This window comes from Streptomyces sp. NPDC005423 (genome assembly GCF_040606415.1).
Lineage (GTDB): Bacteria > Actinomycetota > Actinomycetes > Streptomycetales > Streptomycetaceae > Streptomyces.
In genome coordinates, this window is the sequence record NZ_JBEXET010000002.1 from 305,679 (window position 1) to 421,021 (window position 115,343).

The window sequence follows — 115,343 nt, forward strand, 5'->3', positions numbered from 1 at the left end:
CGTGGCTCGTGGCTCGTGGCTCGTGGCTCGTGGCTCGTGGCTCGTGGCTCGTGGCTCGTGGCTCGTGGCTCGTGGCTCGTGGCTCGTGGCTCGTGGCTCGTGGGCAGGGTCGCCTACGCCTGGCCCCGTGACCGAGCCGCCCGGGCGATCGCTACCACGGCCTTCTCCAACGCGTACTCGGGATCGTCGCCACCGCCCTTGACTCCCGCGTCGGCCTCGGCCACCGCCAGCAGCGCGGTCGCGACCCCGTCCGGCGTCCACCCCCGCATCTGCTGCCGCACCCGGTCGATCTTCCACGGCGGCATCCCCAACTCCCGCGCCAGATCCGCCGGCCGGCCGCCCCGCGCCGACGACAACTTGCCGATCGCCCGCACGCCCTGCGCCAACGCGCTGGTGATCAACACCGGCGCGACCCCTGTGGCCAACGACCACCTGAGCGCCTCCAACGCCTCCGCCGCCCGTCCCTCGACGGCCCGGTCCGCGACGGTGAAGCTCGACGCCTCCGCCCGGCCCGTGTAGTACCGGCCGACGACCGCCTCGTCGATGGTTCCCTCGATGTCGGCCACCAACTGGGCCGTCGCCGCCGCGAGTTCCCGCAGTTCGCTGCCGATCGAGTCCACCAGCGCCTGACACGCCTCGGGGGTCGCCGACCGGCCGAGCGCCCGGAACTCGCCCCGCACGAAGGCCAGTCGGTCGGCCGGCTTCGTCATCTTCGGACAGGCCACCTCCCGCGCCCCCGCCTTGCGCGCGGCATCGAGGAGCCCCTTGCCCTTCACTCCGCCCGCGTGCAGCAGCACCAGGGTGATCTCCTCGGCCGGTGCGCCGAGGTACCCCTTCACATCCTTGATCGTGTCCGCGGACAGATCCTGCGCATTGCGTACGACCACGACCTTGCGCTCCGCGAAGAGCGACGGACTGGTCAACTCGGCGAGCGTGCCGGGCTGCACCTGGTCCGCGGTGAGATCACGTACGTCCGTGTCGGCGTCGGCGGCCCGAGCGGCGGCCACCACCTCCTGCACGGCACGGTCGAGCAGCAGGTCCTCCTGGCCCACGGCAAGGGTCACCGGGGCGAGAGGGTCGTCATTCGCAGTCTTCCTGGCCATTGCGTAAAGCATCGCACGCGCCACTGACAACGCGGCGCGGGACGGCGAGGCGGGGCGGGACGGGCGGCGCGGGGCAGGGCGGCAGCAAGGCGGGAGCAAGGCGCGGGCGAAGAGGCCGTCGGTTCGTGCCGGGCAGGGGGCCTGATCACGTCGTAACTGGGACGTGTGCTCACTGGGAGCGGCCCGGGAGCGCTGGGCCCGCGGTTCGTGAGAGAGGGACGCTCCCGCCGTTACGGCTCCTCGCGCCAGCCGTCCCACTCCCTCGCGAACGCGTCCAGCTCACCGGGGTCGAGCCGCTCGTCCTCGTCCCGCAGAACCAGGAGCCACTGCGCGTCCTCCGCGTCGTCCTCGCCGGCCAGCGCGTCCCGCACCAACCGTGGCTCCTCGTGGACGGCGAACCGCTCTCCCAGCGCCTCCGCCGCCTCCCGCGCGGCATCGCGGTCGGGCAACACCAGTACATGTCTCACATCACTCACACGAGACATTTTCCTACCCGGCCCTACGTACCGTAGGCACCGCCCCCAACTCGATCCCGAACCGCTCCCGGTACACCGCCAACACCTCGGTGTCCGACGTCAGTTCCCTGACGTCCCGCACCCCCTCCGCGCTGGTCACGGTCAGCGTCCGGCCGCCCAGCGTGATCCTCCCGCCGTCCTCCGTGAGCCGCGAGCACACCAACGACTGCGTGAAGTGCGAAGCCGGCGACGTGCTGTGCCACCAGGCCCCGGCCACGAAGTCACCCAGCACCCGGGGCCGGGTCTCCAGGCGGTACTGCGGCCTGCCGTCCCGCACGACCTCCAGATCAACTGCCCCCACGCCCACCCCCGACCCGGCCGCGTCCGACCCCGCCTCCACGATCCTGAACTCACCGCCAGGATCCTGTTGCGCACCCCGCTCCCCGTAGGCCAACGGATGGTGACTGTGCGCCCCGAACCCCACATCCGCCAGCCACCCGCCCCCGTCCATCGTCTGCACCAACAGCGCGAGATGGTCGTACGGAATCCCCAGCCGCCCCGCCTCCCCGTGCACCCGCGCCGCCAGCAACGTGACCTCGAAACCCAGGGCGCTGAGCAACGCCCCGAACGCGCCGTTCAGTTCGTAGCAGAACCCGCCCCTGCCCCCGCCCACCACCTTGTCCAGCAGACGCCCCTCCTCCAGCACGATCTCCTCCCCGAGGTGCACCGACAAGTTCTCGAAGGGAACGGTCTGCAAATGGCGCCGATGCAGCTCACGCAGAACATCGACGGTGGGCTGCGCCGGGCGCCGGACTGCCAGACGTCGGAGATAGGCATCGACCTGTGCGGAGTTCATGGCCCCAGTGTCACGCGACGGGGCGCCGGCACTGGTCCTTCACCGCCTCCTTGGGGCCCTCCCTCCCCCTCCCCCCTCCCCCCTCCCTCCCCCACCCCACCCCACCCGCCTCGCCCCCGCCCCACCCCCGCCTCAACCGCGCGTCAACCCCGCGTCACGGTAAGGCCGCCGCCACCGCCCCAGCCTCCGCGTCCGCCCCCACCTCCGCCCGCACCCCCGCGACCGTCCTCTTCTCCGCCCCCCTTCCCCCGCGCCCGGGTATCTCCGTCACCGCCGCCCCCACTGCCGTTGCCTACGCCGGTGCCATCAGCCCCGCCGCTGTCGCCGCCGCTCCCCCCGACCGCCAGCGCCCCGTCCTGGTCGGTGCGTAACACCACCGCTCCCTCGGCTCGGAGTGCGGCGACCGTGCTGGGGGCCGGGTGCCCGTACAGGTTGTGGGCGCCGCAGCTGATCAGCGCCAGTCGCGGTGCTACCAGGCGCAGGAGGTCCGGGTCCTGGTAGGCCGAGCCGTGGTGGGCGACCTTGAGGACGTCCACGTCTGCCAGTTGCGCGGCCAAGGGTGATCTCAACAGGGCTTGCTGAGCCGGGGGTTCGAGGTCCCCGAGCAACAGGAGCCGTAGCCCGGCCGTCCGGACGAGCAGCGTGACGCTCGCGTCGTTCGGGCCGTCCGCATCCGGGGCCGGGGACGGTGGGGGCCACAGGACCTGCCAGGAGAGTGGGCCGGTGCGCCGTTGCTCTCCGGCCACCGCGCGAGTGAGCGGGATGTGCCGTTCGGCGGCCTCCTTCCTCACGAACTCGGCCTGGTCGGAGGGTTCTTCGAAGTCCGTCGTCTCGATCGCGCCCACCGAACGGCCGCGCAGCACGCCCGCCAGTCCCGCCACATGGTCGGCGTGGAAGTGGGTCAGTACGACGAGCGGGATTTTGGTGATGCCCAGTGTGCGCAGGCAGTGGTCGACCAGTTTGGGATCGGGCCCGGCGTCCACGACGACTCCGGCGCCGTCCCCCGCGGCGAGCACCGTGGCGTCGCCCTGTCCCACGTCGCACATCGCGTATCGCCAGTCGGGGGGCGGCCAGCCCGTGATCACCCGGGTCAGCGGCGGCGGTTCCACGACGACCAGCAGCAGAAGCAGTCCGCAGAGACCGCACAGCCATGGATGTCCGAGCAGTCGCCGGCCGACGAGCACCAGGGCGGTGACGGCGAGGCCGAGCAGCAGCGCCCCGGCCCAACTGCCCGGCCACTGCACTCCCCCGCCGGGCAACGCGGCCCCGGTCCGCGCCACCTCCGCGATCCACCCCGTCGGCCAACTCGCGCACCACGCAAGGGCTTTGGCCGCCGGCATCGCCACGGGTGCCGTCACCAGCGCGGTGAAGCCCAGCACCGTGGCCGGGGCGACCGCGATCTCCGCGAGCAGGTTGCAGGGCACCGCCACCAGGCTGACCCGCGCCGACAGCACGGCCACGACCGGCGCGCACAGCGCCTGCGCGGCGGCGGCAGCCGCCAGGGCTTCGGCCAGTCTCGGGGGAACCCGGTGGCGCCGCAGTGCCTCGCTCCATCTCGGCGCGAGCGTGAGGAGGGCGACGGTGGCCAGCACGGAGAGCAGGAAGCCGTAACTGCGGGCCAGCCAGGGGTCGTAGAGAACCAGTAGCAGGACGGCTGTCGCCAGGGCCGGGATCAGGGATCTGCGGCGGCCGGTCGCCAGGGCCAGCAGTGCTACGGCTCCGCAGGCCGCCGCTCTCAGCACGCTCGGGTCGGGCCGGCACACGATGACGAATCCGAGGGTGAGCACTCCGCCGAGCAGTGCGGTCGTGCGCAGGGAGATGCCGAGACGCGGCGCGAGTCCGCGGCGTTCGATGTGCTGGGCCAGTCCGGGCGGGCCGATGAGCAGGGCGAGCAGGATGGTGAGGTTGCTTCCGGAGACGGCGAGGGTGTGCGCGAGGTCGGTGTCCTTGAACGCCTCGTCCAGTTCGGGGGTGATCCGCGAGGTGTCCCCGACCACCAGCCCCGGCAGCAGGGCCCGCGCATCGCCCGGCAAGCCGTCGGTGGCCTCGCGCAGCCCCGCGCGCAGCCGACCCGCGAACCGCTGGGCGCCGGTCGGCTCGCCCATCACGTCCGGCACCGCCTGGTTGCGCACCCGTAGCACGGCCACGACATGGTCGCCGCCGGTCAGTGGGGGCGCCAGCCGTGCGGTCACCCGCAGTCGGGTGGACGGCAGGAGCGCGAGCCACGGCGACCGCGCCGGGCCGGTGCCGGGCGCCGGTGGGCCGCCCCTTCCCCTTCCGGATGTGCTCATGTCGACGATCACCAGCACCGGCGTCCGTGTGGCCACGGCCGTGCCGTCGCTCCGCTCGATCCGTCGCACCTCGGCGTCGATCAGTACGGCGACCGGAGCCGCGTGGTCCCCGCTGATCCGGGGCCGGGTGAGCCGGGGATCGGAGCCGACCTCGACCTCGGCGGTCACGGTCGCGTACTGCCGGGCCAGCTCAGGTACCGGTCCCCGTCGCAGGTCCGCGCCGTGCAGCCCGGCGGAGACGGCCGCCGCGCCGATGGCGAGAAACAGGGCGGCGATCGCGGCGCGCGGGAGGAGTGAGGGAGAGGCTCCGCCGCCTCTCCTCCTCAGCAGGAGCAGCAGGCCGAGGGCGACGGAGGCGAGCGCGAGCGCGGTCACCAGGGCCGGTGGGGCGTCCAGCATGAGTGCCGTCGTCGCCCAGGCGGCTAGTGCGGGCGGTACGAGGCGTAGGTCTGTCGGTCCTTCCTGCCGGGGGTGGGCGGCGCCCAGTCGGTTCCCGGAGTCCGCGTGGACGGTTCGGCGGCGGGGCGGGGCTGGAGTGGGTTCGGGCGCGGTGGGCTCCGTCCGAGGAACGGCGTGGTCGTGTGTCATGGCTGTACGAGGTCGCGTAGGTCGGCGAAGCGACGGTCGCCGATGCCGTTGACCTGGCGCAGTTCGTCCACCGAGCGGAAGCCGCCGTGCTGGGTGCGGTAGGCGATGATGCGCTGGGCCAGTACCGGGCCGACGCCGGGCAGGGTGTTGAGCTGGTCGGCCGTGCCCGTGTTGAGGGAGACCGGGGTGGAGGGCTGCGCCGCTCCCGTTCCGGCTCCGGGTCCTGTCGCCCCGGCACCGCCCCCTGGGCCGAGCCCTGCCGCAGGGGCGGGCGCGCCGACGACGATCTGTTCACCGTCCACCAGGAAGCGGGCGCGGTTGAGTCCGTCGGTGTTCGTGCCCGGACGTACGCCGCCGGCCGCCCGGAGCGCGTCGGTGACCCGCGAACCGGCCGGGAGACGGTGGATCCCCGCCTCCCGGACCTTGCCGGTGACGTCCACGACGATCTCGGTCCCGGCGCCACCTGTCACCGGCCGTGCGGCATCCGCCGCCGCTCCGTTCCCTCCCCTCCCCCCGGTGACGCCGCTCGCGGCTCGCGGGCCGGTCCCGTGGATCCGGTCTCCTCCGTATCCGGTTGCCGCCCGCACCACTTCCGGGGCACGTACGGAGTGGGGCCGGCCGGCCCAGAAGTGCTGGACGGCGAAGACCGCCGCGACGACGAGCAGTACGGCCAGCGCGATCACGCTCCTGCGCTCTATGGCACACCGGGTCTGCACCCACACCGGCAGCCGCTCGCGCAGCGCCGGCCCAGCCCGCTCCCGCCAACTACCCAGCCCCGCAGGCTGGTTGGGCGGCCGGTCGACCTCGCCCCCGTCATCTGCACCAGAACCGGCAGCGGAACCCGCACCGGTACCGCCACCGCCACCGCCACCGCCACCGCCACCGCGATACGACGTGACGGACCCCGCCCCGGGCACTGACCCGGACGCGGACTCGGGCACGGACCTGGACGCGGACGCGGCTCGCGGTGGAGTGGGGTGCGGTGCGGCCATGGGGGTGGGCCGGGCTGCCGTCGTAGTCGTCGGCAGCTCCGCGAACAGCACCTCCGCTCGCCGCCGAAGTTCGTCCGCCGCCCTTTCGCGACGCCGGGTCGGTCCTCGGCTTCGGCTCAAGTTCGGGTTGCGGCTCGGGCTGGGGTTGTGGCCCTGCTTGTGGCTCGGGTTGTGGCCCTGGTTGTTGTCCTGGTTCTGGTCGCGGTTCTGGCTCTGTCCCCGGCTGTGCGTGAGCGCGTGTCGGTGGTGGACGCGGCCGTCCGAGGTGGGGGCCCGGCCCGGGCCGCTGGTCGCGAGGGTGGTGCGTGAGCGTGATCGAAGTGCCATGTGACGAGGATGGGGGCGTTCGCCACTTCGCGATGATCTTGGTCAAATCCCGGGGAGGACCGGCCGGTTGTGGATAACTCCGTCACTCACACGTGTCCAGAGACGGACATGGGGGTGTCGCGGCGCTGTGACGGCGCCGGTCCGGCTCACCGTGGGGAGACCACGGCCCCCAGCAGTCCGGGTCCCGTGTGGGCTCCGATCACCGCGCCGATCTCGCTGACATGGAGATCGGCGAGTCCGGGCACGCGGGCGCGCAGCCGGTCCGCGAGGGCCGATGCCCGTTCGGGGGCGGAGAGGTGGTGGACGGCGATGTCGACCTGTGCGCTGCCGGCCCGGTCGGCCGCGATCTCCTCCAGGCGGGCGATCGCCTTCGACGCGGTGCGGACCTTCTCCAGGAGTTCGATGCGGCCGCCCTCCAGTTGGAGCAGCGGTTTCACGGCGAGTGCCGAGCCGAACAGGGCCTGGGCGGCGCCGATGCGGCCGCCCCGGCGGAGGTAGTCGAGGGTGTCGACGTAGAAGTAGGCGGAGGTGCCCGCGGCCCGCTTCTCGGCGGCCGTCACGGCTTCGTCCACCGTGCCGCCGGCCTCCGCGGTCTCGGCCGCGGCGAGGGCGCAGAACCCCAAGGCCATGGCGACCATTCCGGTGTCCAGCACCCGCACGGGCACCGGTGCTTCCCGGGCGGCGAGGACGGCGGCGTCGTAGGTGCCGGAGAGTTCGGCGGAGAGGTGGAGGGAGACGATGCCGGTGGCCCCGGAGTCGGCGACTCTGCGGTAGGTGTCCGCGAAGAGCTGGGGGCTGGGGCGCGAGGTGGTGACGGGGCGGCGTTTCTGGAGGGCCTGGGCGAGGGAGCGGGTCGAGATCTCGGTGCCCTCTTCGTACGCCTGGTCGCCGAGGACCACGGTCAGGGGCACCGCGGTGATGCCGTGGCGATCCATCGTCCGGGACGGCAGGTAGGCCGTTGAATCGGTGACGATCGCGACATGGCGGGACATGAGCTGGAGGTTACCTGCCGTAGCGGCCGGATGGCAGTCCGGCCCCTCTCACCTGGACGGGGACCGGCCGGATCAAGTCGTGCTCTCGGGACGGGGTTTCTTCTGCCACGGGTAGGAGGGGCGTCGTCCGGGCGGGGTGATGGCGGACGGGGCCGGCTCCTCGGCGGGGCGCGGGCGCGGGGTCTCGGGCCGGCTCTGCTGAGCCGTCGTGGCGTCGACGGGCGGGGCGTCGGGCCATGGGGGCGGTGCGGGGTCGGCCTTGGTCCAGTGCCGGAGGGCGCCGGCCTCCAGGTCTATCTGGGCGCTCAGCGAATCGAAGTCGTCGTCGGCGAAGCGGCGGGCGCGGTCGCGGGCCGCCCAGCGCAGGGAGTCAGCCGACTGTGTGATGCGCTCGGTGCGCTCGCGCAGGGCGGGCAGCCGCTCGGCGAGTGTTCTGCGGTCGGGCTCGGACTCCAGGCGCTTGAGTTCGGCGTCGAGTTCGTGGCCGTGCGCGCTGAGTCGCTCGAAGAGGCCCAGGGACTCCTTGAGCGATCCGTCCTCGGCCACGCCCGCGTGCAGTGCCTCCTGGGTGGCGCGCATCGAGGTGCGCAGGGCGAGCCGCAGTTGGGCGAGTTGTCCCTGGGGGCCGAGCTGAGCGAAGGACTTGGCGCGCAAGGTGTGGTCCTCGACGGTGCGGCGGGCCTGGGCGACGGTGCGGTCGACGCCGCGCTTGGCCGCGCCGATCGCCTTCACCGCGGCGTAGCCACCGAGGACGACGAACAGCAGGAAGAGAAGGGCGAAGACTGCGATCACGGCTTCCAACGCTCCTCCACCGGCCTGAGGCGGCGCACGCCGCGCCGCTCTTCAACGGTAAACGCTACGGGCAGGAGCGGAGTTCCGGCGAAACCCCGAACCTGCCCGTAGGGGAGTACCCCGAGAGGCCGGTCCCAGTCCGTCGAGCGGTCAGGCGGGGACGATGTTCACCAGCTTCGGTGCCCTGACGATCACCTTGCGGATGCTTGCGCCCTCCAAGGCGGCGACGACCTTCTCGTCGGCGAGCGCGACCTTCTCCAGTTCGGCGTCGGAGATGGCCGGTGAGACCTCCAGGCGTGCCTTGACCTTGCCCTTGACCTGGACGACGCAGGTCACGGTCTCGTCGACGACGTAGGCGGGGTCCGCGACCGGGAAGTCCTGGTGGACGACGGTGTCGGTGCGGCCCAGCTTCCGCCAGAGTTCCTCGGCGATGTGCGGGGCCAGGGGTGCGATCAGCAGTACCAGCGGTTCGGCGACGGAGCGCGGTACGGGGGCGCCCGTCTTGGTCAGCTGGTTGTTCAGCTCGGTGATCTTGGCGATCGCGGTGTTGAAGCGCAGCCCTTGCAGGTCCTGACGTACGCCGTCGATCGCCTTGTGCAGGGCGCGCAGGGTCTCGTCGTCGGGCTCGGTGTCGACGACGGTGACCTCGCCGGTCGTCTCGTCGACGACGTTGCGCCACAGCCGCTGCAGCAGCCGGTACTGGCCGACCACGGCGCGGGTGTCCCAGGGCCTGGAGACGTCCAGGGGGCCCATGGCCATCTCGTACAGGCGCAGGGTGTCGGCCCCGTACTCGGCGCAGATCTCGTCCGGGGTGACGGCGTTCTTCAGGGACTTGCCCATCTTGCCGAGCAGCCGGGAGACCTTCTCGCCCTGGTGGTAGTAGGCGCCGTCGCGCTCCTCCACCTCGGCGGCCGGCACCGCGATGCCGCGGCTGTCGCGGTAGACGTAGGCCTGGATCATGCCCTGGTTGTAGAGCTTGTGGAACGGTTCGGACGAGGAGATGTGGCCCAGGTCGAAGAGCACCTTGGACCAGAAGCGGGCGTACAGCAGGTGCAGTACGGCGTGTTCGGCGCCGCCGACGTACAGGTCGACGCCGCCGTGCGGCTGGTCCTCGCGGGGGCCCATCCAGTACTGCTCGATGGCGGGGTCGACCAGCTTCTGGTCGTTGTGCGGGTCCAGGTAGCGCAGTTCGTACCAGCAGGAGCCGGCCCAGTTGGGCATGGTGTTGGTCTCGCGGCGGTACGGGCGCGGGCCGCGGCCGTCGCCCAGGTCCAGGGTGACGTCGACCCAGTCCGCGTTGCGGGACAGGGGTGTTTCCGGGGAGGTGTCGGCGTCGTCGGGGTCGAAGGTGCGGGGCGAGTAGTCCTCGACCTCGGGCAGTTCCAGCGGCAGCATCGACTCGGGCAGCGGGTGGGCGATGCCGTCCTCGTCGTAGACGATCGGGAAGGGTTCGCCCCAGTAGCGCTGGCGGCTGAACAGCCAGTCGCGCAGGCGGAAGTTGACGGTGCCCTCGCCGATGCCCTCGCGGGTCAGCCAGGCGGTGATGCGCGCCTTGGCCTCGGGGACGGGCAGGCCGTTCAGGGAGACGTTGTCGTTGGCGGAGTTGATGATCTTCGCGTCGTAGGACGTGAAGGCGTTCTCCCAGGTCGACGTGGAGGTGCCGCGGCCGTCGGTCGGTTCGACGATGCAGTGGACGGGCAGCTCGAAGGCGCGCGCGAAGTCGAAGTCGCGCTGGTCGCCGGCGGGGACGGCCATGATTGCGCCGGTGCCGTAGCCCATCAGTACGTAGTCGGCGATGAAGACGGGGACGCGTTCGCCGTTGACCGGGTTGGTGGCGTGGACGCCGGTGAAGACGCCGGTCTTCTCCTTGGCGTCGGCCTGCCGCTCGACGTCGGACTTGGCGCCGGCCTGTGCGCGGTACGCGGTGACGGCCTGCGTCGGGGTGGCGTGGCCGCCGGTCCACACGTCGTGGGTGCCCTCGGGCCAGGCGGCCGGGATGAACTTGTCGACCAGGGGGTGCTCGGGGGCCAGCACCATGTAGGTCGCGCCGAACAGGGTGTCCGGGCGGGTGGTGAAGACGGTGATGCGTTCGCCGTCCACGGGGAAGTCGACGCGGGCGCCCTCGGAGCGGCCGATCCAGTTGCGCTGCTGGAGCTTGATGGCCTCGGGCCAGTCCAGGGCGTCCAGGTCGGCCAGCAGGCGGTCGGCGTAGGCGGTGATGCGCATGTTCCACTGGCGCAGCTTCGCCTTGAAGACGGGGAAGTTGCCGCGCTCGGAGCGGCCGTCGGCGGTGACTTCCTCGTTGGCCAGGACGGTGCCCAGCCCGGGGCACCAGTTGACGGGTGCTTCGGAGGCGTACGCCAGGCGGAACTCGCCCAGGACGTCGGCGCGTTCGACGGCGGTCAGCTCGCTCCACGCGCGCGTGTGGCCCGGTACGGGGCGCTCACCGCTCTCGAAGCGGGCGATCAGCTCGGAGATCGGGCGGGCCTGGTCGGCCTCGTCGTCGTACCAGGAGTTGAAGATCTGCAGGAAGATCCACTGGGTCCACTTGTGGTACTCGGGGTCGATCGTGGCGAACGACCGGCGCTTGTCGTGGCCCAGGCCCAGCCCCCGCAGCTGGACCTTCATGTTCTCGATGTTGGCCTCGGTGGAGGCGCGGGGGTGCGTGCCGGTCTGCACGGCGTACTGTTCGGCGGGCAGGCCGAAGGCGTCGAAGCCCAGGGTGTGCAGGACGTTGTGGCCGGTCATCCGCTGGAAGCGGGCGAACGCGTCGGTGGCGATGTAGCCCAGGGGGTGGCCGACGTGGAGGCCCGCACCGGAGGGGTACGGGAACATGTCCATGATGAACTTCTTGGGCTTGGCGGCCAGTGCGGGGTCGCCCGCCAGGTCACCGCTCGGGTTCGGCGCCTCGTAGGTGCCCTCGGCGTCCCAGAAGTCCTGCCAGCGTGCCTCGATGTCGGCGGCCATGGCTGCCGTGTAGCGGTGCGGCGCGACCACCTCGGCGGGGGCAGCGGGATTCGTCTCGCTCATGATCTTCAAAGCTCCATCGATCGTCTCTGCCGGCGGCTGCGACATTCGGAAAACGAAAAATCCCCTCGCACAGGAGGGGACGCCGCGCCGATTCCGATCTCGCCGGTGACCGGCGGCCGGGACTGATCAGCGCGGCTCGCTAAGCAGAAGGCGTACGGCACGCATGGCGTTAGGGTACCGCAGCCCTTGAGCGCAACGCGACGCGCTTCCGTATGCCTTCTAGATGCCTTCGAGCATCGCTCGGCGGGACCGCGCCACGGTCAGGGTTACTTCGCGTAACAGCCGCTAAGGGACAATCGCTACAACTACATAGTCGTTTGATAACAACGCAATAACTCAAACCTCGTACCCCCCGGTATGGAGCCACTTAGAGTTCGGCAGCGGGACCGCTTTCCCGGAACTGCTCGGAGTTGCCCCCATGAACCCTCGTCGTAGTACCCGTACCCTCGCCAAGCCCGGCCGCTCGGCCTACGGCGTGATGAGCGCCGTCGTCCTGCTCTTCATACCCGTGTTCGTGCTGGTCGGAGGGGACACGGTCCGCGCCTTCCTGAACTTCGGCGCGGGTGTGCTCTCCCTCGTCTCCCTGACCTGTTCGGTGATCTGGGGCCTCGTCGCCCAGGACCGGATCTTCCTCAACACCCGTCAGCGGATCGTCGGACAGGCCGTGCACCGGACGACCGCGGTCGCCTCGATCGCGTTCCTGCTGTTGCACATCACCACCAAGATCGCCCTCGATCACACCCAGTTGATCGCCGCCCTGATCCCGTTCTCGCTCGGCTTCTCGGGAAGCGCGGGCCTGATCGGCATGGGCTCGCTGGCCGGCCTGCTCATGATCTTCGTCGGCATCACCGGAGCGCTGCGAAGCAACTTCGCGTCCCCCGCCCCGGTCGCCGCCCGCTGGCGCGCCATGCACATGCTGGCGTACCCGGCCTGGGGCCTGGCCCTGATCCACGGCCTCTACTCCGGCCGCCAGGCCAAGCCGATCTTCTGGATCATGTACAGCCTCTGCCTGCTCGGTGTCATGGCCGCCCTGGCCCTGCGCTCGGCACCCCGTCCGGTCAAGCGCCGGATCGCCGACCGGATCATGTCGGTCCTGGGCGCCGAGGACCGGATCGGCCTCGACGACCTGGAGGCGAGCCGGACCCGCGCCACCGAGTCCGCGCTGCCCGGCTACGACAAACCCCAGCGCGGCGCACCGCCCTCGTTCACCGAAACGGGGGCCAACGCGCGCGTGGCGCCCGCGCCGTCCTACGAGAGCAGGACCCAGGAACCCGTCAACGACTACGCCGCCGCCTACCGCACCGCCACGCCCTCCGGCGGGCAGCAGTCCTTCGCCGGCCAGACCGCGCGCATGGACCTGCCGATGGACACGCAGGCCACGACGGCCGTCCCACGCGCCGACACCGGCGGCAGCGCCTCCGGCAGCTGGCCGATCCCCTCGCCACCGCCCGTCGGCGAGGCTCCCCCGTCGGCCTACGACCCCCTCCAGGACACCGGGTACAACATCCCGGCCTACAACGGCAACCCGGGCGCGGGCGGGTACGGCGAGGGTTACGTCTACAACACCGGTGAGTCGAACGGTGCCTCCGGGACGTACAACCCCAACGACACGTACAACAGCGGTCCCGCCACTGAAACAACGCCCGGTGCCTCGTACGACTTCGACGCACCGGGTACGGGCGAACCTTGGAACACGCCTTCCGGAGGCTTTAAGTGAACGAGGCCCTGCCCGACGTCCCCGAGGTCCGCGTCGTCGGCCTTCCTCAGCTCACGTCCGGCTTCGACCTTGTCGAACGGCTCGACCTGCCCATGCACCTCAAGGTGCACGGGCCCCTGGAACCACTCGGCGGGGAGCAGCTCGCGAAGCTCTCCGAGAGCATCAACCTGAAGGGCCGCGGCGGCGCGGGCTTCCCCTTCCACAAGAAGCTGCGCTCGGTCGCCGAACAGGCCATCAAGCGCGGCATCCGGCCCGTCGTCGTCGTCAACGGCAGTGAGGACGAGCCGGCCTGCCGCAAGGACACGGTGCTCATCAACCGTGCCCCGCACCTGATCCTCGACGGCGCCCTGCTGGTCGCCGAGGCGCTGGGCGCCCGCAACCTGGTGATCGGTGTGACCCGGGAGTCGACCCAGCGGTCGATGGAGGCCGCGCTCGCCGAGCGCGGCCTCAGCAACGGCCGCAGATCGGCCCTGCGCGCGCGGGTCCAGCGCAATCCCGTACGGATGGTCACCGGAGCGGCGGCCTCGCTGATCCGGTCCATCGACGGCGGCCCCGCGGTCCCGCCCGGCCGCAAGATCAGCGCCTCCCTGAGCGGCGTCGGCGGCGCACCCACCCTGCTGTCGAACGCCGAGACCTTCGCCCAGCTCGCCATCGCCGCCCGCATCGGCCCCGAGCGCTACGGCAACACCGGCCTCTACGACGAGCCCGGCACCGTCCTGCTCACGGTCTCCGGGGCGGTCGCCCGCCCCATGGTGATCGAGGTCCCCACCGGGGTACCGCTCCGCTACGTCCTGCAACTCGCCGGCGCCCCGCCGGTCCCGCAGGGCGTCCTGACGGGCGGCTACCACGGCAAGTGGATCGACTCCGCGACCGTCAACGAGGCGATCGTCTCCCGCAACTCCCTGGACGCGGTGGGCGGCACGCTCGGCGCCGGCGCGATCCTGCCGATCACTCAGGAGACCTGCCCGCTGGGCGAGTCACTACGGGTGGCGCAGTGGCTGGCCGAGGAGAGCGCGGGACAGTGCGGTCCCTGCTACCTGGGGCTGCCCGCCGCCGCACGCGGCATGGAGGACATCCTCAACGGCGGCGGCCCGGCCGCGCTGGAGGCCCTCAAGCAGGTCGCCAAGGCCGTGAAGCGGCGCGGCGCGTGCTCGCACCCGGACGGCTCCGCGATGTTCCTGGAGTCGACGATCAAGGCGTTCACCGACGACCTCGCCGCCCACGTCCTGGGGAACGGCTGCGGAAGGCCCGTGGAGGGCGTTCTGCCGCTCTTCGAGGACGGCAAGCTGCCGACGGGCATCCCGGGCGGCGCCGAGGCCGAGGAGACCGGCCCCAGCCGTCAGAAGATCTACGTCGACTGGACGCTGTGCCGGGGCCACGGCCTGTGCGCGGACATCCTCCCGGAGGTCTTCGAGCTCGGCGCGGACGGTTTCCCGACGGTCGCGCAGGCCCAGGTGCCGCGCTACGCGGAGGCCAAGGCCCTGCGGGCGGTGCGCCGTTGCCCCGCGCTGGCCCTGCGCCTGGAGGAGGACACCCGCTCGCAGGCACCGTCCCGCAACCTCCCGGTGCTCGCCCAGGGACGCGGCCGGCGGGCCCTCGGCCGCTGAGCCGGAGACACGACAAAGGCGGGCCATCCGATGGATGACCCGCCTTTGCTTTCTGTGGAGCTAAGGAGAATTGAACTCCTGACCTCCTGCATGCCATGCAGGCGCTCTACCAACTGAGCTATAGCCCCGTGCGGTGTTGCCCCGGGCTTCCCCGGCGGCGACGCCAACATTACACGGTCGACCCCGGGCTCCACCAAATCGATTTCGGTCCGTGCACATACGCCCCGTTTCGCCGGTTCTCGCCCGTTTTCTCCGGCTCGCGTCAGGCCGTCACGAACGAGTAGAAGCGTTTGAGTGTGCAGTGCTCCTCAAGGAGGCGGCCGTAGATCGGTTCACCCTCCAGCTCCCGATATGTCTCGATCGGGTCGCCTTTTATGATCAGTGCCCGCGCGCACTCCTCGCACCAGTACTGGTAGTCGGGATTGACCGGCTCCATGTCCCGCACGATCGGCGTTCCACTGCCGCACCAGTCGCACTTTCGCCTGTGTGCACCCATCGATCAGCTCCAGCTGTGGCCGCAGGCCGTGCACACGTAGGAGATTCCGCCGTTGTCCCCGAGTACTTGGGCGACGTGGGCGGAACCGCAGGAAGGGCAGCTCAGGCGGGTGATGGTGTCCCGTATCAACGCCGCATCGAGAAGGCGGTCGACCTCCTCGATGATGCTCGCAGGCATCGCTACTCCCTCCCGTCGGGCCGCGCCCCCTCCGGCCGTTTGATTCTGCCACGGCCGGGCCAATACGGTCAGCGACGCCTTAGTACCAGTCCGGACACGGCACCCACCACGGCCGTCCCTCCGCAGAGGTATACGCCCCGAGGCCCCCAAGTGACTCAAGCGGGTACGAGAACAGTCTGCCCAACCCCATGCCGCCGGGGGCGGTGATCACGCGGTCGGTGCGACCGGAACCAAAAGATCCCGCCCCTGACGGGACGGGATCTTCACGGTTTCGATCTCTGTGGAGCTAAGGAGAATTGAACTCCTGACCTCCTGCATGCCATGCAGGCGCTCTACCAACTGAGCTATAGCCCCGTGTGTTCTTCCCGCTCGGCGGGCGAACAAGAAGAACTTTAGCCTGCGACCTGCCCGAAAGTGAAATCCGGGATCGCGGGCCCGGAGGCCGCTCAGTCGTCGTCGCCGAGGACCGGTTCCGGGAGGGTGCCGGCGTTGTGTTCGAGCAGGCGCCAGCCGCGCGCGCCCTCGCCGAGGACCGACCAGCAGCAGTTGGAGAGGCCACCGAGGCTCTCCCAGTGGCGGGCCTCCAGGCCGAGCAGCCGGCCGATGGTGGTGCGGATGGTGCCGCCGTGGCTGACCACCACCAGGGTGCCGTCCTGGGGCAGCTTCTCGGCGTGCCGCAGCACTACGGGGGCGGCCCGGTCGGCGACCTCGCTCTCCAGCTCGCCGCCGCCCCGGCGCACCGGCTCACCGCGCTTCCACGCCGCGTACTCGTCGCCGTGGCGGGCGATGATCTCCTCGTGCGTCAGCCCCTGCCAGACGCCCGCGTAGGTCTCCCGCAGGCCCTCGTCGTGGGTGATGTCGAGGCCGGTGAGGGCGGCCAGCTCGGCGGCCGTGGCGGCGGCCCGCCTCAGGTCGGAGGCAACGATCGCGTCGGGCTCCAGGGAGGCCAGCAGCCGGGCCGCGCGCCGGGCCTGCCCGACGCCGGTCCCGGTCAGCTCGACGTCCGTGGTGCCCTGGAAGCGGCGCTCCACGTTCCAGGCGGTCTGGCCGTGCCGCCACAGGATGATCCGGCGGCCCCGGTCCGCCCGGCGGTCGGCGGGCGCGGTCACCGCACCTCCCCGAACTCGGCCGCGTCCTCCTCGGCCTTCAGCTTGGCGTGCTCGGCGCCCTTGCCGCGGGTGGCCTTGGCGTCGGCGGGCAGCTCCAGCTCGGGGCAGTCCTTCCAGAGCCGTTCGAGGGCGTAGAAGACCCGCTCCTCGCTGTGCTGGACGTGGACGACGATGTCCACGTAGTCGAGCAGGACCCAGCGGGCCTCGCGGTCGCCCTCGCGGCGGACCGGCTTGACGCCGAGTTCCTTCTGGAGCCGCTCCTCGATCTCGTCGACGATCGACTTGACCTGGCGGTCGTTGGGCGCGGAGGCCAGCAGGAAGGCGTCGGTGATCGACAGTACGTCGCTGACGTCGTAGGCGATGATGTCGTGCGCGAGCTTGTCGGAGGCTGCCTGGGCGGCGGCGTTGATGAGCTCGATGGAGCGGTCGGTGGCGGTCACTACAAGGCTTTCCGTCGGCGGTCGATTGACTTCAAGGGTCTCACGGACCGCCGGGCACACCTCCCCGTGACCGCGAGGGCACGCACCGGACGCCCGCCGCGGCCCCCGGGGCGGAGAGCCGCCCGGGGGACCGTCTCAGGACGACGAGGGCTTGTAGTCCTGGCCGAGGACCACCGAGACGTCCGCGTTCGCGGAGACCGTGCCCTTGACCACCGAACTGGCGGGCAGGTTCAGGGTCTTGGCGACCTCGGAGGCGTTCTCCTTGTCGGCGGCGGTTCCGTAGGTGACCTGGGAGGTGGCCCGGGTCGCGGAGGTCGTGCCCGCTTCCAGGAAGGTGAAGCCGCCGTTGAGGAGCACCACGCGGGCCTTCTCGGAGTCGTCCTTCACGCCGGTGGCGTTCTGCACCGAGACGCGTACGGCCGATCCCTTGGCGGGACTCTTGGCGGTGCCGCCGAGCACGTCCTTGACGACGCTGCCGCTGGCCTGCTCGGTCACGGTGCCGTCGTTCTGGACGGGCAGCAGGGCCGTCTTGTAGTCGCCGCTCTTGGCGAGGTCGGCGAGCTTGGCGAGGAAGGTGCCGAGATCCTTGTCGGTGAGCGGCGGGTCGAGGATCTGGGCCAGCGTCTCCACGGTGGTCGTCGCGCCCGCCGGATCGGACGACAGCTTGCGCAGCACGCCCTGCATGACCTGCCCGAACCGCTCCAGCTGGGCGTTCTCTGCCTCCCCAGGGGCGCGGTAGGTGGCGTAGGCGACGGCCGCCTGGCCGCTCAGGGTCTGGTCCTTGCCCTGGTGGACGAGGGGCGCGGTGCCCTTCTTGGCGCTGGTGGCGGGCACGTCGGCGTCGGTGTCGAGCTCGATGTTGCCGACCAGGTCGACCAGGTTCTGCAGATAGGGGGTGTCCAGGCGCCAGGTGCCCTCGATGTCGGTGCCGAGGACGGTGTCGATCTCGTCGAGCGTCCCGGAGGAGCCGTCGTCGGAGACGGACTTGGCGAGGGTGGTCGTGCTGCCGTCGTCGTCGGTCAGCGCGAGGGAGTTGGGGAGCAGGACGGTGCTGCCCTGCTTGGTGGTGGTGTTGTCGACGAGCAGCGCCGTGGAGGTGCCCCCCTTGGCGGTGTTGTGCAGATGGACGACGATCACGTCGCGGTTCTGCGCGCCGGCCGCCGCCGTCGTCGTCCCGGACTTCGCCCCGGGCGCCGAGACGCCGGGGAGCTTCCCCGCGTACCAGAGGTAGCCGACACCGCCCGCGGCGACCAGGGCCAGCACCACGACGAGGGCGACCAGACGGCTGCGGGCGCGGCGCTTGGCCTCCTCGCGGCGCTCGGTGCGGTTCTCGGTGAAGTTCAGCCAGTCGATGACGTCCTCGGAGTCGCCGACCGGCTCCTCGACGAACGCGAACTGCTCGGTGTGGTAGTCCCGTTCACCGGCCTCCGCGGGCTTCTCGTCCTCGGCCGGGCCCGCCTGCTGCGGGATGTAGGCGGTCTGCTCGGCGACGCGCGCCCGCCGCCCGCCGCCCGCACCCTGCCCGTAGGGGTCGTACGCCGTCCCCTCGCCGTTCCCGGTGCCGTACGGGTCGTAGCCGCCCTGCCCTTGCCCCTGCGCTTGGCCGCCCATGTCGTACGACGACTGCTGCGGCTGCTGCTGTTGCGGGCCGGTGTCGTAGCCGGGGTCGGGCACGGCCTGCTGGGGGCCGGTGGCGTAGGGGTCGTAGCCGTAGCCCTGTTCTTGCTGTTGTTGTTGCTGCTGCTGTTGTTGTTGCTGCTGCTGCTGCTGGGCGTACGGGTCGTAGGGCTGTTGCTGCTGGGAGTGCTGGGGTCGGGCGACCTGCTGGTACACAGGCCTGCCGTACTCGTCGTAGCCGACGATCTCGTACGGTTCGCCGTACTCCGCGTCGTATCGGTCGTTCACCGGTGCCCCTCTCGGCTCACTCGCCGCGGTACAGCTCGCGCTTGTCGATATAGCGCACGACTCCGTCGGGCACCAGGTACCAGACAGGGTCTCCCTTCGCGACTCTCGCACGGCAGTCTGTGGAGGAGATGGCGAGCGCGGGTACCTCGACCAACGAGACACCGCCCTCCGGGAGCCCCTGTGCGGTCAGCGTGTGGCCGGGCCGGGTGACCCCGACGAAGTGCGCGAGGGAGAACAGTTCCGCCGCGTCCCGCCAGGTCAGGATCTGGGCCAGGGCGTCGGCGCCGGTGATGAAGAAGAGGTCCGTGTCGGGGTTGAGCGCGCGCAGGTCGCGCAGCGTGTCGGTGGTGTACGTGGGGCCGCCGCGGTCGATGTCGATCCGGCTCACCGAGAACTGGGGGTTCTCGACGGTCGCGATCACCGTCATCAGGTAGCGGTCCTCGGCCAGGGCGACCTTGCGGTCGGTCTTCTGCCACGGCTGGCCGGTCGGGACGAACACCACCTCGTCCAGATGGAACTGCGCGGCGACCTCGCTGGCCGCCACGAGGTGCCCGTGGTGGATCGGGTCGAACGTTCCGCCCATGACGCCCAGGCGGCGCTTGCCGGGGTTCGACGGGCCGTTGTTCCGCGGGCCCTCGGCCGCACGGTGCACCGGGCCGGTAGGCATGTCCTGCTCTCCCATGCGTGCAGACCCTACCGGCCCGATATGAAGGCCCTGTCGGTCACGGTGGACCCGGACCTAGCGGTCCCGGTTGAAGCGGGTGGTGATCCACAGCAGGAGCAGCAGGACGAGGAAGGCACCGCCACCGGTGATGTAGGGGCTGAGGCTCTCGTGACTGCCACCGCCCTCACCCTCGGCGGCGAGGGTGGCCAGCTGCGCGGCGGTGCTCTGGATATTCATCTTCGGCAGAACCTATCCGGTGTGGGCGGCATGAAGAGGTCGGCCCATGGTAAGCGGGCGGTCCGGCGACGATCACGCCGACTCCGCCATCGGGAACTCCGCCGTCGGTTCAGTCGTCCTTCTGTCTGTACCCGCGCAGCAGGAACCACGCGGTCAGGATGCAGCCGAAGAACATCACGATCAGTACGACCCGGAGCAGGTCCCCGGACCCTTGCTGGGGGGCGGCGTTCGCGGCCTCTGCGAGCCAGGCGGCTCCGGAACTGTGCTCCATGACGTGGACTCCTTCGCTGTACTGCCCGTACACGGTATCTCCGCCTAGGCTGGGCTCTGCTTCGGGGGCACTCAGCGCACACAGACGCACATGGGGGACCACATGTCCGAAGACGGCCACGGCAACAGCGGGCGGGAGAACGGCGGTCACGAGCAGGTGCCGAGCAGGCAGCGCAGGCGCTTCCCGGGGATCTCCTCGCGTGCCTACGAGCATCCGGCCGACCGCTCCGCCCTGGTGGCACTGCGCAAGCTGAGCGGGTTCGACACGGTGTTCAAGGCGCTCAGCGGGCTGCTGCCCGAGCGCAGCCTGCGGCTGCTGTTCCTCTCCGACTCGGTGCGGGTGTCGGACCAGCAGTTCTCGCACCTCAACGACATGCTGCGGGACGCCTGTCACATCCTGGACCTGGAGAAGGTCCCGCCGATGTACGTGACGCAGGATCCGCAGCCCAACGCGATGTGCATCGGTCTGGACGAGCCGATCATCGTCCTGACCACCGGTCTGGTGGAGCTGCTGGACGAGGAGGAGATGCGGGCGGTCGTCGGCCACGAGGTGGGCCACGCGCTCTCCGGCCACTCCGTGTACCGCACCATCCTGCTCTTCCTGACGAGTCTCGCCCTGAAGGTCGCCTGGATCCCGCTGGGCAACCTCGCGATTCTGGCGATCGTGACGGCGCTGCGGGAGTGGTTCCGCAAGTCGGAGCTGTCGGCGGACCGGGCGGGGCTGCTGGTGGGCCAGGATCTGCGGGCCTCGATGCGCGGCCTGATGAAGATCGCGGGCGGCAACCACCTGCACGAGATGAACGTCGACGCCTTCCTCAAGCAGGCCGAGGAGTACGAGGCGGGGGGCGACCTGCGAGACTCGGTGCTGAAGATCCTCAACGTGCTGCCCCGCTCCCACCCGTTCACCACCGTGCGGGCGGCCGAGCTGAAGAAGTGGGCCGAGTCCCGCGACCACCAGCGGATCATGGACGGGCACTATCCGCGTCGCGAGGAGGACAAGGACACCTCGGTCACCGACTCCTTCCGGGAGTCGGCGGCGAGCTACGCGGGCAACGTGAAGGCGTCCAAGGACCCGCTGATGAAGCTGGTCAGCGACCTCGCCGGTGGCGCGGGCGACCTGGGCGGCCGGGTCCGGCGCGGCTTCGGCGGCTTCGCGAGCACCACGCCCCAGGACCAGCCGTCCTCCGACGACCAGCCGCCCACGGACGCACCGGGCCGGAACACGGACTGAGGGGACTGACGGGGGCCGAGGGGGACTGACGGGGACCGTCACGGCCGGCTTACGGGACCGGAGGCGGACGGACGGTTGGACGGGCGCACGGCAGACGGGTGGCGGGCGGAGACTTTCGGCCAACTTCCCGCCCGCTCACGGCAGTTGACCGTGCGGTCCGCGAAGTGAGCAGGCTCAGACCCTGGGCATGGCGCTCTTCGCCAGGGTTCCGCACAGCGCCGTCGCGCTCTCCGTGGCGTAGGGGTCGGTGACCGCCGGGGTGGTGGCTCCGGGGGTCTGGCCGGCCAGGAGGGGGCGGAGCCCGGTCGCGGAGTCGCCCGCGCACGGGAGGGGGCCGGCTTCGAGGTAGGAGACGACCAGTTGGGTCTGGTGCATGCGCAGGTCGTCGCGGTCGAAGCGGAACCGCAGGGCGCGGCGGACGGTGAGCAGGGACACCAGGGGCCTGGCGGCGGAGGAGCCGGTGGGACGGAGGGCGTAGACGAAGGTCGCGTCGGCGGTGACCTCAAGGGCCGAGGAGTCGGTCTCGACGGCTTGCAGGGTGCCCTGGACGCGGATGCCGCGGTCGGCGAGTTCGACACGGGACGGGTCGAAGCGGACCAGCCATCCCGTGGGCGCGTGCCGGCCGTCCGCCGCCGGATGCTCGAAACTCCGGTCGAACTGGTCGAGTTGGCCGGGGTCGACGAGGACGCGCACCGGCCGGGTCTGGCCGCCGGTGAGCACCGCCGGGTAGAGGGAGGACTCGACGAGGTAGTCCTTCGCCGTGCTCAGGGCCGCGACGACCTCGCTGTCGGAGAAGTGGTCGGTGCGTCGCGCGGCCGGCAGCGGGATCCCCTCGGCGCCGGCTTCGAACTGGGCGGCCGGACTGTGGGCGTAGAGGTTCTCCGCGTCGGCCGCCCCGGGCACCTTGCCCTGCGGGGAGAGCGGGATGACGGTCATCCGCAGGGGTTCGGCGGGGGGCTGGGCCGCGGGTGCGGTGTAGGGGTGGCGCACGCCCATGTAGATCGCGGTGCCGAAGGCGACGGCGATCAGCAGGACCAGGAGCAGGGCCTGCCGGGACAGGCTGCGGTGGAGGGCCGGGCGGCGGCGGACGGCGGGTGCGTGGTCGGCCATGCGCTCCCGCGCCGAGTACTCCTGGAGGCGGGCAGCGCGGACGAACGACTCGTCGAAGACGACGGATCGGTACTCGTCCTCTCCACCGCCCGGGGCACCCTCGGGTGTCCCCTCGGGTGGGATTCCTGGGCCGCCCATACTTTCAGAGTAGGTCTCAGGGGGCTCGGGTAAACGCGACGGTGCGCGACAAGTTCTGACAGGTTCCCACCAGGTCCGTCAGGGCCCGCTCAGGGGGTGCGCGGTACGGCCGAGACGGGTGGCCGGGAGTGGTCGGCGGAGGTGGAGGGCGCCGTGGAGATGCCCTGTCCGAGGCCGGTGGAGGCGGGCGGCGGGATTCGGTCCCGGCCGCTGGAGGAGGCGCCGCGGTAGACCGCGGTGAAGGCCAGTGCCACCATGCCGATGCCCATCATCAGGGCGAGCAGCCAGGCGACGGGCCGGTGCCAGCGGACCTGTTTGCCGTAGGTCCCGGGGGCGCCGTAGCGGCCTTCGAGGACGTCCGGGTCGTCGAGGTCGTCCAGCTCGTCGTACTCCGGGTCGTCGCCGAGACCGCGCTCGCGGCCGTGGCCGTTCTCGGGGCGCGCGTCGTCGCGGGCGCGTCTGCCGAGGGTGCGGCGGGCTTCGGCCTCGGAGGCCTCGGCTCTCGCCTGCGCGGCGGCCAGGAGGCGTTCGACGGCGGTGGGCTCGTGCACCACGGCCGCCTGTATGAACGCCTCGTCGAAGACCACGGAGGCGAACTCTTCGTCCGACCTTCCGCGGTCGTGGTCGTCGTCGGGCTCCCCGCCGTCGGGAAACGGCGTACCCCCCACGTCCTCCGGCACGGTTCCAGAATAGACCTGGGGGGTCATTTTGGGCAGACGGCGAGGAAATTCTTCCGCCAGGTGAGACGCCGTGGCCGGGACGAGGACGCATGCCGGGCGCATATGCCGGACGCCGGTCGCCGGTGCCCGGGCGGCGGCGGTCAGCGGCGGATGTGGCCGTCTCCGGTGACGATGTACTTGGTGCTGGTCAGCTCCGGCAGGCCCATCGGGCCGCGCGCGTGCAGCTTCTGGGTGGAGATGCCGATCTCGGCGCCGAAGCCGAACTGGCCGCCGTCGGTGAACCGGGTGGAGGCGTTCACCGCGACCGTCGCGGAGTCGACCAGCTGGGTGAAACGGCGGGCGGCCTGCTGGGAGGTGGTGACGATCGCCTCGGTGTGGCCGGAGCTCCACAGCCGGATGTGCTGGACGGCCTTGTCGAGCGAGTCGACGACGGCGGCGGCGATGTCGTACGAGAGGTACTCGGTGTCCCAGTCGTCGGGGGTGGCCTCGACGAGGGTGGCGCGGGAGTCCTTGGCGTGAGCGAGGACGCGCTCGTCGGCGTGGACGGTGACGCCGGCGTCCGCGAGGGCGTCCAGGGCGCGCGGCAGGAACTCGGGGGCGATGTCCTGGTGGACGAGGAGGGTCTCGGCCGAGTTGCAGACGCTGGGCCGCTGGGCCTTGGAGTTGATCAGGATGTCGATCGCCATGTCGAGGTCGGCGTGGGCGTCGACGTAGACGTGGCAGTTGCCGGTGCCGGTCTCGATGACGGGGACCGTGGACTCCTGGACGACCGTGCGGATGAGGGAGGCGCCGCCGCGCGGGATGAGCACGTCGACCAGGCCGCGGGCGCGCATCAGCTCGCGTACGCTCTCGCGGCCCTCGCCGGGCACCAACTGGACGGCGTCGGCGGGCAGTCCGGCGCCGCCGACGGCGTCGCGGAGGACGCGCACGAGGGCGGTGTTCGACTCGTAGGCGGAGGCCGAGCCGCGCAGCAGGACGGCGTTGCCCGACTTGAGGCAGAGGACGGCGGCGTCGACGGTGACGTTCGGGCGGGCCTCGTAGATGATGCCGACGACGCCGAGCGGTACCCGGACCTGGCGCAGGTCGATGCCGTTGGGGAGGGTCGAGCCGCGGACGACCTCGCCGACCGGGTCGGGCAGTGCCACGACGTCCCGTACGTCGGCGGCGATGGCGCGTACCCGCTCCGGGGTGAGGGTCAGCCGGTCGATGACCGTCTCGCTGGTGCCGGCCTCGCGTGCCTTGGCGATGTCCTTGGCGTTGGCCTCCACGATCTCGCTCGTGCGGACCTCCAGCGCGTCCGCGATGGCGAGCAGCGCGTCGTCCTTCTCGGCGCGCGGCAGCGGGGCGAGGTCGGCGGCGGCGGACTTGGCGCGGTAGGCGGCCCGGGTGACCGGGGACATGGAGTCGTACGGCGAGAGCGTGGTCATGGGGGAAGGGTAGTGCGCCCGGCGGAGGCGTCCAGCGGCTGTTCCACAGCGCGAGACGGGTCCGGAGGGGTCGGGCGGGGGGCCGGGGGGTCAGAAGGGGTGGACGCCCACCGGGGTCGCGGGCGGCGGTCCGTACCCCTCGGCGATGCGCTGGTGGTAGGTCTCCCGGTCGATGACCTCCAGGCCGACGATCTCCCAGGGCGGAAGTTGGGCGGTCTGGCGGTGCTCGCCCCACAGGCGCAGGGCGACGGCCGCCGCGTCGTGCAGGTCGCGGGCCTCCTCCCAGTAGCGGATCTCGGCGTGGTCGTTGGCGTAGCGGCTGGTCAGCAGGAAGGGGTGGTCGTGGGCGAGTTGTTCCAGGCCGCGGCGCACCTCGGTGAGGGGGGCCTCGCCGCCGGAGACGCTGAGGGTGATGTGCCAGAGGCGGGGGGTGTCCTTGGGCTCGTCGCCCTGGTAGCGGGCGCCGGCCGCGACGCTCGTCAGGGCGCGCTCCTCGCCGGCCGCGCGGGAGGGCGTACCACCGCGCGACGCCGTCGCCCCCGGGCGCACTCGTCTCACGACGGCCTCCTTTACCCAGTGGTCGGGCTCTGCCCGCGCGGAATGGTCCCTGGTACAAAGTTGAGCAGGCCGGGGAGGTCCGCGTGGCCCTTTTGCGGAACGTCCACCAGGCGGAGGCGGACGTTTCGGTCGTTTTACGGGTGCAGGATCACCAGGTCGTCCCTGTGTACGACTTCCCTCTCGTACGAGGGTCCCAGCTCCCGTGCCAGTTCCCTGGTGGAGCGGCCGAGCAGTTGGGGGATCTCCCTGGCGTCGAAGTTCACCACTCCGCGGGCGACGGCGCGGCCGGTGCCGTCGCGCAGTTCGACGGGGTCGCCGGCGCTGAACTCGCCCTCCACGGCGGCGATTCCGGCCGGCAGCAGTGAGGTGCGGCGCTCGACGACCGCGCGCACCGCGCCGTCGTCGAGGGTCAGCGACCCCTGTGGGGCGGAGGCGTGCTGGAGCCAGAGGAGCCGGTCGGCGGAGCGTCGGCCGGTGGGGTGGAAGTAGGTTCCGGTGTCGCCGCCGCCGAGCGCGTCGGCGGCGTGGACGGTGGAGGTGAGGACCACGGGGATGCCGGCGGCGGCGGCGATCCGGGCCGCCTCGACCTTGGTGGCCATGCCGCCGGTGCCGACGCCGGCCTTGCCCGCGCTGCCGATCTCGACCTGGGCGAGGTCGGCGGGTCCGTGTACCTCGGCGATCCGCGCGGTGCCCGGCCGGCCGGGGTCGCCGTCGTAGACGCCGTCGATGTCGGAGAGCAAAACCAGCAGGTCCGCGTGGACGAGGTGGGCGACGAGGGCGGCGAGCCGGTCGTTGTCGCCGAAGCGGATCTCGTCGGTGGCGACCGTGTCGTTCTCGTTGACGACGGGGAGGGCGCCCATGGCGAGGAGTTTGTCGAGGGTGCGGGAGGCGTTGCGGTGGTGCGCGCGGCGGCTCATGTCGTCGGAGGTGAGCAGCACTTGGCCGACGCGGATGCCGTAGCGGGCGAAGGAGGCGGTGTAGCGGGCGACGAGGAGTCCCTGGCCGACGCTGGCGGCGGCCTGCTGGCGGGCGAGGTCGCGGGGGCGGCGGCGGAGTCCGAGCGGGGCGAGTCCGGCGGCGATGGCGCCGGAGGAGACGAGGACGATCTCCTTCTCTCCGCCTCCGCTGCTCTTGGCGAGGACGTCGACGAGGGCGTCGACGCGGTCGGCGTCGAGGCCGCCGGCGGCGGTGGTCAGCGACGAGGAGCCGACCTTGACGACGATCCTGCGGGCCTCGCTGACGGCTTGCCTTGCCCCTGCCACGTGCTGTCTTCCCCTCGGGTAGGTCCGGCTGCCCGCACCGAAATCTACGCGAGGCGGCAGGCGTGCCGCACGTTGGTCCAGCTTCCGGACAGTGCGCCCCGCGATCGTTTGCTTACTCTTCGCGTACGGCAAAAAGGTTGTGTGGGTTCCCCATAGAAATTAAAGACCAAACAAACTTATTTTGAACTTCGTGCCACCTAAAGTTCGCCGCATGCAGCGCATACTCCTCCGCTCGGGGAAGAGCCCGTACGACGTCGTCCCGTTGGAGGAGGCCCTCCAACGGGACGTGTTCGCCACCAACTCGGGGAACCTGATCTTCAGTGACGCCACCCACAAGATCCTGGAGACGCCGGGTACGGAGGTCGTCTCCAACGGCATCCACGCCGAGATATCCATGGCGGGTCGGATCAACGAGGAGTACGACGCCTTCGTGGTGCCCCTCGCCAACGCCTTCCGCCCGTCCTTCGAGAGCGGGCTGAGACGGCTGACGCGGCTGATCTCCCGGCTGCGGATCCCCGTGGTGGTGGTGGGCGTGGGCGCTCAGACCGGGCTGGACTACAACCCGGCGCGGCTGAAGCCCATCGAGCCGGCCGTGCGGGAGTTCGTCTCGGCGGTGCTGGAGCGCAGCGCGTCGATCGGGGTGCGGGGCGAGTTCACCGAGAAGTACCTGAAGGACATGGGGTTCCGGGACGTCGAACTGATCGGCTGCCCGTCGCTGTTCATGTACGGCAAGGAACTCGACGTGCGCAAGCGGGTCCCGGAGCTGACGGCCGGCTCCCGGATCGCGGTCAACGGCTCGCACAGCGCGGTGCGCAACCAGGGTCTCGGCCGGGTCATCACGCGCACCCACGAGCGCTATCCGCACCTGCGTTACATCGGTCAGAACCTCAGCGACGCACGGCAGTTGCACTGGCGGGACCTCTCCCACCCCAACGGGCGCATCACCGCGATGCCCACCCACCCCGACCACCCGATGTACCGCGAGGACAAGGTCCGCGTCTACGTCGACCCCGTCACCTGGATCGACGACCTGCGGGCGTTCGACTTCTCCTTCGGCTCCCGGATCCACGGGAACATCGCGGCGCTGCTGGCGGGGACGCCGGCGACCGTGCTGTGCGGCGACTCGCGGACGCTGGAGCTGTGCCGCTACTTCGGCATCCCGCACCGCACGATCGACAAGGTGCCCGAGGACCTCGATCCGGCGCGGCTCTACGAGGAGGCCGACTTCACCTCCCTGGTGAGCGGGCACCACGAGCGCTTCGAGCGGTTCACCGGGTTCCTGGGGCGCAACGGGCTGGAGAACACCTTCGACCACGGCGACGGCGGCGCGGCCTTCGAGGAGCGGATGCGGGAGCTGGAGTTCCCGGCGGGCATCCGTCCCTGGAACGAGGCGGACCTCGCCTCGCTCACCACGCGGTTCGGCTGGCTACAGAGCCGTATCTCCGAACTGTCTTCGGACAACGCGGAGTTGAAGCGGGAGCTGGCCCGGGCGGCGCGGGCGAACAAGGCGGCGAAGGCCTCCGCGCAGCCCCCCGCCTCGGTCTACCGGCGGGCCCGCCGGGCGGTGGGGCGGCCGATCCGCAGGGCGTTGCAGTCGGGGCGGTAGGCGCCCCGGTACTCACGCGGCGGCGGCACCGCCCCTGGCCGTCGTCCGGGCGGTGAGGACCCGGCGGGCCTTGCGCACCGCACGGCGCACGAAGGACGTGGCGGGGTCCTCGCGGTAGCCGTGGACGGCGCGGGCCTCGCGGGGTTCGGCGAGGTAGAGGGAGTCGGGGAGGCCGGCCGCGCGGGAGCGGAAGTGCGGGTAGGCCAGGTAGACCCGGCGTCCGCGCCGCTCCAGCAGGGCACCGGCCTGCTTCTTGGACTTGACGAACTCGATGACGCCCGGGAGCAGTTCGGGCCGCTGGGCGGCGACGAGGTGAAGGCGCAGCCGCTCGTGGACCCGGAGGCGGCGGGCGACCTCGTCGGTCCAGAAGGCGTCCATGAGCGGCCGGGCCAGCTCGAACTTGTGCCGGCGGACCTCCTCGCTGTCCTTGAGGTACTTGGGCCCGAACTGCGGGAGCAGGGTGACGAGGAAGGGGCGGACCATCAGCTTGTCGCGCTCCACGCCGGCCGGGACCAGCTCGGCGATCAGGTTCATCAGGGCGCGGGCGGAGTCGAAGCGCAGGGTGTAACTGCCGCTCTTCGTCACGTGCTTGCCGTCGTCGCGGCCCACCAGGTAGTAGCAGACGTGGTCGGCTATCACGGAGACGCCGTCGGCCCGCAGATAGGCCTCCATGGTGAACAGGGCGTCCTCGCCGGTGAACAGCGACTCGTCGAACCGCATGCTGTGGCGTTCGAGGAGCGAGCGGCGGAACAGTTTCTGGGCGCTGAGCGTGAACTTGATGTTGGAGGAGAAGACGTCGGTGCGGTCGAGCGTCTCTCCCCACATCGACTTCGGCGGGGTGCGGTTGACGCCCTCGACCTTGCCGAGCACCACGTCGGTGCCGTTGCGGTCGGCCATGGCGACCATGCGTTCCAGGGCCTCGGGGCCGAGCCGGTCGTCGGCGTCGAGGAAGAAGACGTAGCGTCCGGAGGCCTTGCCCAGGCCTACGTTGCGGGGGCCGCTGGGGCCGCCGGAGTTCTCCTGGCGTATTACCGTGACCTGCGTGAGGGCGCGGGCCGCGAACTGCTCCAGGTACTCCCCCGTGCCGTCCGTGGAGCCGTCGTCGACGGCGATGACCTCGATGCGCGCCGGGTCGAGGGTCTGCGCCTCGACGGAAGCCAGGCACTCCACCAGGTACGGCATCGCCTCGTACGCCCCGATGACCACGGTCACATCAGGCTGCGTCACGGTCACACGTCTTCCCCTCGTTCATGGAACATTTCCCCCCTATTGCCTCAACGGCTACTCACTAGACGGGCCATCACGTCTCCCGGTTGCCTCGGCTCACCGCTTTCGAGACGCAGCTCACACAGGAACCGGACAGCGGCACGTGCGGAACCTGACAGAGGGAGATACGCAGAAGGGCCCGGTTTTCGAGGATCACTCCTCGGAAACCGGGCCCTTCTTGACCAAATCCTGGCCTGCGACGGTCAGTTCGCCAGTTCTGCCTCCGCCGCGCCGGACGCCGCCGCCCGGGCCTCCTGGCCCAGGTTGCGCGTCTGCGCCTTGAGGGCGAGGTTCTCCACTGCGGTGTTGAACTGCTCGATGGAGCTGGGCTCGTCGGGGCCGAGCAGGTAGCGCTTGAGCTCCTTGCGGTCCCCGGCCAGCGTGTCGGCGTCCGACGTACGCACCGCGGACAGCAACTCGCCCAGTTCCTCAGCCGAGTTGGAGAGGATCACCGCGGCGCGCACCGCGGTGTTCTGCCGCTTGAACTCCTCCACGCCCAGCTCCGCGGAGTCCGTGACCGCGTACGGCTTGCCGCTGGCGATGAAGTCGGAGACGACGCTGGAGATGTCGGAGACCATCGCGTCGGAGACGTTGAAGCAGTCGTACAGACGCGGTTCGGCACCGCTGATGACCCGGTGCTCGTAGGAGCCGAAGGAGCGCCAGTAGGCGTCGTTCCACTCGGCGCGCAGCCGGGCGAGTTCCGCGTGCTTCGCCACGTCGGTCACGCCGTCGCGGCTCGCCTCGGCCTCGTCACCCTTCTCGGTGCCGCCGGACAGTTCGGCGATGCGGACGTCGATCCTGGCGAGTTCGACGCCGGCCCGGGTCCGGGCGGCCGCGTCGTCGGCGAAGCGCGGGTCGTCGGCACGCTCGGCGGCGGCCTTCTCGACGAGCGCGACGATACGGCGGTGCGCGGCGCCGGCCAGGGCGCTGACGGTGCCGGTGAAGGGGTGCGGTTTGTAGAGGACCCGTACCGGCGGGTCGGCGGTCAGCAGCTTCCGCACGATGTTCTCGCCCGCGAGCAGGAGGGAGGTGTTGCCGGGGTTGTCGTCCCAGCCCTCCCAGGTGGGCGCGTAGAGAACGGTCGGCACACGGCCGTCGCGGACGCCCTGCGCGGGCTGGATCGGCGCCAGTTGGGGGCGGCCGACCTCCACGATGTCGTCGTCACGGACGCCGACGTCGGCTATCGCGTAGCGGTCGCGGCCGGCCCGGCCCGCGGTCCACACCTCGTCGTAGACCTTGCTGTACGGGTTGACGCTGGCCAGCTTGTCGCTGTCGCCGTGGCCGATGAAGACGTGCTTCATGGTGGGGACGCGCAGCAGGTGGATGTTCTTGCCGACGTTGGCCGCGTAGAGCGCGACCCGTACGTTCGACAGGTCCATGTTCATCAGGTGGACACCGCCGGGCACGCAGACGACGGGGACCGTGGTGGGCGCGAGGTTCTGCAGGATGACGCGCTCGCGGAGCAGGATCAGCGGGCGGGTGTCCAGCTGCTCCATCGTCTCCAGCCACATGTTGACCTGGTAGGCCGAGTCCCGGGAGCCGGAGAAGTACAGGACCGTCTCGGGCCGGTAGTCGCGCAGCCAGTCGTCGACGGCCGCGAGGACCTTCTCGGCGTTCGGCGGTATCTTGCGGCCCCGCACGTACGGCACCAGCGCCAGGACGTAGAGGGTGCCCAGGACGAGCGTGACGCCGATGCCGACGAAGCCCGCCACCGCGGAGTCCATGGCGGCGGAGACCAGCAGGCCTACGCCGGCCGCCAGGTCGAGGTGGAGCATCTTCTCGGCGGAGCGGTTCAGCAGGAACCGCGACGGGGCGTCCGGGATGCGGATGCGCGCCTTCAGGTCGACGTTGCGGGTGGCGACCGGCATCCGGCGGCGGTTGCGGATCAGCGTGACGACGGCGCCGTGCGGGGCCTGGAGTCCGTAGAACGCGATGAAGCAGGCGATCGCGCCGTAGAAGATCAGGTGGTCCGAGAGGTTGAGCCGGGCCAGCAGGAGGATCAGGAGGAGCTGGCGGATCAGGAAGCGGATCGACAGGCCGGCCCGGACCTTGCTGAGCCGGTTGACGAGGTAGCTGCCCTTGCGGTGCAGATAGTGGTCCGCGAGGTACGTCACGGCCGCCGCGGCCGCGAAGGCGGGAACGCTCGGGACGAGCGCGGCCAGCATGAGGGCGGGGAAGCCCAGCACCATGAGAGCCGCCGCGGCCAGCTCGGCCGCGCTGCCCACCCGGGCGACGCGAATAGCGGTGGAAATCACTGATAAACCTGCTCTTGGGGTTTTTGAGTAATTCGCCGAGCCAAGGACTCAGGCCCCCGTGAACGCTCCTGAACGGGCGACCACGGAGGCCTGAATTCCTGGTAAAACCTAATTACTTCCGATTATTACACGCCGTCCTGACGGTCGAGCACGGTGGCCAGCGCCGCCTCGAAGCCGGAGGCGGTGGCCGCGCCGGCCGTCGGGTCCTGCTGGCGGACGTCGATGACATGTCCGGTCAGCTCGGAGAGCAGCACGTCGAGCGAGGTGCGGGCCACGGCCTCGGAGGAGAGGAGCGAGCCCGCGGGCTCCTGGCCGAAGGCCTTGGTGCGCATCGGGGTGGCGGTGCGCTCGGGGTTGATGCAGTTGACCCGGACGCCGTCAGCGCCCCACTCGTCGGAGAGGGCCTGGGTGAGGTTCACCATCGCGGCCTTGGTCGAGGAGTAGAGGCTGTACTCCGCGCGGCCCCGGGTGTAGCTGCTGGAGGTGTAGAGGAGCAGCTGACCCTTGCTCTCGGCGAGGTACTTGTAGGAGGAGCGGGCGATCTGCACCGGCGCCAGGTAGTTGACCTTGAGGGCCTGCTCGATGGTCGCGTTGTCCGTCTCGGCCAGCTTGCCGATGCGCAGGACGCCGGCGGTGTTGACGACGTAGTCGATGCGCCCGGTCTCGGCGTACGCCTTGGAGAGCGCGTCGTCGACCTCCTCGGGGTTCTCGACGTGCGTGCCGGTGGTGGAGCGGCCGAGCGCGTAGACCGTGGCGCCGTAGCCCTCGGCCAGCTCGGCGATGTCCTTGCCGATGCCGTAGGAGCCGCCGAAGACGACGAAGGTCTTCCCGGTGAGCAGCTCGCGGTAGGCGGCCTCGTCGACCTGCTCGGGGGCGGCGGTGGAGGCGAGCTGGAAGAGCTTGTCGGCGATGAAGACGTCGACCGGCTGGGTGACCTTCATGTTGTACTCGTCGCCCGCGACGACGTGGATCGGCACGTCCGGCAGGTACTTGAGCACGACGGAGCAGTCGTCGGTGGCCTGGAAGTTCGGGTCCCCGGCCGCGACCTCGTAGGCGCGGCGGATCGTGGACAGCTTGAACGCCTGGGGCGTCTGGCCGCGGCGCAGCCGGGAGCGGTCCGGGATCTCGGTGATGAACTCGCCGTCGTCGCCGTGGGTGCGGGTGACGATGATGGTGTCCGCGGACGGGATGGCCACGTCGACGGCGTGGAAGCGCTCCAGCGCCACGACACAGTCGTCGATCACACGGCGCGAGAGCAGGGGGCGCACGGCGTCGTGGAAGAGGACGTTGCGGTCCTCGCCCTCGGCCAGACCCTCGCCGAGGGCCGCGATGGCGCGCTCGGTGGTCTCGTTCCGGGTGGAACCGCCCTCGATGACCTTGGTGACCTTGCGGAAGCCGGCCTTGGCGACGATCTTCTCGATGTCCGGGACATAGCCGGGGGCCATGAGGACGATGATGTCGTCGATCGAGTCGGTGTTCTCGAAGGTGGTCAGGGTGTGCTCGATGACTGCCTTGCCGGCGATCTTCAGCAGCTGCTTCGGGATCTGGAGACCCACGCGCTGACCGGTACCGCCGGCCAGGATCACTGCGGTGGTACGGGGCTTGGCTATGTGCGACACAGGTGACCTACCTCGGGACAACGGGGGACAGCAAATGGTCCCACTAGCGGTAACCGCAGTGCAAGGCGAGCGACCACTGCCGCATATGCGCCCGCAACCTGTCATTCACCTTGCACTGCCGGCCGCCGGGCGGGGTGTGCCTCAGCCGCGGCGCAGTCGCCGCAGGCAGCGGTGGCCGAGGACCTTGACCAGCTCGCGCGAGGGTGTCTGGTGCACGGTGCGCGCCTTCGCCGGGGCGCTGTGCCGCACGGGCGCCGAGGCCGCCGCCGCGAGGGCGCCGTACAGCGCCTGAGCAGCCACCTCGGGGGCGATCCGGGGCCGGTGCGGCATCTCGTCCACGGTTTCCGGTACCGCCGACAGAAGCGCGGGATCTCCTAGGACCCGTACGCCCATTCCGGCGATCCGGGCGGTGATCCCGGCGCCGATCCCGGCCGCCGCCTCGACGGCCCACCGGGGTGTGGAGATCTTCACGTCGTGCGGTGCCGGGCTGCACGTGTTCTTCATATGCATGACCGCGCCGTTGCGCACGAGCGCGGAATACAGCTCGTCGGGGAGTCCATTGCCGCGGAATTCCACATTAAGATTCCGCAGCATTTCGGTCTCGGCGAGGGTGAGCGAGCGGTTCGCCGCGTCCGGTACGGGCCTCAGCACTCCGTCGGGCAGTCCGAGCAGTGTCCCGAAGGTGCGCAGCAGGCCGTCCCGCGCACGGTCGTCGACCACGACGACGGTGACCCGGCCGGGCCCGACGGCCCGGACCCAGCGCTCGACCAGCCGGTCGTGCCGGTGGCGGTGCCAGAAACTGGGGTTGGGCTGCTCGTAGGGGGCCTTGCGCAGCATGTGCTCAAGCCAGTCCTCGTACCCCATGCGCAGCCCGTTCTGCACGTACTGCTGCCACTGCGAGGGCATGATCCGCACCAGGGGGCGCAGGGTCACCACCACCTGTACGCGGTCGCCGCCGAGCTGTCGGATGATGCGGGCGACGGTCTCGTCGTCGGGGGCGTCCGCGAAGAACTCGCTGCTGATCACCGAGGTGCGCCCGCCGGTGGCGGCCACCCGGGCCAGCAGCCGGGTCCAGTGCTCGTCGGTGGGCACGGTGTCGCCCATCATCGCGGGCCGGGCGCAGGCGGCGAGGGCCGCTTCCATCGGATGTCTGGTGGCCGCCGGGAAGTCGACGCCGTGCCTGGCCATCGCGTCCTTCGCGGCGAACAGCGCGCCCTGGACGGCGGTGGTCCCGGTCTTGTGCGGGCCGATGTGCAGCAGCCGGGTGCCGGCCGGCAGCGGGGTGTTCGTACAGTCAGTCTCCATGGTCAAAGGAAGGTAAGAGTTGTTCGTGAGTCTGCCGTGAGAGGAGTCTGGGACGCGGATGAGTCCCGGACTCCTCCCCCGTCGGACGCCCTACGGCGTTCCGCGCTACCCGGCTCAGACGACCCGGACGCCGGGGTCGTCCGACTCCACGCGCAGGGTGGCGTGGGTGCTCGCGGTCGCCTGCGGCGCGAGGACGGTGTCCACCACCCGGACCGTCGCGTCGATGCCGTCGCGGCGGATGTCGAAGAGGTGGTAGCCGCGGTGGGCGTCGATCACCTTCCAGTGCGGGTTGTCCGGCATCAGCGGGTCCCACTGGGCGTGGAAGGCGGCCTGGTCCTGGTCGCCGTTGCTGGAGACGGACGTGCCCACGAACTCGGCGCCGACGACCTTGGAGGACGGATCCGCGAAGTCCTCCTTGAGGTCGCTGATCATCGTGAGGTGACGGTCGCCGCTCAGCACCACCGGGTTGCGGACGGTCCCGAACTCCCGCAGCAGGGCGTTGCGTTCGGCCTGGTAGCCGTCCCACGCGTCGTAGTACCAGAGCTTGCCTTCACCGATCTGGAGGTCCGTCTCGGCCATCATGATCTGCGAGGCGACGACGTTCCAGCGGGCGGGCGAGCGGTGCAGCCCGTGCAGCAGCCACTTCTTCTGTTCGGCGCCCATCATCGTCGCCGACGGGTCCTCGGCGCCGGCCTGGGTGGTGGCCTGGTCGCTGCGGAACTGCCGGGTGTCGAGCACGTTGAGCCGCATCAGCCGGCCGAATTCCAGGCGCCGGTACATGTGGATGTGCGGCCCGCTCGGCACGGCGCCGGCCCGGACCGGCATGTGCTCGTAGTACGCCTGGAAGGCCGCCGTCAGCCGGGCCACGAACGCGTCGTGCGTCTGCTTGTCGGGATCCTGGGGCACCTGGCCCGCCCAGTCGTTGTCCACCTCGTGGTCGTCGAAGGTGACCACCCAGGGGGCGTTCGCGTGCATCGCCGCGAGGTCCGGGTCGCCGCGGTACTGCGCGTACCGGTTGCGGTACTGCGTCAGCGTGTACGGCTCCCCCGTGCCCTCGTGGCGGCGCGGCCCCGCCGAGGACGGCACCGACTCGTAGATGTAGTCGCCGACGAAGAGCACGAAGTCGGGGTCCTGCGCCAGCATGTCGGCGTACGGCGTGAAGTAGCCGTGCTGCCAGTTCTGGCAGGAGGCGAGAGCCACCCGCAGGGCGCCGCCGGAGGCGGTGGGGTGCGGCGCGGTGCGGGTGCGGCCCGTGGCGGAGAGCCGGCCGCCGGCCCGGAAGCGGTACCAGTAGTCGCGCCCGGGGCGCAGTCCCCGTACGTCCACGTGCACGCTGTGCCCGTACTCGGAGCGGGCGTGGGCGACGCCCCGGCGCGCGACCTTCTTGAAGCGCGCGTCCTCGGCGAGTTCCCACTCGACGGGCACCACGCTGTCGGGCATGCCGCCGCCGTTCAGCGGGTCGGGGGCGAGTCGCGTCCACAGGACGATGCCGTCGGGCAGCGGGTCGCCGGAGGCGACACCGAGGGCGAACACACCATCGGGCAACGGGATTTCGGCCGCCTGGGCGCTGGCCGGCAGCCACAGCTGGGCGGTGGCCGCGGCCCCGAGCACCGCGGCTCCGGCCGCGAGAAAACGTCGTCGATCGGGTGATACGGCTCCGGTCATCGTGAACTCCCTTGCGACGCTGGTCCCTTGGGTCACCTGGAAGCTCACAGCGCGCGAAGTCCCGCCCGCTGAACGGAGGGAATCGCGTACATGACAAATGAGCGAGCAACACATGACCTACCGCGGCGGGTCATGGGCGAACGGTGTCGGGCCCGGCGCGACAGTGCCTCAACGAGCGGCACCCCGGGCGCGGCTACGGGCCACACCCCACCGATTTCTGACGGAGCATCAGTCAGCTCCGGGCAACTGAAAAGCCTCTGGGCGCGGAGAGGGTCGGGATCCTCTCCGCGCCCAGTGGGAACGCGCGACTCGTAGCCTGTGAAGGCTAGAACGGCTCGAAGTCGTCGAACTCCTTCGTGGATTCGTCCCGTTCGGCCTGCTTGTCGCGGCGGCGCTGGGTGGCCGGGCGCGGCTCCTCGAACCGGTGGTCCTCACCGCGCCGGCCGAGCATCTCGGCGCCGGCCATGACCGTGGGCTCCCAGTCGAAGACGACCGCGTTGTCCTCGGGACCGATGGCGACGCCGTCACCGGAGCGGGCGCCGGCCTTCATCAACGCCTCCTCCACACCGAGGCGGTTGAGCCGGTCGGCGAGGTAGCCGACAGCCTCGTCGTTGCTGAAGTCGGTCTGGCGCACCCAGCGTTCGGGCTTCTCGCCACGCACCCGGAACAGCCCGTCCTCTTCCCGTACGACGGTGAAGCCGGTGTCGTCGACGGCCTTCGGGCGGATCACGATCCGGGTCGCCTCCTCCTTCGGCTTCGCGGCCCGCGCCCCGGCGACGAGCTCCGCGAGCGCGAAGGACAGCTCACGCAGCCCCGTGTGCGCGACCGCCGACACCGCGTAGACGTGGTAGCCGCGCGCCTCCAGGTCCGGGCGCACCATCTCGGCCAGGTCCTTGCCGTCCGGTACGTCGATCTTGTTCAGGACGACCAGCCGCGGCCGGTTGTCGAGCCCGCCGTACTGCGTCAGCTCCTCCTCGATGGTGTCGAGGTCGGAGAGCGGATCGCGCTCGGACTCCAGGGTCGCCGTGTCCAGGACGTGCACGAGCACGCTGCACCGCTCGACGTGCCGCAAAAATTCGAGGCCGAGGCCCTTGCCCTGGCTGGCGCCGGGGATCAGACCCGGTACGTCGGCGATGGTGTAGACCGTCTCGCCCGCGGTGACGACGCCCAGGTTCGGCACCAGGGTGGTGAAGGGGTAGTCGGCGATCTTCGGCTTGGCGGCGCTCAGCACCGAGATCAGCGAGGACTTGCCGGCGCTCGGGTAGCCCACCAACGCCACGTCCGCGACCGTCTTCAGCTCCAGGACGATGTCCTGGAGGCCGCCGGGCACACCGAGCAGCGCGAAGCCGGGCGCCTTGCGGCGGGCCGAGGAGAGCGCCGCGTTGCCGAGACCGCCCCGGCCGCCCTGCGCGGCGACGTACGACGTGCCGTGGCCGACCAGGTCGGCGAGCACGTTGCCCGCCCCGTCCAGCACGACCGTGCCGTCGGGCACCGGCAGGATGAGGTCCTGGCCGTCCTTGCCGGAGCGGTTGCCGCCCTCGCCGGGCTTGCCGTTGGTGGCCTTGCGGTGCGGGGAGTGGTGGTAGTCGAGCAGCGTGGTGACGGACTGGTCGACCGTCAGGATCACGTCGCCGCCACGGCCGCCGTTGCCGCCGTCCGGGCCGCCGAGCGGCTTGAACTTCTCACGGTGGACGGAGGCACAGCCGTGGCCCCCGCTACCCGCGGCGACATGCAGCTCGACGCGGTCCACGAAGGTGGTCATGGGATGTGCCTCCAGTTACGTACGGGACTGTCTTTACCTAACACGCGAAAGGCGGACCCGCTTCCCGTGAGGGAAGTGAGGTCCGCCTCGCGAAAGCTTCCGATCAGGCGACCGGAACGATGTTCACGACCTTGCGGCCACGGTGGGTACCGAACTCCACCGCGCCCGGCAGCAGCGCGAACAGCGTGTCGTCGCCGCCACGGCCGACGCCCGTACCGGGGTGGAAGTGGGTGCCGCGCTGGCGGACCAGGATCTCACCCGAGTTGACGACCTGACCACCGAAGCGCTTCACGCCGAGACGCTGGGCGTTCGAGTCGCGACCGTTCCGGGTGGACGATGCGCCCTTCTTGTGTGCCATCTCTCCTCAGTCCCTTACTTCGCAGCCGTGGGGATCGACGTGACCTTGATCGCCGTGTACTGCTGGCGGTGGCCCTGCCGACGGCGGTAGCCGGTCTTGTTCTTGTAGCGAAGGATGTCGATCTTGACGCCCTTGTGGTGGTCCACGATCTCGGCCTCGACCTTGATACCGGCCAGCACCCACGGGTCACTGGTCACGGTGTCGCCGTCGACAACGAGCAGGGTCGAGAGCTCGACCGTGTCGCCAACCTTGGCAGTGGGAATCTTGTCAACCTCAACGGTGTCGCCGACAGCAACCTTGTGCTGGCGACCACCGCTGCGCACGATGGCGTACACGCGGATCTCACTCTCTCGCTCGGGAACGACACCCCCGCAGTCCAGCCGCCCGGCAGAACGGACAGCCTCTCCCGGCGGACACGCCCGGGAGGAAGAGGTTTACGGGGATGTGGCGTGTCACCTGTGGACACGCCGACGGTCAAGGTTACGGGGCCGCGGCCGAACGGGTCAAACCGGGCCCCGCCCGGTGTGCGACCGGTCACAGTGACCGGTCGCACACCGGGGTTCAGTCCTCGTCGGTGGAGGCGGTGACGGAGGACGGAGCCGTCTGCTCCGCCGCCGCGGTCTTCTTCGACGTGGTCTTGGCGGCCTTCTTGGCCGTCGTCTTCTTCGCGGCCGTCTTCTTGGCGGCGGTCTTGGTGGCCGTCGTCTTCTTGACGGCCGCCTTCTTCGCCGTGGCCTTCTTCGCCGTCTTGCGGGCGGCCGTCTTCTTGGCCGGAGCCGCGTCCTCGCCCGGCGCCGCGTCCTCCGCGGTGGCCGGGGCCTCGGCGGTGGCCGGGGCCTCGGCGGTGGCCGGGGCCTCCGCGGAGGGCGCCTCGACCGCGGCCGGTGCCTCCTCCGCCACGGCCGACGGTACGACCGTGACGGCCGCCTCCTCGGACGCGGTGGACGCGGTGGCCTTGCGCACGGCACGGCGCCGGGGGCGGGCCGGAGCCGCGCTCTCGGCGGGCGCCTCGGCCGCCTCGGGCCGGTCGGCCGGGGCCGGCGTCTCGACGACGACCGGCGCGGCCTCGGTGACCGTCACCACGGCCTCCTCCGCCCCCGCGGGGGAACCGGCGGGCGCGGTCGCCTTACGGGTCGCCCGACGACGCGTACGCCCCCTGGGCGCGGCCTCGTCGACGACCGGGGCCTCAACGGCGACCGGAGCCTCGGCGACGGGCGCCTCGACGACCGGGTCCTCCACGGCGACCGGCTCGGCCTGCGCCACGGCAGCCGGCTCGGCCTCCGCGGGAACCTCGCGCTGACGCGGCTCCGCCTTCGGCGCGCCGGCCGGAGCCGACGCCCGCCGGCTCGACCGGCGCCGCGAACGCCCGCCCCGGGTGGCCGCGGCCTCCGCCTCGGCGGCGCTGCTGTACAGGTCCTCGTCGGGCACGAAGTCGGACTCCGCGAACGGGACCGGCATGGCGACCTCGGCGGCCACCTCGGCCTCGGTCTCGATCTCGAACTCGTCGGCCGACTCGTGCTCGTGCGACTCGTGGGTGTCGGTGGTGTCGTGCGGGTGCGCGTCACCGCCCCGTCCGCGCTTCTTGCGCTTACCGCCGCCGCCGGCCGACGTCGGCTGCTCCATGTGCACGATCACGCCACGGCCGTTGCAGTGGACGCAGGTCTCGGAGAAGGACTCCAGGAGGCCCTGCCCGACCCGCTTGCGGGTCATCTGGACCAGGCCGAGCGAGGTGACCTCGGCGACCTGGTGCTTCGTACGGTCGCGCCCGAGGCATTCGAGCAGGCGCCGCAGCACGAGGTCCCGGTTGGACTCCAGGACCATGTCGATGAAGTCGATGACGACGATGCCGCCCAGGTCGCGCAGCCGCAGCTGGCGCACGATCTCCTCGGCCGCCTCCAGGTTGTTCCTGGTCACGGTCTCTTCGAGGTTGCCGCCCTGACCGGTGAACTTGCCGGTGTTGACGTCGATCACGATCATCGCTTCGGTCTTGTCGATGACCAGCGAACCGCCGCTGGGCAGCCAGACCTTGCGGTCCAGCGCCTTCATCAGCTGCTCGTCGATGCGGTACGTCGCGAAGACGTCCACCTCGGAGGTCCAGCGGGAGAGCCGGTCGGTCAGGTCGGGCGCGACGTGCGAGACATAGCCGTGGATGGTCTCCCACGCCTCGTCACCGCTGACGATGACCTTGGTGAAGTCCTCGTTGAAGATGTCGCGGACGACCCGGACGGTCATGTCCGGCTCGCCGTAGAGCACCGTCGGGGCGTTGCCGCCCTTCGCCTTCCTCTGGATGTCCTCCCACTGCTCCTGCAGCCGCTCGACGTCACGGCGCAGCTCGTCCTCGCTCGCGCCCTCGGCCGCGGTGCGCACGATGACGCCCGCGTCCTCGGGGACGATCTTCTTGAGGATGGACTTCAGCCGGGCCCGCTCGGTGTCGGGCAGCTTGCGGCTGATGCCGGTCATCGACCCCTCGGGGACGTACACCAGGTAACGGCCGGGGAGAGAGACCTGGCTGGTCAGGCGGGCGCCCTTGTGTCCGATCGGGTCCTTGGTGACCTGGACGAGCACGGACTGCCCGGACTTCAGCGCGGACTCGATCCGGCGCGGGCCGTTGCCCATGCCGAGCGCCCCGAAGTTGACCTCACCGGCGTACAGGACGGCGTTGCGGCCCTTGCCGATGTCGATGAAGGCGGCCTCCATCGACGGCAGCACGTTCTGCACCTTGCCGAGGTAGACGTTGCCCACGTAGGAGGTCGACTGCTCCTTGTTGACGTAGTGCTCGACGAGCACGTTGTCCTCAAGGACGCCGATCTGGGTGCGCTCACCGCTCTGCCGGACGACCATCACGCGCTCGACGGCCTCACGGCGGGCGAGGAACTCCGCCTCGGTGATGATCGGGACACGCCTGCGGCCCTGCTCGCGGCCTTCCCGGCGGCGCTGCTTCTTGGCTTCGAGGCGCGTCGAGCCCTTGATGGACTGCACCTCGTCGCTCGGGTGCTCGTCCTTCTTGGCGCGCGGCTCGCGGACCTTGACGACGGTGCGCTCGGGGTCGTCGGTGGACGGGTCGGCCTCGCCGCCCGAGTCACCGGCGCGACGGCGCCGACGCCGGCGGCGACGGCTGCTGCTCGATCCCGAACCACCGTGCTCGTCGTCGGCGTCGTCGGTGTCATCGGCGTCGGCCTCGTCGGCCTGCTCGGCGGTGTCCGCCGGGTCCTGGTCGGCGTGCCGCTCGTCCTGCTCGTCGCCGTCCTCGTCGTCACCCGCGGCGTCGGCGTCGGCGGAGTCACCGCGGCGACGGCGACGGCCGCCACGCCGGCGGCGACGGCGCGAACCGGGCTCCTCGGTCTCGTCCTCGGCGTCCTCGACATCGTCGAGGTCCTCAGCGTCCTCGACGGTCTCGTCGCGCACTTCCTCGACGACGGGCTCGACAGGGACGACGGCCGGCTCGTCCACGGCGGGGCCGCCACGGCGACGGCGCCGACGGCGGCCACCGCTCTCCTCCTCGACGGCCTGCGCGGGAGCGGACTCCGCCTCCGGCTCCGCGGGCTCCGGGAGGATCTCGTCCTCCTCGGCCTCGGCGGCAGCGGCGGCAACGGCGCGCTCCACGGTCTGGAACATCGGCTCGGCGAAGACCGGCGCCTGGAACACGGCGACGGCGGGCCTGGCCGGCCGACGCGGAGCGTCCGAGTCCCGGCCGGTGGCCGGTGCGGGCGCGGAGAACCCGGCGGCGGGCTGGCGTACGGCCCGGCGGCGACGGCGCGAGCCGCCCTCGGTCTCCTCGGCGGCCTCGGCGGCCTCGGTCTGCGCGGCGGGCGCGGGAGTCTCGTCGTGCACAGGGGCCTCCTCGCCCAGGGGCGCCTCTACGGGCGCGGAGCCGCGGCGCGTGGCGCGACGGCGCGTCCGGCGGGGGGCGGCACCCTCGACGGACTCGTCGGTGTCGTCGGCGTGGGCGTCGTCCTCGGACACTTCGGCGGGGCCGGTCGCCTCGGGGGCGGGGGGCTCGACGCTCTCGGCGCCCTGCGGAGTCGCGACGGGCGCGGTCGCCCGCCGGGTGGCACGCCTACGGCCGCGACCGGCCGGAGCGGGCTCCTCGTCCTCCTCCTCGACCGGGGCGGGGACGGGCGCGTCAACGGCTTCGGCGGCGGGTGCCTCCTCCACCGCGGCGGCGGGCGTGGAGACCCGGCGCGTGGCGCGACGGCGGGCCCGGGGCGGCGCGGCCTCCTCGGCGGTGCCGTCGTCCCCGGCGCTCTCGTCGGCGGCCTCGGTCGCCGTGGCGGCGACTGCGGGGGTCACCACGGCCTCGGCCGCGGCCGTGTCCTGCACGGGGGCGGCGGCGGGCGTGGTGACCCGGCGGGTCGCACGACGGCGCGTACGGGCGGCGGGAGCGGACTCCTCGGCCACCACCGGTGTGTCAGCGGCGGCGGCCGTGTCGGCCACCGTCTCGTCGGCCGCGACAGCCTCGGCTGTCACGTTGTCCGCGCGGTCTGCCGTGCCATCCGCCGTACCGGGGGTCCCGGGGGCGGTCTCGGCGGCCGGCGGTCCCGCCGGCCGGGATGCCGCGCGGCGCCGACGGCGCGGCGGCAGCGTGTCGCTGGGTGTGGTCGGTTCGGAACCCTCGATGGGTTCGGTCGGTTCAAGCATGCGGGCGTTTCTCCCGTCAGGCTCCCGGGCGCCGCACCTGGTCCGGCATGATCGCCGGTGACGTCCGCGGCTCGCGCGTTGCGCGGTGCCGCCGTCCGGGGCGCGGGCGCCGCACGGGAGCTCTCTGTGTCCTGTCTCGCCGGTTCCGTACGCCCAGATGCGGACGGCCTGGCGAAAGTCTTGTGGTCGGTGCGCTGCCCGACCCAGGTGGCTCCCGAGTCCGAGGGCGACGCTACGACGTCCGTCCCTACGCGGAACCTTCCCTACACCGGCGCCTTCGCGGCGGCAGCTTCGGTGACCGTGGCATGCGCGGTCACTACTGCTTCGCGGTCGGGCGCGAGCGGGTCGGTCACCGTGCCGGTCTCTTCATCGAACAGCCCCTGCGCCAGCCTGGTCACCGCTGCGGCGACCGGCGGCGCCAGGTCGGCCACGGCGCGAAGACCGGACAGGACGTCGTCGGGTCGAACGGCAGGCGTCACGTGCCGAACAACCAGCCGCAGTATCGCACAGGGCTGGTCGGTCGGCCTATCGGCCTGGGGACGGAGCGCCTCGAGACCGGCTACGGCGGACCGGGCGTCGAAGGTGCGCAGGCCGTTCTTGGCCATGCGGGTGACCTCGACGGTCTCGGCCGCTTCGAACGCGGCCACGGCACGCTCGGCCTCCTCCAGCGCCACTCCGTCCAGCCTCAGCTCCCAGACGGAAGCCGTGAGCCGGTCGGCGAGTCCGGAGGTCCGGGCCTCGACCGCGTCGACGATGTCGAGCCCGGCGGGCATCGACTCGTCGAGCAGGCGGCGCAGGGTCTCGGGATCGCGCGCGGCGGTGAGCGCGATCTCCAGGTACTCCGCCTCACTGCCCGTGCCGGTGGGTGCGGCATTGGCGTACGACACCTTCGGATGCGGCGTGAACCCCGCCGAGTACGCCATCGGCACCTCGGCGCGGCGCAGCGCACGCTCGAAAGCGCGCTGGAAGTCACGGTGGCTGGTGAACCGGAGGCGGCCGCGCTTGGTGTAGCGCAGTCGGATGCGCTGCACCGCGGGTGCGGGCGGCGGGCCTTCGGGCTGTCGCTTGCCCAGTGTCGTCAGTCCTTCGTGAGAGCGGTCGTACTGCTCTCCAGAATACGTGTACCGGCGTCGTTCGGTTCCCGCGAGGGCACCGGCTGCCGCCGGACCGGTTCGCCGAGGAGCAGCCGGCGGACGTCCGCGCGGGCCTGCCGTACCGTCTCGCGGGCGATGCCGAGCGCCTGCCGGCCGAGGCGGCCCGCACCGCGCGCCGCCTCGGCGGCGGGCCGCAGGACCAGGTCCCGTACGGCGTGCCCGACCGGTCTGAGCACCGTCCGGTGGAACCAGCTCGCCGGGGCCACGAGGATCCACCGGAGAAGGGTGCCGAGGACCCGGCCGACGGCGAGCGAGAGGTACCCGGCGATCCGCCAGGCGTGTCCCAGGGCGCCCCCGACCTCCCGCCCCACCACGAGGAGGGCCCGGCCTGCCGGGGTGAGGACTCCGCGCCACAGGGCCGTCGCGGGGAGCACCAGCAAAACACGGGCCGTCCAGTACAGGACCGTGCCCAGGCCGGTGAGGAGCAGGCCCACGAGCCGCGCGACGCCCGCGGCGCACCGGGCGACCGCGTGTCCCAACGGGGTGAGCACGCGCGCGTACAGCCATCCCCCCGGCAGCACGAGCACGTACCGCGCCAGCAGGGCGAGGAACCGGTACCCGCCGCCCGCCAGCGCGCCGAGCGCGGAACCGACGCCCCGGAGGAGCCACGCCAGCGCGTGCCCGACAGGGGTGAGCACGCGCGCGTACGCCCACATCAGGGCGGTCCCGGCCGCGCGTCCGGCGGGGATCACGACGTACCGGCAGAACCCGCCGAGGGGGACGAGCAGAAGGACGTTGGCGAGCCACCCGAGGGCCTGGGCGAGGGGCACGACGAGGTACCGCCACAGCGCCGCCCACGGCCGGACGAACACCACGCGGCCCAGTGGCCGCAGCACCGCGCGGTACAGGAACCGGCCGCCGCCGGCGAGCGCGTCCCAGACGAGCCGCACCGGCACGACCAGCACGAGGACGACGATCCGCACGGGCACGCGGATCGCCACGGCGAGACATCCCTCGGGCGCCTGCGCGGGCGTACGCGCCAGGGACTGCGCGCCGGGGGCGACGGCCTTTTCGGTGTCCATACCCGTCAAGACGCGCGGGCGTCCGCTTCGGATGCCCCGATCCAGCACCGCGTGTTCTCGTCCCGCCCGTCCTCGAACGCCCCACCGTCGACCTCGATCACCTCACGGGAGCGGCACGGCCCGGAGTATCGCGGAGGCGTCCTCCCGCATGATCTCCAAGAAGAAGGCGCCACAACGAATATGACGGGTCGTCAGTTTCTGCTCAGCCGATCACCGATCACCGATCCAGGAGACGACGAGGTGAGCGCGCCCGAAAGCGGAGTGCGCCGCGCTCAGTCGGCCGGTCCGAGGAGCGCCTCGACGATCTCGCGCATAGGGGCGGCGAGTTGGTCGGCGGTCGCGTCGCGCAGCGGTCGGAGCCCGACGGAGGAGCGGACGACGGCGACGCCCACGCCGAGCGCGACGAGGAGTTGGGCCCGGAGCAGGAGGTGATCGTCGTCGCCCGCGTCGGCGGCTTCGAGGATCCGGCGGGCGTACTCGCCGAGGGCGTCCTGGCGCAGTTCGTCGGTGTGCCGGTCGCCGGAGGTGCGCAGCAGCATCAGTACCGGGTGTTCGCCGAACTCGGGCCAGGCGTCGGCCGACAGCTGACGGCCGAGCGCCTCGGCGAGGGCGGTGCGGCCCTGGGGGAACTCGTCGCCGCCGCCCGGGAACCGGGGTGTCGCCGCCAGCGCCGCCTTGAAAAGCCCCTCCTTCGAGCCGAAGTAGCGCTTGATCAGGGCGAGGTTGACCCCGGCGTCGGCGGCGACGTCCCGCAGCGTCGTGCGGTCGTAGCCGAGGCTGATGAAGCGGCCGTGCGCGGCGTCCAGGAGCGCCTGCCGGGTCGCCGCCGCGTCCCGGCGGCGGGGGCCGCGGGCTTCGTTCGTCTCCACCGGGGACCTCCCTGGACCGGCCGGGTAATCACTTGTTGACATGCGCGTTGACATGCCGATCGGGCCCCGTTACGTTACCAAGTAATCACTTGTTTACTTAGCTCGCCGAGCGAGCACCCCGTCTCGAAAGGGCACCGGTGGCCAAGCAGGCTCTCCTCGTCATGGACGTTCAGCGCGTGATCGTCGACCGCTATCCCGACCCCGCCTATCTGCCGCGCCTGCGCGGGGCGATCGACGCGGCCCGCGCGGACGGGATTCCGGTGATCTACGCGAGCGTCGGGTTCCGGCCCGGCCGCCCGGAGATCAGCCCCCGCAACAAGATGTTCGGCAGGCTCGCCGCCGCCCCGGAGCCGCCCGGCTCGGAGCGGGCGAGCGAGATCCACCCGCATGTCGCCCCCGAACCCGGCGAGGTCCAGGTCACCAAGCGGCGAGTCAGCGCGTTCGCCGGCAGCGACCTCGACATGGTCCTGCGGGCCAACGACATCGACCACCTGGTCCTCACCGGCATCGCCACCAGCGGCGTCGTCCTGTCCACCGTCCGCCAGGCGGCCGACCTCGACTTCGGTCTCACGGTGCTGTCCGACGGCTGCCTCGACAACGACCCTGAGGTGCACCGCGTCCTCACGGAGAAGGTGTTCCCGCACCAGGCGGACGTACGGACGGTCGCCGAGTGGGTCGCGGCCCACTGACGCCCCACCCGCCCCGCCACCGGCGCACGGCCGCTCGACCGCACGCCCCTTGCACACCAACACTCCCTTACCGGGCATACGAGGCGCTGATACTACGGACTCCTGAACAAGGGGGACGAAAGTGACGCGTACCGACACAGGCTCCGACGACGACACCGCGAGCCACGAACCGCGGGGCGAGCACGGCAGGAGCGCCAACCGGAACAGAATCCTGATCGCGTCCATCGGTGCGGCGGCGGTCGTCGCGGCCGCGGCCGTCGGAGCCCTGCTCGCCGACAACGGCGGCACGGGCGGCACGCCGGCGGCCACCACCCTGGAGGTCTCCACCCCTACCACCGCGACCACCGCCGCGGACGCCTGCGACCTGCAACGACTCGCCGACTCCTGGGACCGGCCGCCCTCGCAGCGCTACAACGAATCTCTCTTCGCGGGTCGCGAGGCGCCCACCGTCTACACCCAGGTGGCCGGCGCGGACAACGACCCCGAGATCAACGTCAGGGGCCAGGTCAGCCTGGACATCCCGGCGGGCCAGGTCCTCTACCTGATCACCAGGCCCGACCCCGACTCCAAGGACCAGTACGGCCACTCGGGCAACGGCCGCTTCTACCCGGGCACCCCCATCTCCCCCACCTCCAGCGGCTGCTGGGAGGACGACAACCACCGGGTCGGCTATCCCGGCGTCAAGGGCATCAGCGAGACGTACCTGCTCGTCCTCGTCGGCGCCGACCAGGCGGCGAAGTTCCCGGCCGACCGCAGGGCGAAGAACTGGGACGGCTACAACGCGGAGCAGTGGCGGGCCATCAGCAAGATCGACGTCATGAACTTCCACGTCTCGACGGCCTGACCGGGCACCGGCCTCCCGGCCCTCCCCTACTTCACCGTCAACGGCAGCAACTTCGCCCCGGTGGGCCCGATCTGGATGGCGGTGTCCATCGCCGGGCACACCCCGCAGTCGAAGCAAGGGGTCCAGCGGCAGTCCTCGACCTCTGTCTCGTCGAGGGCGTCCTGCCAGTCCTCCCAGAGCCAGTCCTTGTCGAGGCCGGAGTCGAGGTGGTCCCAGGGGAGGACCTCCTCGTAGGCGCGTTCGCGGGTGGTGTACCAGTCGACGTCGACACCGGCGGCCGGGAGGGTCTTGTCGGCGCAGCGCATCCAGCGGTCGTAGGAGAAGTACTCGCGCCAGCCGTCGAAGCGGCCGCCGTCCTCGTAGACGGCGCGGATGACCGCGCCGATCCGGCGGTCGCCGCGGGAGAGGAGGCCCTCGACGATGCCGGGCTTGCCGTCGTGGTAGCGGAAGCCGATCGAGCGGCCGTACTTCTTGTCGCCGCGGATCTTGTCGCGGAGCCTGCCGAGGCGGCTGTCGGTCTCCTCCGCGCTCAGCTGCGGGGCCCACTGGAACGGGGTGTGCGGCTTGGGCACGAAGCCGCCGATGGAGACCGTGCAGCGGATGTCGTTCTGGCCGGAGACCTTGCGGCCCTCGGCGATCACGTTCATCGCCATGTCGGCGATCTGGAGGACGTCCTCGTCGGTCTCCGTGGGCAGGCCGCACATGAAGTACAGCTTGACCTGGCGCCAGCCGTTGCCGTACGCGGTCGAGACCGTGCGGATCAGGTCCTCTTCGGAGACCATCTTGTTGATGACCTTGCGCATCCGTTCCGAGCCGCCCTCGGGTGCGAAGGTCAGGCCCGAGCGGCGGCCGTTGCGGGTCAGCTCGTTCGCCAGGTCCACGTTGAAGGCGTCGACGCGGGTGGAGGGGAGGGAGAGACCGACCTTGTCCGCCTCGTACCGGTCCGCCAGGCCCTTGGCGATGTCACCGATCTCGCTGTGGTCGGCGGAGGAGAGCGAGAGCAGGCCGACCTCCTCGAAACCGGTCGCCTTCAGGCCCTTCTCCACCATGTCGCCGATGCCCGTGATCGAGCGCTCGCGCACCGGGCGGGTGATCATGCCCGCCTGGCAGAAGCGGCAGCCGCGGGTGCAGCCCCGGAAGATCTCCACCGACATCCGCTCGTGGACCGTCTCCGCGAGCGGGACCAGCGGCTGCTTGGGGTAGGGCCACTCGTCCAGGTCCATGACCGTGTGCTTGGAGACCCGCCACGGGACGCCCGACCGGTTGGGGACCACCCGGGCGATACGGCCGTCGGCGAGGTACTCGACGTCGTAGAAGCCCGGGATGTAGACACCGCCGGTCTTCGCGAGGCGCAGCAGCACCTCCTCGCGTCCACCGGGGCGGCCCTCGGCCTTCCAGCCGCGGATGATGTCCGTCATGTCGAGCACGGCCTGCTCGCCGTCGCCGATGATCACCGCGTCGACGAACTCGGCGATCGGCTCCGGGTTGAAGGCCGCGTGGCCGCCCGCGAGGACGATCGGGTGGTCGAGGGTGCGGTCCTTCGCCTCCAGCGGGATGCCCGCGAGGTCGAGGGCGGCGAGCATGTTGGTGTAGCCCAGCTCCGTGGAGAAGGAGAGGCCGAACACGTCGAAGGCGCCCACCGGCCGGTGGCTGTCCACCGTGAACTGCGGGACGCGGTGCTCCCGCATCAGCGCCTCGAGGTCCGGCCACACGCTGTACGTGCGCTCGGCGAGGACACCGTCCCGCTCGTTCAGCACCTCGTAGAGGATCATGACGCCCTGGTTGGGCAGGCCCACCTCGTAGGCGTCCGGGTACATCAGCGCCCAGCGGACGTCGCACTCGTCCCAGTCCTTGACCGTGGAGTTGAGCTCGCCGCCGACGTACTGGATCGGCTTCTGCACATGCGGCAGCAGGGCTTCGAGCTGCGGGAAAACCGACTCGGCAGGCATCGCGGCGTAACCTTCGTGAGCTGAGCTGGACAGGGGTGACCATCCAGCGTAGCGCGCCCCGGACCGCCGCCCTTACGCCCGGCTCAGAGCGCGGGCCCGTGCGCGATCCGCTGCCACGCCCCGGGCAGCTCCGCCTCCACGGCCGCCGCGCGCCGCTCCTCACGGCCGTACAGCAGGCCGTAGGTGAAGGTGTTCTCCCCGGCCGCGTGGGCCTGGCGGGCGAGGTCGCGCAGCGCCTCGCGGGCCAGCACGCTGTCCTGGTGCTCGCCGAGGAGGCCCTGGAGGGACTTCATCGACGTGGCCAGTGCGGCGGCCGGGTCGCCGAGCGCGGGGACGGCCGCCTCCGCCGCGTACCGGGCGCGCTTGGCCTTCTTGCGGGCCTCGTGCAGCGCGGTGTCCCGTGCCTCCCCCGGCTCCTGGTCCAGGGCCCGCCCGACCAGCGCGGCCACCGTGGCGAACTCCTTCCGTACGGCCTTGGCGACCGCCTTCTCCGGTCCGCCGGCGGCGCCTGGCAGCAGCGGCGGTGCGGCGAGCAGGGTGTCGAGCGCGGTGAGCAGGGCGAGGTATCGCCTGCCGTCCAGTACGGCGATCAGGCGCCGCCGGGAGCCGCCGCGGCGGGCCTGGGTCCAGGTGCGCAGCCGGCCGCGGACGGGACCGGCGAGGAGGGTGCGGGGCAGTTCGGCCAGGGCCGCGGTCAGCCGGTCGGCGAGCACCTCCATGTCCCGGTCCACGCCCAACTCGCTTGCCAGCCATTTGAGTTCGGCGCCGATCGGGTCGGTGACCGTGCGGTCGAGGATCTTGCCGTAGGAGTGCAGGGCGCTGCGCAGCCGGCGGGTGGCGACGCGCATGCGGTGCACGGAGTCGGGGAGGTCGCGGCGGACGGCGGGGTCGAGTTCGACGAGGGCGTCGCGCTGGGCGCGGAGGTAGGCGAGGACGTGGTCGGCGGCCGTGACCGGGTCGGCGGCGGGGGGCTGTTCGCGGGCCGTGCGCCGCTTCTCGGGGGTGGTCTCGTCGAGTGCGCGGGCCAGTTTGGAGTGGGCGGCGGAGGGGCGTACGCCCGCCTTGCGCAGGCGTTTGTCGACCTTGTCGAGGAAGGCCGGGTCGCCGCCGTCGGCGAGTTCGACCTCGATCTCGGTCCACTGGGCGCGGCTGCCACCGCCGGTGAGCCGTTCGGCGTGGACGGCGTCGACGCTGACCTCGGCGAGCAACGTGCCGTCCGCGTCGAGGAGTTGGCGGATGTCGCGGGCGGAGCGGAGCCGGACCTGGGGCAGCAGTTCGGCGTCGCGCGCCCGGGAGCGGACCAGGCCGGCGAGGGCGCGGGGCACGGTGTCGGAGAGGGGTGCCCGGATCTCGTCCCGTACGCCGGGGGCGACCGGGAACTTGAGGTGCCACCCCGCGTCGCCGCCGCCGGTGCGGCGGCGCAGGGTGATCGAGGCGGCGTGGAGGCTCTGGGCGGCGGTGTCGTAGTAGACGGCGTCGAGTTCGACCACGCCCTTGTCGATGACGGCCGCGACCCCGCCGACGGCGGTCAGGTCGGGCAGGCCGCTCTCGTCGGACTCGTACTTCCGCTCGATCTCCCGCTTGGTGTCCGCCATGCCCCGAATGTAGTCACCGTCGTGCCCGGGCGGCAGGGGTCGTCGCCGCCCGCTACGCCGACATCGGCCGCTGCACCCGGATCGACTGGAGCAGCCCGATAGCCACCCACACCGCGAACATCGAGGACCCGCCGTAGGAGACGAACGGCAGGGGGAGGCCGGTGACGGGCATGATACCGAGGGTCATGCCGACGTTCTCGAACGCCTGGAAAGCGAACCAGGCGACGATGCCGGCGGCGACGATCGTGCCGTACAGCTCGGTGGTCTCACGCGCTATGCGGCAGGCGCGCCAGAGGATGACGCCCAGCAGGAAGAGGATCAACCCCGCGCCCAGGAAGCCGAGTTCCTCGCCCGCGACGGTGAAGACGAAGTCCGTCTGCTGTTCCGGCACGAACTGGCCGGTGGTCTGCGAGCCGTGGAAGAGTCCGGCGCCGGTCAGTCCGCCGGAACCGATCGCGATCCGGGCCTGGTTGGTGTTGTAGCCGACACCGGCGGGGTCGAGGCTGGGGTTGGCGAAGGCGGCGAAGCGGGCGATCTGGTACTCGTCCAGGATGTGCAGCTGCCACACCGCGATGGCGCCGAGGGCGCCCGCGCCGAGGAGGCCGAAGACCCAGCGGTTGGAGGCGCCGGAGGCGAGCAGCACGCCGAGCACGATGATGACCATGACCATGACCGACCCGAGGTCGGGCATGAGCATCACGATCAGCATCGGTACGGAGGCGAGGCCGAGGGCCTGGAGGACGGTGCGGTGGTCGGGGTAGGGCTTGTCGCCGGCGTCGACGCGGGCGGAGAGCAGCATCGCCATGCCGAGGATGATGGTGATCTTCACGAACTCGGAGGGCTGGAGCGAGAAGCCGCCGCCGAGCACGATCCACGAGTGGGCGCCGTTGACGGTGGAGCCCAGCGGGGTCAGCACCAGCAGGATGCCGAAGACCGAGGCGCCCCAGAGGATCGGTACGGCCGTGCGCAGGGTGCGGTGGCCGAGCCAGATCACGGCGGTCATCATGGCGAGCCCGATGCCGGTGTTCATCAGGTGGCGGATGAGGAAGTAGTACTGGTCGCCCTGGTTGATCTCGGTGCGGTTGCGGGTCGCCGAGTAGACCAGGACCGAGCCGATCAGGGAGAGGCCGATCGCCGACAGCAGTATCGGCCAGTCCAGGCGGCGGCCCACGGAGTCCCGGGCGAGGACCCGGGTCCAGCCGGCCCGCCGGGGGCCGTAGCCGGAGACGGAGAAGCTGTTGGCGCCGGTCATGTGAGCATCCTCCGGCTTCCCCGCCTGCGCGGGCGCCTTCGCGTGTTGCGGTTGGTGCCGTTGGTCGGGGAGGGCGAGGTGGCGGGGGGCTGGGTGCCGCTGTCGCCTGCGGCCGTGTCCTTCGGGGTCGCCTGGAGTTCCTTCGCCGGGTCGCCGGTGATCTTCGGCGCGGCGATCGTGCCGTCCGTCCGGACCTTCGGCAGGCCCTTCTGCGGGGTGGGCAGCAGCGCCTTCTTCTTGTCGACGGAGCCGTCGGCCTGGACGCCGTAGAGCGCGCTGTAGATGTTGCGCACGGCCTCACCGGAGGCGCCGGAACCCGTACCGGCCTGCGCGATCGTCATGACGACCGTGTAGTCCTTGCTGTACGTCGAGAACCATGACGTCGTCTGCTTGCCGTAGACCTCGGCGGTACCGGTCTTGGCGTGCAGTTCGATCTTGTCCTGGGGCCAGCCCTGGAACTTCCAGGCGGCGGTACCGCTGGTGACGACTCCGGCGAGGGCCTTGTCGATGCCCTTGTGCGTCGCCCGGCTGATCGGCAGCTTGGCCTTGACCTGGGGCTTGATCTCCTGGACGGTCTTGCCGTCGGGGCTGACGATCGCCTTGCCGATCGTCGGGACGTACTCGGTGCCGCCGTTGGCGAGCGCGCCGTAGATCATGGCCTCCTGGATCGGGGTGACGAGGGTGTCGCCCTGGCCGATGGAGTAGTTGATCGAGTCGCCCTCGCGCATCTTGTTGCCTTCGAGGCAGTTCTCGTAGGCGATCTTCTCGACGTACGTGCCGTCCTTCTTGCCGGACTTGCACCAGGCGGACTTGTTCGCCTTCCAGTACGCCTCTTTCCACTGGCGGTCCGGGACGCGGCCGGTGACCTCGTTGGGCAGGTCGACGCCGGTGGTCTTGCCGAGGCCGAACTGGTGGGCCGCCTTGTAGAAGTAGTCCTTGGGCTCACCCTTCTTCGGGTTGATCCCGCCGTCCTTCTTCCACTGGGCGTCGGCAAGACCGTAGAAGACGGTGTCGCAGGAGACCTCCAGGGCCCGGCCGAGCGAGATGGGGCCGAAGTTCTCGCCCTCGAAGTTCTTGAAGACCTGGCTGCCCACCGAGTACGAGCTGGTGCAGGGGTAGCCGCCGTCCCAGGTGTAGCCGGCCTCGACCGCGGCGGCGGTGGAGACCACCTTGAAGGTCGAACCGGGTGCGGACTGACCCTGTATGGCCCTGTTCAGCAGCGGGTAGTCGGAGTTCTTGCCGGTCAGCTGCTTGTAGTCCTTGGCGGAGATGCCGCCGACCCAGACGTTCGGGTCGTAGGTCGGGGCGGAGGCCATGGCGACGATGCGGCCGGTCTTGGCCTCCATCACGACGACGGCGCCGGAGTCGGCCTTGTAGTTCTCGCCGGTGATCTTGTCGAACTGGGTGCGGGCCGTCTTCATCGCCTCGTCGAGCTGGTACTCGGCGACGCGCTGCACCCGGGCGTCGATGCTGGTGACCAGGTTGGAACCCGGCTCGGCCGCGTCGGACTTTGCCTTGCCGATGACCCGGCCCATGTTGTCGACCTCGTAGCGGGTGACACCGGCCTTGCCGCGCAGCTGTTTGTCGTACTCGCGCTCCAGGCCGGAGCGGCCGACCTGGTCCGAGCGGAGGTACGGCGAGTCGCTCGACTCGGCCTGCTGGATCTCGTTGTCGGTGACCGGCGACAGGTAACCGAGCACCTGGGCGGAGTTGGAGTCGCCGGGTGCCGCGTACCGGCGGACGGCCTCGGGCTCCGCGGTGATGCCGGGGAAGTCCTCGGCACGCTCACGGATCTGCAGGGCCTGCTTGGCGGTGGCCTCGTCGGTGATCGGGATCGGCTGGTAGGGCGAGCCGTTCCAGCAGGGCTGGGGCGTCTTCGCGTCGCAGAGCCGGACCTTCTGCAGGACGTCCGCGGCCTTCAGGCCCAGGACGCCCGCGAGCTTGGTGAGGACCGCCCGGCCGTCGTCCTTCTGCTTCAGCAAGTCGGTACGGGAGGCGGAGACCACCAGCCGGGTCTCGTTGTCGGCGAGGGCGACTCCGCGCGCGTCCAGGATGGACCCGCGGACGGCCGGGTCGACGACCTGCTGGACGTGGTTGCCGGAGGCTTCCTTCTGGTAGGCGGCGCCCTCACGGATCTGGAGGTACCAGAGGCGCCCGCCGAGGGTGCCGAGGAGGGACAGGACGAGGATCTGGATCACGATGAGACGAATCTGGACCCGTGGGGTCCGTCCGGTCTCCGGGATGTTGGTCACTGGTACTGCCTCCCCCTCTCGATGTGTGTCCGAGTCATATCCGACGGACCTGTGAGGCCGGACGCCAACTCCGCGCTGCTCAAAGCCGCTTGACCCCCTTGATACGGCCCGCGCGGGCGACGCGCGCCCGGGCGGCCCTCACCCGCAGGCCGCCGCGCCGGCCGCCGACCCGCAGGCCGGTGCCCGAGGAGAGCCAGCCGGACGCGATGTCGTTGCCGGCCGCGGAGTTGGTCTCGGCGAGCGGGTCGTTGTCCGCGCGCCGGGCCAGCGCCATGATCCCGGGGACCACGAACGGCGCGAGCAGCAGGTCGTACAGGGCGGCCGTGAACAGCAGGTTGGCGAGGCCGACATGGCGGGCGGCGGTGTCGCCGACGAGGGCGCCGACACCGGCGTAGAGGAGGGTGGTGCCGACGGCCGCGGCGACCACGACGGCCATCGGGCCGGTGGCGGACTTCAGCCGTCCGTTCTCCGGTCGGGCGAGGCCCGCGAGGTAGCCGATGACGCAGAGCACGAGGGCGTAGCGGCCGGCCGCGTGGTCGGCGGGCGGGGCCAGGTCGGCGAGCAGGCCGGCGCCGAAGCCGATCAGGGCGCCGGCGACATGGCCGTAGACCATGGCGAGGCCGAGGACGGTGAGGAGGAGCAAGTCCGGGACGGCGCCCGGGAGATGGAGCCGGGCGAGGACGCTGACCTGGATCACGAGGGCGACGACGACCAGCGGGACGGAGAGCAGGATCCGGTTGACACGCATGGGGGATTCGCTCCTACTGCTGTTGCTGGCCGTCGACCGGCGCGTTCGCGGACGGGGTGACCGTGACGGTCACCGTCGGGGTCGGGGTCGGCTTGGGCTTCGCGGGCAGGACCGTGTCGCGCGGGTCCTTCTTCGGGGCCTCGACGACGACGCCGACGATGTCGAGTTTGGTGAAACCGACGTACGGCGTGACGTAGACGGTGCGGGTCAGGCCGCCGCCGGAGGGGTCGACCCGGGCGACCACGCCGACCGGGACGCCCGGCACGAAGGGCTTGTCGGCCTGCGAGCCGAAGGTGACCAGCCGGTCGCCCTTCTTCACCTCCGCCTTGCCGTTGAGGAGTTCGACGCGCAGCGGGCGGTCGCCCTGCCCAGAGGCGAAGCCGAGTTCGTCGCTGCCCTCCACGCGGGTGCCGACGGTGAAGTCGGGGTCGTTGGCGAGCAGCACGGTGGAGGCGTCGGGGCCGACGGTGGTCACCCGGCCGACGAGTCCGTCGCCGTTGAGGACGGTCATGTCGCGCTTGATGCCGTCGTTGGCGCCCGCGTCGATGGTGACGGTCCAGGAGAAGCCCTGGGCCGCTCCTATCCCGATGATCTGGGCGCCCTTGATCCCGTACTGGCCCTCGCCGGCCATCTTCAGCATCTTGTCCAGCTGGCCGAGGCGGCTGCGGTTGCGGTCGGCACTGCCGAGCGTCGCCTTGAGAGCCGCGTTCTCCTTCTCCAGACGGGCGAGCCGGTCGTGGCGCTCACCGGAGTCGCGGACCGCGGAGACGGCGTTGCCGACCGGGTCGACGGCGCTCGACACGCCGTTCTCGATCGGGCCGAACACCGTGGCCGCGGCCTGGCGGGCACCGTCGACCGGCGAGTCCTGCCCTCCCCGGATGTCCACCGTGATCAGCGCGAACGCTACGGCGATCAGCAGCACCAGGAGCAGCCGGCTCTCTCGTGTGTCCCTCACGTGCGACGGCCGTGCCTTCCTCATAGGAATGTGCAGTGTGCGGAGGCTTCAACAAATGCGTGGGCAGAGGCTCATGGCGGAGCATATGCCTCCATATCGACGATCCGCCGCACGAGAGGAGCTCGTCTCGTACGGCGGAATCGAAGCGTTACCTCATCTGCGCGGCTGGGCGTCCAGGACCTGCTGGAGCGCCTCGAACTCCTCGACGCACTTGCCGGAACCGAGCGCCACGCTGTCCAGCGGGTCCTCGGCGATATGGATCGGCATGCCGGTCTCGCGCCGCAGCCGCTCGTCGAGACCGCGCAGCAGCGCGCCGCCGCCGGTCAGCACGATCCCGCGGTCCATGACGTCGCCGGAGAGCTCGGGCGGGCACTTGTCGAGCGTGGTCTTCACCGCGTCGACGATCGCGTTGACCGGCTCCTCGATCGCCTTGCGTACTTCGGCGGCCGAGATGACGACGGTCTTCGGCAGCCCGGACACCAGGTCCCGGCCGCGGATCTCGGTGTGCTCGTCGTTGTCGAGGTCGTACGCCGAACCGATCGTGATCTTGATCTGTTCGGCCGTGCGCTCACCGAGGAGGAGCGAGTACTCCTTCTTGATGTGCTGGATGATCGCGTTGTCCAGTTCGTCGCCCGCGACGCGGATGGACTGGGCGGTGACGATGCCGCCGAGCGAGATGACCGCGACCTCCGTGGTGCCGCCGCCGATGTCCACCACCATGTTGCCCGTGGCCTCGTGGACCGGCAGGCCGGCACCGATGGCCGCGGCCATGGGCTCCTCGATGATGTGCACCTGACGGGCGCCGGCCTGGGACGACGCCTCGATGACGGCGCGGCGCTCGACGCCCGTGATGCCCGAGGGCACGCAGACGACGACCCGCGGACGGGCCAGGTAGCGCCGCTTGTGGATCTTCAGGATGAAGTACCTGAGCATGCGCTCGGTGATCTCGAAGTCGGCGATCACACCGTCCTTCAGCGGACGCACGGCAACGATGTTGCCGGGCGTGCGCCCGATCATCTTCTTCGCCTCCGCGCCGACCGCCAGGATGCCACCGGTGTTGGTGTTGATCGCGACGACGGACGGCTCGTTGAGTACGATCCCGCGACCCCTGACGTACACCAGCGTGTTGGCGGTCCCGAGGTCGACAGCCATGTCACGGCCGATGAACGACATTGAGTTCCCCATCAGGATTCGTCTGGCCTTCCCGGGAGCTTCTGAGAGCTTTTCAGGTCGGCGAGGTGGGTGCTGTGACGTGAAGGCTTCCATCGTAGACGCGCCTGCACGGACACTGCGCGAGGGTCTTCGCCATTGTCAGCATGTGAGGCACCGGCTCGCTTGTGGAGACGGTCCAACGGGGGCATTCGTTCCCCCGATCGGCACGCATATGCCGGGGGACGGCCGGAACGAATCGGCCGCCCCAGGTCACGTGCGCGGGTCGCTGACGGGTATTCAGACGCGCCCGGGGAAGAAGATCTTCACCTCGCGCTCCGCGGACTCCTCGGAGTCGGAGGCGTGGATCAGGTTCTCCCGGACGATCACCCCGAAGTCGCCGCGGATAGAACCCGGCGCGGCCGCGATCGGGTCGGTCGGACCGGCGAGCGCGCGCACGCCCTCGATCACCCGCTCCCCCTCGGCGATCAGCGCGACGACCGGACCGGACGCCATGAACTCCACGAGCGGCTCGTAGAACGGCTTGCCCTTGTGCTCGCCGTAGTGCTGCTCCAGGGTGTCCTGGTCCAGGGTGCGCAGTTCCAGCGCCGTGATCCGCCAATCGGCCTTGCGCTCGATACGGCTGATGATCTCGCCGGTCAGGCCACGACGTACGGCGTCGGGCTTGAGGAGGACGAGGGTGCGCTGGGTCACGGCGGGGCTCCTTCGGATCATGACTGTGCGAGGCGTCTCACGGCAGGCCCGAGGCTACAGGGCGTGTCATGGCGCCCGTCACACAGCGTCAGGTGTAGAGGAGGCGGCCTGCGCGGCGAACCTCGCCTTCGCCTCGTCGATCTTCCGGCCGTAGTGCACGGAGGCCCACCACAGGGCCGCGAAGATCGCCCCGAGGAAGAACATCGAGGGGACGACGAAGCCCGCGGCGATCAGCGCGATCTGCAGCGCCCAGCCGAGGACGATGCCGGCCGGCCGGGTCACCACCCCGCACAGCAGGAGGCTCAGGAACATCGCGATCCCGCAGACCGTCCACACCGTGGAGGTGGTCAGGCCGGGGTCCTTCATGGCGACCAGACCGGCGAAGCCGATCACGAAGAACTCGCCGATCAGGGTGGACGAACAGAGGGTACGCACGGGTGGTCAGCCCCTCCCCAGCAGCAGTCGGGCCTCGCCCACGGTGATGACGGAGCCGGTGACGAGCACACCGCCGCCCGCGAACTCGCCGTCCTCCTCGGCCAGCGTGATCGCGGCCTCCAGGGCGTCGGGCAGGTGCGGTTCGACCTGCACCCGCTCCTCGCCGAACACCTCGACGGCGAGCGCGGCCAGTTCGTCGGCGTCCATCGCGCGGTGGGTGGAGTTCTGCGTGACGACGACCTCGGTGAAGAGCGGCTCGAAGGCTTCGAGCAGCCCTCGCACGTCCTTGTCCGCGCTGGCCCCGACCACCCCGATGAGGCGGCTGAAGTCGAAGGCCTCCGCCACGGCCTCGGCGGTGGCGCGGGCGCCGGCCGGGTTGTGCGCCGCGTCCAGCACGACGGTCGGGGAGCGCCGTACGACCTCCATCCGGCCCGGGGCGGCGACCGACGCGAACGCGCTGCGGACCGTGTCGAGGGAGAGCGGCTCGGGGCGCTGGGCGCCGACGCCGAAGAACGCCTCCACGGCGGCGAGCGCGACGGCCGCGTTGTGCGCCTGGTAGGGGCCGTGCAGGGGGAGGAAGATCCCCTCGTACTCGCCGCCCAGGCCGCGCAGGGTGAGGAGTTGGCCGCCGACGGCGACGCTGCGGGAGAGGACGCCGAACTCCAGGCCCTCGCGGGCCACCGTCGCGTCGGTCTCCACGGCCTTCTTCAGCAGCACCTGGGCCGCGTCCACCGGCTGCTGGGCCAGGATCACGGTGGCACCCTGTTTGATGATGCCGGACTTCTCCCCGGCGATCTCACCGGGCGTACCGCCGAGCCGGTCGGTGTGGTCGAGGTCGATGGGCGTGATCACGGCGACGTCGGCGTCGATGACGTTGGTGGCGTCCCAGCTGCCGCCCATGCCGACCTCGACGACCGCCACGTCGACGGGGGCGTCGGCGAACGCCGCGTACGCCATCGCCGTCAGCACCTCGAAGAAGGAGAGCCGGAACTCCTGCTGGGCGTCGACCATCTCGACGTACGGCTGGATGTCCCGGTAGGTCTCGATGAACCGCTCGGCCGAGAGCGGGGCGCCGTCGAGACTGATCCGCTCGGTGATCGACTGGACGTGCGGGCTGGTGTAGCGGCCGGTGCGCAGTTCGAAGGCGCCGAGGAGTGCCTCGACCATGCGCGCGGTGGACGTCTTGCCGTTGGTGCCGGTGAGGTGGATCGAGGGGTACGACCGCTGCGGGTCCCCCAGCACGTCCATGAGCGCGGCGATCCGGGCGACCGACGGCTCCAGCTTGGTCTCGCCCCACCGCGTGGCCAGCTCCGCCTCGACCTCGCGCAGGGCCGCGTCCACCTCGGGGTCCTCCGGGCGGCCGGGTACGTCGGCCTCCGGCCCGGCGCCCTGGGCGCGGAGCGTGCGGCTACCGGCCTCGATGACCGCGAGGTCCGGGTCGCGGTCGGTCTCGGCCTCGATGATCTCGTCGAAGGGATCGCTGTCAGTCACAGGGGCCAGTCTACGTACCCCGCCCGCGGCCGGCGGGGGCCGGTCGGGCCCACGCGGCGGAGCCGCGCACCGGCACCTCCGCGCGCCCGGACAGGGAGGGCCCCGGAGCCGCCTGGCTCCGGGGCCCTGTCTGCCGTACCGCCGCCGTCTACGCCTCCGGGAGGCGGTCCAGCTGGGCGCTGATGCGCTCGATGTCCTCGCCGGCCTTGGCGAGGCGGCCGCGGATCTTCTCCACGACGTTGTCCGGGGCCTTCGCCAGGAACGCCTCGTTGCCGAGCTTGGCCTCGGCCTGCTGGCGTTCCTTCTGGGCCGCCGCCAGATCCTTGGCGAGCCGCTTGCGCTCGGCCGCCACGTCGATCGTGCCGGAGAGGTCGAGGGCGACCGTGGCACCGGCGACCGGGAGGGTCGCCGTGGCCGCGAAGGAGTCGCCCTCCGGCTGGAGGCGGAGGAGCTGGCGGATGGCGGCCTCGTGCGGGGCGAGGGCCGTGCCGTCCAGGGTGAGCCGGGCCGGGACGCGCTGGCCGGGCTGGAGGCCCTGGTCGGCACGGAAGCGGCGGACCTCGGTGATGACCTGCTGGAGCGTGCCGATCTCCCGCTCGGCCGCCGCGTCCCGGAAACCGCTGTCGGCCGGCCAGTCGGCGATGACGACCGACTCGCCGCCGGTGAGCGTGGTCCAGAGGGTCTCGGTGACGAACGGGACGATCGGGTGCAGCAGCTTCAGCGTGACGTCGAGGACCTCGCCCAGGACGCGCTGGGAGACCTCGGCAGCCTCGCCGCCCGCCTGGAACGTCGTCTTGGACAGCTCGACGTACCAGTCGAAGACCTCGTCCCAGGCGAAGTGGAAGAGCGCGTCGGAGACCTTCGCGAACTGGAAGTCCTCGTAGAGCGCGTCGACTTCGGCGACCGTGGCGTTCAGGCGGGACAGGATCCAGCGGTCGGTGGCCGACATCCTCGACGCGTCCGGCAGCGCGCCCTCGACCGTCGCGCCGTTCATCAGGGCGAAACGGGTCGCGTTCCAGAGCTTGTTGGCGAAGTTGCGGGAGCCCTGGACCCAGTCCTCGCCGATCGGGACGTCGACGCCCGGGTTGGCGCCGCGCGCGAGGGTGAAACGCAGGGCGTCGGAACCGTACTTGTCCATCCAGTCGAGCGGATTGACCGCGTTCCCGAAGGACTTGGACATCTTCTTGCCGAACTGGTCGCGGACCATGCCGTGCAGGGCGATGGTGCGGAACGGCGGGGTGCCGTCCATCGCGTAGAGGCCGAACATCATCATCCGGGCGACCCAGAAGAAGAGGATGTCGTAGCCGGTGACCAGCACGGAGTTCGGGTAGAACTTCGCGAGCGACTCGGTCTGTTCGGGCCAGCCGAGGGTGGAGAAGGGCCACAGGCCGGAGGAGAACCAGGTGTCGAGGACGTCGGTGTCCTGGTGCCAGCCCTCGCCGGCCGGCGGCTCGTCGTCGGGTCCGACGCAGACGACCTCGCCGTCCGGGCCGTACCAGACGGGGATGCGGTGGCCCCACCACAACTGCCGTGAGATGCACCAGTCGTGGAGGTTGTCGACCCAGTCGAAGTAGCGCTTCTCCATCTCCTGCGGGTGGATGGCGACCCGGCCGTCGCGGACCGCGTCGCCGGCCGCCTTCGCCAGCGGGGCGACCTTGACCCACCACTGCATGGACAGCCGCGGCTCGACAGTCGTCTTGCAGCGCGAGCAGTGGCCGACCGAGTGGACGTAGGGCCGCTTCTCGGCGACGATCCGGCCCTCGGCGCGCAGCGCGGCGACGATCGCGGAGCGGGCTTCGAGACGGTCCTGGCCCTGGAAGGGGCCGGGGACGGTGATGACGGCGTGCTCGTCCATGACCGTGATCGCCGGGAGGTCGTGGCGCCGGCCGATCTCGAAGTCGTTCGGGTCGTGGGCCGGGGTGACCTTGACGGCGCCGGTGCCGAACTCGGGGTCGACGTGCTCGTCGGCGACGACCGGGATGGAACGGTCGGTCAGCGGCAGCCTGATGAGCTTGCCGACGAGGTGCCGGTACCGCTCGTCGTCGGGGTGGACCGCGACGGCCGTGTCACCGAGCATGGTCTCGGCCCGCGTGGTGGCGACGACGATCGCGTCGTCCCCGTCGCCGTACTTCATGGAGACGAGTTCGCCGTCGTCGTCCTGGTACTCGACCTCGATGTCGGAGATCGCGGTGAGACAGCGCGGACACCAGTTGATGATGCGCTCGGCGCGGTAGATCAACTCGTCGTCGTAGAGCCGCTTGAAGATGGTCTGGACGGCCTGGGAGAGGCCCTCGTCCATGGTGAACCGCTCGCGGGACCAGGCGACGCCGTCACCGAGCCGCCGCATCTGCCCGGAGATCTGCCCGCCGGACTCGCCCTTCCACTGCCAGACCCGCTCGACGAAGGCCGAACGGCCCAGATCGTGACGGGACTTGCCCTCCTTGCCGAGCTCGCGCTCGACGACGTTCTGGGTGGCGATGCCGGCGTGGTCCATGCCGGGCTGCCACAGCGTCTCGTAGCCCTGCATGCGCTTGCGGCGGGTGAGGGCGTCGATGAGGGTGTGCTCGAAGGCGTGCCCGAGGTGCAGGCTGCCGGTGACGTTCGGCGGCGGAATGACGATCGTGTACGGCGGCTTCCCGCTCCCCGCGTCCGCCTCGAAGTAGCCCCGCTCCACCCAGCGCTCGTACAGCGGCCCCTCCACGTCGGCCGGCACGTACTGGGTCGGCAGTTCGGGGTCGGTCGCTGATGGCTGCTGCTGAGCGTTCTCGGTCACGGGGTCAGTTTAGAGGTGTCACCGGGCAGTACCGAAACGCGTTTGTTCTGTAACGGTGCCGTCCCCGATGCCGTGCCCTTCCGGTGCCTGCGCCAGGATGTCAGGAACACATAAGCATCTGGAGGGGAACCCAGTAATGAGCTACAACCAGCCGGGCCCGTACGGCGGGCAGCCGCAGCAGCCCGGGCCGTACGGTCAACCGGGCCCCTACGGTCAGCCGCCCCAGGCGCCGCAGGGCGCCCCCCAGCCCGGCTACGGCTACCCGCAGCAGGCCCCTCCCGCCCAGCCCGGCTACGGCTACCCCCAGCAGCCCCCGCAGGGCGTCCCGCCGCAGAACCCGCCCTACGGCCAGCCCCCGTACGGCGTCCCGCAGCCGCCCGCGCCGGGCGGCGGCAAGAAGAAGACGGGCCTGATCATCGGCGCGGTGGCGGTGGTGGCCGCGATCGCGGTCGGCGCGTACTTCGTGATCGGCGGCAGCAGCGGCGGCAGCGTCGGGGACGACGGCGCCCACAAGCTGACCACGCCGGCGACGGTCCTCGACGGCTCGTACAAGAAGAGCGACTCCGGCTCCGGCAAGATGAGCGACTCCGACCTCAAGGACGCCCAGTCGTGGGGCATCCGGAACCCGAAGGACGTCAGCGCCGGCTACACCGCGGGAACGGGTGTGACCGCCAAGCAGCTGCTGTTCTCCGGCGTGTACGGCACGATCGACGACCCGGCCAAGGTCGTCGACGCGATGTTCGGCCAGATGAAGAAGGACTCCGCGTCGGGCTCCGCTACCGACGGCAAACTCGTCGGCACCCCACAGGAGTTCAAGCCGGCCGGTTTCAGCGACGGCATCCTGAAGTGCCAGGCGATCGAGAGAACCACGAGCGGCACGACGACGAAGATGCCGCTCTGCATATGGGGCGACCACAGCACCGTCGCCTACGTGCTGTCCTACGACATGGCCGCCCTGGCGGCAGGCAAGAGCAGCTCCCTGTCCGACGCGGCGACACTGGCCGGCAAGGTCCGCGACGACGTACGCGTCAAGGTCTGACGGCTCAAGCGGCTCAGGCACAGCCAACTGCGAAGGGGCCCCGGTCGGTTGACCGGGGCCCCTTCGCAACACACAACGAATTCCGGGGAGTTACGCCGTCTTCTGCTCGCCCGGGCCCCGGCCGCGTGCGTCGCGCGGGATCAGGGTCGGGTTGACGTTGGAGAGGACGACGTCCGCCGTGATGACGACCCGGGCCACGTCCTTGCGGGACGGGACCTCGTACATGACGCCCTGGAGGACTTCCTCCATGATGGCGCGCAGACCCCGCGCGCCGGTCTGGCGCAGGATGGCCTGGTCGGCGATGGCTTCGAGGGCCTCGCGCTCGAAGTCCAGCTCCACACCGTCGAGTTCGAAGAGCCGCTGGTACTGCTTCACCAGCGCGTTGCGCGGCTCGATCAGGATCTGGAGCAGCGCCTCGCGGTCCAGGTTGTGGACCGAGGTGATGACGGGGAGCCGGCCGATGAACTCGGGGATCATGCCGAACTTGACCAGGTCCTCGGGCATGACGTCCTCGAACTGGTCCTTGGCCTGAAGCTCCCGCTTCGAGCGGATCGTCGCGCCGAAGCCGATGCCTTTGGCGCCCGCCCGGGACTCGATCAGCTTCTCCAGGCCAGAGAAGGCGCCGCCCACGATGAACAGCACGTTCGTCGTGTCGATCTGGATGAACTCCTGGTGCGGGTGCTTGCGTCCGCCCTGCGGCGGCACCGAGGCGGTGGTGCCCTCCAGGATCTTCAGCAGCGCCTGCTGGACGCCCTCGCCGCTCACGTCACGCGTGATCGACGGGTTCTCGCTCTTGCGGGCCACCTTGTCGATCTCGTCGATGTAGATGATGCCCGTCTCGGCCTTCTTGACGTCGTAGTCGGCCGCCTGGATGAGCTTCAGCAGGATGTTCTCGACGTCCTCGCCGACATAGCCCGCCTCGGTCAGCGCGGTGGCGTCGGCGATCGCGAACGGGACGTTCAGCATCCGGGCCAGGGTCTGGGCGAGGAGCGTCTTGCCCGAACCGGTGGGGCCCAGGAGCAGGATGTTGGACTTCGCCAGCTCGATGGCGTCGTCCCGGCTCTGGCCGCCGCCGTGCTCCCCGGCTTGAACGCGTTTGTAGTGGTTGTATACCGCGACTGAGAGCGCCTTCTTGGCGGACTCCTGTCCGACCACGTATCCCTCGAGGAACTCGTAGATCTCGCGGGGCTTGGGAAGTTCCTCCCAGCGCACCTCGCTCGTCTCCGCCAGTTCTTCCTCGATGATCTCGTTGCAGAGGTCGATGCACTCGTCGCAGATGTACACACCGGGCCCTGCGATGAGCTTCTTGACCTGCTTCTGGCTCTTGCCGCAGAACGAGCACTTGAGCAGATCGCCGCCGTCACCGATGCGTGCCACGGTGTGCTTCCCCTTCGCCTGGGAGACGCCTGCGTTCAGCGGCTCCTGGTGCTGCCTTATGTCCGACGGTACCTTGCCGGGGCCCTCGTCCGGGCCCCCCTTGGCACGGTTCACTTCCACGTGGACCGTACCGGGGGGCGGCGACGACACGGCTCCGGGTCAGCGGACCTCGGCGTTGTTCATCTTCCGGGTGGAGATGATCTGGTCGATCAGGCCGTACGCCAGCGCGTCCTCGGCCGTGAGGATCTTGTCGCGCTCGATGTCCTCGCGGATCTTGTCGATCGGCGTGGTGGAGTGCTTGGCCAGCATCTCCTCCAGCTGCGCGCGCATCCGGAGGATCTCGTTCGCCGCGATCTCCAGGTCGGAGACCTGGCCCCGGCCCGTCTCGCTGTAGGGCTGGTGGATCAGCACGCGCGCGTTCGGCAGGGCCATGCGCTTGCCGGGGGTGCCGGCGGCGAGCAGGACGGCGGCGGCGGAGGCGGCCTGGCCCATGCAGACCGTCTGCACGTCCGGCTTCACGAACTGCATGGTGTCGTAGATGGCCGTGAGGGCGGTGAAGGAGCCGCCCGGGCTGTTGATGTAGATCGAGATGTCCCGGTCGGGGTCCATCGACTCCAGGCACAGCAGCTGCGCCATGACGTCGTTGGCGGAGGCGTCGTCGATCTGCACACCGAGGAAGATCACGCGCTCCTCGAAGAGCTTCGCGTACGGGTCGTACTCGCGCACGCCCTGCGAGGTGCGCTCGACGAAGCGCGGGATCACGTAACGGGACTCGGCGGCGGGTGCCGTGTATTCGGCGCGCGGGCCGTCGAACAGGCCGCTGCCGGTGAAGTCGTTCACTGTCTCTCTCCTGGGGACTGTGGCGGTCGGCTGGGGGCTGTACGGGGGTGTCAGGCCCCGGTGCCGCCGCCGCCCGGCATGCCGGCGGCCGTGGGCATGATGTCGTCGATGAGGCCGTACTCCTTGGCCTCGACCGGGTCGAACCAGCGGTCGCGGTCCGAGTCACGGGTGACCTGCTCGACCGTCTGACCGGTGTGGAAGGCGGTCAGCTCCGCCATCCGCTTCTTGGTGTGCAGCAGCCGCTCGGCGTGGATCTTGATGTCCGACGCGGAACCGGCGAGGCCGGCCGAGGGCTGGTGGATCAGGATCTCGGCGTTCGGCAGCGCGAAGCGCTTGCCGGGGGTGCCCGCGCTGAGCAGGAACTGGCCCATCGAGGCCGCCATGCCCATGGCGATGGTCACCACGTCGTTCTTGATGTACTGCATGGTGTCGTAGATCGCCATGCCCGCCGTGATCGAACCACCCGGGCTGTTGATGTACAGGAAGATGTCCTTCTCCGGGTCGGAGGCAAGGAGCAGCAGCTGGGCAGTGATCTTGTTGGCGATGTCGTCGTCGACCGCCTGGCCGAGGAAGATGATCCGCTCGTTGAGCAGCCGGTTGTAGACCTGGTCGCCGAGGCCACCACCGAAGTTGGGCTCACCGGCGGCGGAGGGCATCAGATTCGTCACGTATCCACCTGCTCGTCTTACGACGGCGCCGGGCCGTCTACACGTGTACTGCCGGGGCGTGGGGCCTTCCGGCCAATTCCGGGGACTCCCCTGCCCTCGTACTCATGGACCCTAACGCGCGGGTCCCTTCGGGCAATCCCGCAAAGGGAACTGTTCGCTGTGAGCGCAGGTCACCCGGGCGCCGGGCGGTTCCCCGCGCCCTGGATAAGGCAAAGCCCCGGGGGGCAGTCCCCGGGGCTCTCCTGCCCTGCAAACGCTACGCCTCGGTCGGCTCCTCGGCAGCGGCGTCGGCCGTCTCGGCGGAGGCGTCGACCGTCTCGGCGGTCTCGTCTTCGTCGTCGAGGTCGACGACCTCGCCGTTGGTGTCCTTCACCGTGGCGGCCTCGACCACGACGGCCAGCGCCTTGCCGCGGGCGACCTCACCGACGAGGAGCGGAACCTGACCGCCCTCGACGACCGCCTGGGCGAACTGGTCGGGGGACATGCCGGAGGAGGCGGCGCGCCGCATGAGGTGCTCGGTGAGCTCCTCCTGGCTGACGTTCAGCTTCTCCTTGTTGACCAGCTCGTCGAGGACGAACTGGGTCTTGATGCCCTTGACCGCGGCCTCGCGGGTCTCGGTCTCGAACTCCTCCTCCGTCTTGCCCTGGATCTCCAGGTACTTCGGGAGGTCGAGACCCATCTGGCCGAGCTGGTGGTGCTCCAGGTTGTGCTTGCGGGTGTTGATCTCGTCCTCGAGCAGCTTCTCGGGGACGGGCACCTCGACGAGCTCCAGGAGCTTGTCCAGGACGCGCTCCTGGGCCTGGGTGGCCTGGTCGTACTGCTTCATGTTCTCAAGGCGCTTGCGGCTGTCCGCGCGCAGCTCCTCAAGGGTGTCGAACTCGGAGGCGAGCTGGGCGAACTCGTCGTCCAGGGCGGGCAGTTCGCGGGCGGCGACCTGGGTGACCTTGACGGTGACCTGGGCCTCCTGGCCGGCCGCGGAGCCGCCCTTCAGCTCGGAGGCGAAGGTGGTCTCGGCGCCGGCCTCCAGGCCCTTGACGGCCTCGTCGATGCCGTCGAGCAGCTCGCCGGAGCCGATGGTGTAGGAGACGCCCTCGGCGACGCCGTCCTCCAGGACCTCCCCGTCGACCTTGGCCTCCAGGTCGAGGGTCACGACGTCGCCGTCCTCGGCGGCGCGCTCGACCGGGGAGGTCGAGGCGAAGCGGTCACGGAGCTGCTCGACCGACTTGTCGATGTCCTCCTCGCTGACCTCGACCGGGTCGACCTCGACCTCGATGCCGGAGTAGTCCGGGATCTCGATGGAGGGCCGGATGTCGACCTCGGCGGTGAAGTTCAGCGTCTCGCCGTCCTTCAGCTCCGTGATGTCGACCTCGGGCTGGCCCAGGGGGTTGAGCTCCGCCTCGTTGACCGCGTCGGTGTAGAACTTCGGAAGCGCGTCGTTGACCGCCTCCTCCAGGACCGCACCGCGGCCGAACCGCTGGTCGATGACGCGCGCCGGGATCTTGCCCTTCCGGAAGCCCTTCACCGTGACCTGCTGGTTGATCTTCTTGTACGCCGCGTCGAGGCTGTCCTTGAGCTCCTCGAAGGGCACCTCGATGCTGAGCCGAACCCGGGTCGGGTTCAGGGTCTCCACGGCGCTCTTCACGGTTGGGTCTCCTTGGGGGCTGACTTCTTGGGGTGCGGACCCAGACAGGTCCGGCGCTTACGCCGCCCGGAGGACTTCAGACGTGAGACACACGGGCGCGCAGCTTGCATAGTAGCCGCAGTGACAGGACGCCCCAAAAGGCGATCTTGTGAGGTACCGCTGCACGGTCGCCGAGGACTCGTACGGTTGTCGGGGTGGCGGGATTTGAACCCACGGCCTTCCGCTCCCAAAGCGGACGCGCTACCAAGCTGCGCCACACCCCGTCAGGTGCGAACGTAGGGTACATGCCCGCGGCCGGTGGAACCGCCGCATTCGGCGAGCCCGCCGTGGCGCCGACGGGGACCGGCAACAGGTGTGCGGCGACACCCCACGACCCGCTACGATGCCTTCTGTGCCGCACTCGCGTGACCTGCGGCGCATTGTGTGCGGGCGTAGCTCAATGGTAGAGCCCTAGTCTTCCAAACTAGCTACGCGGGTTCGATTCCCGTCGCCCGCTCTCCACGCATCAGGGTCAGGTCGGAGGATCATTCCTCCGCCTGGCCCTGATCATTTCCAGGGGTCGCGTTCAATCCGCCGCGTCCCCCGTGTGCCCCTCGGGCTGTCGATCTCGGGCGCTGCGCCGACGCGCGTCCTGGTACACGCCAACCCCGGCGGGAATGGGTCGATCACCGTAGGGCGCGAGCGGGTCAAGGCGATACCTCCGGCGGCACCGCTCAGACTCCGGGATGGCGGGGGCCGCCGTTCGCGGGTGCCGGCCGAGTGGCGCGTGCGCGGGGTGCTTCCATCCCGTCCGCCGCCGACCCGGGCAGAGCAGGGCAGACGCGGCCCAGGGCGTGAACGGCGTTCGGAGAGTGGCGAGTTGGGACGGGTGGCGAAGGCTCGCGGCGAAGGGCTCGGTCAGTCCGATCCTGGCCCGAGACGAAGCGCTGTGGGCCCCACGCCGAACCGACAGCAGTACCGTCCGGTCACGGCAGCCACGCCGGATACGGCGAGAAGGCAGAACCGGCCGGATTCGAACCGGCGTCCTCGCGATTTTGGAGACCGCGCGCGACGACCTCTGCGCTACGGCTCCGCCCCGTCGCCATCCTACGGATGCACGCTACTACCGAGGTAGGACCCGGGCCCGTTGACGTCACCGTGGTACGAGATCGTCAAATGAGGCCAAATCGCGACCTACTACGATCCCGTCAGATTCGCTCACACTCGAACTCATGGGGGCGACACGGGATGCCGGCGAGTCGACGTGTCTTCGCTGCGGGCGGGCCGACCGATCCGTACACGAGCGGGGGCGGATCAACCTCATGGCGAGCTACTGCGAGAGATGCTGGAACACGCTCGCCAACGAGATGGCCGCGAGCGACGGAGCCACAGCCGCGCCCAGACCCGAACCCGATCCTGACGACACAGCATGGATCGAGCCGCCGGTATGTCCGGTGTGCGGCGTATTGGTTCGCGTGTATCCGACGAACTACGATCGCTGGGTCAGCCTCGCCATGGTGGAACTGCCTGCCAAAGACGTCCCGGAGGCTTTCAGATGGCGTTTGACGCGGCTCCCGAGCCGCTCCCCCATCCCCACCGACATCGTTGCCGTACGGGTCCGTGGAATCGATCCGCTACCGAGCGAACCCGTCGTACCGGCTCACAGGATGGTCTGTGTTCCCGAGCGCGGTGAGCCGTAGCGCTCTCAGCGGCCGGCGGGAGGTTCGACCCATCTCCGGGCGGGCCCGAGGTCGTTTCCGGGGGTGCCGTGGCGGGTGTGGGACGCGGCGGGCCGGTGTTCCGGTGGGACGTCGAGGCCGGGCTCGGTGGCGGATCCGTCGGCCGGCCAGTCGCCGGGGGTCGGGTGCTGCCGGTCGACGCCGGCACGTGGGTGGCCGCGCGGTCGTCCGCCCGTCGCGGCCGGCGCGGGTGACCAGCCGCGGAGCCGGGGCGCGGCCCTCCGGGTTCGGTCGCCGCGCGTGGTCGTACCGTGCCTCAGCCGCTCAGAAGTTGATCGAATTGATCGTCTCCGCCAGTGAGTTGAGGAACCGGTTGATGGACGGAGCCATCCCGGTGGAGGCGAGGAAGAAGCCGAAGAGTATGGCCACGATGGCCGGCCCCGCCTTGATGGAGCCACCCCTGATCAACACCACCAGGATGATCGCCAACAGCAGCACCACAGACAGTGAAATGGCCACAACTGATCACACCCTACGGTCGGTTCCGCTCTACCGGCCCGGGAACGCGACCCTGCGCACCCCCGCCAGGACCATCGTGCCACCAACCCGGCCCGGGTATGCCGCCGCTGACACATCGTCGGTCACACAGGTACGCGACGACCCCGCGCGCCGCCGCCCCCGCGACCCTCGGAGTGATGTCCCGCACACCAATTCGAGGGCGCCGTCGGGACACATTCCGCTCGGATCGTTTCCGTGTCCACACATCGCGTTCGCAGAGCATTTCGAATTGTGGGCACGGGCACCCCAATAGGAGTGCCGGGCGTGCCGTTATGCTCCAATTAAGCGGGACGAATGCTGACATCATGGGCACATATCGTATGCCTGGTCGACATCTCGCAGTCCTAAGAATCTTTTCATGCGGGAATGGCCCCCGACGGTTTCACGGATTCCCACAGGCGCCGCTAAGGTGCCTAAAATGTTCAAACAGCGTGACGCGTTCTTCGACAACGCGAAGTACCTGGCGATCGTTCTGGTCGCCATAGGCCACGCCTGGGAGCCGTTGAAGGGCGACAGTCGCATCCTGGAGGCCGCGTACACCGTCGTGTACGCCTTCCACATGCCGGCGTTCATCATCATTTCCGGCTACTTCTCACGCAGCTTCGACTTCAGACCCGACCGCCTCAAGCGGCTGATCACCGGTGTCGCGGTGCCGTACGTGATCTTCGAGACGGCGTATCCGCTGTTCAAACGCTGGGTCGACCACGCTCCGCACCAGGAGGTCAGCCTTCTCGACCCCTGGTACCTCACCTGGTTCCTGTGCGCGCTGTTCGTGTGGCGGCTGACCACGCCGATCTGGCAGGCCGTGCGCCATCCGCTGCCGCTGGCGATCGGCGTCGCCATGCTGGCGACCGTCAGCCCGGAGATCGGCGACGACCTCGACCTGCAACGGGTGCTGCAGTTCCTGCCGTACTTCGTGCTCGGCCTCTGCCTGCGGCCCGAGCACTTCCGCCGGGTGCGCCGGCGGGAGATGCGGATCCTCTCCGTGCCGGTGTTCGCGACCGCGCTGGCCGTCGCCTGGTGGGCGGTGCCCGGGCTGAATCCCGCGTGGCTCTACCACCGGGACGCCGCTCAGGAACTGAACGCGCCCTGGTGGTCCGGGCCGGTCATGGTGCTCGTCCTGTTCGGCTGCTCGCTGCTGCTGACCGCGTGCTTCTACGCGTGGGTGCCGGGCCGCCGGATGTGGTTCACGACGCTGGGCGCGGGCACCCTCTGCGGCTATCTGCTGCACGGGTTCGTGGTGAAGGCCGGTGTCTACAAGGGCTGGTTCGACCACGCCTGGCTGCACAGCGCGCTCGGCGAGATCCTCGTGACCGTCCTGGCGGCCGCGACCGTCACCCTGTTGTGCACCCCGCCCGTACGTCGGGTGTTCCGCTTCGCGCTGGAGCCGAAGATGGAGTGGGCGTTCCGAGGTCACCCCGGCCAAGGTTTCCGGGAGCGCGGGAACGACGGCCCGGACGCGAGCGGGAACGAGAGCCGGGACGAGGCCAAGGACGGCGTGAAAGTCTCCGCCTAGGAAGCCGAAACCGGAGGCCGAGGCGGAGCCGGAGTTGCAGCCGTCAGCGTCGCAGGCCGAGAAGCGCGCGCATCCGCGCGTACTTCTCGGTCAGCCGGACCCGCGTCGCCTCGTCGAGGACCGCGAGGCGCACCGGGTCCGCGTTGTGCGCCAGGTCCGCCTCCTTCACCAGCAGGGCGCCGGGGGTGGCGAGAACGCGCTCGGCGTACGCCTCGGCTGGCTCCCCGGCCCGCTTGGTGACCGCCAGGACGATGTCCTTCGTACGACGGCTCAACGCCGCTTCCCGCAGCCACCGTTGCGACAGCGCGTCGTCCTCGACGGCGTCGTGCAGCCAGGCCGCCGCGATCTGTTCCTCGTCGCCGCCCCGTGCGCGCACCCCGTCGGCCACCGCTTGGAGGTGCTCGGCGTAGGGGCGGCCGGCCTTGTCGGTCTGGCCCGCGTGGGCGGCGCGGGCGAGGGCCGCCACCTCGGCCAGGGAGAGCGGCGGGGCCGTCACCGGGTCAGCGCCTGTGCCTGTGCGGTCGGGCCCTCGCGGCAGACCAGCAGCAGGGCGCGGTCGTCGTTGACGTCCTTGGCGACCGCCTCGATCAGGTGCCAGGCCGCGCCGTGGAAACCGCCGGCGACATAGCGGTCGGCCTCGCCGGTGAGGCGGTCGATGCCTTCGACGATGTCCCGCTCGGAGGTCTCCACCAGTCCGTCTGTGAACAGCATCAACACGTCCCCGGGGCGCAGCGATCCCTTCACAGGGTCGAACTGGGCGCCGTCGTACACACCCAGCAGGGGTCCTTCCGCCGCCTTCTCCTCCCAGCGGCCGGTGCCCGCGCTGAGCTGGAGGCCCGGCGGGTGGCCGGCGGAGAAGAGTTCGTAGTCGCCGGAGTCGAGGTCCAGGACGAGGTGGATGGAGGTCGCGAAGCCCTCGTCCCAGTCCTGGCGGAGCAGATAGCCGTTGGCGGCGGGCAGGAACGCGTGCGGGGGCAGCGAGCCGAGCAGTCCGCCGAACGCGCCCGACAGCAGCAGGGCACGCGACCCGGCGTCCATGCCCTTGCCGGAGACGTCGGTCAGGACGACCTCCATCGTGCGGCCGCCGTTGGTGCGGGCCGCCACCACGAAGTCGCCGGAGAACGACTGGCCGCCCGCGGGCCGCAGCGCCATCTCCCGGTGCCAGCCCTGCGGCAGTTGGGGCAGTTTGCTCTGTACCCGGATCCGCTCGCGCAGGTCGAACAGCATGGTCCCGCCGCGCCGCCAGGGCACCCCGACCCGGCTGCGGAACTGGGCGATCAGCAGCCCGAAGAAGCCGCACGCGGCCACCACCAGCACCACACCCGGGGTCACTCGCGACGGTCCCTCGGTGTACGGGCCGAGCTTCACCGACTCCACGATCAGGGCCGTCGCCGCCGCCGCGTACAGACCGAGCAGGCTCGCCGGACGGAGCACCAGGCCGCCGGCGACGATCGGCAGCACCAGGGCGGCCGGTGAGCACCACACGGAGTCGGCGAGCGTCGTGGCCGCGATCAGCGGGATGGTGATCAGCAGTCCGGCGAGCGCGACCCAGTCCGAGCCGTCCCCGCGGAAGTAGTCCACGGCGCTTCTGCGCAGGCCGGTGCGGACCCGGTGAACCAGCTTTTTCAACCGGGCCGTGAAGGTGTCGGCCTCCGCGCGCCGCTCTCGTCCTGCTGCCATTAGTTCGGGACCCTATCCATCCGACCTGCCCCTTGGCACGGGAGGTCCCACTTGTCCCCCGTCCGAGGTCCGACTTCACAGTGAACTTCACGGACGGCGCCCGCGCGGGCGTCGCGCGGAAATTCCCTGGCTCGTCCCGCATTGCCCTGATAGGCATGGCCCATGGCGACAGACGCGAGGAACACGGGCGCCGACGTGCGGGTACTGCGGCGGGACGAATGGGACAACTGGTACGACAGGCTCCTCGACGCCTTCGGCGGGGTCCCCGAACCGGCGGAGGAACGGGCGCTGTTCAACTCGCTCACCGAAGTCGACCGTTCTCTCGGCGTCTGGGACGGGGACACCTGCGTGGGGACGGCGGGCGCGTTCAGCTTCCGCATCACCGTGCCCGGCGGCGCCTCGGTGCCGGCCGCGGGCGTCACCATGGTCAGTGTGGCCGCCACGCACCGGCGCCGGGGCATCCTGGCCTCCATGATGCGCCGCCAGTTGGACGATGTGCGGTCCTGGGGCGAACCGCTCGCCGTCCTGACCGCCTCGGAACCGGCGATCTACGGCCGGTTCGGGTACGGCATCGCGACGACGAGGCTCTCCGCGGAGATCGACACCGACCGGGTCCGGCTGTCGGTGCCCGCCGGTACGGATGACGTACGGCTGCGGCTCGCGGACCCCGTCTCCGTACGGGAGGCGTGCGAAGCGGTGTACGCGCGACGGGTGGCCGGGCGGCCGGGGATGCTGGCACGGCGGCCCGGGTGGGAGAACCTGCCGCTGCTCGACCCGGAGAGCGCGCGGCAGGGCACCTCCCCGCTGCGCTGCGTGCTCGCCGAGCGGGACGGTGAAGTCCTCGGCTACGCGCGCTACTTCACCAAGCCGCGGTGGACCCCGGAGGGTCCCGCGGGCACGGTCGAGCTGCGCGATCTGGAGGCGCTGGACCCGGCGTCCCACGCGGCGCTGTGGCGGTTCCTGTTCGGCATCGACCTGACGGGGACGGTCAGGCTGCACACTCGTCCCGTCGACGACGCCTGGCAGCACCTGGTCTCCGACATCCGCCGGTGCGCCGTACGGCACCGGGACTCGCTGCATGTGCGGCTGGTGGAGGTGGGGGCCGCGCTGGAGGCGCGGACCTATCAGGCGCCGGTGGACTTGGTGTTGGCGGTCGAGGACTCCTTCTGCCCCTGGAACGAGGGGAGTTGGCGGCTCACCGGGGACACCAAGGGCGCCTCCTGCGAGCGCACCGGGGACGCGGCCGATCTGGCGCTGACCGTAAGGGAGTTGGGGGCCGCGTACCTCGGCGGGGTGTCGCTGGCCTCGCTCGCGGCGGCCGGGCGGGTGCGGGAGCTGCGCCAAGGGGCGTTGGCGGAGGCGTCGTTGGCGTTCGGGTCGGTGGTCGCTCCCTGGCTGCCGCACGGCTTCTGAGGCCGTCGGGCGCGGAGCGTCCGGCTCACTGCGGCGGCTGGCAGCGGGGGCACCAGAAGAGGTTGCGGGCGGCGAGAGCGGCGGTGCGGATCTCACCGCCGCAGACGAGACAGCGCAGGCCGGACCTGCGGTAGACGTAGACCTCGCCGCCGTGGTCGTCGACGCGCGGCGGGCGGCCCATCGCCTCGGGGGTGTGCTCGGGGCGGACCGTGTCGATGCGGTTGTCGCGGACGCCCTCGCGCATCAGCCCGACCAGGTCGTGCCAGATCGCGTCCCACTCGGCCGGGGTGAGGTCCCGTCCCGCGCGGTAGGGATCGACGCCGTGCCGGAAGAGGACCTCGGCGCGGTAGACGTTGCCGACGCCCGCGACGACCTTCTGGTCCAGCAGCAGTGCGGCGATCGACGTACGGCTGCGGGAGATCCGCCGGTACGCGGCCGAGGGGTCGGAGTCCGGGCGCAGCGGGTCGGGGCCGAGGCGGTCGTGGACCGCCCGCTTCTCGTCGTCCGTGATGAGGGCGCAGGTCGCCGGGCCGCGCAGGTCGACGTAGGACAGGTCGGTCGCGAGGCGGAGGCGCACGGTGTCGGTGGGCGGGGGCGCCGGCGCGTCGCCGAGGGTCACCTTGCCGAACAGGCCGAGGTGGATGTGGACCCACTCATCGTCCCGGAAGCCGAGGAACAGATGCTTGCCGTGGGCCTCCGCGCGGCGCATCACGGTGCCGTCGAGGAGGGCGGCGGCGTCGGCGAACTTGCCCTGCGGGCTGGTCACTTGGACCGGCCGGCCGGAGAAACGGCTGCCGTAGTCCAGTGCGAGCCGGTGGATGGTGTGCCCCTCTGGCACCTGTCGTGTTCCTCTCCCGACCGAACGCCCGGCCGCCCACCGCGCGTTCGCGACGGGTGGGACGCGCGGGGCGCCGGGCCTCGGCCACTACGACTGCCTACGGCTGCTGCGACCGCGACCGCGTACGGCTGCTTACGGCTGCTGCGGGTGGTGCGCCGGGATCTCCGGCAGGTCGCCCGTCGTCTCGTACGCCGTCAGCATGTCGATGCGCCGGATGTGCCGGGGGTCCTCGGAGAACGGGGTGGCGACGAAGGTCTCGACGAACTTGGTCGCCTCCTCCCGCGTGTGCATCCGGGCGCCGACGGCGACGACGTTCGCGTTGTTGTGCTGGCGGCCGAGGGAGGCGGTCTCCTCGCTCCAGGCGAGGGCCGCGCGGACCCCCTTGACCTTGTTCGCCGCGATCTGCTCGCCGTTGCCCGAGCCGCCGATCACGATGCCGAGGGCGTCCGGGTCCGCCGCCGTGCGCTCCGCGGCGCGCAGGCAGAAGGGCGGGTAGTCGTCCTGGGCGTCGTAGATGTGGGGGCCGCAGTCGACGGGCTCGTGGCCCGCCGCGGTGAGCCACTCGACGAGGTGGTTCTTGAGTTCGAAGCCCGCATGGTCGGAGCCGAGATACACGCGCATGGTCCGAGTGTGACACGGACGTTTCCGGCAGGCAGCCTCGGGGCCCGACGCCGAGAAATGCCGGCAGCACCGTCAATCCTCGAAGAATCCCGAGGAACAATCCGGATTCCGAGGTGCGCGAAGTCCCCTTACCTCCGATTCGCCGGGCCGACCCGCACTCCCCTCGTCATCGTCCGTGCGGGGCACGGCTCACCCGGCCGGGCAGGTCTCCGTAGGCGACACCGCCCGCGTTCACAGGACCAGGAAGCTCGCCTCGACCCTGTCGTAGACCTTGAGCGCCCGGCTCGCCACGGCTTCCTGGTACCAGGTGCTGACCTGGTACGACTTCCCCGCCGCGTCGAAGCCGAGGAGCCGGGCGTGCCAGGCCACGCCCTTGAGCGTGAAGGTGTACTCCCAGACGACCGCCGGCCGGCCCTGGAACGTCGTCCGCTCCAGCCGGATCTTCCGGTAGTCCTCGCCCTGGCGGGCGTTCCGCTCCGAGGTCTCCCAGGTCTCCATGAGGTCGCCGTGGGCCAGCGAGGACTTCCCCACGAGTTCCTGGCCGCCGTCGGGGGACGTGTAGTGGACCTCGGAACCCGTCTTCAGGTCGCGCCGCCAGCCCACCGGGGTCGCCCAGGCGAACCCTCCCGCCTCCCGGTGGGTTCCCGCCGGGAGGCTGGGCGGCCGGGCGGTGCCCTCCACGGTGGACGAGGGGCCGCCGGTCGGGGTGGCGTCCGCCGCGCTGACGGAGGCCGCCCGCGAGGAGGGCCCCGCGTGCGGGCCGGCGGCCGGTCCGCCGCCCCCCGTCGCCAGGACGACCCCCGCCACCGCCCCGGCAACGGCCACCGCCCCGGCCGCGGCGATCAGCGCGCTACGGCGTCCAGGACGGCGCCGGGCCAACGGCGTTACGGGGTAGGGGAGTTCGGTCTGCGGGGGAGCGGGATCCGGGACGCGGGCCGGACGGGTGTCGGGCGGGGGCGGCTGTGCCGGTGCGGGTACCGGCGCGGCCTGGGGCTCGGTGACCGCCCCGGCGCGTACGAGGGAGACGCCGGGCGGGCGCGGAGCCGCTCCGCGGAGGTTGGCGGCGGAGGCCTCGGAGCCGGAGCCGGAACGGAGTTCGGAGGCGGCTCGGCCGGAGGTGCTCGCCGACTCCTGCGCGGTGGAGGGAAGTTGGGGTGGTACGGCGTCCTCGACGGGGCCGGGTCCGGCGTCGGAGTCGGGGTCGGGGTCGGGGTCGGGGTGGGGCGGGGTCGCGGGCCGGCGCGGGTCGCGGGCCGCGCGGACGAGCGACGGGTCCAGGTAAGCGGGGGTGGGCGACTCCTCGGGGGCCACCGATGAGGGGGTGCCCTCAGCCACCGTCGCCATGAGCCTGGGCGTGGGCGTGGGCGTGGAATCGGGCTCGGGCGTGGGTGTGGGCGCGGACTCGTGCGCGAGTGTGGGAGTGGACGTGAGCGTGGGAGGGGGCGGTGGATGCGCGATCGGCGTCAGCGCGCTCTCCAGGTCCTCGAGGCCGGGCCGGACCGAGGGTTCCTTCTCCAGCAGGGCGGCCAGGATGTCGGTCAACGGGCCTGCGGTCTCCGGGAGTTCGGGCTCCTCGTAGAGGACCGCGTGCAGGGTCGCCAGGGTGGTGTCCCGGGAGAAGGGGGAGCGTCCGCCGAGGGCCGCGCAGAGTGTCGCGCCGAGGGACCACAGGTCCGACGGGGGCCCCTGAGGGCGGCCCGACACCCGCTCAGGAGCCATGTAGTCGGGCGAGCCGACCAGCATGCCGACCATGGTGAGCGCCTTGGCGTCCTGGATCGCGGCGATGCCGAAATCGGTGAGGACGACCCGGTGGCCCCGGCTCTCGACGAGCACGTTGCCGGGTTTGATGTCCCGGTGCAGGACGCCTCCCGCGTGCACCTGGCGCAGCGCCGACACCAGGCCCAATCCGATCCGGGCCGCCTCCTCAGGGACGAGCGGGCCGTCCTCCGCCAGCGTGCGTTCCAGGGAGCGGCCGACCACCAACTCCATGACGATCCACAGGCGTTCGCCCTCGTCGACGACGTCGTAGACCCGCACCACGTTCGGGTGGTCGATGCGGGCCGTGGCCCGGGCCTCGCGCAGGGTGCGCTCACGGCGGGTGCGGGTGTCCTCCGCGTCGAGTCCGTCTATGCGCATTTCCTTGACCGCGACCTGCCGGTCGAGCATTTCGTCGGCGGCTCGCCACACCCGCCCCATTCCCCCCTGTCCGATACTTTCTGCCAACCGATAGCGCCCTGTCACGAGCAGCCCTGGAACACCACCGTCTCTCGTATTCCCCGGCAATGCGCCGCACCCCCTCAACAATCGCCCCAGCAGTCCCCGCCCGCACACCATCGGAAACTCGATGGTCACACTTCATGCCCTACCAGCATAGTGCGGAGAAATCTTGTGGTACCTCTTCAAGTACCGCGAATTCAGGCGCGGTCCCGGGGGGAGAACCGGGGAACACAAGGGGGCGAACATGAGTTCTCGTCGAGCTGTGGCCATCACGGGATCGCTGGTCACGGCGGCTTTGTCGGTGGCGGTGATCCTTCCGTCCAGTGCCACCGCGGACGATCAGGGACCGGGGAGCGGCAAGGGTGGAAAGGCGGTGGACGCCGCTCCGGCGGGAGTGAAGCTGACCACTTCACTGCCGGAGAAGATCTCTGTCGACAACGGTTCGAAGAAGACGGCGATCACCGCCACCGTGAAGAACGAAGGGACCAAGAAAAGCGGCGAGGTCAACCTGTTGGTGGTCGGTTTCGACGGCCTCAAAATCACGCGGGTGCCGGGCTGTTCGGAAATCGCCGCAAAAGATCTGCCGACCGGTTCCAACAGCGGTTACACATGCTCCGTCGGCTCTCTTGCGGCGGGCGGCTCGAAGTCGTACGCCGTCGCCGCGACGTACGACCTGGGCAGGGCCGGGAAGATGTGTCTGCCGGTGGTGTCCGCCGACGGCAAGAAGACGTTCTGGCAGCAGGGGCCGGTGCCGTTCGGTACGGCGAACCCGTCGCCGAACGCTCCGGCCACCCCGTTGCTGCTCGGCACCGACAACAAGCCGGTGGCGCCCGGCGGTGACACGCTGCCCAAGACGGGGGTCGGGGACGACGTCCTGCCGCTGGGCGCGGCCGGCACCGCCCTCCTCGCGGCGGGCGCGGCGGGCCTGTACTGGACGCGGCGCCGACCGGGTCGGCTCCAGGTCTGACGAGTTGGGGCGGCCGGCGCGGAGCGGTCGGTTCGCAGGCCGCCGACGCGGGGCCGGCCCGTTCGCGGCTCGTCGGTTCGCAGTCGGCCTGCGAACAGCGGAGGGCCGGGGCGCGATCACAGCGCCCCGGCCCTCCGTCGTGAGGGTGTTCCAGCCGGAATACCCGACGGCCCACTTCCCCAACTCCCCTGCTGTCAACCCTTGTTGGCGAACTTCCAGGCGGCGGGGGCCGCGCCCATCGCCAGGGCGGCCTTCAGGGCGTCGCCGAGCAGGAAGGGCGTGAGACCGGCCGCGATCGCCGCGCTCGCGGACAGGTGGAGGCTCAACGCCAGGTACGGCACACCGACCGCGTAGATGATCGCCTCGCCCAGCAGCATCGTGGCCGCCATGCGCGGCACGGAGCGGTCGGCGCCACGCCGGGCCAGCGCGCCCACGGCGGCGGAGGCGAGCAGCATGCCGGCGATGTAGCCGAAGGACGCGCCGGCGCCGGAGGTACCGCCGGCGAACCACGGCACACCGGCGAGACCGGCGAGCGCGTAGAGCGCGAGCGAGAGGAAGCCGCGGCCGGCGCCGAGCGAGGTGGCGACGAGCAGCGCGGCGAAGGTCTGTCCGGTCACCGGCACCGGGGAGCCCGGCACGGGCACGGAGAGCTGCGCGGCGAGGCCCGTGAGCACGGCGCCGCCGAGCACGAGGGCGAGGTCCCTGACGCGGGTGAGGGCACCGCCAGCGCGGAGCGTGGGGGAGGGCAGCAGGTCGGCGAGGACCTGACCCGGTCGGCCGGTGGCGACGGTACTCAAGGGAACTCCGCAGGTTGACGGGGTACGGGGGGACACCGTGACGCTATCCCAGGGCCCTTGAGCGGATCACCGTCAGCGCTCGACAAAGGCTTGATCGGGGAGTTGGTGGGCTCCGCACAAAGGATGCCGCTTACACGCGCTCCGGCGTGACTCCGGTCACGTGGCCGTCCGCGGCGAGGGGCCGCCGTCTCGCCCGTCGGTCGCCGTCTGGGCAGCGGTGAGCCGTTTTGCTAGCTTCGACCACATCGTCGCCCAAGCCCAGAACCTCGCGGCGCGTCGCTATGTCGACCTGCGACGCCAGGCCACGGACACCTGTCTCCGCCGCTGAGGCGGGCGGAGCGGCTCCGGCGCGCCTCGACATCCGAGACGGCGCACTGTCGGACCCGTTCCGGAGGAAGTTCCCCATGCCCCGTACCGCGGCACCCCTTCTTCCCTCCCCCGTTCCCCGCGCCGCCGACAGCGACCGGCGGCGCACCAACGCGAGTGTCATCCTGCGGTCGGTGCTGGAGCACGGGCCGGTGGCCCGCAGCACCATCGCGAGGCTGACCGGGCTCTCCCCCGCGTCGGTCACCGACTACTGCGCCCGCTTCACCGAAGCGGGTCTGATCCGTGAGTCCGCCGCGCCCCGGCGGTCGGGTGGCGTCGGCCGCCCCCATGTGCCCGTCGACCGGGTGCCTCGCGGGGGTCCCTGCCACCGTCGGACGGAACCGTTCCCCGGCGCCACCCCCGCCCCCGCCCCACCGAGGGCGTACCGCACCAGCTCGCCGGTTCGACGAGGGGTGGTCGGGGTCGTGTCGCGGCGCCCGGTGTGGGGGATTCCGGGTCCTCGGGGCCGCGTGGGCGCCTACGCTCGCAGGGTCGTGGGCGGTCGTCCGGTCGCCGGGGCTCGGTCGAGGAGGGGCGCATGGTGTTCAAGGTGTGCCTGAACTGCGGGGGCACGCTTCAGGAGTTCCGGGAGCTGACCGCCGGGGAGCGGGAACACGTGCGGCGGTACAAGCCGAAGCACACGCGCCTCGCCGCCTACTACCGCTGTGCCCGTGCGGGCTGTCTGCGGTTTCAACGGCTCGGCGACATGCGCGACGGTGACTCGTTCCCCGAGCCCGACGAGTCGTCGTAGAGCCGGGCGATGAACCCTTCCGGTCAGGGCACTAGAGGTTGCTGAAGTCCGGGCCCTTCGTGCGGGACCGCTTGAGCTCGTAGAAGCCGGGGACGGAGGCGACCGCGACGGTGCCGTCCCAGAGGCGGGCCGCTTCCTCGCCCTTGGGGGCGGGGGTGACGACCGGGCCGAAGAAGGCGATCTGCTCGCCGTCGGGCCCGGGGACCGCGATGACCGGGGTGCCGACGTCCTGGCCGACCTTGTCGATGCCCTCCTTGTGCGAGGCGCGCAGCTCGGCGTCGAACTCGAAGTCCTCCTGGTCGGCGTAGTCGATCAGGTCGGCGGGCAGGCCGACGTCCGCGAGCGCGCCGGCGATGGCCTCGACGGTCGGGCCCTCGCCCTGGTTGTGGATGCGGGTGCCGAGCGCGGTGTAGAGCGGGCCGAGGATGTCCGCGCCGTGCTTCTGCCAGGCCGCGGCGACCACGCGCACCGGCTTCCACGCCTTGGTGGCGAGCAGTTCGCGGTACTCGTCGGAGAGCTCGTCGAGCCGGGACTCGTTGAGCACCGCCAGGCTCATGAGGTGCCAGCGGACCTCTATGTCCCGGACCTTCTCCACTTCCAGCACCCACCGGGACGTCATCCACGCCCAGGGGCACAGCGGGTCGAACCAGAAGTCGACGGGGGTCCTGGCGGAGGTGGTGGTGGCGGAGGTCTCGGACATGGCTCTCCTCGGGATGCGGCCGTTTCCCCGTCGCAACACCGACCTCACCCAGGTCATTCCCGAGTGCCCGCCCTCAGGGGCCCATGGCAGGATCGGTGCTGTCCGCTTGCCGATCAGCCACCCGAGGGAGCGCTTCCGTGCCCGGTGAGAACCTGTCCCGCGACGAGGCCCGGGAGCGGGCCGCCCTGCTGTCCGTCGAGGGGTACGACGTCTCCCTCGACCTGCGCTCCGCCGTGGGCGACGCGACCGGCGAGGGGCCGCGGACCTTCCGGTCGGTGACCACGATCCGGTTCCGCTGCGCCGAGCCGGGCGCGGCGAGTTTCGCGGACCTGATCGCACCGGAGGTGACCTCGGTGTCGCTCAACGGCCGGGACCTCGATCCGGGCGAGGTCTTCGACGGGGTCCGGATCCGCCTGGAGGACCTCGCCGCCGAGAACGAGCTGACCGTCGACGCGCGGTGCGCGTACTCCCGCACCGGCGAGGGCATGCACCGCTTCGTCGACCCGGAGGACGGCGAGGTCTACCTCTACACGCAGTACGAGCCGGCCGACGCCCGCCGGGTCTTCGCCAACTTCGAGCAGCCCGACCTCAAGGCGCCCTACCGCTTCGAGGTCCGGGCGCCGGAGGGCTGGACGGTGTGGGGCAACGGAGCCGGTGAACTGGCCGACGGGGTATGGCGGTTCGCCGAGACGAAGCCCATCTCGACGTACATCACCGCGGTGCTGGCGGGCCCGTACCACTACGTCACCGACACCTACGCGCGCACCTTCGACGACGGTACGACGCTGGAGATCCCGCTGGGCGCGATGTGCCGCAAGGGTCTGGCGCCCTACTTCGACGCCGACGACGTCTTCCTCATCACCAAGCAGGGCCTGGACTTCTTCCACGACCACTTCGACTACCCGTACCCGTTCGGGAAGTACGACCAGGCGTTCGTGCCCGAGTACAACCTCGGCGCGATGGAGAACCCTGGGCTGGTCACCTTCCGCGAGGAGGCCGTCTTCCGGGGCAAGGTGACCCAGGCGTCGTACGAGAGCCGGGCCAACACCATCCTGCACGAGATGGCGCACATGTGGTTCGGCGACCTGGTCACCATGGAGTGGTGGGACGACCTGTGGCTCAAGGAGTCCTTCGCCGACTTCATGGGCGCGTTCGCGCTGGTCGGCGCCACCCGCTTCACCGACGGCTGGATCACCTTCGCCAACCGCCGCAAGGCGTGGGCGTACCGGGCCGACCAACTGCCGTCGACGCATCCGGTCACGGCCGACATCCGCGACCTCCAGGACGCCAAGCTCAACTTCGACGGCATCACGTACGCCAAGGGGGCGTCCGTACTCAAGCAGTTGGTGGCGTACGTCGGACAGGACGCGTTCCTGGAGGGCGCGCGGCGCTACTTCAAGCGGAACGCCTACGGCAACACCCGGCTGGGCGACCTGCTGTCGGTCCTGGAGGAGACGAGCGGGCGGGACATGGCGGCCTGGGCGCGGTCCTGGCTCCAGACGGCCGGAGTCAACTCCCTCACCCCGCAAGTGCTGTTGACGCCGGAGGGGCGGATCGCGGAGCTCACGGTGATCCAGGACGGGGTGGCCGTCGCCCCGGCCGGCCGGCCCGAACTGCGGCCGCACCGCGTGCGGGTGGGTCTGTACCGGCGTACGGCGGACGGCGCGCTGGAACGGTACGCGCGGGCCGAGGCGGACGTGGACGGTCCGCGCACGGTGGTGGCGGAGCTGGCCGGCGCGGACGCTCCCGAGCTGGTGCTGGTCAACGACGACGACCTGACGTACTGCAAGATCCGCTTCGACGAGACCTCGCTGGAGACGCTGCGGTCGCACCTCGGCGATCTCACCGATCCGCTCGCCCGCGCCCTGTGCTGGTCGGCGCTGTGGAACCTGACCCGCGACGCGCTGCTGCCCGCGCGGGACTTCGTCGGCCTGGTGCTGCGGTTCGCGGGCCGGGAGTCCGACATCGGCGTGCTCCAGATGCTGCACGCGTGGACGCGGTCGGCGCTGGAGGAGTACGCGGCGCCGCAGTGGCGGGAGACCGGCGGCCGGCTGGTCGCTGAGGGCGCGCTGACGGAGCTGCGCCGCGCCGAGCCGGGCAGCGAGCACCAGCTGTCGTGGGCCCGCTTCTTGGCTGCGGTCGCCGCGGACCCGGCCGAACTGCAGTTGTTGCAGGGCCTGTTGGAGGGTTCGGCGAAGATCGACGGGCTTGAGGTCGACCAGGAGCTGCGGTGGGCGTTCCTGGAGCCGCTGGCCGCGCACGGTGCGGCGGACGAGCGGGTGCTGGCGGCGGAGCTGGCCCGGGACGACACGGCGTCCGGCAGGCGGCACCAGGTGCGGTGTCTCGCGGCGCGGCCCTCGGCGGCGGTGAAGGCCCAGGCGTGGGCGCAGGTCGTCGAGTCCGACGCGCTCTCCAACGCGCTGGCCGAGGCGACGATCCACGGCTTCGCGCGGGCGTCGCAGCGGGAACTGCTCGCGCCGTACACGGAGCGGTACTTCGCGGTGATCGAGCGGGTGTGGACCGAGCGGTCGATCCAGATCGGGATGGACGTGGTGCGGGGGCTGTTCCCCGCGTACCAGGACTCCCCGGCGACGCTGGAGGCGACGGACACGTGGCTCTCCGCGCACGAGGAGGCGGCTCCGGCCCTGCGCCGGCTGGTGCTGGAGGCGCGGGACGACCTGGCGCGGGGGCTGCGGGCACAGGCGTGCGACGCGGGAGCGGCCGGCTGACCCGGGTCCGGTCTCTGGTCCGGTGCCGGTTTCTCCGGTCCGGCTCCGGCTCTGGTCGGTCCTCGCTCCGGCTCCTGGGGCCGGGCTCCGCGTGACCGTTACCGAATACGGTCGGACATGCCCGTAACCCCTGGTCCGACCCGGTCGGGCCAAGGGTTTTCGGCGCCTGCTCGGCATCCGAACACCCGCTCTCCAGCCCCGCCTTGTCCGGATTTGTCGACGGACGTGCAACAGCGGTTAGGGAGCGGAGCCGGGGCGGGAAACCCGGTCCCATGGACCACAACAGCCCGTTGTCCCCGTTGTCCCCATTGTCCCCGTTGTTTCCGCGCCCCCTCAGCCACCTCTCCGCGGCGCACCGGCGCGTCCTGACGCTCGGCCAGCTCCGCTCGCACGGCGTCTCGGCCGCCGAGGCGGGCGAGCACACCCGGCCGGGCGGTCCCTGGCAGCAGTTCCTGCCGGGCGTCTTCCTGCTGCACGCCGGACCGCCCACCGGCGAGGAACGGCTGCACGCGGTGCTGGCGTACGCGGCGCGGGAACGGCCGGCGGCGGTCCCGGTCCAGCCCGGCTCGGCGGAACCGCACCGCCCCGCGTACCCGGAGGCGGTGCTCACCGGTCTCGCCGCGCTCGCCCTGTACGGCTTCGCCTCGGTCCCGCCGCCGCTCTCCGCGGAGCGCGTCGACGTCCTGGTGCCCCGGCTGCGCCGACTGCGCTCGACGGGGTGCGCGCGGATCGTCCGCACCCCCGACCTGCCGCCCGCCCGGCAGGTGCGGGGCTTCCCGGTCGCCCCCGTGGAGCGCGCCCTCGCGGACGCCGTGGCCGGCCTCGCGGACGCGAACGCCGTACGTCTGCTGCTGACCGAGGCGGTGGCCGGCCGGCAGTGCGAACCGGCCTCCGTGGTACGGGAGTTGAACGAAGCGAGGCTGCTGGGCCGGCCGCATGTGGCGGACGCGGTGGACGCGCTGCTGGCCGAGGGCCGGGCGCTCGCCGAGAACCGCCTGTACCGGATGGTGAGCGAGTACGGGCTGCCGGACCCGGTGTGGAACGTCGATCTGCGGCTGCCCGGCGGTCCGCACCTCGGCGGCCTGGACGCGTACTGGCCGGAGCAGGCGGTCGCGGTGGAGCTGGACACCCGCGCGCCCCGGCAGGACGAGGACGCCCTGGGGGCGGAGCACGCCCGCAAGCGCGAGCTGCTGGAGCGGCTCGGCATCACGGTCGTCCACATCTCGCCCAGGAAGCTGCGCGACAGCGGGGAACAGCAGGCGGCGGTCGTCCGTACGGCGCTGCTGGCGGCCGGGGACCGTGACCCGGCCACGTACGTCGTGGTGCTGCCCCGGTAGTGCCGGACCGGGGCAGGCTCAGGAGGCCGCTGGCGGGCGCTCGTCGTCCCAGGCCATCGACGTCATCCGCCAGCCGTCGGGGGTGCGCACGAACTGGGTGGCCTTGTGTCCGGCGCCCTCGAACCACTCGCCGTCGAGGCGGCCGGACTTGCGGTAGTCGCTGAAGCGGTGGGCGATCGAGCCGTAGATCTCCGTCTTCTCGGCGACCTCCCACTCGGAGAACTCGGTCAGGGTGCCGTCGGTGAGGATCCGCTCGCGGGGTTCGACGAAGGCGGCGAGGTCGTGGAGGACGGGCTCGTCACCGGTGTTGTTGATGATCATTCCCTGCGGGATGAACAGGTCGTGGACGACCCCGACGTTCGGGCGGCGGCCGCCGGTGTTGGTGAACGCGCCGAGGAACTCCCGCATCAGCCGGTCGAGTTCGGCCTTGGTGTCGGACACGGGTCACCCTCCATGGTGTGTGGCGGCCGGGGTCCGTCCTCCGCGGCACCCGGCGTCGTGCACCCTATCGCCGCCCGTTCAGCCCTTCTTCAGCACCAGCTCCGTGTTGCGGTCCTTCGCGTCGCCCGCCAACGCCTTGCTGGCGCCCGGGGCGTTGAAGGACAGTTCGCGGTAGAGGGCGGCGAGACCGGTCTGGGTGAGGTCGGCGAAGTCCGTGCGGTGCGGGGCGGCGGACTCCACGAGGGTGGTGAAGACCGAGAGTGTGCCGTCCTTGTTGTCCACCAGCTCGACGACGCGGGCGAGTTGGGGGTAGTCGACGTGCGAGGCGGTGGAGATCTCCCAGAAGGAGCGGCCGTCGGGCGCGGAGTGCGGGGTGATGACGTTGCGGTGGATGTGGCCGTTCACCCAGGCCAGTACGTTGGCGTGGCTGCCGAGCAGGGCCACGAGCGCGGAGCCGTCGTAGCGGCGCTCGGTCGGGTGGGCCGGGTCGGGGCGGGTGTTGTCCATCGTCTTGCTGGTGTGGTGGCTGAAGATCACCGCGTACGAGTCCCTGTTGTCCCGCAGGGTCTTGTCCAGCCACCTCAACTGCGTTGCCCCGATGGACCCTTCGTAGTGACCGCCGGCGTCGGTCGTGTCGACGCTGATGCCGATCACGTCGTCGGCGATGCGGAACGTGTAGTACTGCGTACCGGCGTCGAGGTTGGCGGAGGAGTAGCCGTGGCCGACCGGCCCGAGGCCCTGGTAGGCGGGGTCCAGGTGGGCCTTGAGGTACTCGGCCGGGGTGTACGGTGCGCGCTTCTCGTCCGGGGTGACCGAGCGCATGTCATGGGCGTGGGCCTTGAGGAGGTCGCGGTAGCCGGTGCCCTTGGGGTCCTTGGCGTTCTTGATGGCGTTCTGCAGCTTCTTGGACTCGGCCGCGGACAGCGTCATCAACTTCTTGCCGCCGATAGCGAGTTCGGCGAGGTAGGGGTCGCCGTGCGAGCCGTAGCAGCCGAGCGGGAGGGCGTCGTGGTTGCCGACGGTCGAGTACCAGGGCAGGTTCAGGCCGGGGCTGCGGACCTCGCGGATCGCGGCGGCCAGGAAGCCACTGAGATGCGGGAAGCCGACCTGCTTGTCGCCGTCGCGGACGGTCGAGTCGGGCTGCCAGTACAGCTTGAGGCCGCTGTTCTGGACGCCCTCGTAGTGGCGCGGGTCGCCCGTGTTGGGGTCGATCCTCCCGCCGCTCATGATCTTCATGAACCATTCCAGCTCGGACTTGGCGTTGTTGTCCGTGTTGTCGCCGGTGGTCATGACGAAGTGCAGCGGGGAGCCGGTGACGGGGGCGCCGCGCAGCGCGTTGACCCGCTCGACGAGCGAGATCGCGCCGGGCACGCTGAGCGCCTCGTGCGGGCGCCAGGCGTGCGGGTCGGCCGAGCGGAGGTACTCCAGGCGCAGCGGGTGCTGGGTGTCCATCAGGTGCAGGTCGGTGAACTGCACGAACGACGCCAGTGCCGTACGGCGGCCCGCGCGGCCGGACTTGGGGGCGGCGAGGTCACCGCGGACGACGCGGCTCCAGCCGGGGCCGTCGCCGAGACGGCGGTAGCCGGAGCTGTTGCGGGGCGCGGCGACCATCGCCAGGGTGGTGCCCTTGGTGTAGGGGGCCAGGGAGGCCGCCGGGGCCTTGCGGGACTGGGCGAGGGGCTGGGCCACGGGCGCTTCGGCGTCGGTGGTCGCGGCCTGGCTGTCGGTGGGCCGCAGGGCGTAGCCGACGCCGGCGGAGACGGAAACGGCCGCTGTGGCGGCGAGGACGGAACGGCGGTTGACCCCCAGCGCGGAGCTGGCGACAGAGCGTGTGCGCGACATGGCGCGATCTCCCCGGGTACGAACTGCGTCGGCAGTGGCGCGGGGTGATCGCTGTCGCGAACAACCCGCTCGTACTGGATGCTTGGCACCGGGAATGGCCTGTGCGTGAACGAGACGGCAACGCGCGGCGCCGATCACCGTACGTCGACCTTGGAGCACCCTGTGCGTCCGCGAGCGCTCGTCGCACGGCTCGGAGGCGGCTACTCCGCGTTCATCTTCGCGGGTAGGCGGGAAGCGCTCAGTCCTCCACGGTCAGGTCGGTACGGCCCGACTCCGGCCGTTCGCGCCAGAGCCGCAGACCCGCGTCGATCAGGCCGACCCGCTTCAGGTCGGGTATGTCGGCCAGCGGGTGCCAGGCCGCCAGGTCGGTGGAGCCGCCGGTCTCGTTGCGCAGCGTGCCGCCGGTGATGCGGCACTCGTAGAGGATGCGCAGACCCTGGAAGTCGGTGTCGGGGCCGAAGCGGCGGGAGTGGGTGCGGCGCATGGAGTCGATGCCGAGCAGGGTGACCGGTTCGACGGTGTGGCCGGTCTCCTCCTCGACCTCGCGGACGACGGTGTCATGGGGGTGCTCGCCATGTTCCATGCCGCCGCCGGGCAGGGTCCAGCGGCGGGTGCCGTCGCGGGCGACCCAGCGGGCCAGCAGCAGGTGTCCGTCGCGGACGCACACGGCGTAGGCCGCCACCCTCAACTCCTCGCGCATGCACCGACGTTATGTCACGCCTCCGGATGGTCGCCCGCCCCTTCCCGTTCCTTCCCGCTCCTTCACGGTTCGTCGGTGGGGGCGTCGGGCGTGCAGGTGACGTGCCGGGAGCCGTGCAGGGCCCGCAGGATCCAGGCGCGGTTCGCGGCCACGCGGTCCTCGCCCACGGCCCACCGGCTCGCGTTCTCCTGGCCGCGTCCCACCTCGACCAGCACGTGCTGGCCCGTGCGCGGCCGGGGATCGGCCCCGGCGTCGAGGAGGAAGGAGACCTGGGCGGGGACCCGGGAAGCGCCCGGGGAGGGGCTGCCCGCGGGCTCGTGGAGAGGCTCGTAGGAGGGTGCTCCGGCTGGCGCAGGGAGGCGAGCCGCTCCCCCAGCCGTTCCTGGAGCCACCCCCCTCACCGCGTTTCTCCTACGACGCCGCGGCCCGCGGAAACGTTCGGCGTCGTACGTCACACCAGCCCAGGGGGCGTCCCACGCCTCGGGCATGCGGGGCAAAGAATTGGACAGGCGGCCCCCGGTCGGCCGCATGATGGGAGGGCCTCGGCCAGGCAAACGCAGACAAAGAGAGACAGAGGAGTCGCCGTGAGGGTCGGAATCGTCGGAGCCACCGGTCAGGTCGGCACGGTCATGCGCAGGATCCTCACGGAGCGCGCCTTCCCGCTCGACGAGCTGCGGCTGTTCGCCTCGGCGCGCTCGGCGGGGACGGTCCTGGACGGTGTGACGGTGGAGGACGCGGCGACCGCCGACTACACCGGCCTCGACATCGTGCTGTTCTCGGCGGGCGGCTCAACCTCCAAGGCGCTGGCCGAGAAGGTCGCCGCGCAGGGTGCCGTGGTGATCGACAACTCCTCGGCGTGGCGCAGGGATCCGGACGTACCGCTGGTGGTGTCCGAGGTGAACCCGCACGCGATCGCCGACCGCCCCAAGGGCATCATCGCCAACCCGAACTGCACGACGATGGCCGCGATGCCGGTGCTGAAGCCGCTGCACGCGGAGGCGGGGCTGGAGGCCCTGGTCGTCGCCACCTACCAGGCGGTCTCCGGGTCGGGCGTGGCCGGCGTGGCGGAGCTGCACGGCCAGGCGCTGAAGGTCGTCGCCGACGCCGACAAGCTGACCCACGACGGTGCGGCGGTGGACTTCCCCGAGCCGCGGGTCTACCGGCGCCCCATCGCCTTCAACGTGGTCCCGCTCGCGGGCTCGATCGTCGACGACGGCCTGAACGAGACCGACGAGGAGCAGAAGCTCCGCAACGAGTCCCGCAAGATCCTGGAGATCCCCGCGCTCAAGGTCTCCGGCACCTGCGTCCGGGTCCCGGTCTTCTCCGGCCACTCCCTCCAGGTCAACGCCCGTTTCGCGGCGCCGATCACGGTGGAGCGCGCGACGGAGCTGCTGGCCGGCGCCCCGGGCGTCGTCCTGACCGACATCCCCACCCCCCTCCAGGCGGCCGGCCAGGACCCGTCCTACGTGGGCCGCATCCGCGCCGACGAGACGGTCGAGCACGGTCTCGCCCTGTTCATCTCCAACGACAACCTGCGCAAGGGCGCGGCCCTGAACGCGGTGCAGATCGCGGAGCTGGTGGCGGCGGAGCTGAACGCCGGATAGGACGTACGCCGAAGGGGCGCCCGCCGACGCTGATGCCGCGAGGCCGATGCCGGCGGGCGCCCCTTCGTGTGTCCTCCCGGCGGCTCCACCCGCTCCGGGCGGTCCGCACCCGAGGGCCACCCCACTCCGGGCCCCGCGCATGGAAGGATGGCGCAACCCACACATAACGAGGAGATGACCGCGTGCCTGGCACAAACCTGACTCGCGAAGAGGCGCGGCAGCGGGCGAAGCTGCTCACCGTTGACTCGTACGAGATCGATCTCGACCTCTCCGGCGCGCAGGAGGGCGGGACCTACAGGTCCGCGACGACGGTGCGCTTCGACGTCGTCGAGGGCGGCGCCGAGTCCTTCATCGACCTGGTCGCCCCCGCGGTCCACGAGGTGACGCTGAACGGCGACGCCCTCGACCCGGACGAGGTCTTCAAGGACTCGCGGATCGCGCTGGCCGGACTGCTGGAGGGCCCGAACGTCCTGCGCGTGGTCGCCGACTGCGCGTACACCAACACCGGTGAGGGGCTGCACCGCTTCGTCGACCCGGTCGACCAACAGGCGTACCTCTACACCCAGTTCGAGGTGCCCGACGCCCGCCGCGTCTTCGCCTCGTTCGAGCAGCCGGACCTGAAGGCCACCTTCCGGTTCACCGTGAAGGCGCCCTCCGGCTGGACCGTCATCTCCAACTCGCCGACGCCCGAACCCCGCGACGACACCTGGGCCTTCGAGCCGACGCCCCGCATCTCGACGTACATCACCGCGCTGATCGTCGGCCCGTACCACTCGGTTCACAGCGTGTACGAGAAGGACGGGCAGTCCGTCCCGCTCGGCATCTACTGTCGCCCCTCGCTCGCCGAGTACCTCGACTCGGACGCGATCTTCGAGGTGACACGGCAGGGCTTCGACTGGTTCCAGGAGAAGTTCGACTACGCGTACCCGTTCCAGAAGTACGACCAGCTGTTCGTGCCGGAGTTCAACGCGGGCGCGATGGAGAACGCCGGCGCGGTGACCATCCGCGACCAGTACGTGTTCCGGTCGAAGGTCACGGACGCCTCGTACGAGCTGCGCGCCGAGACCATCCTGCACGAGCTGGCCCACATGTGGTTCGGCGACCTCGTGACCATGGAGTGGTGGAACGACCTGTGGCTGAACGAGTCGTTCGCCACCTACACCTCCATCGCCTGCCAGGCGTACGCCCCCGGGTCGCGCTGGCCGCACTCCTGGACGACGTTCGCCAACTCCATGAAGACGTGGGCGTACCGGCAGGACCAACTGCCGTCCACCCACCCGATCATGGCCGAGATCGGCGACCTCGACGACGTCCTGGTCAACTTCGACGGCATCACGTACGCCAAGGGCGCGAGCGTCCTCAAGCAACTCGTCGCCTACGTCGGCACGGACGAGTTCTTCGCGGGCGTCCAGGCGTACTTCAAGCGTCACGCGTACGGCAACACGCGGCTGTCCGATCTGCTGGGCGCCCTGGAGGAGACCTCGGGGCGGGATCTGAAGACCTGGTCGAAGGCGTGGCTGGAGACGGCCGGCATCAACGTGCTGCGGCCGGAGATCGAGACGGACGAGAACGGGGTCATCACCTCCTTCGCGATCCGCCAGCAGGCCCCCGCGCTGCCCGCCGGCGCCAAGGGCGTGCCGACGTTGCGCCCGCACCGGATCGCGGTCGGCCTGTACGACCTGGCCGAGTCCACCGGCAAGCTGGTGCGCGGGGAGCGTGTCGAGCTGGACGTGGACGGTGAGCTGACGGCCGTTCCGCAACTGGTGGGCAGGGCGCGGCCGGACGTGGTGCTGCTCAACGACGACGACCTGTCGTACGCCAAGGTCCGCCTCGACGAGCGTTCCCTCGCGTTCGTCACCGAGCACCTGGGCGACTTCGAGTCGTCGCTGCCGCGCGCCCTGTGCTGGGCCTCGGCCTGGGACATGACCCGGGACGCCGAGCTGGCGACCCGCGACTACCTCGCCCTCGTCCTGTCGGGCATCGGCAAGGAGTCGGACATCGGCGTCGTGCAGTCCCTCCAGCGGCAGGTGAAGCTGGCGATCGAGCTGTACGCCGACCCCAACGCCCGCGAGACCCTGCTCACCCACTGGACGGACGCCACCCTGGCCCATCTGCGCTCCGCGGAGCCGGGCAGCGACCAACAGCTGGCGTGGGCGCGGGCGTTCGCGTCGACGGCCCGTACGCCTGAGCAACTCGATCTGCTCGAAGCCCTGTTGGAGGGCACGCAGACCATCGAGGGCCTGGTCGTGGACACCGAACTGCGCTGGGGTTTCGTCCAACGGCTCGCGGCTGTCGGCCGGTTCGACGAGACCGAGATCGCCGGCGAGTACGAGCGGGACAAGACCGCCGCCGGCGAGCGGCACGCGGCGAGCGCTCGCGCCGCCCGCCCGACGGCGGAGGCGAAGGCGGAGGCCTGGGCGTCGGTCGTGGAGTCCGACAAGCTGGCGAACGCCCTTCAGGAGGCGGTCATCGGGGGCTTCGTCCAGATGGACCAGCGGGAGCTGCTCGCGCCCTACACGGACCGGTACTTCGAGGCCGTGAAGGACGTCTGGGACACCCGTTCGCACGAGATCGCGCAGCAGATCGCGGTCGGTCTCTACCCGGCCGTGCAGGTCTCCGAGGAGACTCTGCGCAGGACGGACGAGTGGCTGGCCACCGCCGAGCCCAACGCGGCCCTGCGCCGTCTGGTCTCGGAGTCCCGCTCGGGCGTGGAGCGCGCCCTGAAGGCGCAGGCGGCGGACGCGGCGGCGTCAGCGTCGTAGGGGCAGCGTCGTAAAGCTGCGTCGTAGGGCTGCGTCGTCGCGGTTCGCGGTGCGGTCGCGGTGCGGTCGCGGTCCCGCCGCACGGTAAGAGGGCGCCCGGTCTCCGCCGGGCGCCCTCCGCTGTGCCGGTGCTCAGCCCGGGAACATCCCGGCCGTGACGTTGACGAAGGTGCCGGTGATGCCGGCCGCGTGGTCGGAGGCGAGGAAGACGGCCGTCTCGGTGATCTCGGCGAGGGTCGGGTTGCGGCGGGTCATGCGCATCCCGGCCAGGTTGTCGAGGATGCCCTGGATGACGGCCTCGTTGAGGTCGGGGTTGATCCGGCCGAGCTTCTCCACGGTGAGGGTCTCGGGGACGCCGGCCGCCCACAGCCCCACGGCCCGCACGCCGCGCGGGCCGAGTTCCATCGCCAGGTTGCGCACGAGGGTGTCGGTCGCCGCGTCGGCGGGACCGGTGCCGCCCATCATCGGACTGCCGTGCGCGGAGCCGCTGTTGAGGGTGAGGACGACGCCAGAACCGCGTTCGGCCATGCGGCGGGCGGCGGCGCGGGCGGTGATGAAGTTGGCGCGGGTGCCGTTGAGGACGGGCCGCAGGTAGTCGTCGACGGCCATCTCGGTGAGGGGCAGGCCCTGCACGTCGCCGCGCGAGACCAGGTTGAAGGAGATGTCGACGGCCCCTACGCGGTCGAGGTGCGCCTCCACGGCCGCCTCGTCGAGGGCGTCCACGACGGCCACCTCGGCGTCCTTGAGGTCAGCGGCCGCCGCCTCCAGCGTCTCCCGGGTTCGGCCGACGAGGTGCACCCGGGCGCCTTCGCGGGCGAAGGCACGGGCGACCGCGGAGCCGATGGAACCGCCGGCGCCGTAGACGATCGCGGTCTTGTCGGTGAGCAGCATGGTGGATCTCCTAGCGGGTGGTGACGTTCGGGTCGGTCATACAGACGTACGGCGGCTCCGCGACTCATCGGTCAGAGCCGCAGCGGCAGTCCGAACGCAGGGAAGAGGTGCGGTTCGAAGGAGGTGATCTCCACGATCCGGTCGTCGGCGCCGAACCGGAGCACGTCGAGGACCTCGTCCCGCAGCACGAGCACGGCCCGCTGGCGGGGCGGCAGGTGCTGGACGGCGGCGAGGAAGACCAGCTCCAGCGTCTCGCGTGACTCGGCGGCGGCCTCCGGTCGCTGGTCGGCGGAGGGCAACTCGTCGTCGGGGTACGGCTGGAGCCAGGTGATGCGTGCGGGCGGTTCGCCACCGCCGTGGTTCATGCCGGGCAGCGGTGCGTAGCGCTGCGGGCGGCGGGCCGTGCGGCGCTGGAAGTCCAGGCAGGCGTTGGTGGCGATCCGGTAGAGCCAGGTGCGTGCGCCGGCCCGCCCCTGGAAGGTGGACCGGGCCCGCCAGGCCCGCAGGAAGGTCTCCTGCACCAGGTCCTCGGAGCCGTCGTAGGACCCGGTCATCCGGTAGCAGTGCACCCGGAGCTCCCGCCGATAGGACTCGACGAGGGCCGCGAAGTCGCTCTCGTCGAGGGCGACTTCCGTCACGGGGAGAGGCGTGACGAGTTCGGGCGGGACGGTTTCCGGCGTCGCGGGTTCCGGGGTCGCGGATGCCGGGGTCGCGGATGCCGGGGTCGCGGATGCCGGGGTCGCGGATGCCGGGGTCGCGGATGCCGGCGTGGCCGGGGTCGCGGGCTGGGGCGGTGGGGGGCTGGGGGTGCCGGAAAAAAGTGTGACGGTTTCCTGGGTAGTGTCACGCGCGGTGCGGGCCACCCGCCGCAGTCGCGCGACGGCCGACGACAGCTCGCTCACCCCGGAGGAGAAGACGGACGGCGGCTGTGGCACGAGGTCCTCGACCTGCCGGCCTATCTCCTTGATCAACGCGTGCACCCCGACGTCCGCAGTCCCCTGCCGCTCCCGGTACGCCTTCTGCCGGCCGGCGGCGGAGCAGTACACGGAACGGCGCCCGGTCCGGCCGGCCCGCGCGGCCAGGGGTGTGCCACAGCTGGGGCAGGGTTCTTCGGCCACGGTCGTCTCCGGCGTTGCGTCACGGCAGTCCCGCGTGACGCTACCGCCCAAGCGCCCCGCCCGCGCCCTCCGGAGCGTCGGCTACGGGAGGCCCGGCGGATCACGGCGCGGGCAGCACGTCTACGGCCGCGGGGCGCGCCCCCAGCTGACCGGCCACCGTCGCGCCGAACGCCATTGCCGTGCCCGCCAGTTGGGACCGGGGTGAACCGCTGGACGAGGGCCGCCCAGCCGACGGCGGCGGCGGTCAGCGGGGAGAGCGGGCCGAGGAAGCTGACCTGGGTGGCGGTGAGCCTGCCGACGCCACGGAACCAGAGCCAGTAGGCGACCGCCGTGTTCGCCGGCGCCATGTAGAGGTATCCGCCGACCGCCCGACCGCCCGGCCGTCGAGCGCGGGCGGTAACCCTTCGACCAGGAACGCGAAGGGGGCGATGAGCAACCCGCCCATGGTCCACTGCCAGCCGGTGAGGGCCAGCGGACCCACTCCGTCCGGACGGCCCCACCACTTGGTCAGCACGGTGCCGGTGGACAGGGAGGCGGTGGAGGCGAGCGCGGCGAGGAGACCGACCGGATCCAGCGCCCCGGCCGCCTTCAGCATGATCCAGATCAGCTTACCGTCGAGCAACTTACCGCCGAGCTACATTCTGGCGGTCGACCGACCGGCGGGCGGATACTCGGCCTATGGACCACAGGGACTCCGTCGACGTGATCATCGAGCAGTGGGCGGCGGCGCGGCCCGATCTGGACACCGCCGCGATGGAGGTCTTCGGGCGGATCTTCCGGCTCGCGCGCACGATGGGCGACCGGATGGAGAAGGCGTATGCGCCGCACCGCGTCGCACGCGGCGAGTTCGACGTCCTCGCCGCCCTGCGCCGCTCCGGCGAGCCGTACACGCTCTCACCCCGCCAGCTCTCCGCGACGCTGATGCTCACCACCGGCGGCATGACGGGCCGCCTCGACAAACTGGAACGGGCCGGTCTGCTACGCCGCTCCCCCGACCCGCACGACCGCCGCGCCCTCCAAGTCACCCTCACGGAACAGGGGTTGGAGTTGATCGACGAAGCGGTCGGCGCGGGGCTCGCGGTCCAGACGGCCGCCCTGTCCGCCCTCGAACCCGACCATGCCGACCAACTCTCCAACCTGCTACGAGAGTTGCTGGCCGCCACACAGGGCTAGGTACGGGGCGCCCCTCCCCCGGGTCGGGTCGGTCAGGGGCAGGTCATCCAGGCCGGTTCGGGTCGGATCGGGTCGCGCCTGGCCGGTTCGATCAGGTGAGTTAGCGAGTTGGTGAGTTGGGGGTCGGCGGAGGTCGGGTCGGGTCGTTCGGTTCAACCGACGTGTTCGGCGAGGGCCGTTTCGATCCCGGCCGGGGTGGCGGTGTCCGCCGCCCACGCCGCGTACCCGTCGGGACGGACCAGCAGGGCCGTACGACGGTCGCTCGCCCAGTGCGCCACGGCCAGGCGGTCACCCCGGTCGTCCCGGTCGCCCTCCGTGCCGTGGGCCGCCGTGGCGTCGGCGCGCGGGGTGAGCAGGACGAACCGGCCGCCGCGCAGGGCCTCGTAGAGACGGCCGCCGCCGGCGAGCGCCACGTCCGGGACTCGGGTGCCGACGAGGCGGTGGGCGGCGCGGGGGGCCGCGTAGGCGTAACCGATGCCGGTGATCTGGCCGAGGGCCCGGCGGCGGGCCGGGGGGACATGGGAGAGGAGACCGGTCAGGGCCGCGCGCAGCGCACGCGTCAAGGGGCGCTTGGCCATGGCGAGGCGGACGATGCCGCCGCTGCTGCGCAGGACGGCCCGGCCGACGGGGTGGCGCTCGCTCTGGTAGGTGTCGAGGAGGCCGGGGTCCGCGTGACCGTTGAGTACGGCGGCCAGCTTCCAGCCGAGGTTGGCCGCGTCCTGGAGGCCGGTGTTCATGCCCTGGCCGCCGGCCGGGGTGTGCACGTGCGCGGCGTCGCCGGCGAGGAAGACCCGGCCGACCCGGTAGGCGGGCACCTGGCGCTCGTCGCTGTGGAAGCGGGACATCCAACGGGCGTCGTACATCCCGAAGTCCCGCCCGAAGGCGCCCCGGACGGCCTCCTTGACCTCGTCGAGGTCGAGAGGCGCGCTGTCGGGGACGTCATGGGCGCGGTTCCAGCCGATCACCCGGTAGTAGCCGTCGCCGAAGGGGGCGATGAAGGCGAAGGCGTCACCGGTGCCGTTGACGTTGAGGAGGGAGTCCGGCTTCTCGGCGAGCCGCACATCCGCCAGGACGACGGAACGGATCACCGACCGCCCCGGGAACGGCAGTCCGACCGCGTCCCGCACCGCACTGCGCATCCCGTCGGTGCCGACGACGTAGGCGGCGCGCAGCGACTCCGCCACCCCGCCAGGCCCCCGCACCTCGACCCGCACCCCGTCACCGGCCTCGAACCCGCCCCCGCCCCCGCTCCCGTCACCGGCCTCGAACCCGCCCCCGCCCCCGCTCCCGTCCCCGGCCTCACCTCCGTCGGCGGTCTGGGTCAGCCCGACCATCTCCGTCTCGTACCGGAACTCCACCCCCGCCTCGGCCGCCCGCCGCGCCAGCGCCTTCTCCACCTCGTACTGCGGCAGGACGAGCACGTGCGGGAAACGGGACGGGAGGGTGGTGAGGTCGACGGTGAGGCGGCCGAAGAGCCGGAGTTGGTCCAGCGGCCGGCCCGCCGCCTCCACTTCGTCGGCGAGGCCCCGAGCGTCGAGCTGCTCCAGGGTGCGGGCGTGCAGGACGAAGGCGCGGGAGAGGTTGCTGATCTTCCGCGGGCGCTTCTCGACCAGGGTGACGGGGACACCAGCGGCGGCGAGGTCGCCCGCCAGCAGCAGCCCGGTGGGACCGCAGCCGACGACGACGACCCGGCGGCGGGGGGTGCGGGGGCCACTGGGGGTGCCGTCGGCCTCGCTGATGCTGGGGTCAGTGGTGCCGATGATGCGGTGGGTTGGGATGGGCTTGGTGGTGCCGGTGGTGCCGGTGGTGCCGGTGGTGCCGGTGGTGCCGGTGGTGCCGGTGGTGCCGTCCATGGTGACCTCCCGATATGCCAACACTCGTCGGCCTACAGCTGTTTGCCTACAGCTGGTCGCCTACAGCCGTTTGCCTCCAACCGTTCGCCTACGGCCGTTGACCCACAGCCGTTGGCCTACGACCGTTGGCCCAAAGTCGTCGGCCCGCAATCGCGGTCCACGGTCGTTTGCCCACGACTGTTGACCTCCAGCTGCCCGCCCGGTCCACGGTTGTTGGCCAACGGCTGTTGGTCCACAGCTGTTTGCCTACGATTGTTGACCACCATAGGGCGCGGCCCCTGGACCGTCAACACGTGTTGGCCTACGCTCGTTGACATGAACGACAGCAGCAACGCCCGGCGCTCCGACACCACGCGTACCGCCATCCTCCGGGCCGCCCGCGAGCGCTTCGCGACCGACGGCTACGAGCGGGCCACCATCCGCGCCATCGCCAAGGACGCCCGGATCGACCCGTCGATGGTGATGCGCTACTACGGCAACAAGGAGGGCCTGTTCGCGGCGGCCGTCTCGCACGACCTGCGGCTGCCGGACCTGAGTTCGGTGGCGCGGGACGAGGTCGGGCATGCCCTGGTGAGCCACTTCCTCACCCTCTGGGAGGAGAACGACGAGCTGACCGCGATGATGCGGGTCGGGGTCACCAACGAGCGCGGGGCGGAGTTGATTCAGGGCATCTTCCGGGCGCAGGTACTGCCGGTCACGCGGCAGGCCTGCCCCGACCCGGAACAGGCGCCCGCCCGGGCGGCGTTGACGGCGGCGCAGCTGCTCGGGCTCGCGCTGACGCGTTACGTGCTGCGGCTCCCGCCGGCCGTGGCGCTCTCTCACGAGGAGGTCGTGGCCTGGGTCGGCCCCACCGTGCAGCGCTATCTGACGGCACCGAGCCCCTGAGCCGGAACACGGGCACAGGCCACGGTCTACAGGCCCCGGCCCTCGGAGCCACCGGCCACCGGCCACCGGCCACCGGCCACGAACGCAGGCCCCCGGCCACGAACGCAGACCACCGATCACAGGTCACGAAACGCGGTGCCCAACCTCGGTTCACGAAACTCGGCTCACGAAACACGGTTCACCACACGCGGGTCACGGAACGCGGTTCACAACCCCAGCGGACGAAACGCAGTTCACGGAACGCGGTGCACGCAAGGCCGTTCACAGAACGCGGTGCGCCCAACGCCGTTCACAACACACGCGCACAGAACGCAGTTCACACAGCACGAAGGCGCCGACCTCGCCCACGCACGACGCGCACCGGCGTCGCACACTTGGCGAGGACGGCGCCCTCGCAGCCGTACCGAAGTCGTGCCGAGGCCGCACCGGAACCGCGCCGGAGCCGGACCGAGGCCGTGCGTAACCAAACGGGGCTGGGTCCGGGCAGGCCCGGGTCCGCGGGTCAGGCCTTCGCGTCGATCGCGGCCTTGGGCTTCGCGCCGCCGGTGAGGGACTTGGGCTTGCGGTCCTGGGACTTGTCCAGGGCCATGACCAGGCCCGCGATGACCCCGAACAGGACCAGCGGGCACACGACGTAGAGCCCCAGCGTCTGGATGACGCTCAGCCCCTTGCCCGGGTCGTCGCCGTCGTCGCGGGTGAGCGCGAGCGCGGGAGACGTCATGAGCAGCATCATCAGCGTCGTACCGGCAGCCAGGGCGCCGGCGCGCAGGGCGTTCTTCTTGTCCACGGTGCAAAAGTAGCGAACGCCCGGAGGGGCCGCGCGTCCGGGGGTGCCGTACGGGGGCGCGGGCCCTCACCCCGGGGCCTGGGTCCCCGCTTTCAGTACCTCGATCAGCGCGTGCAGCCGCGGGGACGCGGCCAGTTCCTCCAGGGTGATCGGGCGGCCGTCCGCGTCGGCGACGGGGAGGCGCCAGTTCGGGTACTGGTCCCAGGTGCCCGGCAGGTTCTGCGGGCGGCGGTCGCCGACGGTGTCCGGGAGCCAGACCCCGACCATGCGGGCGGGGGTGCGCAGCAGGAAGCGGTGGAGGGCCTGGATCTCGGCCTCCTCCGTGGAGCCGGGGCGCCCCCCTTCGTCCGCGCCTTCGAAGAGGCCGAGCCGGGTGAGCAGCGCCAGCCACTCCCCGACGTCGGCCGCCGCCTCGGCCCGTTCCTGGGCCAGTGGCCGGGTCAACAGGCCCAGCCGGTCGCGGAGTTCGACGTGGTCTCCGGAGAGGCGGGCGGCGGTGGGCGGCAGGTCGTGGGTGGTGGCGGTGGCCAGACAGTCGGCGCGCCAGCGGTCGGGGGCGAGGGGGCGCCCGTTGCCCTCCCAGTCCCGTTCGAACCACAGGACCGAGGTGCCGAGCACCCCGCACTCCTGGAGCGCCTCGCGCACCCCCGGTTCGACGGTTCCGAGGTCCTCGCCGATCACCACGGCGCCGGCGCGGGAGGCCTCCAGCGCGAGGATCGCGAGCATGGCCTCACCGTCGTAGCGGACGTACGTGCCCTCTGTGGGCGGGCGGCCCTGGGGGACCCACCAGAGGCGGAAGAGGCCCATCACGTGGTCGATGCGCAGGGCGCCCGCGTAGCGGAAGAGGGCGCGCAGCAGGCGCCGGTAGGGGGCGTAGCCGGAGGCGGCGAGCCGGTCGGGGCGCCAGGGGGGCAACCCCCAGTCCTGGCCGAGGGAGTTGAAGGCGTCCGGGGGTGCGCCGACGGACATGCCGGACGCGAAGTACTCCTGCTGCGCCCACGCGTCGGCGCCCGCGGGGTGCACTCCGACGGCGAGGTCGTGCACGATGCCGATCGGCATGCCCGCTTCCCGGGCGGCCCGCTGGGCGGCGGTGAGCTGGGTGTCGGTGAGCCAGGCGAGCCGGCAGTGGAAGTCGACGCGGTCCATCAACTCGGCGCGGGCGCGGGCGGTTTCGGGTGAGCGGGGGTCGCGCAGCCCGGCCGGCCAGCGGTGCCAGTCGGCGCCGTGCACCTCGGCCAGGGCGTACCAGGTCGCGTGGTCCTCCAGCGCCTGGCCCTGTTCGGCGAGGAAGTCGGCGTAGGCGGCGCGCCGTCCGGGTCCGAGGGGGACCTCGCGGAGCAGTTCCAGCGCCTCCCGCTTGACCTCCCACACCGCGTCCCGGTCGATCAACTCGCCCTTCTCCAGGACGGCTTCGCGCAGGAGCGCGGCTTTCTCCGGCAGTTGGCCCGGTTCGGCGTACGCGAACTCCGGGACGCCTTCGACCCGCAGGTAGACGGGGTCGGGGAAGCGCCGGGAGGACGGCCGGTAGGGCGAGGGGTCGGTGGGTGCTCCGGGTACGGCCGCGTGCAACGGGTTGACCTGCACGAATCCTGCGCCGAGTGCGCGCCCGGCCCAGGCGGCCAGCTCCTCCAGGTCACCGAGGTCGCCCATGCCCCAGGAGCGGCGCGAGAGCAGGGAGTAGACCTGCACCATCAGTCCGTACGACCGTGCGGCGGGCGTGGGCAGCCGGGCCGGGGCGACGACGAGGTGGACGCGCGCGGTCCGGCCGTCGGGTGCGGTGGCCGTCAACCGGTGCACGCCGGGCGGGAGTTGTTCGATCGAGGCGCTGGTCTCGCCCTGTTCGGTCTCGATGTGCAGCCGGGTGCCGTCGGGCAGCGCGTCGAGGGCGGCGCAGGGGGCGCCCGAGCGGCACACGACCGTCGGCGGGAGCAGTCGCCCGGCCAGCTCCCCTTCCCGGGCGGCCAGGGCGGTCCGCGCGGCCTCCGGGGTACCCGCGTCGACCCCGAGGGCGGCGAGCGCGGCGACGACGGCGCCGGCCGAGGCGGCGACCGTACGGTCCGGTGAAGGGCTGTAGGAGGTGGCGACGCCGTGCAGTTCGGCGAGCCGGGACAGGTCCTCGGAGGGCGGCTCGGCCGGCCCGGGCACGGTCATCTACGGCCTCGCGGGGTCCGGCTCGGCGACCGCGACGGACTCGCTGGTCAGGTGGGCGGTGTCGGCGAGCGGGGGCTCGCTGGTCAGGGGCTCGGCGTCGGCGAGCGGCGGTTCGCTGGTCAGCGGGGCCCGGGGCCGGGCGTACTCGGAGCCGAGTGCGCGGGCGCCGGGTTCCGCTGGGGGTTCGGCGCGGGTGGGGGGCGGGGGTGGGGCCGATGCGACCACGGTGGACTCCTTGCCGGACGGTTACCGCAGCCCTACCCAGCGGGCGCGACGGCAGACCTCCAGGGTGCGGCCTCGGGGGCGCGGGAGCCACTCCCGGGCCGCCCGGCCCCGGGATTGCGGGAGATCACTATTCACTCAGTACATGTAGGTGATGCATACTGCTCGCCATGAGCACCCGCCACATCCTGCTGGGGCTGCTCGCCGGAGGGCCGAGCCACGGCTACGACCTCAAGCGACGCCACGACGAACGTTTTCCGCAGGCCCGACCGCTGGCGTACGGGCAGGTCTACACCACGCTCCAGCGCCTGGTCCGGGACGGGCTCGCGGAGGTCGAGGGGACCGACTCGGACGGCGGCCCGGAGCGCACGGCGTACCGCTCGACGGCCGAGGGTGCGCGTGAACTGGGGCGCTGGGCCGGGGAGATCGCACCGCCCGCGCCCTTCGTGACGAACGAGATCTTCACCAAGGTCGTCGTCTCGATCCTGGCCGGCGGTGACGCGGCGGCCTATCTCCGGGCGCAGCGTGCCGCGCACATGGAGCGGATGCGGGAGCTGACGGCGGTGAAGACCGCGCGGGGCGCCGGACTCGCGACCGTGCTCTCGGCGGACTACGCCCTCAACCACCTTGACGCCGACCTCCGTTGGATGACCACCACGGCGGTCCGGCTCACCACTCTGATCGCGGAGGTCGACGCAGCATGAGCGACAAGGAAGCCGGGGCGGTGCCGCTGCTCGCGGCCCGGGACCTCGTCAAGGCGTACGGCAGGACCGAGGCCCTGCGCGGCACCTCGGTCGAGCTGCGCGCCGGTGAACTCCTCGCCGTGACCGGCACCAGCGGCAGCGGGAAGTCCACGCTGCTGCACTGCCTCGCCGGGATCGTGCGGCCGGACGCGGGCTCGGTGACGTATGCCGGGCAGCGGCTCGGCGAACTGCCGGAGCGGCGGCTGAGCGAGCTGCGGCGGACCGACTTCGGCGTGGTCTTCCAGTTCGGGCAGCTGATACCCGAGCTGACGGCGGTGGACAACGTCGCGCTGCCGCTGCTGCTCGCGGGGGCCTCCCGCGCGGACGCGCGCGCCGGGGCCGGCGCGTGGCTGGGTGACGGTCGTCGGCGGGGGTTTCGCGGGCGTGCGTCAGGTGCTGCTCGCGTTGTTGGCCGAGAAGCGGCGTGCGGGCCGTCTCGCGCACGCGGCCTACTACACGACGGGGCTCGACCTGACCGCCGCCGCGGTCCTGCTGGCGCTGGCGCTGGCGCTGACCGGTCTGGCCGTCGGCACCGCCGAGTCCCTGGCCGCCCGGCGCCGGGGGCTGGCCGCGCAGGCCGCGGCCGGGGTGCCGCACGGGGTGCTGGCGCGGGCGCTGCTGCTGGAGACCGCGCTGCCGCTGCTGCCCGCGGTCGCGGTGGCGGGCCTGGGCGGCACGGCGATCAGCGTCTGGTACGCCGCCGCCGTCTCGGCGCACACCGCCGGCCTGGTCGTGCCGTACGACGCGCTGCTGGTCCCCTGTGCCGTGTACGCGGCCGCGCTGCTGGCGGCGGCCACCTCGCTGCCCCTGCTGCGCCGCTCGGTCCGCCCGGCGGAACTGCGCCACGCCTGACGACCGACCGACCGTCCGCGCCGGGGTCGTGGCCCGGGCCGGATCACGTCGTGGCTCAGCCGCCGTCCCGTGCGGGAGGCGGCGGACGAAAGCCCGGGTCGTCAGGCGGAGATGCCGTCGATCCGGGCCATCGCGTCCTCCGCGCCGTACGGCTGGAGGTACGGCAGCCAGCGCGGGTCCCGGTGGCCGGTGCCGATGATGCGCCAGGCCAGACCGGTGGGCGGGGCGGGTTTGTGACGCAGCCGCCAGCCGATCTCGATGAGGTGCCGGTCGGCCTTCACGTGGTTGCAGCGGCGGCAGGACGCCACCACGTTGTCCCAGACGTGCTTGCCTCCGCGGCTGCGCGGGATGACGTGGTCGACGCTGGTTGCGACGCCACCGCAGTACATGCACCGGCCCCCGTCACGGGCGAAGAGCGCCCGCCGGGTAAGAGGAACGGGCCCCCGATAGGGGACCCGTACGAATCGCTTGAGCCGGACCACACTTGGCGCGGGGACCGTGACGGTCGCGCTGTGCATGAAGGCGCCGGATTCCTCCAGGGAGACGGCCTTGTTCTCCAGGACGAGGACGAGCGCGCGGCGGAGCGGTACGACGCCGAGCGGCTCGTACGACGCGTTCAGGACGAGGACGTGCGGCACGGATGCCTCCTTGTGCGTCGGCGGCGCGTGGCTCGCGCCGGGACGATCTGCAAAGCCAGTCTCCCCTCATGCCTGGCGGAAGCGCCACCATGTCCCGGTAACGGGCTGGGAGTGTTTTCGACCACATCTTTCTTCCTCCCCGGGACCACGACCAGTTCATCCCCAGGTGAACCCGGTCTGTCCCGCGGACACGGCAACGATCCACCCACGATGCCCCGATAGTGTGGTGGATCTGCCGTACCGGTGACCTTTTCGTGACCTGAAAGCCGCGTGTTCGACCTTGACCACCGCGCCGGCGGCAGAGCTCAGCACCTGGAGGTACCTGCCGTGTCCTTGCCCGCCGCCCTGCTGACCGTCGCCGCCGCGTCGCCGACCCCGACCCCCTCGGGGTCGGCCACGGCGCCCGCGGTGCCCTCGCTCCAGGACGCCCAGGAGAGCGCCACCAACGCCGCCAGCTGGGTCGAGCAGAACTGGTCCACGTGGCTCGCGATCGGCCTGCGGGTGCTGTTGATCATCGTGATCGCGGCGGTGCTGAGAGGGATGGTGCGGCGGTCGATCACCAAGCTCATCGACCGGATGAACCGCACGGTGCAGGCGGTCGACGGCACGGCGCTCGGCGGACTGCTGGTGAACGCGGAGCGCCGCCGTCAGCGCTCGCAGGCGATCGGCTCGGTGCTGCGCTCGGTGGCGTCCTTCCTCATCGTCGGCACCGGCGCGCTGATGGTCCTGGCCACCTTCCAGATCAACCTGGCCCCGCTGCTGGCCTCCGCCGGTGTCGCGGGCGTGGCGATCGGTTTCGGCGCGCGCAACCTGGTCACGGACTTCCTGTCCGGCGTCTTCATGATCCTTGAGGACCAGTACGGCGTCGGGGACCAGATCGACGCGGGCGTCGCCTCCGGTGAGGTCATAGAGGTCGGCCTGCGGGTGACCAAGCTGCGCGGCGCCATGGGCGAGATCTGGTACGTCCGCAACGGCGAGGTGAAGCGCATCGGCAACCTCTCCCAGGGCTGGGCCACGGCCGGTGTCGACGTGACCGTCCGCTCCGCCGAGAGCCTGGACCGCGTGAAGGCGACGCTGGACGCCGTCGCCGAGCGGATGAGCAAGGAGGAGCCGTGGAACGAACTGCTCTGGGGGCCGGTGGAGGTTCTCGGCCTCGACAGTGTGCTGATCGACTCCATGGTCGTCCGCGTCTCCGCCAAGACGATGCCGGGCAAGTCGGTGACCGTCGAGCGCGAGCTGCGCTGGCGGATCAAGCGGGCCTTCGACGAGGCGCACATCCGTATCGTCGGCGGCGCGACGGCGGACCCGGCGGACGAGCCGGTGGACCCCACCGAGGCGATGGCGGCACCTTCGGCGTACTCCAACGCGGCCTCCCCGCAGGCGGAGGCCGCGTCCCCGCTCGCACCGCAGCGGCCGGCCACGGGACGGTAGGCGGAACGAGCGCGCACGGCGACACCCGCGAGCGGAACGGTTCGGCCCACTCGTCCGGGTGAACGCAGACGGAATGCCGGGTCGCCCCGCGTCCGAGTGCCGCAGCGTTCTGCCCGGGGCACCCAGCTGCGACGACGTCCCGCCTTCTCGTCCCGTCCCTTCCCGCCCCGCAGGTAACGAGTCTGTTGCCGCCGGGGCGGTCGCTATTGACGCCTCCTTCGCCGCGGGCTTACGTTCCTCCCACCCCCAATAGGAAACTTTCCTAACAGTGATCACGCGTCCGTCACCGCGACCCGGCGGTGGACTTTCCCGTGATCGTGTTGCGAAGCTGGGCAGTTGACCGGGACGTCGAGAGGCAGGTGGCGTGGCTCATGGACGGGATCGCGGGAACCGCGGGCACTGCCCGCACCGCAGGCGCGGCGGGACCCGCCGGCACCCCCGGCACGCCCCGCGTGCTGCGCGCCATGAACGACCGCGCCGCCCTCGACCTCCTCCTCCAGCACGGGCCGCTCTCCCGCACCCGGATCGGCAAGCTCACGGGGCTGTCCAAACCGACCGCCTCCCAGCTGCTGGCCCGGCTGGAGGCGGCGGGGCTCGTCCTCGCCACCGGCACGAGCGAGGGGCGCCCCGGCCCCAACGCCCAGCTGTACGTGGTCAATCCGGGCGCCGCGCACGCCGCCGGGCTCGACGTCACCCCGGAGCGGATCCGCGCCGCCGTCGCGGACGTCACCGGCCGCACGGTGGGCGAGTTCGAGCTGCCCACCCCCGGCCGGCACCCCGCCCAGCCCGTCGTACGGCAGGTGACCGACGCCCTCGACGGCGCGGTGAAGGCGGCGGGGCTGGCCCGGGACGACATCCACCGGCTGGTGATCGGCACGCCGGGCGCCTTCGACCCCAACACCGGCCGGCTGCGGTACGCCTCGCACCTGCCCGGCTGGCACTCCCCGGCGCTGCTCGACGAACTCGCCGCGGCGCTGCCCATGCCGGTCGAGTACGAGAACGACGTCAACCTCGTGGCCATCGCCGAACAGCGGCTCGGCGCCGCCCGCGGACACGGCGACTTCGTCCTGCTGTGGAACGAGGGCGGCCTCGGCGCCGCCCTGGTGCTCGGCGGCCGGCTGCACCGCGGCTGGACCGGCGGCGCCGGCGAGGTCGGCTTCCTGCCGGTGCCCGGCACCCCCCTGGTACGGCAGGTGACCAAGGCCAACAGCGGCGGCTACCAGGCGCTGGCCGGCTCCCAGGCGCTGCCCGCCCTCGCCCGCGAACTCGGCGTCACCGACCTGCCGACGGGCCCCTACGCCGAGGCCGCGGCGGCCCTCGTGACCCGCGCCGCCGCCGCCGAGGACGGGCCGCACCTGCGGTTCCTGGAGACCTACGCGACACATCTCGCCACCGGTCTCGCCTCCCTCGTCTCCGTCCTCGACCCCGAACTCGTCGTCCTCAGCGGCGCCTCCCTCACCTCGGGCGGCGAGCGCCTGCGCGCTCTGGTCCAGGAGGAGCTGGCCGAACTGGCGGCCTCACGCCCCCGGCTCGTCGTCGGCGACGTGCACGAACACCCCGTGCTGCGCGGCGCGTTGGAGAGCGCGCTGGCGGCCACCCGCGACGAGGTCTTCGACACCTCGCGCTGAGCCCACCCGGCCCGACCGACCTCCCCCCGCACCGACACCGCCTCGCCCGCCCCGTCCCAGGGAGACCTCGCCATGCCCGGAATATCCCGGAAAGCGGCTACCGCGCTCGCCGCCTCCGCCTCCATCGCCCTGCTCGCCACCGCCTGTACCGGCCAGTCCTCCTCCGGTGCCTCCGACGACGCCTCGAAGGACACCACCATCAACTTCTGGCACGCCTGGAGCGCGCCGAACGAGGTCGCGGGCGTCAAGGCGCTGGTCACCGGGTTCGAGAAGGCGCACCCCAACATCCATGTGAACGTGGTCGGCAACATGACCGACGACAAGATCAACCAGGCGCTGCGGACCGGCGGCGACAAGGCCCCGGACGTGATCTCGTCGTTCACGACGAACAACGTGGGCAAGTTCTGCTCCTCGGGCGCCCTGGTCGACCTCGACCCCTTCTTCAAGAAGGCGGGCATCGACCCGGAGACGACGTTCCCCAAGGCGATGAACGAGTACACCGCGTTCGACGGCGACCGCTGCACCGCACCGCTGCTGGGCGACGCCTACGGCCTCTACTACAACAAGACGGCGTTCAGGAAGGCGGGCATCACCAGCCCGCCCAAGACGTGGAGCGAGTTCGAGTCCGACGCGAAGAAGCTGACGATCACCAAGGGCGACTCGTACTCCCAGCTGGGGTTCATGCCGGACTACCACGGCTGGGAGACCACGACCGAGCACTACTTCGCGCAGTTCTCGCCGACGTACTTCGACAAGAGCGGCAAGTCGACGCTGGCCACGGACCCCGCCTTCACGGCCGGATTCACCCTGCAGAAGAAGCTCGTCGACGACCTCGGCGGCTTCAGGAAGCTGGAGACCTACCGCGCCACGCTCGGCGACGAGTGGGGCGACAAGCACCCCTTCCACACCGGCCAGGTGGCGATGCAGCTCGACGGCGAGTGGCGGCTGGGGATGGCGCTGGCGGCCCAGCCGAAGTTCGACATCGGCGTGGCCCCGCTGCCCGTCCCCGACGACCGGGCGGCCCAGTACGGCAAGGGCTACATCACCGGCACGATCGCCGGCATCGCCGCCACCAGCAAGAAGCAGAACGCGGCCTGGGAGTTCCTGAAGTACGTCACCACCGACACGGACGCGGTGGTCGGCTTCTCCAACGCCATCCACAACGTGCCGTCAACGCTCGCCGCCCTGAAGTCCCCGAAGCTGAAGTACGACCCGCGCTTCAAGACGTTCCTGGACATCGCGGCGAACCCGGAGTCGACGACAAGTCCCGCCTCGATCAACGGCGGTGTGTACCTGACGACGATCCAGCAGTTCGGGTACGACTACGAGAGCGGCAAGGCCAAGAACCTCCGGTCCGGTCTGGCGAGCACCGCCGAGCAGATCGACACGGACATCGCGCAGGCGAAGTAGCGACGACATGAGCACCGTCACTCTCGCCGCCAAGCGCCGCCGGTCGGCGCTGCGCACCCTCGCCTTCATGTCGCCCTGGCTCATCGGCTTCGCGGTCTTCTTCGCCTACCCGCTGATCTCGACGGTCTACTTCTCGTTCATGCACTACGACGGCTTCAGGCCGCCCACGTGGGTCGGCACGAAGAACTGGGCGTACGTCTTCCGGAACTATCCGTACTTCTGGCCCGCGATGCGCAACACCCTGTGGCTGGTCGTGGTGATGGTCAGCCTCCGGGTCGTCTTCGGGCTGGGCGTCGGGCTGCTGATCACCAAGATCAAGACGGGCACGGGGATCTTCCGGACCCTCTTCTACCTGCCCTACCTGGCCCCGCCGGTGGCGGCGACGATGGCGTTCGCGTTCCTCCTCAACCCCGGTACCGGGCCGGTCAACTCGATCCTGGAGAAGGTCGGCGTCCCGGCCCCCGGCTGGTTCAACGACCCCTCCTGGTCCAAGCCGGCCCTCACCCTGCTCGCCCTGTGGGGCATCGGCGACCTGATGGTCATCTTCATGGCCGCGCTGCTCGACGTACCCCAGGAGCAGTACGAGGCGGCGGAGTTGGACGGCGCGTCCGCCTGGCAGCGGTTCCGGTACGTCACCCTGCCGAACATCTCGCCGATCGTGATGTTCGCCGTGGTCACCGGGGTGATCCAGACGATGCAGTACTACACGCAGCCGCTCATCGCCGGGAAGGTGGCCTCCGGGGTGATCCAGGGCGCCGGCACCCAGTTCGAGCCCGGCTACCCGGAGAAGTCCACGCTCACCCTTCCCCAGCTCGTCTACAACCTCGGCTTCCAGCGCTTCGACTACGGCTCGGCCTGCGTGGTGGCACTCGTCCTCTTCGCCCTGTCGATGGTGTTCACCGCGTTTTTGATGCGGCGCCGGGGCGGCCTCAACCTGGCAGGTGACTGAACCCATGGCCCAAGTACTCGACAAACCGCTGGAGTTGCGGGCTCCCGTCTCGCCCGCCGAGCGCACCGCCCGCCGCAAGGCGCTCCTGGAGTGGGTCGCCGTCCACTCGCTGGGCTTGGCCGCCGCGCTCTTCTTCACCCTCCCCTTCGTGTTCGTCCTCCTGACCTCGCTGATGAGCGACAGCCAGGCCCTGAGCCGGGACCTGCTCCCGCACACCTGGGAGTGGGGCAACTACCGCAAGGTCCTCGACACCCCGGGCTTCCTCACCTGGTGGAAGAACACCCTGGTCTACGCCGGCCTCGGCACCGTCCTGACCGTCGTGTCGTCGATCCCGGTGGCGTACGCGCTGGCCAAGTTCCGCTTCCGGGGCCGGAATCTGTCGCTGATGCTGGTCATCTCGATGATGATGCTGCCGCCGCAGGTCGTCATCATTCCGATGTACCTCTTCTGGGCGAAACAGCTGGATCTGTCGGGCACACTGTGGCCGCTGATCATCCCGATGGCGTTCGGGGACGCCTTCTCCATCTTCCTGCTCCGCCAGTTCCTGCTGACGATCCCGAACGAGTACCTGGACGCGGCCAGGGTCGACGGCTGCGGCGAACTGCGCACCCTGCTCAGGGTCGTACTGCCGATGGCCCGTCCGGGCATCGCGGCCGTCGCCCTCTTCCAGTTCTTCTACGCCTGGAACGACTACTTCGGCCCGCAGATCTACGCGTCCGAGAACCCCGGTGCCTGGACGCTGAGTTACGGCCTGGAGTCGTTCAAGGGCGCGCACCACACCGACTGGAACCTCACCATGGCCGCCACCATCCTGGTCATGGCCCCCGTGATCCTCGTGTTCTTCTTCGCCCAGAAGGCGTTCGTCGAAGGCGTCACGCTCACCGGAGTGAAGGGCTGAACCTCGCACATGAAACTCACCGTGGTCGGCGGAGGCTCGACCTACACCCCCGAACTCATCGACGGTTTCGCCCGGTTGAGGGACACACTGCCCGTCGAGGAACTCGTGCTCGTCGACCCGGCGGCCGACCGGCTGGAGCTGGTCGGCGGGCTCGCCCGGCGCATCTTCGCCAGGCAGGGCCACGACGGACGGATCGTCACCACCAGCGACCTGGACGCCGGCGTGGAGGGCGCCGACGCGGTGCTGCTCCAGCTCCGCGTGGGCGGCCAGGCCGCCCGGCAGCAGGACGAGACCTGGCCCCTGGAGTGCGGCTGCGTGGGCCAGGAGACCACCGGCGCGGGCGGCCTCGCCAAGGCGCTGCGCACGGTGCCGGTCGTCCTCGACATCGCCGAACGGGTGCGCCGTAGCAGCCCGGACGCCTGGATCATCGACTTCACCAACCCGGTGGGGATCGTCACCCGCGCCCTGCTCCAGGCCGGCCACAAGGCGGTCGGGCTCTGCAACGTGGCGATCGGCTTCCAGCGGAAGTTCGCCGGAATGCTCGGCGTCGCCCCCGCCGACATCCACCTCGACCACGTGGGGCTCAACCACCTCACCTGGGAGACGAGCGTGCGACTCGGCGGCCCCGAGGGCGAGAACGTCCTGCCCCGGCTGCTCGCCGCGCACGGCGACTCGATCGCCGACGACCTGCGCCTGCCCCGGCGCCTCCTGGACCGGCTCGGGGTCGTGCCGTCGTACTACCTGCGGTACTTCTACGCGCACGACGAGGTGGTGCGCGAACTGCGTACCAAGCCGTCCCGCGCCGCCCAAGTGGCCGAGATGGAGCGCGAGTTGCTGACGATGTACGCCGATCCCGCGCTGGCCGAGAAGCCGGCGCTGCTCGCCCAACGCGGCGGCGCCTACTACTCGGAGGCCGCCGTGGACCTCGCGGCCTCGCTGCTCGGCGGGGGCGGCAGCCCCTACCAGGTGGTGAACACCCACAACCGGGGGACCCTGCCGTTCCTGCCGGCCGACGCGGTGATCGAGGTGCAGGCCGCCGTCGGCCCCAAGGGGGCGACCCCGCTGCCGGTGCCGGAGGTCGACCCGCTCTACGCGGGCCTGATGGCGAGCGTCACCGCCTACGAGGACCTCGCCCTGGAGACCGCGCTGCACGGCGGCCGGGACCGACTCTTCCGGACCCTGCTCTCGCACCCCCTGATCGGCCAGTACGAGTACGCCGAAGCCCTCACCGACCAGCTGATCGCGCACAACCGGGAGCACCTCGCGTGGGCCTGACCGCAAGTGTCCTCGCCATCGACGCGGGCAACAGCAAGACCGACGTCGCGGTTGTGGCGGCCGACGGAGAGGTGCTCGCCACGGCCCGCGGCGGCGGGTTCCGGCCGCCGGTCGTGGGGATCGGGACGGCGGTGGACGCCCTCGCGGAGGCTACCGCCCGGGCCTTCGCGGACGCCGGTGTCACCTCGGTCGACCATGTGTCGGCCTGTCTGGCCAACGCCGACTTCCCCGTGGAGGAAGAGGAGTTGGGCGCCGCGCTGCACGCGCGCGGCTGGGGCGCGAGCACCGTGGTGCGCAACGACACCTTCGCGATCCTGCGGGCGGGCATCCCCGCACCGCGCGGGGTCGCCGTGGTGTGCGGGGCGGGCATCAACTGCGTCGGCATGCGTCCCGACGGCCGCACCGCCCGTTTCCCCGCCATCGGCCGCATCTCCGGTGACTGGGGCGGCGGTTGGGGCCTCGCGGAGGAGGCCCTGTGGCACGCGGCCCGCGCGGAGGACGGGCGCGGCGCCCCGACCGGGCTGGCGCGCACGCTCCCGGCGTACTTCGGACTGGACACCATGTACGCCCTCATCGAGGCGCTGCACCTCGAACGGGTCGCACCGGACCGCCGGCACGAACTGACCCCGGTGCTCTTCGCGACGGCGGCGGACGGCGATCCGGTCGCCCGCTCGCTGGTGGACCGGCTGGCGGACGAGGTGACGACGATGGCCGTGGTCGCGCTGACCCGTCTCGACCTGCTCGACGAGGAGGCGCCGGTACTGCTCGGCGGTAGTGTCCTCGCCGCCCGGCACCCCCAACTGGACGACCGGATCGCGGAGTTGCTGGCCGCCCGGGCGCCCAAGGCGGTAGCGACCGTCGTCACCGCGCGCCCGGTGCTCGGCGCCGTCCTGCTCGGGCTCGACCGGACCCAGGCGCCGCCCGCCGCACACGCCCGGGCGCGGGCCCACTACGAGCGCTGACTTGCGGGAACCGAACAGATTCCCACCGCGTATTCATGGACAGGGGGGCGGATCGGGGCGTTGGGTGGTGCCGGAAATCCGGCTGCCGCGCTGCGATCCGATCAAGATCCAGCGAAGGCCGGTGCGGAATGTCAGTCCGGGCGGCGATACTTGCGGCGACGGAATGACCCTGGGGGAGGTCAGCAGTGACACAACCGCCGAAGAGCAGCGGGGCGCCACCGGGTTCCGGCGTGCCCACGATGCCGGCCCTGCCGCCGCAGGGGGGCGGGCCCGCTCCGGCCGCGCCCGTGCGGGCTCCGGCGCCGGCTCCGGCCCGGCGTACGGCCTTCTCGGAGGGCGTCGACCGGCTGCGCGCGGCGGCCACCACCGAGCCGGGGCGGCTGCGGGTCATCGGCGCCGTACTGGCCGTCCTCGTCGTCGCGTTCGGCGCGGTCACCGCGTGGCAGACCGACAGCCGGGCCACGGCCGCCGACGACGTCCTCCACCACAGCCAGCCGCTCAGCTCCGACGCGGCGAACGTCTACCGCTCGCTGGCCGACGCCGACACCATGGCGGCCACCGGCTACCTGGCCGGCCCGAAGGAGTCCACGGCGACCCGCGCGCGCTACGAGCGGGACATCCGCACGGCCGCCGAGAAGCTCGTCACCGCCGCCGCCAACTCCGCCCCGGGTTCGTCGTCGGCCGCCACCATCGCCGAACTCAACGAGCTGCTGCCGGAGTACAAGGGCCTGGTCGAGTCGGCCCGCGCCAACAACCGGCAGGGCTTCCCGGTGGGCGGCGCGTATCTGCGCGCCGCGAACGACACCATGCAGAACAGGATGCTCCCGGCCGCCGAGGATCTCTACACCAAGGAGAACCAGCGGCTGAACGCCGACTACGCGGACGCGACACCGTACCCGTGGGCGGCGATCGCCCTCGGAGTCGTCGCGCTGGGCGGCCTGGCCTGGGCGATGCGCCGCCACTACCTGCGGACGAACCGGGTGTTGAACCAGGGCCTGGTCGCCGCCTCCGCGACCACCGCCGTCGTCCTGCTCTGGCTGGTCGTCGGCCACACCGTCGCGCGCTCGGGCCTCGACGACTCCTACGACCACGGCGTCAGGTCGCTCACCGTGCTGCACGACGCCCGAATCGCCTCCCTGAAGGCCCGCAGCGACGAGAACCTGACGCTGATCAGCCGGGGCGCCAAGACGAAGACGCTGAAGAACAAGAAGGTCATGGACGCCTACGACTGGGCGTACGACCAGGAGATCGCCAAGCTGGGCAGGACGCTCAAGCAGGCCGACGCCCTCGCCGACGACTCGGCGGGCCGCAAGCCCGTGGCCGTCGCCAACAGCTCCATGAAGGTCTGGATCTCCCGGCACGGCTCGGCCAGCAACGCCAACGAGGAGGGGCTGTACCAGGAGGCCCGCGACGACGTGATCGGCAAGGACAAGTCGACGGGCGAGTGCTTCGACGCCGTGGACGCCTCGCTGGAGTCGGCGCTGACGCATGAGACGGACGAGTTCCAACAGGCCGCCGGTGACGGCCGGTCCGCGATGACGGGTCTGACCGCCGGCTCCGCCGCGCTCGCCCTGCTCGGGGCGGCCGGAGCCGTA

94 protein-coding genes, 5 tRNA genes and 4 pseudogenes (1 of these 103 only partly in view) are annotated in these 115,343 nt (G+C 71.2%); 31 read left to right on the top strand and 72 right to left on the bottom strand.

Features of this window, described 5'->3' with window-relative positions; translation table 11 throughout:
• Nucleotides 1–113: 113 nt before the first annotated feature.
• The 8 genes from holA to leuS all read right to left on the bottom strand — a co-directional run bounded on the left by holA (nt 114) and on the right by leuS (nt 11,426).
• The gene (gene holA, locus ABZT12_RS05215; protein ID WP_356377500.1) at nt 114–1,103 is read right to left on the bottom strand and encodes a DNA polymerase III subunit delta; all 990 of its coding nucleotides are present in this window, start codon (nt 1,101–1,103) and stop codon (nt 114–116) included.
• A gap of 230 nt (nt 1,104–1,333) precedes the next feature.
• A complete protein-coding gene (locus ABZT12_RS05220; protein WP_356377503.1) occupies nt 1,334–1,579 on the bottom strand; it encodes a hypothetical protein in 246 nt (81 codons plus the stop codon).
• 13 nt (nt 1,580–1,592) lie between these two features.
• Nucleotides 1,593–2,414, bottom strand: a complete 822-nt coding sequence (locus ABZT12_RS05225) for an arylamine N-acetyltransferase (protein WP_356377506.1) — start codon at nt 2,412–2,414, stop codon at nt 1,593–1,595.
• A gap of 143 nt (nt 2,415–2,557) precedes the next feature.
• A complete protein-coding gene (locus tag ABZT12_RS05230; RefSeq protein ID WP_356377509.1) occupies nt 2,558–5,293 on the bottom strand; it encodes a ComEC/Rec2 family competence protein in 2,736 nt (911 codons plus the stop codon).
• The gene (locus ABZT12_RS05235) at nt 5,290–6,612 is read right to left on the bottom strand and encodes a ComEA family DNA-binding protein (RefSeq protein ID WP_356377512.1); all 1,323 of its coding nucleotides are present in this window, start codon (nt 6,610–6,612) and stop codon (nt 5,290–5,292) included. The genes ABZT12_RS05230 and ABZT12_RS05235 overlap by 4 nt, the downstream gene beginning before the upstream one ends.
• A gap of 146 nt (nt 6,613–6,758) precedes the next feature.
• Nucleotides 6,759–7,604: a DegV family protein gene (locus ABZT12_RS05240; RefSeq protein WP_356377515.1), complete on the bottom strand. Its 846-nt coding sequence runs from the start codon at nt 7,602–7,604 to the stop codon at nt 6,759–6,761.
• Between the two features lie 72 nt (nt 7,605–7,676).
• Nucleotides 7,677–8,405, bottom strand: coding sequence for a hypothetical protein (locus tag ABZT12_RS05245; RefSeq protein ID WP_356377518.1), 729 nt, complete (start codon nt 8,403–8,405; stop codon nt 7,677–7,679).
• A gap of 141 nt (nt 8,406–8,546) precedes the next feature.
• Nucleotides 8,547–11,426 (bottom strand): leucine--tRNA ligase, encoded by a 2,880-nt coding sequence (leuS, locus tag ABZT12_RS05250; protein ID WP_356377521.1) that lies wholly within the window; start codon nt 11,424–11,426, stop codon nt 8,547–8,549.
• A 418-nt stretch (nt 11,427–11,844) separates the two neighbouring features.
• On the opposite strand from leuS, the gene ABZT12_RS05255 reads away from it, so the two are divergent.
• Nucleotides 11,845–13,143, top strand: coding sequence for a cytochrome b/b6 domain-containing protein (locus ABZT12_RS05255; protein ID WP_356377524.1), 1,299 nt, complete (start codon nt 11,845–11,847; stop codon nt 13,141–13,143).
• On the top strand, nt 13,140–14,750 hold the full coding sequence (locus ABZT12_RS05260; protein ID WP_356377527.1) for an NADH-ubiquinone oxidoreductase-F iron-sulfur binding region domain-containing protein: 1,611 nt from the start codon (nt 13,140–13,142) through the stop codon (nt 14,748–14,750). The genes ABZT12_RS05255 and ABZT12_RS05260 overlap by 4 nt, the downstream gene beginning before the upstream one ends.
• A 55-nt stretch (nt 14,751–14,805) precedes the next feature.
• Here ABZT12_RS05260 and ABZT12_RS05265 read toward each other — a convergent pair.
• The 10 genes from ABZT12_RS05265 to ABZT12_RS05310 all read right to left on the bottom strand — a co-directional run bounded on the left by ABZT12_RS05265 (nt 14,806) and on the right by ABZT12_RS05310 (nt 20,049).
• Nucleotides 14,806–14,878: transfer RNA gene (locus ABZT12_RS05265), tRNA-Ala, on the bottom strand.
• 134 nt (nt 14,879–15,012) lie between these two features.
• The gene (locus ABZT12_RS05270) at nt 15,013–15,246 is read right to left on the bottom strand and encodes a hypothetical protein (RefSeq protein WP_003976229.1); all 234 of its coding nucleotides are present in this window, start codon (nt 15,244–15,246) and stop codon (nt 15,013–15,015) included.
• A 3-nt stretch (nt 15,247–15,249) separates the two neighbouring features.
• Nucleotides 15,250–15,423: a hypothetical protein gene (locus tag ABZT12_RS05275; RefSeq protein ID WP_356377530.1), complete on the bottom strand. Its 174-nt coding sequence runs from the start codon at nt 15,421–15,423 to the stop codon at nt 15,250–15,252.
• A gap of 281 nt (nt 15,424–15,704) precedes the next feature.
• Nucleotides 15,705–15,777, bottom strand: a tRNA-Ala gene (locus ABZT12_RS05280).
• 92 nt (nt 15,778–15,869) lie between these two features.
• Nucleotides 15,870–16,532, bottom strand: coding sequence for a histidine phosphatase family protein (locus ABZT12_RS05285; RefSeq protein ID WP_356377533.1), 663 nt, complete (start codon nt 16,530–16,532; stop codon nt 15,870–15,872).
• A complete protein-coding gene (gene rsfS, locus ABZT12_RS05290) occupies nt 16,529–16,972 on the bottom strand; it encodes a ribosome silencing factor (protein ID WP_356377536.1) in 444 nt (147 codons plus the stop codon). The genes ABZT12_RS05285 and rsfS overlap by 4 nt, the downstream gene beginning before the upstream one ends.
• 135 nt (nt 16,973–17,107) lie before the next feature.
• Nucleotides 17,108–18,877 carry an LCP family protein gene (locus tag ABZT12_RS05295; RefSeq protein ID WP_356377539.1) on the bottom strand — a complete coding sequence of 590 codons (1,770 nt, stop codon included), beginning with the start codon at nt 18,875–18,877 and terminating at the stop codon, nt 17,108–17,110.
• Between the two features lie 16 nt (nt 18,878–18,893).
• Nucleotides 18,894–19,559: a nicotinate-nucleotide adenylyltransferase gene (nadD, locus tag ABZT12_RS05300; RefSeq protein ID WP_356377542.1), complete on the bottom strand. Its 666-nt coding sequence runs from the start codon at nt 19,557–19,559 to the stop codon at nt 18,894–18,896.
• 57 nt (nt 19,560–19,616) lie between these two features.
• Complete coding sequence (locus ABZT12_RS05305) at nt 19,617–19,778, bottom strand: hypothetical protein (RefSeq protein WP_356377545.1); 162 nt, start codon at nt 19,776–19,778, stop codon at nt 19,617–19,619.
• 109 nt (nt 19,779–19,887) lie between these two features.
• Nucleotides 19,888–20,049, bottom strand: coding sequence for a hypothetical protein (locus tag ABZT12_RS05310; RefSeq protein ID WP_356377548.1), 162 nt, complete (start codon nt 20,047–20,049; stop codon nt 19,888–19,890).
• A gap of 102 nt (nt 20,050–20,151) precedes the next feature.
• Between ABZT12_RS05310 and ABZT12_RS05315 the strand changes: the two genes are divergently transcribed.
• Nucleotides 20,152–21,279: a M48 family metallopeptidase gene (locus tag ABZT12_RS05315; protein WP_356377551.1), complete on the top strand. Its 1,128-nt coding sequence runs from the start codon at nt 20,152–20,154 to the stop codon at nt 21,277–21,279.
• Between the two features lie 174 nt (nt 21,280–21,453).
• Here ABZT12_RS05315 and ABZT12_RS05320 read toward each other — a convergent pair whose 3' ends face one another.
• The 5 genes from ABZT12_RS05320 to proB all read right to left on the bottom strand — a co-directional run bounded on the left by ABZT12_RS05320 (nt 21,454) and on the right by proB (nt 26,454).
• The gene (locus ABZT12_RS05320; RefSeq protein ID WP_356377554.1) at nt 21,454–22,527 is read right to left on the bottom strand and encodes a hypothetical protein; all 1,074 of its coding nucleotides are present in this window, start codon (nt 22,525–22,527) and stop codon (nt 21,454–21,456) included.
• Between the two features lie 89 nt (nt 22,528–22,616).
• Complete coding sequence (locus ABZT12_RS05325) at nt 22,617–23,234, bottom strand: hypothetical protein (RefSeq protein ID WP_356377557.1); 618 nt, start codon at nt 23,232–23,234, stop codon at nt 22,617–22,619.
• Nucleotides 23,235–23,347: 113 nt separating this feature from the next.
• A complete protein-coding gene (locus tag ABZT12_RS05330) occupies nt 23,348–24,634 on the bottom strand; it encodes a glutamate-5-semialdehyde dehydrogenase (RefSeq protein ID WP_356377560.1) in 1,287 nt (428 codons plus the stop codon).
• 90 nt (nt 24,635–24,724) lie between these two features.
• Nucleotides 24,725–25,183: a hypothetical protein gene (locus ABZT12_RS05335; RefSeq protein ID WP_356378109.1), complete on the bottom strand. Its 459-nt coding sequence runs from the start codon at nt 25,181–25,183 to the stop codon at nt 24,725–24,727.
• Nucleotides 25,184–25,326: 143 nt separating this feature from the next.
• On the bottom strand, nt 25,327–26,454 hold the full coding sequence (gene proB / locus ABZT12_RS05340; RefSeq protein ID WP_356377563.1) for a glutamate 5-kinase: 1,128 nt from the start codon (nt 26,452–26,454) through the stop codon (nt 25,327–25,329).
• 211 nt (nt 26,455–26,665) lie between these two features.
• Here proB and ABZT12_RS05345 point away from each other — a divergent pair, with 211 nt between their 5' ends.
• On the top strand, nt 26,666–28,060 hold the full coding sequence (locus ABZT12_RS05345) for a polysaccharide pyruvyl transferase family protein (RefSeq protein WP_356377566.1): 1,395 nt from the start codon (nt 26,666–26,668) through the stop codon (nt 28,058–28,060).
• A gap of 12 nt (nt 28,061–28,072) precedes the next feature.
• Here ABZT12_RS05345 and ABZT12_RS05350 read toward each other — a convergent pair whose 3' ends face one another.
• The 12 genes from ABZT12_RS05350 to ABZT12_RS05405 all read right to left on the bottom strand — a co-directional run bounded on the left by ABZT12_RS05350 (nt 28,073) and on the right by ABZT12_RS05405 (nt 45,973).
• Complete coding sequence (locus ABZT12_RS05350; protein WP_356377569.1) at nt 28,073–29,293, bottom strand: glycosyltransferase family 2 protein; 1,221 nt, start codon at nt 29,291–29,293, stop codon at nt 28,073–28,075.
• Nucleotides 29,294–29,529: 236 nt separating this feature from the next.
• The gene (locus ABZT12_RS05355; protein ID WP_356377572.1) at nt 29,530–31,581 is read right to left on the bottom strand and encodes a hypothetical protein; all 2,052 of its coding nucleotides are present in this window, start codon (nt 31,579–31,581) and stop codon (nt 29,530–29,532) included.
• Nucleotides 31,582–31,706: 125 nt separating this feature from the next.
• Nucleotides 31,707–33,200 (bottom strand): bifunctional cytidylyltransferase/SDR family oxidoreductase, encoded by a 1,494-nt coding sequence (locus tag ABZT12_RS05360; protein ID WP_356377575.1) that lies wholly within the window; start codon nt 33,198–33,200, stop codon nt 31,707–31,709.
• A 141-nt stretch (nt 33,201–33,341) separates the two neighbouring features.
• Nucleotides 33,342–34,505 (bottom strand): hypothetical protein, encoded by a 1,164-nt coding sequence (locus tag ABZT12_RS05365; protein ID WP_356377578.1) that lies wholly within the window; start codon nt 34,503–34,505, stop codon nt 33,342–33,344.
• A 114-nt stretch (nt 34,506–34,619) separates the two neighbouring features.
• A complete protein-coding gene (locus tag ABZT12_RS05370) occupies nt 34,620–36,170 on the bottom strand; it encodes an alkaline phosphatase D family protein (RefSeq protein WP_356377581.1) in 1,551 nt (516 codons plus the stop codon).
• A gap of 325 nt (nt 36,171–36,495) precedes the next feature.
• A complete protein-coding gene (gene obgE / locus ABZT12_RS05375) occupies nt 36,496–37,932 on the bottom strand; it encodes a GTPase ObgE (RefSeq protein WP_356377584.1) in 1,437 nt (478 codons plus the stop codon).
• A 103-nt stretch (nt 37,933–38,035) separates the two neighbouring features.
• Nucleotides 38,036–38,290, bottom strand: a complete 255-nt coding sequence (rpmA, locus tag ABZT12_RS05380; RefSeq protein ID WP_356377587.1) for a 50S ribosomal protein L27 — start codon at nt 38,288–38,290, stop codon at nt 38,036–38,038.
• A gap of 14 nt (nt 38,291–38,304) precedes the next feature.
• Complete coding sequence (gene rplU / locus ABZT12_RS05385; protein WP_356377590.1) at nt 38,305–38,625, bottom strand: 50S ribosomal protein L21; 321 nt, start codon at nt 38,623–38,625, stop codon at nt 38,305–38,307.
• Nucleotides 38,626–38,851: 226 nt separating this feature from the next.
• Nucleotides 38,852–42,928, bottom strand: a complete 4,077-nt coding sequence (locus ABZT12_RS05390; protein ID WP_356377593.1) for an Rne/Rng family ribonuclease — start codon at nt 42,926–42,928, stop codon at nt 38,852–38,854.
• Nucleotides 42,929–43,191: 263 nt separating this feature from the next.
• Complete coding sequence (locus ABZT12_RS05395) at nt 43,192–43,959, bottom strand: TIGR03936 family radical SAM-associated protein (protein WP_356377596.1); 768 nt, start codon at nt 43,957–43,959, stop codon at nt 43,192–43,194.
• A gap of 47 nt (nt 43,960–44,006) precedes the next feature.
• Nucleotides 44,007–45,104: a hypothetical protein gene (locus ABZT12_RS05400; protein WP_356377599.1), complete on the bottom strand. Its 1,098-nt coding sequence runs from the start codon at nt 45,102–45,104 to the stop codon at nt 44,007–44,009.
• A 272-nt stretch (nt 45,105–45,376) separates the two neighbouring features.
• Nucleotides 45,377–45,973, bottom strand: a complete 597-nt coding sequence (locus ABZT12_RS05405) for a helix-turn-helix domain-containing protein (RefSeq protein WP_356377602.1) — start codon at nt 45,971–45,973, stop codon at nt 45,377–45,379.
• 137 nt (nt 45,974–46,110) lie between these two features.
• On the opposite strand from ABZT12_RS05405, the gene ABZT12_RS05410 reads away from it, so the two are divergent.
• Both ABZT12_RS05410 and ABZT12_RS05415 read left to right on the top strand, forming a co-directional pair.
• Complete coding sequence (locus tag ABZT12_RS05410) at nt 46,111–46,662, top strand: isochorismatase family cysteine hydrolase (protein ID WP_356377605.1); 552 nt, start codon at nt 46,111–46,113, stop codon at nt 46,660–46,662.
• Nucleotides 46,663–46,783: 121 nt separating this feature from the next.
• Nucleotides 46,784–47,506 (top strand): hypothetical protein, encoded by a 723-nt coding sequence (locus ABZT12_RS05415; RefSeq protein ID WP_356377608.1) that lies wholly within the window; start codon nt 46,784–46,786, stop codon nt 47,504–47,506.
• 26 nt (nt 47,507–47,532) lie between these two features.
• Here ABZT12_RS05415 and ABZT12_RS05420 read toward each other — a convergent pair whose 3' ends face one another.
• The 11 genes from ABZT12_RS05420 to ABZT12_RS05470 form a co-directional block, all read right to left on the bottom strand.
• Entirely contained in the window at nt 47,533–49,455 is a 1,923-nt protein-coding gene (locus tag ABZT12_RS05420) for a TIGR03960 family B12-binding radical SAM protein (RefSeq protein WP_356377611.1), read from the bottom strand.
• Nucleotides 49,456–49,538: 83 nt separating this feature from the next.
• Complete coding sequence (locus ABZT12_RS05425; RefSeq protein WP_356377614.1) at nt 49,539–51,050, bottom strand: CYTH and CHAD domain-containing protein; 1,512 nt, start codon at nt 51,048–51,050, stop codon at nt 49,539–49,541.
• 52 nt (nt 51,051–51,102) lie between these two features.
• Entirely contained in the window at nt 51,103–52,302 is a 1,200-nt protein-coding gene (gene rodA / locus ABZT12_RS05430) for a rod shape-determining protein RodA (RefSeq protein ID WP_356377617.1), read from the bottom strand.
• The gene (mrdA, locus tag ABZT12_RS05435; protein ID WP_356377620.1) at nt 52,299–54,554 is read right to left on the bottom strand and encodes a penicillin-binding protein 2; all 2,256 of its coding nucleotides are present in this window, start codon (nt 54,552–54,554) and stop codon (nt 52,299–52,301) included. Before mrdA ends, rodA begins: the two co-directional genes overlap by 4 nt.
• A 79-nt stretch (nt 54,555–54,633) precedes the next feature.
• Complete coding sequence (gene mreD / locus ABZT12_RS05440) at nt 54,634–55,302, bottom strand: rod shape-determining protein MreD (protein ID WP_356377624.1); 669 nt, start codon at nt 55,300–55,302, stop codon at nt 54,634–54,636.
• 13 nt (nt 55,303–55,315) lie between these two features.
• Nucleotides 55,316–56,257, bottom strand: coding sequence for a rod shape-determining protein MreC (mreC, locus tag ABZT12_RS05445; RefSeq protein WP_356377627.1), 942 nt, complete (start codon nt 56,255–56,257; stop codon nt 55,316–55,318).
• A 153-nt stretch (nt 56,258–56,410) separates the two neighbouring features.
• The gene (locus ABZT12_RS05450; RefSeq protein WP_356377630.1) at nt 56,411–57,430 is read right to left on the bottom strand and encodes a rod shape-determining protein; all 1,020 of its coding nucleotides are present in this window, start codon (nt 57,428–57,430) and stop codon (nt 56,411–56,413) included.
• 276 nt (nt 57,431–57,706) lie between these two features.
• Nucleotides 57,707–58,120 (bottom strand): nucleoside-diphosphate kinase, encoded by a 414-nt coding sequence (gene ndk / locus ABZT12_RS05455; protein WP_356377633.1) that lies wholly within the window; start codon nt 58,118–58,120, stop codon nt 57,707–57,709.
• Nucleotides 58,121–58,198: 78 nt separating this feature from the next.
• The gene (locus ABZT12_RS05460) at nt 58,199–58,555 is read right to left on the bottom strand and encodes a DUF4233 domain-containing protein (protein ID WP_356377636.1); all 357 of its coding nucleotides are present in this window, start codon (nt 58,553–58,555) and stop codon (nt 58,199–58,201) included.
• 6 nt (nt 58,556–58,561) lie between these two features.
• The gene (locus ABZT12_RS05465; RefSeq protein ID WP_356377639.1) at nt 58,562–60,046 is read right to left on the bottom strand and encodes a folylpolyglutamate synthase/dihydrofolate synthase family protein; all 1,485 of its coding nucleotides are present in this window, start codon (nt 60,044–60,046) and stop codon (nt 58,562–58,564) included.
• Nucleotides 60,047–60,194: 148 nt separating this feature from the next.
• Nucleotides 60,195–62,819 carry a valine--tRNA ligase gene (locus tag ABZT12_RS05470; protein ID WP_356377642.1) on the bottom strand — a complete coding sequence of 875 codons (2,625 nt, stop codon included), beginning with the start codon at nt 62,817–62,819 and terminating at the stop codon, nt 60,195–60,197.
• A gap of 136 nt (nt 62,820–62,955) precedes the next feature.
• Between ABZT12_RS05470 and ABZT12_RS05475 the strand changes: the two genes are divergently transcribed.
• On the top strand, nt 62,956–63,858 hold the full coding sequence (locus ABZT12_RS05475) for a hypothetical protein (RefSeq protein WP_356377645.1): 903 nt from the start codon (nt 62,956–62,958) through the stop codon (nt 63,856–63,858).
• A gap of 90 nt (nt 63,859–63,948) precedes the next feature.
• On the opposite strand, the gene clpX is transcribed toward ABZT12_RS05475, so the two are convergent.
• From clpX to ABZT12_RS05500, 5 genes are all read right to left on the bottom strand, one after another.
• Nucleotides 63,949–65,235, bottom strand: coding sequence for an ATP-dependent Clp protease ATP-binding subunit ClpX (gene clpX / locus ABZT12_RS05480; protein ID WP_356378112.1), 1,287 nt, complete (start codon nt 65,233–65,235; stop codon nt 63,949–63,951).
• A 159-nt stretch (nt 65,236–65,394) separates the two neighbouring features.
• Complete coding sequence (locus tag ABZT12_RS05485) at nt 65,395–66,075, bottom strand: ATP-dependent Clp protease proteolytic subunit (protein WP_356377648.1); 681 nt, start codon at nt 66,073–66,075, stop codon at nt 65,395–65,397.
• 50 nt (nt 66,076–66,125) lie between these two features.
• Nucleotides 66,126–66,731 (bottom strand): ATP-dependent Clp protease proteolytic subunit, encoded by a 606-nt coding sequence (locus tag ABZT12_RS05490; RefSeq protein ID WP_356378115.1) that lies wholly within the window; start codon nt 66,729–66,731, stop codon nt 66,126–66,128.
• 268 nt (nt 66,732–66,999) lie between these two features.
• Nucleotides 67,000–68,385, bottom strand: coding sequence for a trigger factor (tig, locus tag ABZT12_RS05495; protein ID WP_356377651.1), 1,386 nt, complete (start codon nt 68,383–68,385; stop codon nt 67,000–67,002).
• 189 nt (nt 68,386–68,574) lie between these two features.
• Nucleotides 68,575–68,648, bottom strand: a tRNA-Pro gene (locus ABZT12_RS05500).
• 162 nt (nt 68,649–68,810) lie between these two features.
• Between ABZT12_RS05500 and ABZT12_RS05505 the strand changes: the two genes are divergently transcribed.
• Nucleotides 68,811–68,881 (top strand) — tRNA-Gly (locus tag ABZT12_RS05505).
• Nucleotides 68,882–69,382: 501 nt separating this feature from the next.
• Here ABZT12_RS05505 and ABZT12_RS05510 read toward each other — a convergent pair.
• Nucleotides 69,383–69,457: transfer RNA gene (locus ABZT12_RS05510), tRNA-Trp, on the bottom strand.
• A 274-nt stretch (nt 69,458–69,731) separates the two neighbouring features.
• On the opposite strand from ABZT12_RS05510, the gene ABZT12_RS05515 reads away from it, so the two are divergent.
• On the top strand, nt 69,732–70,064 hold the full coding sequence (locus ABZT12_RS05515; RefSeq protein WP_356378118.1) for a DUF6083 domain-containing protein: 333 nt from the start codon (nt 69,732–69,734) through the stop codon (nt 70,062–70,064).
• Nucleotides 70,065–70,367: 303 nt separating this feature from the next.
• Here ABZT12_RS05515 and ABZT12_RS05520 read toward each other — a convergent pair whose 3' ends face one another.
• Complete coding sequence (locus tag ABZT12_RS05520) at nt 70,368–70,562, bottom strand: hypothetical protein (RefSeq protein ID WP_356377654.1); 195 nt, start codon at nt 70,560–70,562, stop codon at nt 70,368–70,370.
• A 457-nt stretch (nt 70,563–71,019) separates the two neighbouring features.
• On the opposite strand from ABZT12_RS05520, the gene ABZT12_RS05525 reads away from it, so the two are divergent.
• Nucleotides 71,020–72,117 (top strand): acyltransferase family protein, encoded by a 1,098-nt coding sequence (locus ABZT12_RS05525; RefSeq protein ID WP_356377657.1) that lies wholly within the window; start codon nt 71,020–71,022, stop codon nt 72,115–72,117.
• A gap of 43 nt (nt 72,118–72,160) precedes the next feature.
• On the opposite strand, the gene ABZT12_RS05530 is transcribed toward ABZT12_RS05525, so the two are convergent.
• Nucleotides 72,161–72,613, bottom strand: coding sequence for an HD domain-containing protein (locus tag ABZT12_RS05530; protein WP_356377661.1), 453 nt, complete (start codon nt 72,611–72,613; stop codon nt 72,161–72,163).
• Nucleotides 72,610–73,797 carry a PP2C family protein-serine/threonine phosphatase gene (locus ABZT12_RS05535; RefSeq protein WP_356377663.1) on the bottom strand — a complete coding sequence of 396 codons (1,188 nt, stop codon included), beginning with the start codon at nt 73,795–73,797 and terminating at the stop codon, nt 72,610–72,612. The genes ABZT12_RS05530 and ABZT12_RS05535 overlap by 4 nt, the downstream gene beginning before the upstream one ends.
• A 162-nt stretch (nt 73,798–73,959) precedes the next feature.
• Between ABZT12_RS05535 and ABZT12_RS05540 the strand changes: the two genes are divergently transcribed.
• Nucleotides 73,960–75,210, top strand: a complete 1,251-nt coding sequence (locus ABZT12_RS05540; RefSeq protein ID WP_356377666.1) for a GNAT family N-acetyltransferase — start codon at nt 73,960–73,962, stop codon at nt 75,208–75,210.
• Between the two features lie 25 nt (nt 75,211–75,235).
• On the opposite strand, the gene ABZT12_RS05545 is transcribed toward ABZT12_RS05540, so the two are convergent.
• The 3 genes from ABZT12_RS05545 to ABZT12_RS05555 form a co-directional block, all read right to left on the bottom strand.
• Nucleotides 75,236–76,048 carry a DNA-formamidopyrimidine glycosylase family protein gene (locus ABZT12_RS05545; protein ID WP_356377669.1) on the bottom strand — a complete coding sequence of 271 codons (813 nt, stop codon included), beginning with the start codon at nt 76,046–76,048 and terminating at the stop codon, nt 75,236–75,238.
• A 132-nt stretch (nt 76,049–76,180) separates the two neighbouring features.
• On the bottom strand, nt 76,181–76,669 hold the full coding sequence (locus ABZT12_RS05550) for a ribose-5-phosphate isomerase (RefSeq protein WP_356377672.1): 489 nt from the start codon (nt 76,667–76,669) through the stop codon (nt 76,181–76,183).
• Nucleotides 76,670–76,900: 231 nt separating this feature from the next.
• Entirely contained in the window at nt 76,901–78,892 is a 1,992-nt protein-coding gene (locus tag ABZT12_RS05555) for a protein kinase (protein WP_356377676.1), read from the bottom strand.
• 238 nt (nt 78,893–79,130) lie between these two features.
• Between ABZT12_RS05555 and ABZT12_RS05560 the strand changes: the two genes are divergently transcribed.
• The gene (locus ABZT12_RS05560; RefSeq protein ID WP_356377679.1) at nt 79,131–79,853 is read left to right on the top strand and encodes an LPXTG cell wall anchor domain-containing protein; all 723 of its coding nucleotides are present in this window, start codon (nt 79,131–79,133) and stop codon (nt 79,851–79,853) included.
• A gap of 194 nt (nt 79,854–80,047) precedes the next feature.
• Here the strand turns inward: ABZT12_RS05560 and ABZT12_RS05565 are convergent, their stop codons facing one another.
• On the bottom strand, nt 80,048–80,650 hold the full coding sequence (locus ABZT12_RS05565) for a biotin transporter BioY (protein WP_356377682.1): 603 nt from the start codon (nt 80,648–80,650) through the stop codon (nt 80,048–80,050).
• Nucleotides 80,651–81,054: 404 nt separating this feature from the next.
• Here ABZT12_RS05565 and ABZT12_RS05570 point away from each other — a divergent pair.
• Together ABZT12_RS05570 and ABZT12_RS05575 are read left to right on the top strand one after the other, a co-directional pair.
• Nucleotides 81,055–81,318 (top strand): annotated as a pseudogene (locus ABZT12_RS05570) (winged helix-turn-helix domain-containing protein); the annotation flags it as partial.
• 236 nt (nt 81,319–81,554) lie between these two features.
• The gene (locus tag ABZT12_RS05575) at nt 81,555–81,767 is read left to right on the top strand and encodes a hypothetical protein (protein WP_356377685.1); all 213 of its coding nucleotides are present in this window, start codon (nt 81,555–81,557) and stop codon (nt 81,765–81,767) included.
• 31 nt (nt 81,768–81,798) lie between these two features.
• Here ABZT12_RS05575 and ABZT12_RS05580 read toward each other — a convergent pair whose 3' ends face one another.
• Nucleotides 81,799–82,467: a DsbA family protein gene (locus tag ABZT12_RS05580; protein ID WP_356377688.1), complete on the bottom strand. Its 669-nt coding sequence runs from the start codon at nt 82,465–82,467 to the stop codon at nt 81,799–81,801.
• 137 nt (nt 82,468–82,604) lie between these two features.
• Here ABZT12_RS05580 and pepN (ABZT12_RS05585) point away from each other — a divergent pair, with 137 nt between their 5' ends.
• Nucleotides 82,605–85,196: an aminopeptidase N gene (pepN, locus tag ABZT12_RS05585; protein WP_356377691.1), complete on the top strand. Its 2,592-nt coding sequence runs from the start codon at nt 82,605–82,607 to the stop codon at nt 85,194–85,196.
• 272 nt (nt 85,197–85,468) lie between these two features.
• Nucleotides 85,469–86,533, top strand: coding sequence for a hypothetical protein (locus ABZT12_RS05590; protein ID WP_356377694.1), 1,065 nt, complete (start codon nt 85,469–85,471; stop codon nt 86,531–86,533).
• 18 nt (nt 86,534–86,551) lie between these two features.
• Here the strand turns inward: ABZT12_RS05590 and ABZT12_RS05595 are convergent, their stop codons facing one another.
• The 4 genes from ABZT12_RS05595 to ABZT12_RS05610 all read right to left on the bottom strand — a co-directional run bounded on the left by ABZT12_RS05595 (nt 86,552) and on the right by ABZT12_RS05610 (nt 89,731).
• Nucleotides 86,552–86,974 (bottom strand): DUF4440 domain-containing protein, encoded by a 423-nt coding sequence (locus ABZT12_RS05595; protein ID WP_356377697.1) that lies wholly within the window; start codon nt 86,972–86,974, stop codon nt 86,552–86,554.
• A gap of 78 nt (nt 86,975–87,052) precedes the next feature.
• Nucleotides 87,053–88,816: a TIGR03767 family metallophosphoesterase gene (locus ABZT12_RS05600; RefSeq protein WP_356377700.1), complete on the bottom strand. Its 1,764-nt coding sequence runs from the start codon at nt 88,814–88,816 to the stop codon at nt 87,053–87,055.
• A gap of 238 nt (nt 88,817–89,054) precedes the next feature.
• Nucleotides 89,055–89,516 (bottom strand): NUDIX hydrolase, encoded by a 462-nt coding sequence (locus ABZT12_RS05605; protein WP_356377703.1) that lies wholly within the window; start codon nt 89,514–89,516, stop codon nt 89,055–89,057.
• Between the two features lie 62 nt (nt 89,517–89,578).
• Nucleotides 89,579–89,731 carry a hypothetical protein gene (locus ABZT12_RS05610; RefSeq protein ID WP_356377706.1) on the bottom strand — a complete coding sequence of 51 codons (153 nt, stop codon included), beginning with the start codon at nt 89,729–89,731 and terminating at the stop codon, nt 89,579–89,581.
• A 369-nt stretch (nt 89,732–90,100) separates the two neighbouring features.
• On the opposite strand from ABZT12_RS05610, the gene ABZT12_RS05615 reads away from it, so the two are divergent.
• Both ABZT12_RS05615 and pepN (ABZT12_RS05620) read left to right on the top strand, forming a co-directional pair.
• Nucleotides 90,101–91,120: an aspartate-semialdehyde dehydrogenase gene (locus ABZT12_RS05615; protein ID WP_356377709.1), complete on the top strand. Its 1,020-nt coding sequence runs from the start codon at nt 90,101–90,103 to the stop codon at nt 91,118–91,120.
• A gap of 182 nt (nt 91,121–91,302) precedes the next feature.
• Nucleotides 91,303–93,882: an aminopeptidase N gene (gene pepN / locus ABZT12_RS05620; RefSeq protein ID WP_356377712.1), complete on the top strand. Its 2,580-nt coding sequence runs from the start codon at nt 91,303–91,305 to the stop codon at nt 93,880–93,882.
• Between the two features lie 132 nt (nt 93,883–94,014).
• Here the strand turns inward: pepN (ABZT12_RS05620) and ABZT12_RS05625 are convergent, their stop codons facing one another.
• From ABZT12_RS05625 to ABZT12_RS05635, 3 genes and pseudogenes are all read right to left on the bottom strand, one after another.
• Entirely contained in the window at nt 94,015–94,773 is a 759-nt protein-coding gene (locus ABZT12_RS05625) for an SDR family oxidoreductase (protein WP_356377715.1), read from the bottom strand.
• A 71-nt stretch (nt 94,774–94,844) separates the two neighbouring features.
• Nucleotides 94,845–95,891 carry a sigma-70 family RNA polymerase sigma factor gene (locus ABZT12_RS05630; RefSeq protein WP_356377717.1) on the bottom strand — a complete coding sequence of 349 codons (1,047 nt, stop codon included), beginning with the start codon at nt 95,889–95,891 and terminating at the stop codon, nt 94,845–94,847.
• A gap of 100 nt (nt 95,892–95,991) precedes the next feature.
• Nucleotides 95,992–96,489: pseudogene (locus ABZT12_RS05635) on the bottom strand (EamA family transporter); the annotation flags it as partial.
• Between the two features lie 80 nt (nt 96,490–96,569).
• Here ABZT12_RS05635 and ABZT12_RS05640 point away from each other — a divergent pair.
• Nucleotides 96,570–97,064, top strand: a complete 495-nt coding sequence (locus ABZT12_RS05640; RefSeq protein ID WP_356377720.1) for a MarR family transcriptional regulator — start codon at nt 96,570–96,572, stop codon at nt 97,062–97,064.
• A gap of 152 nt (nt 97,065–97,216) precedes the next feature.
• On the opposite strand, the gene ABZT12_RS05645 is transcribed toward ABZT12_RS05640, so the two are convergent.
• Nucleotides 97,217–98,917: an FAD-dependent monooxygenase gene (locus ABZT12_RS05645; RefSeq protein WP_356377723.1), complete on the bottom strand. Its 1,701-nt coding sequence runs from the start codon at nt 98,915–98,917 to the stop codon at nt 97,217–97,219.
• Between the two features lie 315 nt (nt 98,918–99,232).
• Here ABZT12_RS05645 and ABZT12_RS05650 point away from each other — a divergent pair, with 315 nt between their 5' ends.
• Complete coding sequence (locus ABZT12_RS05650; protein ID WP_356377726.1) at nt 99,233–99,802, top strand: TetR family transcriptional regulator; 570 nt, start codon at nt 99,233–99,235, stop codon at nt 99,800–99,802.
• Between the two features lie 502 nt (nt 99,803–100,304).
• On the opposite strand, the gene ABZT12_RS05655 is transcribed toward ABZT12_RS05650, so the two are convergent.
• From ABZT12_RS05655 to ABZT12_RS05665, 3 genes are all read right to left on the bottom strand, one after another.
• Nucleotides 100,305–100,589: a hypothetical protein gene (locus ABZT12_RS05655; protein ID WP_356377730.1), complete on the bottom strand. Its 285-nt coding sequence runs from the start codon at nt 100,587–100,589 to the stop codon at nt 100,305–100,307.
• 66 nt (nt 100,590–100,655) lie between these two features.
• Nucleotides 100,656–102,740 (bottom strand): 4-alpha-glucanotransferase, encoded by a 2,085-nt coding sequence (gene malQ / locus ABZT12_RS05660; protein WP_356377733.1) that lies wholly within the window; start codon nt 102,738–102,740, stop codon nt 100,656–100,658.
• Nucleotides 102,741–102,965 (bottom strand): hypothetical protein, encoded by a 225-nt coding sequence (locus ABZT12_RS05665; protein WP_356377736.1) that lies wholly within the window; start codon nt 102,963–102,965, stop codon nt 102,741–102,743. It lies immediately after the preceding gene.
• Nucleotides 102,966–103,132: 167 nt separating this feature from the next.
• Here ABZT12_RS05665 and ABZT12_RS05670 point away from each other — a divergent pair, with 167 nt between their 5' ends.
• The 3 genes and pseudogenes from ABZT12_RS05670 to ABZT12_RS05680 form a co-directional block, all read left to right on the top strand.
• On the top strand, nt 103,133–103,666 hold the full coding sequence (locus ABZT12_RS05670) for a PadR family transcriptional regulator (RefSeq protein ID WP_356377739.1): 534 nt from the start codon (nt 103,133–103,135) through the stop codon (nt 103,664–103,666).
• Nucleotides 103,663–104,058, top strand: a pseudogene (locus ABZT12_RS05675) (ATP-binding cassette domain-containing protein); the annotation flags it as partial. The gene ABZT12_RS05670 and the pseudogene ABZT12_RS05675, both read left to right, overlap by 4 nt.
• Nucleotides 104,056–104,557, top strand: a pseudogene (locus ABZT12_RS05680) (ABC transporter permease); the annotation flags it as partial. The pseudogenes ABZT12_RS05675 and ABZT12_RS05680, both read left to right, overlap by 3 nt.
• Before the next feature lie 101 nt (nt 104,558–104,658).
• Here the strand turns inward: ABZT12_RS05680 and ABZT12_RS05685 are convergent.
• Nucleotides 104,659–105,195 (bottom strand): HNH endonuclease, encoded by a 537-nt coding sequence (locus ABZT12_RS05685; protein WP_356377742.1) that lies wholly within the window; start codon nt 105,193–105,195, stop codon nt 104,659–104,661.
• A gap of 327 nt (nt 105,196–105,522) precedes the next feature.
• On the opposite strand from ABZT12_RS05685, the gene ABZT12_RS05690 reads away from it, so the two are divergent.
• The 8 genes from ABZT12_RS05690 to ABZT12_RS05725 form a co-directional block, all read left to right on the top strand.
• Nucleotides 105,523–106,626 carry a mechanosensitive ion channel family protein gene (locus ABZT12_RS05690; protein ID WP_356377745.1) on the top strand — a complete coding sequence of 368 codons (1,104 nt, stop codon included), beginning with the start codon at nt 105,523–105,525 and terminating at the stop codon, nt 106,624–106,626.
• A gap of 371 nt (nt 106,627–106,997) precedes the next feature.
• Complete coding sequence (locus ABZT12_RS05695; RefSeq protein ID WP_356377748.1) at nt 106,998–108,254, top strand: ROK family transcriptional regulator; 1,257 nt, start codon at nt 106,998–107,000, stop codon at nt 108,252–108,254.
• 72 nt (nt 108,255–108,326) lie between these two features.
• A complete protein-coding gene (locus tag ABZT12_RS05700; RefSeq protein ID WP_356377751.1) occupies nt 108,327–109,664 on the top strand; it encodes an ABC transporter substrate-binding protein in 1,338 nt (445 codons plus the stop codon).
• A 7-nt stretch (nt 109,665–109,671) separates the two neighbouring features.
• Nucleotides 109,672–110,613: a sugar ABC transporter permease gene (locus ABZT12_RS05705; RefSeq protein WP_356377754.1), complete on the top strand. Its 942-nt coding sequence runs from the start codon at nt 109,672–109,674 to the stop codon at nt 110,611–110,613.
• Between the two features lie 4 nt (nt 110,614–110,617).
• Complete coding sequence (locus ABZT12_RS05710; RefSeq protein WP_356377757.1) at nt 110,618–111,511, top strand: carbohydrate ABC transporter permease; 894 nt, start codon at nt 110,618–110,620, stop codon at nt 111,509–111,511.
• A 9-nt stretch (nt 111,512–111,520) separates the two neighbouring features.
• Nucleotides 111,521–112,786, top strand: a complete 1,266-nt coding sequence (locus tag ABZT12_RS05715; protein ID WP_356377760.1) for a 6-phospho-beta-glucosidase — start codon at nt 111,521–111,523, stop codon at nt 112,784–112,786.
• The gene (locus tag ABZT12_RS05720; RefSeq protein WP_356377763.1) at nt 112,777–113,748 is read left to right on the top strand and encodes a BadF/BadG/BcrA/BcrD ATPase family protein; all 972 of its coding nucleotides are present in this window, start codon (nt 112,777–112,779) and stop codon (nt 113,746–113,748) included. The genes ABZT12_RS05715 and ABZT12_RS05720 overlap by 10 nt, the downstream gene beginning before the upstream one ends.
• 239 nt (nt 113,749–113,987) lie before the next feature.
• Nucleotides 113,988–115,343: the 5' portion of a hypothetical protein gene (locus tag ABZT12_RS05725; protein WP_356378120.1), read on the top strand. 36 nt of this gene lie beyond the right edge of the window; the window shows 1,356 of its 1,392 coding nt (coding positions 1–1,356); its start codon is at nt 113,988–113,990; the stop codon falls past the right edge of the window.

What these genes read in the sequence shown, in the direction of transcription:
- holA (WP_356377500.1), bottom strand. Translation starts at nt 1,103, where the DNA reads ATGGCCAGGAAGACTGCGAATGACGACCCTCTCGCCCCGGTGACCCTT.
- ABZT12_RS05225 (WP_356377506.1), bottom strand. Translation starts at nt 2,414, where the DNA reads ATGAACTCCGCACAGGTCGATGCCTATCTCCGACGTCTGGCAGTCCGG.
- ABZT12_RS05230 (WP_356377509.1), bottom strand. Translation starts at nt 5,293, where the DNA reads ATGACACACGACCACGCCGTTCCTCGGACGGAGCCCACCGCGCCCGAA.
- ABZT12_RS05235 (WP_356377512.1), bottom strand. Translation starts at nt 6,612, where the DNA reads ATGGCACTTCGATCACGCTCACGCACCACCCTCGCGACCAGCGGCCCG.
- ABZT12_RS05240 (WP_356377515.1), bottom strand. Translation starts at nt 7,604, where the DNA reads ATGTCCCGCCATGTCGCGATCGTCACCGATTCAACGGCCTACCTGCCG.
- leuS (WP_356377521.1), bottom strand. Translation starts at nt 11,426, where the DNA reads ATGAGCGAGACGAATCCCGCTGCCCCCGCCGAGGTGGTCGCGCCGCAC.
- ABZT12_RS05255 (WP_356377524.1), top strand. Translation starts at nt 11,845, where the DNA reads ATGAACCCTCGTCGTAGTACCCGTACCCTCGCCAAGCCCGGCCGCTCG.
- ABZT12_RS05270 (WP_003976229.1), bottom strand. Translation starts at nt 15,246, where the DNA reads ATGGGTGCACACAGGCGAAAGTGCGACTGGTGCGGCAGTGGAACGCCG.
- ABZT12_RS05275 (WP_356377530.1), bottom strand. Translation starts at nt 15,423, where the DNA reads ATGCCTGCGAGCATCATCGAGGAGGTCGACCGCCTTCTCGATGCGGCG.
- nadD (WP_356377542.1), bottom strand. Translation starts at nt 19,559, where the DNA reads ATGGGAGAGCAGGACATGCCTACCGGCCCGGTGCACCGTGCGGCCGAG.
- ABZT12_RS05305 (WP_356377545.1), bottom strand. Translation starts at nt 19,778, where the DNA reads ATGAATATCCAGAGCACCGCCGCGCAGCTGGCCACCCTCGCCGCCGAG.
- ABZT12_RS05310 (WP_356377548.1), bottom strand. Translation starts at nt 20,049, where the DNA reads ATGGAGCACAGTTCCGGAGCCGCCTGGCTCGCAGAGGCCGCGAACGCC.
- ABZT12_RS05315 (WP_356377551.1), top strand. Translation starts at nt 20,152, where the DNA reads ATGTCCGAAGACGGCCACGGCAACAGCGGGCGGGAGAACGGCGGTCAC.
- ABZT12_RS05320 (WP_356377554.1), bottom strand. Translation starts at nt 22,527, where the DNA reads ATGGGCGGCCCAGGAATCCCACCCGAGGGGACACCCGAGGGTGCCCCG.
- ABZT12_RS05325 (WP_356377557.1), bottom strand. Translation starts at nt 23,234, where the DNA reads ATGACCCCCCAGGTCTATTCTGGAACCGTGCCGGAGGACGTGGGGGGT.
- ABZT12_RS05330 (WP_356377560.1), bottom strand. Translation starts at nt 24,634, where the DNA reads ATGACCACGCTCTCGCCGTACGACTCCATGTCCCCGGTCACCCGGGCC.
- ABZT12_RS05345 (WP_356377566.1), top strand. Translation starts at nt 26,666, where the DNA reads ATGCAGCGCATACTCCTCCGCTCGGGGAAGAGCCCGTACGACGTCGTC.
- ABZT12_RS05365 (WP_356377578.1), bottom strand. Translation starts at nt 34,505, where the DNA reads ATGGAGACTGACTGTACGAACACCCCGCTGCCGGCCGGCACCCGGCTG.
- ABZT12_RS05370 (WP_356377581.1), bottom strand. Translation starts at nt 36,170, where the DNA reads ATGACCGGAGCCGTATCACCCGATCGACGACGTTTTCTCGCGGCCGGA.
- obgE (WP_356377584.1), bottom strand. Translation starts at nt 37,932, where the DNA reads ATGACCACCTTCGTGGACCGCGTCGAGCTGCATGTCGCCGCGGGTAGC.
- rpmA (WP_356377587.1), bottom strand. Translation starts at nt 38,290, where the DNA reads ATGGCACACAAGAAGGGCGCATCGTCCACCCGGAACGGTCGCGACTCG.
- ABZT12_RS05390 (WP_356377593.1), bottom strand. Translation starts at nt 42,928, where the DNA reads ATGCTTGAACCGACCGAACCCATCGAGGGTTCCGAACCGACCACACCC.
- ABZT12_RS05400 (WP_356377599.1), bottom strand. Translation starts at nt 45,104, where the DNA reads ATGGACACCGAAAAGGCCGTCGCCCCCGGCGCGCAGTCCCTGGCGCGT.
- ABZT12_RS05420 (WP_356377611.1), bottom strand. Translation starts at nt 49,455, where the DNA reads ATGCCTGCCGAGTCGGTTTTCCCGCAGCTCGAAGCCCTGCTGCCGCAT.
- ABZT12_RS05425 (WP_356377614.1), bottom strand. Translation starts at nt 51,050, where the DNA reads ATGGCGGACACCAAGCGGGAGATCGAGCGGAAGTACGAGTCCGACGAG.
- rodA (WP_356377617.1), bottom strand. Translation starts at nt 52,302, where the DNA reads ATGACCGGCGCCAACAGCTTCTCCGTCTCCGGCTACGGCCCCCGGCGG.
- mreD (WP_356377624.1), bottom strand. Translation starts at nt 55,302, where the DNA reads ATGCGTGTCAACCGGATCCTGCTCTCCGTCCCGCTGGTCGTCGTCGCC.
- ABZT12_RS05450 (WP_356377630.1), bottom strand. Translation starts at nt 57,430, where the DNA reads ATGTCGTTCATCGGCCGTGACATGGCTGTCGACCTCGGGACCGCCAAC.
- ABZT12_RS05475 (WP_356377645.1), top strand. Translation starts at nt 62,956, where the DNA reads ATGAGCTACAACCAGCCGGGCCCGTACGGCGGGCAGCCGCAGCAGCCC.
- ABZT12_RS05490 (WP_356378115.1), bottom strand. Translation starts at nt 66,731, where the DNA reads ATGCCCTCCGCCGCCGGTGAGCCCAACTTCGGTGGTGGCCTCGGCGAC.
- ABZT12_RS05515 (WP_356378118.1), top strand. Translation starts at nt 69,732, where the DNA reads ATGGCCGCGAGCGACGGAGCCACAGCCGCGCCCAGACCCGAACCCGAT.
- ABZT12_RS05525 (WP_356377657.1), top strand. Translation starts at nt 71,020, where the DNA reads ATGTTCAAACAGCGTGACGCGTTCTTCGACAACGCGAAGTACCTGGCG.
- ABZT12_RS05535 (WP_356377663.1), bottom strand. Translation starts at nt 73,797, where the DNA reads ATGGCAGCAGGACGAGAGCGGCGCGCGGAGGCCGACACCTTCACGGCC.
- ABZT12_RS05540 (WP_356377666.1), top strand. Translation starts at nt 73,960, where the DNA reads ATGGCGACAGACGCGAGGAACACGGGCGCCGACGTGCGGGTACTGCGG.
- ABZT12_RS05550 (WP_356377672.1), bottom strand. Translation starts at nt 76,669, where the DNA reads ATGCGCGTGTATCTCGGCTCCGACCATGCGGGCTTCGAACTCAAGAAC.
- ABZT12_RS05560 (WP_356377679.1), top strand. Translation starts at nt 79,131, where the DNA reads ATGAGTTCTCGTCGAGCTGTGGCCATCACGGGATCGCTGGTCACGGCG.
- ABZT12_RS05575 (WP_356377685.1), top strand. Translation starts at nt 81,555, where the DNA reads ATGGTGTTCAAGGTGTGCCTGAACTGCGGGGGCACGCTTCAGGAGTTC.
- ABZT12_RS05580 (WP_356377688.1), bottom strand. Translation starts at nt 82,467, where the DNA reads ATGTCCGAGACCTCCGCCACCACCACCTCCGCCAGGACCCCCGTCGAC.
- ABZT12_RS05590 (WP_356377694.1), top strand. Translation starts at nt 85,469, where the DNA reads ATGGACCACAACAGCCCGTTGTCCCCGTTGTCCCCATTGTCCCCGTTG.
- ABZT12_RS05600 (WP_356377700.1), bottom strand. Translation starts at nt 88,816, where the DNA reads ATGTCGCGCACACGCTCTGTCGCCAGCTCCGCGCTGGGGGTCAACCGC.
- ABZT12_RS05605 (WP_356377703.1), bottom strand. Translation starts at nt 89,516, where the DNA reads ATGCGCGAGGAGTTGAGGGTGGCGGCCTACGCCGTGTGCGTCCGCGAC.
- ABZT12_RS05625 (WP_356377715.1), bottom strand. Translation starts at nt 94,773, where the DNA reads ATGCTGCTCACCGACAAGACCGCGATCGTCTACGGCGCCGGCGGTTCC.
- ABZT12_RS05640 (WP_356377720.1), top strand. Translation starts at nt 96,570, where the DNA reads ATGGACCACAGGGACTCCGTCGACGTGATCATCGAGCAGTGGGCGGCG.
- ABZT12_RS05645 (WP_356377723.1), bottom strand. Translation starts at nt 98,917, where the DNA reads ATGGACGGCACCACCGGCACCACCGGCACCACCGGCACCACCGGCACC.
- ABZT12_RS05650 (WP_356377726.1), top strand. Translation starts at nt 99,233, where the DNA reads ATGAACGACAGCAGCAACGCCCGGCGCTCCGACACCACGCGTACCGCC.
- malQ (WP_356377733.1), bottom strand. Translation starts at nt 102,740, where the DNA reads ATGACCGTGCCCGGGCCGGCCGAGCCGCCCTCCGAGGACCTGTCCCGG.
- ABZT12_RS05670 (WP_356377739.1), top strand. Translation starts at nt 103,133, where the DNA reads ATGAGCACCCGCCACATCCTGCTGGGGCTGCTCGCCGGAGGGCCGAGC.
- ABZT12_RS05695 (WP_356377748.1), top strand. Translation starts at nt 106,998, where the DNA reads ATGGACGGGATCGCGGGAACCGCGGGCACTGCCCGCACCGCAGGCGCG.
- ABZT12_RS05700 (WP_356377751.1), top strand. Translation starts at nt 108,327, where the DNA reads ATGCCCGGAATATCCCGGAAAGCGGCTACCGCGCTCGCCGCCTCCGCC.
- ABZT12_RS05705 (WP_356377754.1), top strand. Translation starts at nt 109,672, where the DNA reads ATGAGCACCGTCACTCTCGCCGCCAAGCGCCGCCGGTCGGCGCTGCGC.
- ABZT12_RS05710 (WP_356377757.1), top strand. Translation starts at nt 110,618, where the DNA reads ATGGCCCAAGTACTCGACAAACCGCTGGAGTTGCGGGCTCCCGTCTCG.
- ABZT12_RS05715 (WP_356377760.1), top strand. Translation starts at nt 111,521, where the DNA reads ATGAAACTCACCGTGGTCGGCGGAGGCTCGACCTACACCCCCGAACTC.